Here is a 114,285-nt window from a genome sequence, read left to right as displayed (position 1 = left end):
GGCGGGAATCGCCAGGTACTGCGCATCCGGATAGGCACGCGGCGGCGGCGTGTCCGCGACCGGGAACGGCGCGGCGATCGCGCTGAACTCGTAGCCGGCCCACCGTTTCCGCAGCAAGCGGATGTCTCGCACGAGAGTCAGCAGGCCGAGCAGGAGCGCGACGATCGAGATCGCGACGCCGAACGCGCTCGGCAGGATCGTGACGGCTCCGAGCACGACCCCCAGCGCGGACACGGCGACCGGCCATTCCCCGGCGCCGACGAAGAAGAGATAGTCGGCCGTGGCCCGGGCCCGGCGGGTCAGTTTTCCCATCGCCGCACTGTTCTAGCACGGGATCGGCCGCCGGGTCACCGGATCGGGCGAAAAAGCCGCTACAGCCAGATCGTGCAGTAGAGCCGGTGGCCGTCTGTGGCGGCCCCCTTGGCCAGGGCGGCGAGTTCCTTCAGGAAGGGGACGAGAAGCTCAGCGCTGATGTCTTCCCAGTGCTGCTCCGCGAAGGCAGCAGACGCGTCTTGGAGAGCAGTGTCGTCGGCGGCAGCCAGTGCGTCGCGGAAGGAGTTGGCCAGCGACAGCACCGCGGCAGCTTCCCCATCTTCGAGGAGCGCGATGTCCCGGCCGCGGTCAGGGTCGGCCTCGACCTCAGCGGTGGTCCTGCGAGTCAGAGATGTCTCGACGGGCAGCAGATCCGTGAGCGGATCGGCTCCCTTCACGGCGAGTTCGGCGTAGCCCGCGCAACGCGCGTTGTCCGGATCATCGAACGCGAGCGCGGCCATAGCGTCGTCCACCGCGACGAAGTAGTCATAGAACACCAGCAGAGAATAACCAAGCAAACCCGTTGTGCCGCAACGAAAACTTCTCACCGAGTGCGCTCATTCGCGCAACGCGCCACGAAACTCCCGTAACCCCTCGACCAGCGCAAGAATCGACGGCCGGGCGTAATGGTCCGGCCGCCAGCCCGCGTACAGCGGCACGGTCAGCGGCCCGTCGGCGGTTTCGATCGGGATGGAGCGCAGGCCGAACCGGACCAGGTCGGTCACCAGGCACACCTCGCCACGACCGGCGGCGCGCGCCTGGGCGACGCTGGGGGAGCCGGTCTCGTTCAGCTCCGACGGGATGAGCCCGGCGCGGTGGAACGCCTCGTCCACGACCAGCCGCGCCGCGTTGCTGCGGTTCATCACCAGCAGCGGTTCGGTGGCCAGTTCGGCCAGCGGGATCGACTTCGCTTCGTACCAGCGGTGGCCCGGCCGGACCTGCGCGGACACCAGAACCCGGCCCAGCGCGGCGGTTTCCAGCTGCGCGGGCGGCGGGGACGTCGAGATGCCGAGGTCGGCGCTGCTGTGCAGGAGCCGGTCGAAAACCTGGTCCGGAGCGACCGGGAACGCGTCCCGCAGCACCGGCCCGGCCTTGCCGGTGGCCATGAACGGTGCCAGCAGACTGTCTACTGTGCTCGGCGGCGCGACGAGCGTCAGCGGAGTGTCTTCGGTGCGGCCGATCGCCGCCATCACCGCGCCTGCCTCCTCGGCGCGGCGCACCAGGTCCTGGGCGATCGGCACGAACCGGGTGCCCGCCGCGCTGAGCGTCAGCGAACCCGGCGAGCGCGAGAACAAGGCCACTCCGAGTTCGGTTTCCAGCGCCCGGAGCTGCCGCGACAGCGACGGCTGCGCGACCCGCACCGTGCGCGCCGCGGCGGTGACCGAGCCTTCTCGCACGACGGCCAGGAAATAACGCACCACACGCAGTTCCACGCCTATGCCTCCGAGGTATCGGAATGGGTCCGGACAGGTATTGGACAGCATAGGTCGCGGGACGAAGACTCTGGGGAACACCGCCGCCAGGGAGTTGCCCGTGAACCACGAAACCGCCGCCGGCCGCCGGGCCGCGCTCGCCTCCTTCGCCGGGACGGCGATCGAGTGGTACGACTTTTACCTGTACGGGACCGCGTCCGCGCTGGTCTTCGGCAAGCTGTTCTTCCCGGGGCTGAACCCGGCGACCGGCGTGCTCGCCGCGTTCGGGACGTTCTGGGTCGGCTTCCTCGCCCGGCCGCTGGGCGGGATCGTGTTCGGGCATCTCGGCGACCGGGTCGGGCGCAAGAACACGCTGGTCGTCACGCTGCTGCTGATGGGTTTCGCGACCTTCGCGGTCGGTTTGCTGCCCACCTACGCCAAGATCGGCATCGCTGCTCCGTTGCTGCTCGTCGCACTTCGCGCGGTGCAAGGCGTCGCGGTCGGCGGGGAGTGGGGCGGCGCGGTCGTGCTCGCCGCGGAGAACGCGCCTGCCGGACGCGGGTCGTACTTCGCGATGTTCGCGCAGCAGGGCTCGCCTGCCGGGTCGATTCTGTCCACAGTGGTCTTTCTCGCCGTCGGCGCGTTGCCGGACGAGCAGTTCCTGACCTGGGGCTGGCGGGTGCCGTTCCTGCTGTCCGGTGTGCTGGTCGCGCTGGGCTTGGTGATCCGATTGAAGGTCGAGGAACCGGCGGAGTTCCTGCGCGCCAAGGCGACCGCTGCCGTCGCGAAGGTGCCGCTGCTCGAAGTCTTGCGGACTGCCTGGCGGACCGTGCTGCTCGGCATCGGCGCGAGCATCATGGGCATCGCCGCCGCGTACTTCAGCAACACGTTCGTCCTCGCCTGGTCCACGAACGAACTCGGCATCGGCCGCCAGACCATGCTGTACGTGCTGCTCGGCGCGTCCGTGGTCCAGTTCTGCTGGCAGCCGGTCGCGGCGCGGCTGGCCGAACGCGTCGGCGAAACCCGGTTCATGGCCGTTTCGCTGGCCTGCAACATCGTGGTGACCGTGCCGATGTACCTGCTGATCGCGTCCGGCAACCCGGGATTGGCGTTCGTCGGCATCGCGGTCGCGACCGTCTGCGGCTCCGGCTACTACGCGGTGCTCGCCGGATTCCTCACCCGAGGGTTCCCGATCCACTTGCGCTACACCGGAATCTCGCTGTCCTACCAGCTGTGCAGCACGCTTTTCGGGGGCACCACGCCATTCATCGCGCAGGCCCTGCTCAACTCGACGCACGGGGCGATCTGGCCGGTCGTCATCTATCACGTCGTGTTGCTCGCGCTGACCCTCACCTGCGTCCTGGCGCTCGCTCGCCGCACCGCGGCCGTCGCCGAATCCGAGAAAACCCTGACCCGACAAGGATGAACCAAGTGCGTCTCGATGCATTATTCCACAATGGACGCTTCACCACGCTGGACGGAGACCGTCCACAAGCGACCGCGGTGGGGGTGATCAGCGGCCGGATCGTCGGATTCGACGACGAGGTCAGCGGCCTCTCCGCTGATGTGGTGGTCGACCTTGGCGGCGCGCCGGTCGTCCCCGGTCTCAACGACGCGCACCACCACTTGAGCATGCGCGGCAAGCGAATCCGCGAACTGGATGTCTCCGCCGAGGCCGCACCGACCCTCGACGCGCTTTACCGTGCGGTGGCAGACCGGGCCGCCGGCCTGCCCGCTGACGCCTGGGTCACCGGCGCTGGCTACGACCAGAACAAGATCGGCGCACACCCCACCGCCGAAGCCCTGCATCGCGCCGCCGGAGGACGTCCGGTGTGGCTCACGCACACGTCGCGGCACATGGCGGTGGCGAGCACGGAGGCCTTCGCCCTGGCCGGATATCCGGACCGCCTGGGCGTGCCGGACGTTCCCGGCGGCACGGTGGTGCGCGACGAAGAGGGCCGCGCCACCGGATTGCTGCAGGAACGCGCGACCGTGCTCGTGGACCGCCTGCTGCGCCCGGAAGCGACCGAAGAGGTCATCGCCAACATCGCCGCCGGTGCGCACGCCGCCCTCGCCGACGGCCTGACCAGCATCACCGAACCCGGCATCGGCACCGTCGACGGCATCGGCCACGGACGCGCCGATCTCGACTCCTTCCAGCGCACCCGCGAACGCGGCCAGCTGAGCGTGCGGATGACGGTGATGCCCTACATCACCGCCCTGCGCGATTGCGGCCCGTTCGAACCCGGCGGCGAGTGGTTCGGGCTCGACCTCGGCGTGCGCACCGGCGTCGGCGACGACCGGCTGCGCATCGGCCCGGTCAAGATTCTTTCCGACGGTTCGCTGATCGGCCGGTCCGCCGCGATGTGCTGCGAATACGAGGACACCCCCGGAAACCAGGGGCTGATGCTGTTCGAGCCGGACGAACTGCGCCGCTACATCCTCGAAGCGCACCGGTGCCACTGGCAGATCGCCACTCACGCGATCGGCGACGCAGCCCTCGGGGCGGTGCTTGATGCGTACGAGGAGGCTCAGCAGAAGTACCCGCGCGAGGACGTCCGGCACCGCATCGAACACTGCGCGGTCGCCGACGATGCCGCGGTGGCTCGGATCGCGCAGCTGGGCGTGATTCCCGTGCCACAGGGGCGATTCCTGTCCGAGATCGGCGACGGGCTTCTCGCCGCGCTCGGTCCGGAACGCAGTCGGCTGGCGTATCGGATGCGGAGCTTCCTCGACGCCGGGGTGGTCTTGCCGGGGAGCACGGACGCGCCGGTGGTCGCGGCGTCGCCGTTGCTGAGCATCCACGACATGGTCAACCGCCGGACTGCGTCGGGGCAGCCGATCGCGTTGGAGGAGGCGGTGTCTCCGTTGGAGGCGTTGCGTGCGTACACGGTGGGTTCGGCGTATGCGGTGCACGAGGAAACGATCAAGGGCACGTTGAGCCGGGGGAAGCTGGCCGACTTCACGGTGTTGAGCGACGATCTGCTGACGGTCGACCCAGCGAAAATCGGCGAGATCAGCATCGGCGCAACCGTGGTCGGCGGCGAGGTCGCCTACAACGCCGGAGCCGCGAGTTAGGTCCGTGAAGGGCTCCTTGAGGGAATCTGATTCCCTCAAGGAGCCCTTCACGGACCTCTGCAATAAGAAGGGCGGGTGCGACGTCGTTGTCGCACCCGCCCGGCAGCCGGGGTCAGCGCGGCAGCAGTGACGCGCTGGCCCCGAAACTGAACGGAGCAGGCGCGGCGACGTTGACGCGCCTGCTCCGAGTCATCAGGAGATCGGCCGGTCCGTCGGCGCGATCGGGGCCGGGAGCACGCCCCGGCCGGTGAGGAAGGCGTCCACGCCGGCCGCGCACGAGCGGCCTTCCGCGATCGCCCACACGATCAGCGACTGCCCGCGGCCCATGTCGCCCGCCACGAACACGTTGTCCACAGTGGTCTGGAAGTTCTTGTCCCGCACGACGTTGCCGCGCTGGTCAAGGTCCACGCCCAGGTCGGTCAGCAGGCCTTCGCGCTGCGGGCCGAGGAAGCCCATCGCCAGCAGCACCAGCTGCGCGGGCAGCTCGGTCTCAGTGCCCTCGACCGGCACGAACTTGCCGCCCTCGTTGCGCACCTCCACCAGCTTCAGCGCGCGCACGCGACCGTCGGAATCGGACAGGAACTCCTGCGTGTTGACCGAGTACAGCCGCTCGCCGCCCTCCTCGTGGGCGGAGGTGACGCGGTAGATCATCGGGTACGTCGGCCACGGGTGCGCGTCCGAACGCGACTCCGGCGGCTTCGGCATGATCTCCAGCTGGGTCACCGACTTCGCGCCCTGCCGGTGCGACGTGCCGACGCAGTCCGCGCCGGTGTCGCCGCCGCCGATGACCACGACGTCGAGGCCCTTGGCCGAGTACGGCGACTCCGCCAGCTCGCCCGCCGCGACCCGGTTGGCCGGCGGCAGGAACTCCATCGCCTGGTAGATGCCCTCGGCCGACCGGCCCTCGATCGGCAGGTCGCGCCACGCCGTCGCGCCGCCGGCCAGAACCACGGCGTCGTGGTCCGACTTGAGCTGCTCGACCGTGACGTCCACGCCGACGTTCACCGACGTCCGGAATTCCGTGCCCTCGGCGCGCATCTGGTCGAGGCGGCGGTCAAGACGGAACTTCTCCATCTTGAACTCGGGAATGCCGTACCGCAGCAGCCCGCCGATCTTGTCCGCGCGCTCATAAACCACGACGGTGTGGCCCGCACGCGTCAGCTGCTGCGCCGCGGCCAGCCCGGACGGACCGGAACCGACCACCGCGACCTTCTTGCCCGTCTTCGTGACCGGAACCTGCGGCGTGACCCAGCCTTCCTCGAAGGCCCGGTCGATGATCGAGATCTCGACCCGCTTGATGGACACCGGGTCGTCGTTGATCCCGAGCACGCACGCGGTTTCGCACGGCGCCGGGCACAGCGTGCCGGTGAACTCCGGGAAGTTGTTCGTGGCGTGCAGCCGGTCCGCGGCCTGCTGCCAGTCCTCGCGCCACACCAGCGTGTTCCACTCCGGGATCAGGTTCCCGAGCGGACAGCCCTGGTGACAGAACGGGATGCCGCAGTCCATGCAGCGCCCGGCCTGCTTTTCCAGCTTGGTCGACGCGAAGTCCTCGTAGACCTCGCGCCAGTCCATCAGCCGCAGGTCCACCGGACGCCGCTTCGGTTCCTCGCGCGTGGTGGTCAGAAAGCCCTTGGGGTCAGCCATGTGCGGCCTCCATGATCGCCTCGTTCACGTCCCGGCCGTCCCGTTCCGCAGCAACCTGGGCGGCGAGAACGCGCTTGTAGTCCTTGGGCATGACCTTGCCGAACCGGTCGACCGCACTGTCCCAGTCCGCCAGCAATGCCCGCGCGACGGCGGATTCGGTTTCGTTGTAATGCTTTTCGACGGTTTCGCGCAGGAAGTCGACGTCCGCGGTGTCGAGCGGGTCGATGTCGACCATCTCCGGGTTGACCCGGTGCGCCGGCAGGTCCAGCACGTACGCGACGCCGCCGGACATGCCCGCCGCGAAGTTGCGGCCGACGCTGCCCAGCACGACCATCCGGCCGCCGGTCATGTACTCGCCGCCGTGGTCGCCCACGCCCTCGACGACCGCCAGCGCGCCGGAGTTGCGCACGCAGAACCGTTCGCCCACCTGGCCGCGGATGAAGATCTCGCCGCTCGTGGCCCCGTACGCGATCACGTTGCCCGCGATGATGTGGTTCTCCGCGACGATCGGCGATTCCTTCGGCGGCCGCACGACGATCCGCCCGCCGGACAGGCCCTTGCCGACGTAGTCGTTGCCGTCGCCGTAAAGCCGCAGCGTGATGCCCTTCGGCACGAACGCGCCGAACGACTGGCCCGCGGTGCCGGTGAAGGTGACGTCGATGGTGTCGTCGGGCAGCCCTTCGCCGCCCCACTTCTTCGTCAGCTCCGAGCCGAGCATGGTGCCGACGGTGCGGTTCACGTTGCGCACCGGCAGCTCCAGCCGCACCTTGTCGCCCGCCGCCAGCGCGCCCTCGGCGAGCTGGATCAGCGTGTTGTCGAGCGCCTTGTCCAGGCCGTGGTCCTGCTTGACGGTCTGGTGCCGCACCGCGCGCGGCGGCAGCTCGGGCACGTGGAAGATCGGCGACAGGTCGAGCCCGGCGGCCTTCCAGTGGTCCACCGCCTTGCGCTTGTCGAGCAGCTCGGCGTGGCCGACGGCCTCCTCGACCGACCGGAATCCCAGCTCCGCCAGGTATTCCCGGACCTCCTGGGCGATGAACTCGAAGAAGTTCACCACGTACTCCGCCTTGCCGCTGAACTTCTCGCGCAGCTTCGGGTTCTGCGTCGCGACGCCGACCGGACAGGTGTCGAGGTGACAGACGCGCATCATGATGCAGCCCGACACCACCAGCGGCGCGGTCGCGAAACCGAACTCCTCGGCTCCGAGCAGCATCGCGATCATGACGTCGCGGCCGGTCTTGAGCTGGCCGTCGGTCTGCACCACGATCCGGTCCCGCAGCCGGTTGGCCAGCAGCGTCTGCTGCGTTTCGGCCAGGCCCAGCTCCCACGGTCCGCCCGCGTGCTTGATCGAGGACAGCGGCGACGCGCCGGTTCCGCCGTCGTGGCCGGAGATCAGCACGACGTCCGCGTGCGCCTTGGACACGCCGGCGGCGACCGTGCCGACGCCCACCTCGGACACGAGCTTCACGTGGATGCGCGCGTCCGGGTTGGCGTTCTTGAGGTCGTGGATCAGCTGCGCCAAGTCCTCAATGGAGTAGATGTCGTGGTGCGGCGGCGGGGAAATCAGCCCGACGCCCGGCGTGGAGTGCCGCGTCTTCGCGATCCACGGGTACACCTTGCCGCCGGGCAGCTGCCCGCCCTCGCCGGGCTTCGCGCCCTGCGCCATCTTGATCTGGATGTCGTCGGAGTTCACCAGGTACTCGCTGGTGACGCCGAACCGGCCGCTCGCGACCTGCTTGACCGCGCTGCGCCGCTCCGGGTCGTAGAGCCGCTCCGGGTCCTCGCCGCCCTCGCCGGTGTTCGACTTCCCGCCGAGGCGGTTCATCGCGATCGCCAGCGTCTGGTGCATTTCCATCGAGATCGAGCCGTACGAGATGGCTCCGGTGGCGAACCGCTTCACGATCTCCGAAACCGGCTCGACCTCTTCGATCGGCACCGGTTTCCGGTCGCTGTACTTGAAGTCGAACAGCCCGCGCAGCGTCAGCAGCTTCTCGGCCTGGTCGTTGACCGCCTTCGTGTACTCCTTGAAGACGTCGTACTTCCCGGCGCGAGTGGAGTGCTGCAGCTTGAACACCGTCTGCGGGTTGAACAGGTGCGGCTCGCCTTCGCGCCGCCACTGGTAGTCCGCGCCGGTTTCCAGCTCGCGGTGGCTCGCCCGGACGCCGTCGACCGGGAAAGCACGCACGTGCCGCTGCGAAACCTCGTCGGCGAGGGTGTCGAAACCGACGCCGCCGAGGCGCGAAGTGGTTCCGGTGAAACAGGTGTCGATCACTTCGGCGCCGAGGCCGACCGCCTCGAAGATCTGCGCGCCGGTGTAGGAGGCCACCGTCGAAACGCCCATCTTCGACATGGTCTTGCGGACACCCTTGCCGAGCGCCTTGATCAGGTTCGTGGTGGCCTGCTTGGGAGTCACGCCCGGGATGAGGCCCCGGTGCGCCATCTCCTCGACGGTCGCCATCGCCAGATACGGGTTCACCGCGGCCACGCCGTAACCGACCAGCAGCGCGATGTGGTGCACCTCGCGCGCGTCGCCCGCCTCGACGATGAGGCCGACCTGCGTGCGCGTCTTCTCCCGCACCAGGTGGTGGTGCACCGCGCCGGTGAGCAGCAGCGACGGAATCGGCGCGTGGTCGGCGTCGACCCCGCGGTCGGACAGCACGATCAGCCGCGCGCCGTCCTCGATCGCCTCGGACACCTCGGCGCGGATCTCGTCGAGCCGCTGCAGCAGCGCGTCCCCGCCGCCGTTCACCTTGTACCGGCCCATCACGGTGACCGCCTGGAACTCCGGCAGGTCGCCGTCGTCGTTGACGTGCACCAGTTTCGCGAGCTGGTCGTTGTCCAGCACCGGGAACGGCAGCACGATCCGGCGGCACGAGGTCGAGTCCGCGGCCAGCAGGTTCGGCTCCGCGCCGATCTGCGTGCCCAGCGCGGTCACCAGCTCCTCGCGGATCGCGTCCAGCGGCGGGTTGGTCACCTGGGCGAACAGCTGGATGAAGTAGTCGAACAACGGGCGCGAACCGGATGAAAGGGACGCGAGCGGCGAATCGTTGCCCATCGACCCGATCGGCTCCGCGCCGGTGCGGGCCATCGGCTCGAGGATCGTTTCGAGCTCTTCCTCGGTGTAGCCGAACGCCTGCTGCCGGCGCACGAGCGCGGCGTGCAGCGGGACCTCGCGGTCGCGCTCGGGCAGCTCCTCCAGGCGGAGCAGCCCGGCGTCGACCCATTCGTCGTACGGGTGCTCGGAAGCGAGCTGGCCCTTGATCTCCTCGTCCTCGACGATCCGCCCGGCGACGGTGTCGACCAGGAACATCCGGCCCGGCTCCAACCGTCCTTTCCGGACGATCTTCGCCTGGTCCAGCTCCAGCACGCCGACCTCGCTGGCGAGCACCACGAGACCGTCGTCGGTGACCCAGTAGCGGCCGGGACGCAGGCCGTTGCGGTCCAGCACCGCGCCGATCTGCGCGCCGTCGGTGAACGCCACCAGCGCCGGTCCGTCCCACGGCTCCATGAGCGTGGAATGGAACTCGTAGAAGGCGCGGCGCGCGGGGTCCATTTCCTGATGGTTCTCCCACGCCTCCGGGATCATCATCAGCACCGAATGCGGGAGCGACCGGCCGCCGAGGTGCAGCAGCTCCAGGACCTCGTCGAAGGACGCCGAGTCGCTCGCGCCGCGCGTGATGACCGGGTAGATCCGCTTGAGGTCGCCCGGGATCAGGTCGGTCTCCAGCAGCGCCTCGCGGGCGTCCATCCAGTTGCGGTTGCCCTTGAGCGTGTTGATCTCGCCGTTGTGCGCCACGTAGCGGTACGGGTGCGCGAGCGGCCACGAGGGGAAAGTGTTGGTGGAGAAGCGGGAGTGCACCAGCCCGATGGCGCTCGTCACGCGCTCGTCGGCGAGGTCGAGGAAGAACTTCTCGACCTGCGGCTCGGTCAGCATTCCCTTGTAGACGATCGTGCGCGAGGAGAGCGACGGGAAGTACACGTCATCCTCGACCAGCTCGTGCTCGGCGCGCTTTCGCACGCAGAAGGCGGCGCGCTCGAGCGCGAGGCCGTCGAGATTGTTCTTGCGCCCGGCCAGGAACAGCTGGGTGAAGTGCGGCATGGTCTGCGCGGCGGTCGGACCGCAGTGCGCGGTGTCGACCGGCAGCTCGCGCCAGCCCACCACGCGCATGTCCTCCTCGGCGGCGATCCGCTCGATGGTGGTCATGGCGCGGCCGCGGCGCTTTTCGTCCTGCGGAAGGAACGCGGTGCCGACGGCGTAGCTGCCTTCCGGCGGCAGCTCGAACCCGGCGACCTCGCGGTAGAACGCGTCCGGAACCTGGATGAGCAGGCCCGCGCCGTCCCCGGTGTCCGGTTCTGCCCCGCGTGCCCCGCGATGTTCCAGATTCTTCAACGCGACAAGGGCTTTCGCCACGATCTGATGGTCTCGGCGACCGGTCAGGTCCGCGACGAACGCCACCCCGCAGGCATCGTGCTCGTAAGCGGGGTCATAGAGGCCGTCAGTGGCCGGGGTGCTCGAACGGTGGGTCACGGCTGGCCGCCTCCCAAGGCGTTGGCGCGGTTTCTTTACTCCGAAGAGGGGTTCAGCACTGAACCGGTTAACGAAGTGGTCCGAAACCGCGATGGTCAGTCGAGAAGGGAAACCATCCGGTGCCTTCGCACCCGCGAGGCGCGGCACTGCGTCGCGATGCGTGGCTGACCGCGGCCGGTCGAGGACCGGTCCGGGTGCCGGATGGTTTGTCACCGCACGGCGATGGGCGGCGGAAAAAAGTTCTGCACGTCGCTGTACAGGCGCACGCGCCGGGGTCGGTCAGCCTGTGTGGTGGGGGCCAGCCGGGGCGCGTGGTGGTGACTCCCGGGTTCGCCGGGTCTTATGACGATAGTGTGAATTCGCTGTGATCGACATACGTCATCGCGCTCTCGTGGGATAAGCCACGCATACGTTGACGCCCTCCGGGGTACTCCCATATGTCGGGCCGTCTCTCCCGGCACGCGGTCAGCCAGTGCGCTGACCTGCGGAAACATGTCTGCCTGCCCGGTGTCAACTCCGCGTCTGCGGCTGGTTGACTGGTGGTCATGAGGGGGAGCGCCGATGACTGATCGTTATCTGTCCGTGGCGGCGGCGGGGCTGCACGAGATTGAAATACGGCGTTCACGCTTCCTCTGCGCCCTCGCTCCGGTCGGCGAAGAAGCGGCCGCGCGGGAGATCATTTCGGCCCGCCGGCGCGCCGAACCCGCGGCCCGGCACCACTGTCACGCGTTCGTTCTCGGCCCGGACGGCCGCACCCAGCGCTCCAGCGACGACGGCGAGCCCGCCGGGACCGCTGGAGTGCCGATGCTGGAGGTGTTGCGCCGCCGCGAAGTCACCGACACCGTCGCGGTGGTGTCGCGGCACTTCGGCGGGGTGCTGCTCGGCGCGGGCGGGTTGATCCGGGCCTACGGACAAGCGGTGTCGGACGCGCTCGACGCGGTAGGCCTGGTGGAGTACCGGCGCTTGCGGCTGTTCGACGTAACGATGGACTACACCAGGGCGGGCCGCTTCGAGAACGATCTCCGCGCCTCGCCGTACGTGCTGCACGAGACGCGGTTCGAGGCGGCGGCGCACTTCGAGGTCGGGTTGTCGCCCGGCGAGGAGGAACGATTCAGCAGCTGGCTGGCCGACCTCACCGGCGGCGAGGCGGTCGCCGTCGAACTGGGGGAGGAGTGGGTGCGCGGGTAGCCGCGCACCGGCTCGAGCTCCGGAAGATCAAGCCGCGACGGGCTTTCCGTCCAACGCACGCACCCCGGCTTCGGTGAGCACCGCGCGTACCCGCGCGCCGCACGCTCCGTCCTCGGCGGGCGCGATCAGCCCTTTGCGGACGAGGTCGCGGACCGTGCCCTGGTCGCAGCAGCTCAGCCCGTCCACGAACAAGTCCGGTTCGCAGCTGCAGCTGATCTCCGCGTGCCCTCCGGCCACTGCACGCAGGGTTGCCCGCTCCCGATGGTTCAACTCGGCAGTCACGGCGGTTCCTCCTTCTGGTCCCGGCCCCTGGTGTACCCCGGGAACAGTTCCAGTGTCCGTCGCGATTGCCGGGTTGTCGCGTATTTCACTCCTTTTTACGGGGGTATGTCGCGGGGTAGTTCGGGGGTACCCCTCACGCGCCCCACCATGCGTCCGCGAGGGATACGAAAGTAGGTTTTTCCGGAGCCGGGAGCACGTCGAGGTACCAGCGGAAGTCGCTGTAGACGTGCAGAAGCGTGTACGCGAGGCAACGGCGGGAGAAGTCCGGGCCGAGGTCGGCCGGACGGTAACCGTAAGCGAGCAGAAGACTGCGCAGAAATGCCGAGTCGCCGCTGGAAACGAACAAGCCGACGGCGGCGAACTCGTATTCCGCCGCGCCGCGCATGGCCGGTTCGAAATCGAACAGGCCGGACAGCCGCCAGTTGTCCCCTTCTCGGGTGACCATCAGATGGTCGCGCATGACCTCGGTGTGCAGCGGCACGGTTTCCGGCGTCCCCAGGTCGACCGCGTCGACGAACTCCGGCAGCTGGGCCAGCCAGTGTTCGTCCAGCTTGGTCTGGCGATGGTGGTCGACCAGCTTTTCGCGTTGCCCGGCAAGGAACGCGGTCCAGTCCCGCGGAGCGAGCACGGACAACGCCGGGTCGCGCACGGAGTGCAAAGTGGACAGCGCCTCGCCGATCTTCGGGGCGAGCGCGAGTTTGTCCGCTGTGGACAGTTCCGGCCAGACCTGCTTGAGCGTGCGCCCGGGAAGCCGTTCCATCACGACGTAACCCCAGCCGTCGCGCGTTCCGGCGTGCACGACGCCCGGCGTGGGGATGGGGAGCTTGCCGTGCAGGACTTCCAGCATGGCGCGCTCGGTGGCCAGCTCGTCGAGGTACACCGGCGGATAGAGCTTCAGGACGAGCTGGTCGCCGACCGCGTACACCGGCAGCGAACCGTCGTCGAACGGCACAGGCTCGCCGGGTTCGCCGAGCGAACGGAGGAGGTCTCGTACCGCGGGCAGCAGGCCTTCGCGGGTCAGCTGGTCGGACTCGGCCGCGGTGGCGGCGGGCGGGAACATGCGCTGACGGTATCGGCGCGCCTTCCTCCGCCGTAGCGAATTACTTGCTGCGTTCGAGCAGGGTGCGCACGGCGGGGCCGATGAGCCGTTCGATCTCGTCGGCGGACGCGGTGGCGAGCGGTTCCTTGCGGGTGATCGAGCGGACCAGGCCGATGCCGAGCAGCCAGGCCATCGCGAGGTCGGCGCGGAGTTCGGCGTCCGGCTCGTCGGTGAGCCCGGACAGCGCGCGGGTGTACTCGGCGTCGAGCTGGGCGCGGAGAGCCTCGTCGGCGCGATCGGTGCCGGACGACCGCAGGTAGGTCTCGATCGAGCGGGACGCGGAGTCGTCGCGTTCGAGGAGGCTCCGCAGCGCCGCGGAGAACAGCCGCTCCGGCGGGGTCGTCTCGACCTGGGCCAGGCCGCCGCGCGCCATCACGTGCTCGAACAGCGCGTCCTTGCTGCCGAAGTACCGGAACAGCAACGCCTGGTTGACGCCCGCGCGGTTCGCGATGTCGCGCACCGTCGTGCGGTCGAAGCCGCGGTCGGCGAACAGCTCGGCCGCGGCGTCGAGCAGCGCGGCTTTCGTCGCCGTCGCGTCGCGTTTGCGCGAAGGCTGGTCCGCGGCCATTCGGTTTCCCCCTGGTGTGCGCCGGTGATGCGCGACGAGGTTAACCCGGACGGCCGGGGATCGGCCGGACGAACTACGCGGGCCAGGCGACCGGCAGCTCCTCAGGGCCGTAGACGAGCGTGTTGTGCTTGTACGCCAAAGATTCCTTCGGCACCGCCAGCCGCAGGTCCGGCACGCGGCGGAACAACGCGGTCAGCGCCTCCTGCATTTCGACGCGCGCGAGCTGCTGGCCGATGCACTGGTGCGCACCGAACCCGAAGGCGACGTGCGTGCGCGGCGATTCGCGAGTGAAGTCCAGCTGGTCGGCGTGCGGATACCGGTCCTCGTCGCGGTTGGCCGAGTTCAGCGCGGCGATCAGCCAGTCACCCTCGGCCACCGTTTGGTCGCCGACCTTGACCTCTTCGGTGGCGTACCGCAGCACGCCGAACTGCACGACCGACAGATACCGCAGCAGTTCCTCGACCGCGCGCGGCGGATCGGCGAGGGCCTGCGCGCGCTGCTCCGGCTGTTCCAGCAGCAGAAGGGCACTGAGCGCGATCATGTTGGCGGTGGTTTCGTGCCCGGCGACCAGGAGGCTGAGCCCGAGCATGATCAGCTCGTCCAGATCGAGCGTCTCGCCGGAAGCCTCGGCCCGGACGATGAGCTTGCTGAACAGGTCGTCGTGGGGGTCCTGCTGCTTGCCGGCGAACAGTTTGCCCAGGTAACCGGCCAGTTCGTGGTACGCCTGCTCGGTGGTTTCGGCGTCCTGGTCGGTGCTGACCAGCAGGCTGCTCTGGCGCTGGAACAGCTCGCGGTCGGCATATGGGACGCCGAGGAGCTCGCAGATCGCCAGCGACGGGATCGGCAGCGCGAAGTCCTGGACCAGCTCGGCGCGGCCCGGCTTGGCGAGCATGGCGTCGAGATGCCGCTCGACCTGCTGGCGGACGTACTCGCGCAGCTTCTCCACCCGCCGGACGGTGAACTCGGCGACGACCATCTTGCGCAGCCGGGAATGCTCCGCGCCGTCGAGCTGGATGATCGAACCCGGGTCGATCTCGGCGTACGGGTCCAGATCGGCTTTGACGTGCACCGACGAGGCTCCGCGCGAGCTGAGCGCCGGGTCGGCGAGCACCGCGCGGACGTCGTCGTAACGGGTGACGAGCCAGGTGTCGAACCCGGCCGGGCAGCGGATCCGCGACACCGGCGCCGCCTCCCGGAGTTCGGCGTACTCGGCGGGCGGGTCGAACGGGCAGGCGGGGGTTCGGGTGGTCGGAAGTGCCGGGGTCTCGGGCGGGGTGGGCATGCGGATGGCGCCTTTCCTCCGACGGTGCGGGCATCTTCCACTCTGGAGACGCCCGCACCGTCGCGGGGCGATCGATCCGGATAGGCGACGGAAGGACCACACCTCTGCCCGATTCACCCGCCGCGATTAGACCGGTTCGCTGATCGGCTCGTCGGCGAAACGGCGGGCCACCCGTTCCGCCCCCGCGCGCGCCCAAGCCGTGGTGGCGACGACGGCGAGCAGGATGATGAGCGCGGTCCCGCCCGCGACGGCCCACCAGGCGGTGGCGTAGCCGGCCAGCGGAGTGGCCGCGGCAGCCAGGATGGTGCCCGCGACGGCGACCCCGAGGGTCTGCCCGACCTGCCGCGAAGTGGACGCGACCGCGGCGGCGACCCCGGCTTGAGACCGCGGCATGCCGCTCACCGCCGCGTTGGTGATGGGCGGGTTCAGCAGGCCGAAGCCCATCCCGAACACTCCGTACGCGATCGCGAGCACCCAAAGCGGCGTGGTGGCCGACGCGGTGGTGAGCACGACGGCAACCACGGTCATCGAGATCCCAGCGGTCAGCAGCGGAATCCGCGCGCCGCGAGTGGCGACGAGACGTCCGGCCAGCGGCGCGGCGATCGTCACGGCCACGGCGGTCGGCAACAGCAGCAAGCCGGATTGCAGTGCCGACAGTCCGCGCACGTCCTGCAGGTACAGCGGCGACAGGAACAGGAACGTCCCGAACGCCGCGAGCCCGCATACCGCGCTGATCGTGGCCGACGAGAACGGCGCGCTCCGGAAGAACCGCAGTTCGACCAGTGGTTCCCGGCGGCGGATTTCCCAGCGGATCAGTGCGATCAGGGCGAGCACGCCGAGCCCGGCCAGACTGAGGATCAGCGGCGAACCCCAGCCGAGCCGTTGGCCTTCGATCGCCGCGGTCACCACCGAGCCAAGCAGCACCACGACCAGTACTTGTCCCACCGGATCCGGCCGGCGCGGTCGCGGAGCCCGCGATTCCGGCACGTAGCGCACAGTCAGCGCGAGCGCCGCGACGACCACGGGGACGTTGACCCAGAAGATCGCCCGCCAGCCGATGCTCTCGGTGAGCACGCCGCCGAGCACCGGGCCGACGCCCAGCGAGATCCCGACGATCGACCCCCACACCCCGATCGCCCGCGCGCGCTCGCCGGGGTCGGCGAAGACGTTCGTGATGATCGACATCGCGACCGGGTTCAGCATCGCGCCGCCGAGCGCCTGCACGATCCGGGCGGCGACCAGCCAGCCGATCGACGGGGCGAGGCTGCACAGCAGCGAGCCGAGTCCGAAAAGGACCAACCCGGCGAGGAAGATTCGCTTGCGCCCCAACCGGTCTCCGGTGGCTCCGCCGAGCATCAGGAAGCAGGCGATCACCAGCGTGTAGGAGTCGATCGTCCATTGCAGACCGTTGATCGACGCGTCGAGATCGGCGCGGATGACCGGGAGCGCGACGTTGACGATGGTGTTGTCCATCGCGACGACGAGGATGCTGGAGCACAGGATCGCGAGAATGCCGAAGCGTCCGCGTGCGGTGTCCACGCCCATTCAGCGCTCCATCCAGTCGGTGGTGATCTTTTCTTCCGCTGTCCACACTTCGGCGGCGTAACCGTCCGGGCGCACGAGCACGGCGGCCAGATCGTGCCAGTCCCGGGTTGAGCGCACGACGTTCTCGGCTTCCGCGACGGTGCTGCCGAAAGCCACGAGAGTGAGCCGATCTGGTCGCAGTGCGCGATGGAGGGTGCGGCCGTCGGCGAGCGGAAGGTTGGGCACGCGGCGGCCGACCAGGCTGTCGTCCTCGGCGTAGGAAACCTCCAGCCCGGACAGCCAGCCGCGCAGTTCGTCCGCGGTGTCGCCGTCGCGGCCGATGAGGCTGGACATCAAGTCGCGCAACGCTTTTCCGCCGGGAGTGAAATTGACCATGAGCGCGGCCTGGGCGAGGGTGTTCGCCGCGAGCCGGGCCGCGATGGGACGGCGTTCGGCGTCGTAGGATTGCGGGCCGTCGATGATTCGCCGCGGTGCGCGGCCCTTCACCTCCGCGGCGAGCTTCCACGCGAGGTTCGCCGCGTCCTGCACACCGACGTTGAGACCCTGCCCGCCCGCCGGAAGGTGGACGTGCGCGGCGTCGCCAGCGAGGAACACCCGTCCGACGCGGTACTGCTCGACGTGTCGGGTGGTGTCGCCGGTCCGCGAGGCCCAGATCACCTCGGTGATGCCGAAATCGTCGTCGGCGAGCCGTTTCAGCGTCGCACGCAGTTCGGTCTCGTCGGGAATCAGCGCCTGGCGGCGCGCGGCTTCCTCAGGCGTGAGGCCGGTGTCGCCGGGTTCGTGGCCGAAGATGCGGTGAATGCCGCCGGGCAGCGGAAGCACGCTGTACGAGCCGCGTTCGTAGTCCCAGTTGTGCGGGTGGGCTGGCGGGCGTTCCAGGCGCACGTCGGCGAGGAAACCCATAGTGGACGCGGGATTTCCGGGAAAGCCGAGGCCGAGCGCGTGACGGGTCGCGCTGTGCGCGCCGTCCGCGCCGACGACGTAACCGACGCGCTGGGAGTCGCCGGTTTCCGAGACGATGGTGACGCCTTCCTCGTCCTGCGCTAGGTCGGCGAGTTTCCACCCGGGCTCGATCACGACGCCCCGCTCGGCCAGATGCTCGGCGAGCAGCCGCTCGGTTTCCGGCTGCGGGAGCATCAGCACGAACGGGAACGAAGTGTCGAGTCCGGTGTAGCTCAGCAGGTTCGGCAGGGTCGCGAAATGCGCGGCAGGCACCGGATTTCCCTCGGCGACCAGGCGTGCGGCCAGCGAACCCGCCTCGTCCGGCAGCGCGTCGAGGACTTCGAGCGTGCGCGGATGGACGGTCGTCGCCCTCGATTGCCACACCCGGTCCGGATTCGCTTCGAAGACCCGGACCGAGACTCCGGCGTGGCGCAGGAACGCGGCCGCCGCCATCCCGACGGGTCCGGCTCCGATCACTGCGACTTCGATGTCCATGGTTCCCCCTTGACGATGCTCGACTGGCGAACTGTCTTGACGTCAAGGTATTCTCTCACTGTCTTGATGTCGAGAGAAAGGTCCGTGCCGGTGAACACAGCCCCGCGGGACGCGGTCGACGACCTGGTGGACGCCGTCCGGCGCGGCGGCGGCGACGAGAGCGTGCTGGGCGCGAAGTCGCTGTCCTACCGGCTGCGGCGGGTCGCGCACCAGCTGGAAGTGGCGATGCGCCGCGAGCTGTCCGCGCACGGGATCGAGTTGTGGGAGCTGGAAATGCTCGCCGCGCTCAAGCGCGCGCCCGGGCATCGGCTGACGCCGGGGCAGGTGATGGCCGCGGTCGAGCTGACCTCGGGTTCGGTCACGCACCGGATCACCCGGCTCGAGGCCCGCGGCTGGGTCCGCCGGGACAAGGACCCCGGCGACCGGCGTTCGGTGCTCGTGTCCCTCACCGAGGAGGGCAAACGGCAGGCGCTCGCGTCGTTCGAGCTCAAGACCGAGATCGAACGCGAAATCGCGAACGCTCTCGACCCGGAAACCATCGACGTGGTGAACGACGCGCTGCGGCGGGTTTCGCACCACCTCAAGGGAAAGGACGAGCAATGAAGCGGGAAACCCTGGGCGCGGCAGCGGTTGTCGCGGGCCTGGCCGCCGCCGCGCCGTCGGTGTGGCAGACGGTCACGCACATCACCGATCCGAGCTACCGCGCGCCGGAGGTCCGGAACGGAGAGGGCCACGTGCAGTACCACATGGCGCGCGAAGCGCTGATCACTGCGGGCGCTTTCGGTGCGGTGGGCGCCGGGTTGGCGGCTGGGCGGGATCGCTCGCCGGCGTTGTGGCGGGCAATGGCTTGTGCCGCGGGCGGTTTCGTCGCGGCGATGTGGTCCGGCGGTCCGACGACTGGAGTGTGGGCGCCGAACCGGAAGGCGCTGGCGATCCACGTGGCGTCGACGAGCGCGTTGACCTTGGGCGTCGCGCTGCTGCGGCCCGGGCGTCGTTAGAGGAAGACCCGGGCGTTCTCGAGCCAGGCTTTCGCGTCGTCGCCGATCGCGGCCAGTCCGGTTTCGTCCAACGCGCGCCGCTGAGTGATGCGAAGGCAGAAATCTCGTGCGCTGCCCCGGATCCGTTGTGCGGCGTCGTCCGGACCCCAACCCCAGACGGCGCCGTCGGGACCGGTCAGTTCGAGCCGGATCGGCTCGGTCGGCAGCGGCAGCTTGGCGGCGTAGAACGACAGCCCGCGCCCGGCGAAGCCCAAGGCAGCGATGTGCTTGAGCCGGTCCGTCGGATGGTGTTCGACGCCAACGGTGTCGAAGATGTCCTGTCCGTGCGCCCAGGTTTCCATCAGCCGAAGCGCTACCGCGAGCGTCGCGGTGGACTCCGAGCCGTACCAGGGAAATGGCTGGTCCAACGGGATCTCGCCGAGGGCCGCCGCCACTTCGGCCCGCCCGGCGCGCCAGGAGTCCAGCAGCTCCGAACGCGGTCGCGCGGCTCCCTCGGCCGCGACGGCGTCGGCGTCTTCCTCCAGCACCGCGGCGAACTTCTCCGGCGTACGGATGGCCAGGAGGACGTTCGCGTCGGCTGCCGTGAGGTGCGCGATCTGGTGGCCGATCGTCCACCGCTGCGCCGGGGTGGGTCTCGACCAGTCCGGCTCCGCGGACACTACCGCGTCGAGGTCGTCGCCTTCCGCGAGCAAATCCGGCAACGCGGCTTCGCGGGTTATTTCGGACAAATCCAGGCCGTAGTCCACCATGCGACCACGCTATCCAAAACCGGGCCGCGGCCGGGGCGTTCGGGAACCGGTTATTGCCCTATCGGGCAGCCGGTTTCCGCCGCGACGATCAGGAAGTTCGGCATGCGCGCGTAAGCCTCGATCCCGTGCACCGGGTCGAGCCCCGGCTCGACGACTTCGCGCACCCGGCAGCCGAGCGCGGCCACTTCGTTGAGATAAGCGGAAAGCGGCCGATGGAAGTCCGACGCGTCGCGCCCGGCGATCTCGTACTCCGCCAGGTACTCCTTCCGGCGGTATTCGCCGTGCTCCCGCCAGGTGCCGAACAACTCCTCGAACGCCGGATGGACGATGGCGAACACGAACAGCCCGCCCGGCCGCAGCGCCTCGACACAGGCGCGCATCGCGGGCTTCCAGTCGGGAATCGCCATCAGCACCATGCTGCAGACGACGGCGTCGAACGGCTCCAGCTTCGGCAGCCGAGCGAGATCTGTTTGGAGGTAGGAAAATCCCCTCGGCGGGCTTCTCCTTGGCGAACGAGATCAGGCTCGCGGCCGGTTCGACCCCGGTCACCTCGGCCCCGCGCGCGGCGAGCATCCGGCTGAAATAACCGTTGCCACAGCCCGCGTCCAGCACTCTCCGGCCGCGCACGTCGCCGAGAAGCCGGAGAAGGACGGGATTGACCAGATGCTGCTTGGCGAAGTCGCCGCTCTCGGCAGTCGCTTCCATCGATTCCCGGGTGCTGCCGGTGTTCCACTGCTGGATCGCGGTTTCGTTCGTCCATGCGGAAGTCATTGGATCGAGCCTAGTGCTGCAGCTGCGTTTTCAGGTCTGGAGCCGAAGGGTGTACCTACTGCCACCATCAAGTCGGATAGGAGCGTTACTGCCTCGGGCACACCGCGAAAGACATGCTGATGCCGTGCCCGAGGGGCGGGCACCGGAGGGAGTGTCATGGCGAGCGGTGTCCCGCGGATCCTTACGAAGACCGCCGCCGCTTCGACGCTCCCCCTGCTGCTTCGCCGGGCGGCCACGGTTCTCACCGTGCTCGGGCTGGCGATGATTCCCTGGCTGGTCTTCCTGCACACCGAACTGCCGTCCACCGCTCAGGCCGCGCACTGGGCCTGGATGTGGACGGGCCTGGACAGCCTTGAGGCGCTCGGCCTGCTCTCCACCGGACTGCTCCTCAGACGCGGCGACCGCCGGGCCTGCCTGACCGCCGCCGCGACCTCGGCCCTGCTCCTGGCCGACGCCTGGTTCGACATCATGACGGCCGCCCCGGGTCCGGACTTCACGCTGGCGGTGCTGATGGCGGTCTTCGCCGAGGTGCCGCTGGCGGTGGTCTGCGCGGTTCTCGCGACCCGGGCCTTACCCCGGCCGGGCCGCCGACCGGAAGGGCTCGCGACGTGATCGGCACTCACGGTCCGGTGCCAGCGCGCGATGCCTCACGGACAGGAAGGTCAGGCACGGGAAGCTCCGAGAAACCGCAGCACGGCCAGGACGCGGCGGTGGTCCGCGTCGACCACGGGCAGGTCGAGCTTGGCGAAGATGTTGTTGATGTGCTTCGCCACCGCGCTCTCGCTGACCACCAGCGCCTGCGCGATGCCGGCATTGGAGCGTCCCTCGGCCATCAGGCCGAGCACGTCCCGTTCGCGAGGAGTCAGCCGCGCGAGCGGGTCGCTGTCGCGCCGCAGGATCAGCTGGGCGACGACTTGCGGGTCAAGAGCAGTGCCCCCGTCCGCCACGCGCCGGACCGCCGCCACGAAGTCGGCGACATCGGCGACCCGCTGCTTGAGCAGGTATCCCACCCCGCTGGTGTTCGCGGCCAGCAGGTCGGCCGCGTATCGCTCCTCCACGTACTGCGAAAGCAGCACCACCGGCGTCCCCGGCCAGCGCCGGCGGATCTCCATCGCCGCCCGCACCCCCTCGTCGGTGAAGCCGGGCGGCATCCGGACGTCGATCAAGGCGAGTTCGGGCCGGTGCTCCGCCACCGCCGCCAGCAGCCCCTCCGCGTCGCCGGCTTCCGCGACGACCTGGAACCCGCCCGCCTCCAGCACCTTGATCAGGCCGACCCGCAACAACACCGAATCCTCGGCGATCACCGCGCGCACGGCAGCTCCGCGGTGACGGTGGTGGGCCCGCCGACGGGGCTGCTTACGTGGAAGGCCCCGTCGAGGGAGCCGACCCGCTTGGCCAGCCCGGTCAGCCCCGTGCCGGCGGCGGCGTCGGCACCGCCCAGCCCGTCGTCGGTAACGCGCACTCGCAGCACCTCGCCGACCTGACGGACGATCACCTCCGCGCGCATCGCGTTGGCGTGCTTCGTCGCATTGGTCAGCGCCTCGGAGATCACGAAGTACGCGACTGACTCCGCGTTGGGTGCCACCCGCTCCTCCAGATGGACCCGCAGCCGCACCGGCAGCGGCGTGCGGGCAGCCAGCCCGGACAACGCCGCGTCCAGGCCCCGGTCCTCGAGCACGGCCGGGTGCAGGCCCCGCACCAGGTCGTTGATTTCGGCGATCGCCTCCTTCGCCTCCCGGTGCGCTCTCTCGATCACTTCGCGGGCGTCGCTCGGCAGGTCCGGGCGGGTGGCGATGGCCAGTCCCAGGTTGACCGCGAGGGACACCAACCGCTGCTGGGTGCCGTCGTGCAGGTCGCGCTCGATCCGGCGGCGCTCCGCGTCGACGGCCTCGATCAAGTCGGTCCGGCTCACCGCAAGCTGATCGACCCGTTCCTGGAGCCGCTGCGCCTGGCTGGGCCCGAGCAGGCCCAATGCCAGCCGCGCCTCGGCCTGGGCTACTGCCCGAGCGGTCCAGGGCAGGGCGCACAGCAGGAGGAGCCCGGCCGCGGTGCAGGCCGGAAGTTGAGTCAGGTAGCCGAACCCGTCCGGGCGGATTCCGGTTGGCAGCGCCCACGCCCAGCCGTAGACAAGGACGCCCGCCAGGCTCGCCGCGGCCACCGCGAGCACCAGCAACTCCAGCAGCGCCAGCAACGGGCCCAGCAGGAGGTGGTAGCCGATCTTGCGCCAAGGCCGCGTCGCCGCGAACCACCGGGCGGCCGAGGTCCACGTCCATTGTTCCGGCGCCGTGCGGGTGAGCCGGGGGACATCCACGCCGAGGAGCATCCGGTAGCGAGCCCGCTGAACGGCTGTCAGCACCGGGGTGCCGAGCAGGACCAGGGCGGCCGACACAGAAACCGTGAGGAGCCAGTTTTCCGTCCTGGCGGCAGTCGCCGCCGCCCAGGCCCAAACGGGCATCAGCGCCAGGTGCGGCAGCACGCCGGCGGCAAGAAAACCGGTGTCCCGCCGCGCGCGGAGGACCGCGCGTCTCAGCCCGGCTGGAATCGTCATGGCATGACGCTAGGGCACTGCGGGAGGACGGTGCCATGAAGCCGGTACCCGGTCTCATGGTGAACCTAGTGCCACCTGTCGCACCGGCGGTGAGCTTGACCGGTCAGGCGTCCCGGGACTTTCTGGAATCTCCTGGCGGATTGACGTGCGGCCGATCTCGGGTGTAGGCATGTAAGCACCTGCTTACAAAGGGATCCGGGGAGTCGTTGGCATGACCACCACGCACACCGAACCGCTCGCCTACCCGTTCAACGAGGAGGCGGGCCTCGCGCTCAACGAGGCCTACACCGCCGCTCGCGAGAACGCCGGGATGATTCGCGTCCAGATGCCGCACGGCGAGGCCGCCTGGCTCGCCACCCGCTACGCCGACGCCCGCCTCGTGCTCGGCGACCGGCGGTTTTCCCGCGCGCTGGCGCAAGAAAGCGACGAGCCGCGGATGTCGGGGTACCGGCGTCCGGGCGGCATCCTGTCGATGGACCCGCCGGATCACACCCGGCTGCGCACGCTCGTCGCGAAGGCGTTCACCGCGCGGCGCGTCGAGGAATTGCGCCCGAGGGTGGCGCGGCTGGCTGACGAGCTGATCGCGCAGTTGCGGGAGCACGGGCAACCGGCTGATCTTGTCGATCTGTACGCGCTGCCGATCCCGGTCGCGGTGATCTGCGAACTGCTCGGGGTGCCGGTGGGCGACCGGCCGCAGTTCCGCGAGTGGAGCGATGCGGCGTTGTCGACCACGCGGCTTACGCCGGAGGAGTCGGAGCGCAGCCGCGAGGAGCTGCGGGCGTACATGGCCGGTCTGATCGCCGAGCATCGCGCGCGGCCGCAGGACGACCTGATGACCGCGCTCATCGAGGCGCGGGATGTCCGGGATCGGCTTACTGAGCTGGAATTGGTCGATCTGTGCGTCGGGATTCTGGTGGCTGGGCACGAAACGACGGCCAGCCAGATTCCTAACTTCGTTTATGCGTTGCTGGATCAGCACGAGCACTGGGAACGGTTGTGTGCCGACCCGTCGCTCATCCCGACCGCGGTGGAGGAGCTGCTTCGCTTCGTGCCGCTCGGGGCTGGGGCCGGGTTCGCGCGGTATGCGGTGGAGGACGTCCAGGTCGGCGATGTCCTGGTGCGCCAAGGGGAACCGGTGCTGGTGGCGATCGGGGCGGCCAATCGGGACCGGCTGCAGTTCGGGACCGCGGACCAGCTCGTGCTAGACCGTGGCGACAACCATCATCTCGGGTTCGGGCACGGGGTGCACCACTGTCTGGGGGCTCCGCTCGCCCGGCTGGAACTGCAGGAGGCGTTGCGGGCGTTGACCCGGGAGTTGCCTGGGCTGCGGCTGGCCGGGGATATCGAGTGGAAGACGCAGATGCTGGTTCGCGGGCCGCGGTCGATGCCGGTGGGATGGTGAACGATGAGCTGGACGATTGAAGTCGACGGGGGCGCGTGCATCGGGAGCGGGATGTGCGCGTCGTTGATGCCGGAGGTGTTCGAGCTGGACGGGGCCACCGCGCGGGCCGTCGCCGGGAATGTCGGACCGGACGAGACTGTGCTGGACGCGGCGGACTCCTGCCCGGCCATGGCGATCACCGTGCGGGACGGTGCCGAGGTCGTCGGCCCACGCCCCTAGCTCTGGAGCGCCACCGCACCAGGGTCACGAGCCGAACACACCGTCCTCGGTGACTACCGCGGTGATGAGCGCGTGGGGTGTGACGTCGAAGGCCGGGTTGAATACTGCTGAGCCCTTCGGCGCGATCTGGGTTCCGCCGAACTCCGTCAGCTCGGTGGCCGCGCGTTCTTCGATGGTGATGTCCGCGCCGGTGGCGATGGCTTTGTCCACAGTGGACGTCGGGGCGACGACCACGAACGGGACCTGGTGGTGGGCGGCGGCGATGGCCAGGCTGTAGGTGCCGATTTTGTTGGCCACGTCGCCGTTCGCCGCGATCCGGTCCGCGCCGACGAGCACGCAGTCGACCAGGCCGCGCGCCATCGCGGTGGCTGCCGCGCCGTCCGGTTGCACGCGGTAGGGCACCCCGGCTTGCTCGAGTTCCCAAGCGGTGAGGCGGGATCCCTGCAGCAACGGCCGCGTCTCGTCGACCAGCACTGACTCGACCAGGCCCCGCTCGTGCAGGTGCCAGACGACGCCGAGCGCCGTGCCCCACGAGACCGTCGCGAGGTGTCCGGTATTGCAGTGGCTGAGCAGCCGCAACGGCCTGCGCGGGCACGCATCCAGCACGACTTCCGCCGCGTGCGCCGACGCGGTGTGGTTGCGTTGCTCGTCCTCGTCGAGCATCGACTGTGCTTCGGCCAGCACCGCGTCGGCTCCGTGCGGTAGTTGGGTCAGCGCCCGGGAAACGCCCCAAGCCAGGTTGACCGCTGTCGGACGGGCATGTGCGATTCGCTCAGCTTCCGCCCGCACGTCGTCGCCCTGGCGAGCCGCCAACGCGACCCCCAGCGCGCCCGCCGCTCCCAGCGCCGGTGCTCCGCGGACCGCCAGCCGCTGGATCGCGTCGACCAGTTCGGTCACGGTGCGCAGCGTGAGGATGCGGTACTCGCCCGGAAGCGCTACCTGGTCCACGATCACGATCGCCCCGTCGGCCCAGTCGATGGTCCTGCGCATACGCCCTCCCGGTCCGGAAATCCCGTGGCGGGCCGCCGCGTGCGTGAGCGACGATCCGCCTCGTGACCATTGAACGGCAGAACCCGCCCTCCTTGCATCCGACTCCCGGCTATCACCACGTGACCACCGTCGACGCGCGCCGCACCGTGCACCTCGCCGGCCAGTGCCCGCTGTCGCTCGACGGCCAGGTCGTCCCGGGCGATGTCCTCGCTCAGGTGGACCAGGTCGTCGCCAACACCGAGGCCGCGCTGGCCCACGCCGGCGCGACCTCGGAGGACGTGGTGCGCACGGTGATCTACGTGGCGACCTCCGACCAGCCGACCCTTGCCGCGGTGTGGGAACGGTTCGTGAACTCGCCGATCGCGGCGGCGTTCACCACGGCGAGCACGCTGGTCGGGGTGGCGTGTCTGGGCTACCGAGGGCAGCTCGTCGAGCTGGACGTGACTGCGGCGCTTACGTAGGTCACCGTCCAACCGCGGTGAGGCTGCAGCGCGACACGGTGTCGGTCAGCTCCGCGCGGTCCAGGTTTCGGCCGATGAGCACGAGCTTGCTGACCGGCGGCTCCTCGCCCCACTCTCCCGCATCGGTCAATTCGTAAATCCGGTGCACGCCCTGCAGCACCGTGCGACGGTCGAAAGCCAGGATTCCCTTGAACCGGTACAGATCGTCGCCGCGTTCGGCCAGCAACGCAGTGAGCCACTGTTCGAACGCGGCGCGGTCCAGGGGGCAGTCGAGTTCGATCGAGACGGATTCCAGCGTCGGGTCGTGGTGGTGGGACTCGTCTTCGAGCCAGCCTGGATCGGCGGCGACGGTGCGGTTCAGGTCGAAGGCGTTGATGCCGAGGATGTCGTCCAGGTCGACGCTCCCGTAACTGGACGTGAGGATGTCCGCGGTCGCGTTCACCGAGCGGAGCCGCGTGCGCAGTTCCTCGATTTCCGGGTCGGTGACCAGGTCGATCTTGTTGAGCACGATCCGGTCGGCGAACGCGATCTGGTTGCTCACCTGGCCGCCGACGCCGTCGTGCTCGCCCTCCTCGAGATGGCTGCCGACGTGCCGCGCGTCGACCAGCGTGACGATCGCGTCCAGTGCGAAGGCCGCCGACACCTCGTCGTCCACGAAGAACGTCTGCGCGACCGGGTTCGGGTCGGCCATTCCGCTGGTCTCGATGAGGATCCGGTCGAACCGTTCGCGCCGGCGCAGCAGCGACTGCAGGATTTCGATCAGGTCGGTGCGCGCGGTGCAGCACAGGCAGCAGCCGTTGCTCATTTCGATGATCTTCTCGTCGCCGCCGAGCACGAGCGCGTTGTCGATCGGGATTTCGCCGAACTCGTTCTCGATCACCGCGATCCGGTGCCCGTGGTTCGCGGTGAGGATGTGGTTGACGAGCGTGGTTTTGCCGGAGCCGAGAAAGCCGGTCAGTACCGTCACCGGGATTTTGGCCATGATGATTCCCTCCTTAACCGTTCCCGCCGAGAATCCGGCGAGCGTGCTGGCGTGCTTCTTCGGAGACGACAATGCGGTTGCCGTCGAACTGCGGGCCGCGGGTGGCGTCCAGGCCCATCCGGGACGTCGTGCCGTCGGAGCCCGAGGACGGGTCGAGCGGCGATCCGGGCAGACCGTCCACAGTGAACAAGTCTTGGTGTGGCTGGAAATGCGTGGCGAGTGCCCAGAGCACGTCGCTGTCATTGGTGACGTCGACGTCCTCGTCCACCGCGATCACCGTCTTCACGTACGGGTCCCAGCCGAGCAGGCCGAGCATCACCTGGCGGGCTTGCCCGGGTCGTCGCTGGCGTAGTGCGACATAGCAATGGAAGTGCGTGCCGGACGTCGGGTAATGGACTGCGGTGACGTCCGGGAAGCGCGCCTTGAGTTTCTCCGCCATTTCCGATTCTCGCGGAACGCGGGCGAGATTCAGGTGCTCGTCGGTGTTTCCGCCGACGACGTCGATGAGCATGGCGTCGGAGCGGCGCATGATCGTTTGCACGCGGAGCACGTTGTTGGTCGAGCGGTTCGAGGAATAGCCGGAGAATTCGCCGAACGGGCCTTCATCCGCGTGCTCGGAGGCGTCGATCGTGCCCTCCAGCACGAAGTCCGACCAGGCCGGAACGCCGATGCCGTGCTGCGGGGTGCGCACGACTTCCAGCGGTTCGCCGAGCAATCCGCCCGCCACCGCGCGTTCGTCCACGTCGTAGCCGACCCGTGCGGACGCGGCGAGCATGAACAGCGGATGCCCGCCGAGCACCATCGCGACCGGCATCGGCTCGCCGCGTTCGGCGTATTTCTGAAGCATCCGCCACAGGTCGCCCCGAGAATGAAGACTGGTCGCCAATTCGGTGCGGGAATGCGGCATCGCCCGGTGGTAGCTGAGGTTGCCGACGCCGGTGTCCGGATCCTCCGCGACGATGATGCCGCTGGTGACGTAAGGGGATCGGTCGCTGGCGAAGTGCCGCAGCATCGGGATGGTCGCCAAGTCGACATCAGTCGTCACGTCGTCCAGCACGGGCCCGCTGTCGACCACTCTCGGCGGCATCGCGCGAAGCGCACGCTGCTGGTAGGCACTGTGCAAACCGGACGGTCCGGTTTCGAGCATGCGGGCGATGCGCTGCCGCGAAGCGAACAGGTTGCTGACCACCGGCACGTCCAGCCCGGTCACCTTCCGGAACAGCACCATCTCGTGCCGCCCGGCGGCGGCGAGTTCGTAAATCACCCCGGTGACGCCCTCGTCGGCCGGAACGGGATCGTCGAGGACGAGCACGTCGTCGGGAAAATCCTGGCGATACTGGTCGACGAAAGCATGGGGATCTTGCCGGTGGTTCACCGCGAAACTCCTTGCGAGGCGGGCGGCCCCTGCCAGCGCGCGAACAGTTCGTTCTCGATGCCGAACTGGTCGAGCACCTTGCCGGTCAGGTGGGCGAGGATGTCCTCAATGGACTCGGGCTGGTGGTAGAAGGCGGGCACCGGCGGCAGCACGGTCGCGCCCGCCTCGGTCACCGCCACGAGATTGCGCAGATGCACGAGGCTCAACGGGGTTTCCCTGGCGACGAGCACGAGCGGACGGCGTTCTTTTAGTGTCACGTCGGCGGCGCGGACGAGCAGGTCGTCGCTGTAGCCGTGCGCGATCCCGGCGACGGTTTTCATCGAGCACGGCACGACGACCATGCCCATGGTGCGAAAGGAACCGGACGCGATGGACGCGGCGATGTCCCCGCGCGCATGGCGGACATCAGCAAGTTCGGCCACCTCGGCGGGCGGCATTCCGGTTTCCAGTTCGATGGTGCGGTGCGCGGCCCGGGACATGACCAGATGCGTTTCCACCGTGCCGAGCTTGCGCAGCGCGGTCAGCAGGTGGACAGCAAGGTGCGGGCCGCTGGCCCCGGTGATGCCGACGATCAGCCGGGGCCGCTGCGGTTCGGTGCCCATGACGTCCTTTCAGGACTGGGAAAGCTTCGCGGCGGGTTCTCGGTGCACGAGCGGCTCTTCCGGCCGCCGTTTCCGAGCAGCGAAGAAAAGCAGGTTCAGCAGCACCGCCAGTACGGTGCCGGTGGCCACGCCGCTCTTCAGGAAAACCTGTGCGGCGAACGGAAACTGTTTGTAAAAGTCCGGCGCGCCTGCGGGGATCAAGCCGACGCCGAGCGACAGCATGACGATCACGAGATTGCCGGTCTGGTTGAAGTCCACCCGGGACAGCAGCTGAATGCCGGACACCGTCAGCGCCGCGAAGGTGGCGACGGCGGCCGCGCCGATCACCGGTTGCGGGATCGCCGCGATCACCCGGCCGATCGGCTGCACCACCCCGAAAACCACCAGGATCATGCCGCCGACCGCGACCGGGTAACGGCTGCGCACCTTCGTCAGCGCGACGAGTCCGATGTTCTGGCCGAACGTGGTGTAGGCGAAACCGTTGAACACGCCGCTGAGCGCGGTGAGCAGTCCGTCCACCCGGAGCAGATTGGCGATGTCGCGCGGTCCGACCTTCTTGCCGACCACCTGGCCGACCGCGAGGCCCTGTCCGGACGCCTCGACCATCAGCACGAAAACGATCACCAGGAACAGCAGAATCGACGGAATGTCGAAATGCAACGCTCCGTAATGCATCGGTCGCAGAAGTCCGAAGACCGGGCCATGGGCGACTCCGGCGAGGCTGCCCAATCCGGTCACCCAGCCGACGATCGCGCCGACAGTGAGCGCGATCAGCATCGCGAGCTGGCCGAGCAGACCGCGGAACACCCGGTAGAACACCGCGATCAAGGCGAGTGTGAACCCGGCCAGCGCGAGATTCGCCGGCGCACCGTAGTTGTGCGCGGACGGATTGGAACCGGCGATGAGTTTCAGCCCGACCGGGATCAGCGTCAATCCGATCAACGTGATGACCGTGCCGGTGACGACCTCCGGGAACAGCTTGAGCAGCTTGCTGAACAACGGCGCGATCAGCACCCAGAGCACGCCGACCACGAGCAGCGAGCCGTACACTGTGGACAGGCCCTGCGTGCTGCCGATCAGCACCATCGGGACGATTCCGTTGGACGCCGCGCCGACCACGAGCGGCATCCGGATGCCGAATTTCCAGACGCCGAACGCCTGCAGCATGGTGCCGATCCCGGCGAGCACTAGGTCGACGCTGACCAGGTCGGCGATCTGCGACTGGGGCAGGCCCAGCCCGGCGCCGACCACGATCGGCACCACGACGACACCGGCGTACATCACGAGCACGTGCTGCAAACCCAGCAGCACCAGCGGGCCGAATCGGGGACGTTCGTCCACCGGGGACAGGGGACTGGCCATGATTCCCTCACCTCGTCGGGCCGGCGGGACCGGGAAGCGGCCGGGCCGGGCGGATCGTGGGTCGTCGCCGGAGCCGGACGGGCAGCCGGCGTCGATGACCCCCGGCCGCGCGCGAATCCTGCCGCCGCACCTACGGGGTTATGGAATGAGCGAAGATTTTTCCTTCCCTGCAAGGAGTTTCGACTATGGTGCATCGGAAGCCGCCGAGGGTCAATACCCGGGAGCGGCTTCCGGCCCGGTGCGCGGAGCCCGCTCGCGGCGGTTGAGCACGAGGTTCAGCAGGAACGCCGCGATGCCGCCGGCCGCGATGCCGCTCGTGAGCACGGTCTGCACCACCACGGGCAGATGTTGGTAAAACTCTGGCGCGCCGACCGGCAAAAGACCGAAGCCGAACGAGATGGCGACGATCAAGATATTGCGCCCGTTGCTGAGATCCGCCTGGCTCATGATGCGCAGACCGACCGCTCCGACGGTGCCGAACATGACCACTCCGACGCCGCCGAGCACCGGCCCGGGCAGCGACGCGACGGCCGCGCCGAGTTTCGGCACCAGGCTCATGAGCACCAGCACCGCGCCCGCGGTGGCGACCACGAACCGGCTCATCACGCGGGTGATGCTGACCAGCCCGACGTTCTCGCCGAAGGTGACGACGGTGAACGAGCCGAACACGCCCGCGAACGCGGAGCCGATCCCGTCCGCGCGCAATGCCCGGGAAATCTCGGGCGGGCCGACGTCGCGGCCGACGATCTGCCCGATGGCGAGCGTGTCGCCGGTCGATTCCACCATGTTCACCAGCTGCACGATGATCATCGGCAGCAAGGCGGACAAGGCAAACGTCGGCATGCCGAATTCGAACGGCTTCACGACGCCGACCCAATCCGCGTGCCCGACCGAGCTGAAGTCGGCCATGCCGAGCGGGATCGCCACGAGCGTCCCGACGGCCAGCGCGATCAGGATCGCGAAACGGCGCACCGCGGGCGGGGCGAACCGTTCCAAACAGACAGTCAGCACAATGGTGCCCAGCCCGAGAATCAGCCGTCCGGCCGAACCGTGGTCGGCGGCGCCCGGATTGGACCCGGCGATCAGCGTCGCGGTGGAGGGCAGCAGCGAGAACCCGATGATCGCGATGATCGTCCCGGTCACGATCGGCGGGAAGAACCGGATCAGCTTGCTGAACCACGGCGCGACCAGCCAGGTCAGCAGCCCGGCGACGATCGTCGCGCCGAAGACCGCGGGCAGCCCGGCCTCCTTGCCGACGATGATCGCCGGGGTGATGCCGGTGAAGGTCGAGCCCATCACGATCGGCAGCCGGACGCCGACGTTGCCGATCCCGAGCGTCTGCAACAGCGTCGCGATGCCGCTGACCAGCACGTTCGCCGTGACGAGCGTGGCGATCTGCGCGGTGGACAGGCCGACGCCGAGCCCGATCAGCAGCGGGACGGTGACCATTCCGGAATAGGCGACCAGTAGGTGCTGGACACCGAGCGGGAGCATTTGCCGCAGCCGGGGGACGGTGTCGACCGCGTCGCGGGTCGTGGTTTCGGCTCGGGTGGTGCGCGGACGGAATCGCATGGTTTCCTCCACAGCGGGGAAAGGGGAGCGCGGATCACCGCGCCCAGGGAGTGAGCAGTCCGCCCATGCCGCTGCGCTTCAGCAGCCGGGCCGCGTGCCGTTCCGCCTCGTCGGCGGCGGCCTCTTCGTCGACGCGGACGCACTGTCCGTCGCGGTAGACGATCTCGCCGCCCACGATCGTCAGCTCCACATCGGACCCGCGGGCGGAGTAGACGAGGGCGGCGACCGCCCGGTGCACCGGGCGCACGTGCGGACGGTCGAGCGCAGTCACGATGACGTCGGCGATCTTGCCCTCGCTGAGCACTCCCGCGTCGATTCCGGCGTAACGGGCCCCCTCGCGGGTGGCCATTTCCAGCGCGTCCTCGGCCCGCAGCGCCGTCGGGTCCAAAGTGGCCGTTCGCTGTCCGAAGACGCTGAGTTTCATCGCCTCGAAAAGATCTTGCCGATGACCGCAGCTGGGACCGTCGGTGCCCAGCGCGACCGGAACATTCTGCTTGCGCAGGTTCGCGATCTGCGCGGTGCCGGAGGCGAGGTAACCGTTGGACGCCGGGTTGTGCGAGACCCCCGCGCCCGCGGCGGCGACCTGCTCGATTTCGGCTTCGTCGAGCCAAATCGCGTGCGCGAGGGTGGCCCGTTCGTCGAGGAGTTCTTCCCTGGCGAGCCATTCCACCGGCCGGACCCCGTGGGTTTCGAGGTAGCTGACCGGATCGGTTTTGCTCTCGCAGCAATGGGTGTGCCAGCGAGTGCCGAATTCCCGGGCGAGTTCGACCGTCTGGCGGACGAGTTTCTGTTCCACGTAACAGAGGTTGAGCGCGGCGGGCCACACCGCGACCTTGGCCGTCGGCGGCCGGTGTTGCATTGCCTCGCGGGTGATCGCGAACTCGTCCTCGCTCGAGTAACGGAACAGTTCGATCGGCTGACCGCGGCGGTCGGCGATTTCGGTGCGTTCGCCCAGCATGCCGCGGGCCACCGCGCCGCGAAGGCCGGCCTCCTCGATGACATCGGCGACAGCGAGGGTCGTTTCAAGATCGCTTGGTGCGTAATGGTTGTCGATCACCGTCGTGATGCCGGCGCGCAACGCCTCGACCGCGCCGAGTCGTGCCCCGGCCACCGCTTCGGGTCCGGTGATCGCGATCGAATACGGCCACATGAATTCGCACAGCCACGGCACGATCGACATGCCTTCGCCGAGCCCGCGAGCGAGTGCTTGGTAGAGGTGGTTGTGCCCGTCGACCAGGCCCGGCAGTACGGCTTTGCCTCGACAGTCGACGACTTCTTCGGCGCGCCAGCGCTCAGTGCCGGATCCCGGTCCGACGCCGGCGATCCGGTCGCCGGTGATCGCGACGTAGCCGTTCTGGTGGACAGTGCGCCGGTCGTCGACGGTCACCACGGTGCCGCCGGTCAGGAGGAGGTCGCAGGGTTCCGCAGCCGACATCGGGCCGCCCTTCCCCGGGCGGGGTCGGACCCGGCCCGGCGGTCGTCTCCAGCGCGCGGCTGGAGGCAGCTGGCCGAACGGTTGGCCCGAAACGGGAGGTCACCGGCGCCCGGCAGCACCGCCGGGTCGTTCAATGCAAAGCCCTCGCGGTGCCGGTGTCAAGAGCCTTCTCCGGAAAAGTATTGCCGCGCAAGGCATTCGGCGATCATGTGTTGACAGCGGGCGGCGAAGGTGTTGCACTCGGTTGCGCCGGAGCGCGGATCGCGCTTCCGGGTCCCGTAGGTGCGGTGAAGCGCGGCCGGGGAGTCCTTTACTCAAGTCTTGCGTAAGGAGACATCCGGTGATTATCGATACCCATGTCCATCCGACGAATCTCGTCGACGAAGCCTGGCGGCACACCGGAACCCCGTTCACCGGCGAGCGCACGCTGGAAATGATGGACGGTCCATTCTGGATCAACGGCAAGCCGCGGCGCGTGGACGTCAGCTGCATCATGCCGCCGCCGGGCAACACGACCTGGCGCGAGGGCAACAAAACCGGCCGCGAAGGCATCCGCGAGTACCAGGCGTACGTGACCTCGCTGGTGCAGCAGTACCCGGACCGGTTCGTCGGGAACTTCATGTACAACCCGCGGTTCGGCCCGGAAAACGGCGCGGCGGAGCTGGCCTTCCACGTGAAGGAATACGGCTACAAGATGCTGAAACTGCACGCCAACATGCATTCCTACCGCCCGGACCGGGCGCTGGACTGGCTGCGGCCGGTGATGCGGGTGTGCGACGAACTCGGCGTGATCGTGCTGATCCACACCGGGGACGGGCCGTACTCGATCCCGACCCAGTTCTACCCGATCATCCGCGAGTTCCCGAACGTCACGTTCATTCTCGGCCATTTCGGCATCCAGACCGGCGGCGTCTACTGTTTCGAGGCGTTCTGGATGATCCAGGACTCGCCGAACGTGATCGGCGAATCGGGCTGGCTGCTGCAGTCGCGGATCGTCGAATTCGCCAAGGAGATGAAGAAGAGCGACCTGGTCTTCGGCACCGACTCGCCGCCGAACGAGCCCGGCATGTGGGCGCGGGAGCTGGAAGTGCTGTGCCACCAGCCGCCGCAGGGCCTGAACCTGTCCGAGGACGACCTGGAGGGCTACCTCGGCAACAACATGGCCAAGCTGCTCGGCCTCGCGCCGACGCCGCCGCCGAAGGACAAGGCGGAAGCCGAGGCGTATTTGCGCGGCGATATTCCGCAGGCCTCGGCGGCGAATACGCACGCTTCGCATTATCTCGGCTACACGCCGTCGGCGTGGGCTGAGGCCGCTAACTCCTGATTCGCTCGCGCCGGCTGCGAGGTCAGTCGCACCCGCAGCTGGCGCGCGCGGTCAGGTGCACGTCGAGGATGCGGTCTTCCGGCTGGGTTTCTTCTTTGATTTTGTCCAGAGTGGACACTGCGGCGTCGGCGAAATCGTCGAAGGAATGCCCGGCGGTGGACAGCGCGGGCCAGCTGTGCGCGGCAGCGTCGGTACCGCCGAAGCCAATCACCGCAAGGTCTTTCGGCACGCTCAAGCCAAGCTCCGCCGCGACAGTGAGCGTGTCGAGCGCCAGCCCGTCCGCGGTCGCCATGATCGCGCGCGGCCGCTCCGGCGACTGCAGCCATCGCCGGATGTCCGCCCGCGCGGCATGCCGATCCAGACCAGTCCGGACGACGTTGCCCGCACTCCTTTTCGCCGCCCGCATCGCCTCCGTCCAGCCGCGAGCCCGATCGGCCACCGGCCCGGACCGCGCGGTTCCGGTGAGACACCCGATCTCCCGGTAGCCGTGTCCGAGCAGATGTTCGGTGGTCAACCGCCCGCCCGCTCTGTTGTCCAGCACCACGGACGGCGCGGCGGCACCGGACGGGGCGTGGTGGTGGAGGTAGACGACCGGAACGTCCAAAGTGGAGTGCGTTGCCGCCGCTCCGGCGATCTCCGCGCGGACGAGCAGCAGACCGTCCACGCGCATGTTCGCCAGCGATTCGGCGTACCGCAGCTCCTGCTCCCGGGAGAACGCCGAATTTCCCAGCAGCACCAAGGATCCACGCGCGAACGCGGCCCGCTCGACCGCGTGGGTGAGCTGGGTGAAGTAGCCCTCGCTGCTGTCCGGCACGACCAGGCCGAGCACATTGCTGCGCGTGGACCGCAACGCCCGCGCGACGAGATTCGGCCGGTACCCGAGCTCGGCGATCGCTTGTTCCACTCGCGCCCGCGTGGCGGGGGCGACCGGACGCGGACCGTTGTTGAGCACGTAACTGACCACGGCCGGCGAGGTGCCCGCCAGCCGTGCGACATCGTCCCGGGTGACCCGCTGCATGCGCCAGACGATACCCGAAGAGCCGTTGACAGTCCCGATCTACACGTGTTGAATCCCGTGGAGTCGGCAACGCAGGAAAGCTGGTGGTCACTGTGGACTCGCTGGTACGCGCCGCGGAAACCGGGAAAGCCGCCGGGGTGGGCGAAAGCGCCCTCCGTCCGGACGGCGCCGCCAAGGTGACCGGCAGGTTCGCCTATTCGTCGGATTTGTGGATCGAGGGCATGGTCTGGGCGACCACGCTGCGCAGCCCGCACGCGGCCGCGCGGATCCGGTCCATCGACACGAGCAAAGCTCTCGCTCAACCGGGCGTGCACGCCGTGCTCACTCACGAGGACGTTCCCGGCGCGAAGACGTACGGCATGAAATCCGCCGACCAGCCGGTACTGGCTTTCGACGAAGTCCGCTACCACGGCGAACCAGTCGCGCTGGTCGCCGCCGACGACCCCGAAACCGCCCGCCAGGCGGCAAAACTGATCATCGTCGACTACGAACCGCTGACCCCGGTCACCGATCCGATGACGGTCCTGGACGAGGGTGTCCGCCCCGTCCATCCCGACGGAAACCTGGTACGACACGTAAAAATCCGCCACGGCGACCTTGCCCGCGCCCGCGCCGAGGCGGATGTCGTAGTCACCGGCGAGTACGAAGTCGGCATGCAGGACCAAGCTTTCCTCGGCCCGGAATCCGGCCTGGCAATTCCCTCCGAAGACGGCGGCGTCGAGCTTTACGTTTCCTCGCAATGGCTTCACAAAGACTTGGAACAACTTGCCCCGTGCCTAGGCCTGCCGCCCGAAAAAGTGCGCCTGACCATGGCAGGAGTCGGCGGTGCCTTCGGCGGCCGGGAAGACCTCTCCGTCCACGTGCACGCCTGCATGCTGGCCCTGCGACTGGGCCGTCCGGTGAAAATGTCCTACAACCGCTACGAATCCTTCTTCGGCCACGTACACCGCCATCCGGCAAAGATGCGTTACGAACACGGTGCCACCAAAGACGGACGTCTGGTCTACGTCAAAGCCCGCCTGGTTCTGGACGGCGGTGCCTACACCTCGACTTCGCCGGTAGTAATCGCCAATGCTTGCTACTTCGTCACCGGCGCCTACGACGTCCCGAACGCCGAAATCGACGGCCTGGCAGTCTTCACGAACAACCCGCCGTGCGGGGCGATGCGCGGTTTCGGTGCCGTCCAATCGGCCTATGGCTGTGAGTCCAATATGGACAAACTGGCTCAGGGGCTGGGCATGGACCCGATGGAATTGCGCCTCCGCAACGCCATGACCACAGGCACGGTTTTGCCCACCGGCCAAGCCGTCGACGGCCCAGCCCCCGTCGCGGAACTCCTGCAAGCCCTCCGAGACCGTCCGCTGCCTCCCGCCGCCGGTGTGGACCTGCTTTCTCTTCCAGGCGGAGCCGCCAACACGACGCACGGCGAGGGGGTGCGTCGCGGAGTCGGCTACGCGGTCGGGGTGAAAGCGATCGGCTACTCAGGAGGCGTCGACGACATCTCGACCGCGCGAGTCGCACTGACGGTGGTCAATGGCGCCCCGGTGGTCTCAGTGCACACCGCCGCCGCGGAATGCGGACAAGGCGTCACGACCGTCCAGTCGCAAGTGGCGAGCACGGAACTAGGCGTCTCCCGGATAGTCGTGTTACCCGCCGACACCCAAATCGGCGACGCCGGCTCCGCGTCCGCCTCCCGCATGACCTGGATGTCCACCGGGGCTGTGCAAGGTGCCTGCCGCCACATCGCACGTGAACTACTACGCCGCGCTACTGCCGCTTCTGGCCTCCCCGCGCTCTCCCTGGGTGACGACCAAGTCCTGGACCCCGCCGGACGCCCAGTGTGCTCGATCGCCGATCTCGTGGGTTCGGACACTCTTTCCCACACCTTCGAGTACCACCACCGCCCCACCCAAGGCATCGACCCGGAAACCGGCCAGGGCGACGCACACATCGCTTTCGCCTTCGCCGCCCACCGAGCGGTGGTGGACGTGGACGTGGAGCTGGGTTTGGTGAAGGTAGTCGAGCTGGCGACCGCCCAGGATGTCGGCAAGGCAATGAACCCGCTGGCAGTAGAAGGCCAAATCGAAGGCGGCAGCGTTCAGGGCCTGGGTTTGGCCCTGATGGAGGAAATCCTGGTCGACCGCGAGGGCCGGGTGCGCAACCCGTCCTTCACGGACTACCTGATCCCGACCGTGCTCGACGTACCGCCGATGCCGATCAGCGTGTTCGAATTCCCGCACCCGGACTCGCCCTACGGCCTGAACGGCGTGGGGGAGCCGCCGACCCTGTCGTCGACTCCCGCGATCCTGAACGCCCTCCGCTCGGCGACTGGCCTGCCGTTGCCGAACGCCCCTATTCGCCCGGACGACATCGCATTGGCTGGGGAGACGGGTGCGGGGTTGGGGGTTGCGTCGTGACTGGCTTGTCTTGCCGGACTTTCCGGTCCGCCCTGATGGCGTCGCCTTGGCCGGGGAGGCGGGTGCGGGGTCGCGGGCTGCATCGTGACTGGCCCGCCTTTGCCGAACTCTCCGGTTCGCACAGGACGGCATCGCGTTCGCCGGGGACGGGTGTGGGGGTTGGGGCCCGCTTCGTGATCGGCCCCTCTGTGTCGTGCTCCCCCGATCCGCTAGGCAGACATCACCTGGGGAGGGCGGATGGGTGCGGGCTTACGGGCCGCATCGTGACCGGCCCGCATTTGCCGAACTCTCCGATTCGCCCCGGACGCCATCGCCTTGGCCGAGCAGGCCGGAGCGGGAGTGCGGGTCGCTTCGTGACCGCCCTGCCTAACGCGGCCGTTCTGCCCTTCCACCCCTTCTCTTTCCTGCCCGAGGCCGGAGGTGCCCCGTGGATTTCCTGACCCCTGCGACCTGGGCGGAAGCCCTCGCTGTGAAAGCCGATCACCCCGACGCCGTCCCCCTGGCCGGCGGCACCGACGTCCTGGTCGAACTCAACTTCGACCACCGCCGCCCCGCTGCGCTGCTCGATCTCACCAGGATCAGCGACCTGTCCGAATGGACTGAGCAGGACGGCCGGATCCGGCTGGGCGCGGGCGTGTCGTACACCCGGATCATCACCGAACTCGGCACCCGCCTCCCCGGATTGGCGATGGCCAGCCGCACTGTCGGGTCGCCGCAAATCCGCAACCGCGGCACTGTCGGAGGAAACCTGGGCGCAGCCTCCCCGGCCGGCGACACCCATCCCACGCTCCTGGCCTGCGACGCGACAATCGAGGTCGCGTCCGTACGCGGCACCCGGATGATCCCGGCGACGGAGTTCTACCGGGGCGTCAAACGCAACGCACTGGCCCCGGACGAGCTGATCGCCGCCATCCACCTCCCGGTCGCGACCGGCCCGCAGCAGTTCGCGAAAGTCGGTACCCGCAACGCGATGGTCATCGCGGTGTGCTCGTTCGCACTGGACCTGGCCCCGGAAACCGGCTGGGTGGGCGCGGCGATCGGATCGGCCGCCCCGACGCCACGCCGAGCCACCGCCGCCGAAGACTTCCTTCGCGACGCCCTCTCCGATTCGTGGGAATCCCGCTCCCCGCTGCCGGACCCGGTCGTACGCCGATTCGGCGAGCTGGCCGCGAGCGCTGCGTCCCCGATCGACGACGTCCGAGGCAGCGCGGACTACCGCATCCACGCGATCGCAGTACTGGCCCGCCGGACGTTGACCTGGGCCTGGGACGACTATCGGAAAGGCGGGCAGCCGAAATGCGCCTGAACCTCACTGTCAATGACGAACCGCGCACCGTCGACGAGGTCTGGGAAGGACAAAGCCTGCTGTTCGTACTGCGCGACCAACTGGGCTTGCCAGGCTCGAAGAACGCCTGCGAACAGGGCGAATGCGGTTCGTGCACAGTGTATTTGGACGGTACCCCAGTGTGTTCGTGCCTGGTCGCCGCGGGCCAAGCCGAAGGCAGGAACGTCCGCACCGTCGAGGGCCTGGCGGACGGCGACCACCTGGACGCAGTGCAGCAAGCTTTCGTCGAAGCCGGCGCCGTGCAATGCGGCTTCTGCACGCCGGGGTTGATCGTCGCCGCGCACGAACTCGTGCACCGCGTGACCGCCCCGACGGACCCGGAGATTCGCGAAGCCCTGGCGGGCAATCTCTGCCGCTGCACCGGGTACGAGAAGATCCTGGACGCAGTCCGCCTGGCCTCGGCTCGAGTCGGAGAAGCAGAACCCGCATGACGGCTGGCCGCTTGCGGGAGCCCGACAGGTCGACTGGTCTGCCTTGCCAGGCGCATACGCCCGGCTTGCCAAGCCGCGCGCACTCAACTGCCCGTCCTGCCTGGGGCTGCGGACCGATGCCATTTCGCTCGGCCTGGACATCGCCCGCACCGGCTGGGGCTGTGTGCTCGGTGCCGAGCGAGCAATCCCGCCTGTTTCGGGCATGGTCAGTTTGCCCTCGATAGTCGGCCGATCGTGGATCTTGCCGCTTCTCGCGGGTTGGTTCGCGTGCGACTGCTAGCCGATCGCGGACCTTGCAGCTTCTCGCCCTTCGACCCCCACGCAGCCGCCCGCGCCGATCTGCCGACCAGGCTCGGTTGGTGTGCCTGGGTGGATGCCGCGCCTGCGGGCGACGCTGTCGGTGCCGATTTGCCGACCGCGCTCGGCCCGCGACGTGTCCGTGGAAGCCCGTGCCCGCGGGCGACTCCGCCAGTGCCAACCCGCTGTCAGTGCCAACCTGCCGACGGTGCTCGGTCCGCGAATTGCGCCGGGGAATTCTGCTGGCGGACAACTCTATGGCACCGATCTGCCGATCGGGCTCGATCCGCTATCTGTGCCGCGGGACCGTGCTCGCGGACAGTTCTGCCGATGCCGATCCGTCGCCCTGACTCGTTCCGGGCGTTGCGCCGGACACCGCGCTCGGGAACAGCTCTGTCGATGCCGCTCCCTCGCCCAGACTCGGTCCGCGAGTTGCGCCGGACAACCGTGCTCGCGGACAACTCCGTCGATGCCCACCCGCCACCCAGGCTCGGCCACCATCTGCACCGGAGATCCGAACCCGCGGGCGATTCCGGCAGCGTCAAACTGCCGAATCGGCCCGATCCTCCGGACCCGCGCCGGAAATCCGCGTCCTTACGGCTCGCCCCAGACCCAGTCAGAGCCCCTTCATCAGATCCGTCTCCGTCACCCCCGGACCCTTTCCTTCCCGGATGAACCATTCCGTCCCGAACATCTGGGCGAACTTCTCGTCCGGCAGCGCCAGGAAGAACGACTCCTCGCTGATCTGGCTCAGATGAGCCCGCATCGCCGCCCGCTTCACCTTCGCGTATGCCGTGACGTCGACTTCGGCAGTCAGCTCGGCCGCCGGTTTGCCGATGATCATGTCCTCGTCCGGGCCGCCTTCCTCGCCCGCCGCGCGTGCGGCTTCGGCGGCGCGGCGGACCTCGTCGCGGTTCACCGAGCCCTGGTAGATCCGCGGCGTGCCCGCGAGTTCTCCCGCGCGCATGCCGACGCGGTGGACCTGGATGTGGTCCGGGTGGCCGTAGACGCCGAAGTCGTCGTAGACCGTGAGCACGTCCGCCGACTCCTCGCGCAGGATCGCCGCCAGCCGCTCCGCTGCTTCTTCGACCGGGGCGGTCCAGAACGTGCCCGGGCCGTCGTTCGACGGGTCGCCCATCATTCCGGAGTCCTGGTATCCCAAGAACTCCACTCGCGAGACGCCCAGCACCTCGGCCGCCGCCTGCGTCTCCTTCACTCGCCGGTCCGCGAGCTGCTCGCCGTCTTCGAGCAGGCCCTCGGGGATCTCGCCCTTTTCTCCGCGCGTGGCCACCACGAGCACCACCCGGTGCCCCTCGTCGGCCGCCTTGCGCATCACGCCGCCGGTCATGATCGCCTCGTCGTCCGGGTGGGCGTGGAACGTCACCAATGTCGCCATGCCAACGAACCTACCGGCACCCACCGACAAAAACCGGCGCCCGCCGGAAACTGCTTCCGGCGAATCCTCCACACCCTCCATTGTGGACAGGTCGCCCACATGGGTGGACCTGCCGCTTTATGCGCGCGAGGGGTCCCCTCGCGCGCTCCGGCGCTTGGCTTCTCCCGCCGCCCGGCTTACGTTGGGTTCCGCCGACCGAGGAGGCGTCATGGCAGAACGGACGAAATACATTCTGGACGAGGCCGATCTCCCGGCGCAGTGGTACAACGTGGTGCCGGACCTGCCCGAGCCGCCGCCTCCGCCGCTGCACCCGGGAACACGCGAGCCCGTCGGGCCCGAGGACCTGGCTCCGCTGTTCCCGCGGGCGATCATCGAGCAGGAAGTCACCACCGAGCGCTACATCGACATTCCCGAGGAAGTCCGCGACGTCTACCGGCTCTGGCGACCGTCTCCGCTCTACCGCGCCCGCCGGCTGGAGAAGGCGCTCGGGACCCCGGCCCGGATCTACTACAAGTACGAGGGTGTCAGCCCGGTCGGCTCGCACAAACCGAACACCGCTGTGCCACAGGCGTTCTACAACGCGGCCGAGGGCGTCACGCGGCTCACCACCGAGACCGGCGCCGGGCAGTGGGGGAGCGCGTTGGCGTTCGCGTGCGCGACTTTTGGACTGTCGTGCGAGGTCTGGCAGGTGCGGGCGTCGTACGACCAGAAGCCGTACCGCAAGCTGATGATGGAGACCTTCGGCGCGCAGGTGTACCCGAGTCCATCGGATCGCACTGCCGCCGGCCGCGCGATCCTGGCGGAGAACCCGCAGTCGACCGGCAGTCTTGGGATCGCGATCAGTGAAGCGGTCGAGCAGGCCGCGGCGGATCCGGGTGCGCGGTACGCACTGGGCAGCGTGCTCAACCACGTGCTGCTGCACCAGACGGTGATCGGCGAGGAAGCCCTCCGGCAGTTCGAAATGGCAGGCGACACCCCGGACGTGCTCGTCGGCTGCACCGGCGGCGGCTCCAACTTCGGCGGGCTCGCTTTCCCGTTCCTGCGGGAAAAACTGGCCGGCCGGATGAACCCGGTGATCCGCGCGGTCGAACCGGCGGCCTGCCCGACCCTCACTCGAGGCCGCTACGCCTACGACTTCGGCGACACGGCCGGTCTCACGCCCCTGCTGAAAATGCACACGCTCGGCCACGACTTCATCCCGGACCCGATCCACGCCGGAGGCCTGCGCTACCACGGGATGTCGCCGCTGATCTCGCACATCTACGAACTGGGTCTCATCGAGGCGCTCGCGATCGGTCAGCAGGAATGTTTCGCCGCGGGAGTGCAGTTCGCCCGCACGGAAGGCATCATTCCCGCGCCTGAACCGACACATGCGTTGGCCGCGTGCATTCAGGAAGCTTTGCGCTGCAAGGAAACTGGTGAGGAGAAGGTGATCCTGACGGCACTCTGCGGACACGCGCACCTCGACTTGCCCGCGTACGGCGCGTATCTGGCAGGGGACATGGTGGACAACGAACTTCCGGACGCGGCGTTGGAGGAATCGTTGGCTGCGCTTCCCTGACGGATGCGGCTGGCGGACTGGAGAGGAGGTGGTTGAGGGAATTAGTGGGCAAGTGATGCTGCGCTTAAGTGACTCGCCGGGAGTGGGCGGCTGGGATCGGTGAGCGGGTGGGCAGCAGTCCGGCTGGATCAGCTGACGGCCCGGGAGGGCCGCGGTCGGTTGGTGAGATGCCGTTGGCTGGGATTGCCTCGCGGTGAGGTGAGGTGGCGGGCCGAGCCGGCTCGGCCCGGGCCGAGCCGAATCGGGCTGAGCCGAGCCGAATCGGGCTGAGCCGAGCTGGGTGGGGCCGAGCCGCGCTGAGCCGGGCTAGGCCGGGCCGGGCTGAGCTGGGCCGGGCTGACCTAGTTGGGCCAGGCTGGGCCGGGCCGCGCTGAGCTGGGCTGACCTAGTTGGGCCAGGCTGAGCCGGGGCGGGCTGAGCTGGGCCGGGCCGCGCTGAGCTGGGCCGCGCTGAGCCGGATGAGGCTGAGCCGGGGCGGGGCTGTGTGGGGCCGGGCCGTCCTAAGCCGGATGGGGCTGGGCCAAGTCGGGCAAGGCTGAGCCTGGCGGGCTGAGTCGGGCAGGGCTGAGCCTTGCGCGGCTGAGTCGGGCAGGGCAGGGCGGGGCCGGGCCGGCGACTTTCGTCGTGCGGGCCATCTGGGCGGCCAGTTCGGCACCGGTCTCCAGCGTGGTTTCGTCTCCCTGGACGGCCAGCAGGTACTGCTACATGGCGAACTCCTCAAAACCGGGTCTCTTGCCGTGGCTACGAACGCGCTCCACGCCATTCGACAACCTCGGCAAGAAATCCGTCACCGTTCTTTGGAGACGGTCGCCAGCAGCTCCGGTCCTCGCTCCACCAGCCGTTTCTGGGCGAGCGAACCCCACCACCACGCCAAGGCGACGCCGGTCGCGATCCCGGCCGGAATGCCCAGCCACTGCAGTACCGGCAGGTCCGCCAGCTTCCCGGCCACGCACAGCGCCACCACCGGCAACGCGCCGAGCACGATGAGCAGCGTCGTCGCCAGCATCAGGGCGGCTCGGGCACAGCCGGGGCGTCCGCCGGACGACCACGGGCTCCCGCTGCGCCGTTGATCCGGCAAGGGGAAGGCCAGGAAGACGGATTGCAGCATCAGGATTCCGGCTCCGGCGCCCAGCGTTGCCGGGACTAGGCCGAGGACCCATGGATACGCGCCCGGTACGCCGGTGACGCCGGGCAGGACCAGCGCCAGCACCACGGCGATGGGGGCGACGATCAGGGCCCACGCCAGCTGCCGGCCGCGCACGTCGGCGCGTTCGGCACCGGGGACGACCAGCGTGTGCCACAGGGCGCTGCCGTCCATTCCGTACAGGTTGCCGGACTGCATGGACGCGAAAATCACCACGGCGACCCCGAAATACGGCAGCATCACCGACTGCCCGCCACCTCCGCCGCCGGACAGGGCTGGCACGACCGTGATGACGAAGCCGATGAGCAGCGTCGACAGCAGCGCGACACGTCGGCGGGCGTCCCGCCACCAGGTGTAAAGCTCCTTGCGTGCTACGGCACCGATCGGCGTGGCCGGGAGCAGGCTGCGCCGCGTGCGGGCGCTCTTCGCGCGGGTGCGGGAGGCACCGCGGAAGGAAGGCGTGGTGACCTGGCGGGCCAGCAGCGCGCCCCAGACCAGGACCAGAACCGCCACCGCGCCGAGCAGCGCGGCGAACAGGCCGCCGACGGTGCCCCATTCGCCGACTCCGGCCGCGTGCACCGCGAGGGTGCCCCATCCGGACGGCAGGGCGTGCATGACGCTGACGAAGCCGGGCATCTGGCCGGTGACGATCGCCGGGCCGACGCTGCGCATCACGTAGTTCACCGCGACGCCGGACAACCCGGTGAGCGCCACCAGGATGATGCCGAGTTCCTTGCCCTTGCGCGACGTCAGCAGCGTGCCGAGCGCGGCCATCACGACGCGGTACAGCAGCACCACGAACGCCAGCTGCAGCACGGTGAACACGAGCCCGACGAGCGCCGCCCCGGCACCGAACCGCAGGCCGTAGAACGCCAAGCCGAGGAACGCCAGCAGGCTCACCAGCGCGGTGACGCCCACGAAACTCGCCGCGAGCAGACCGACTGCCAGCTTGCGCCGGCCGATCGGCAGCAGCGCGAAGTGTTCCGGCCGCAGGGTGTCGTCCCCGCCGCCGGTCGCGATCGGCGCGAGCACCCAGCCCGCCATCCACACCGCGTAGACGGAGGTGAGCAGGTCGACCGTGATCCGCGCTTCCGGAGCCGGGAACACCGCGATGCCGACGGTGAACAAAGCCGCCAGCAGACCGAAGATGCCGCCGACGATCATCCCGGCGATCTGCCGCCCGCGCAGCGAATTGCGCAGGACCCGCAGCTTCAGTCGGACGAGGACGCCAACCACGCCAGCCCCTCCGCTCCACCGGTCCGCCCGCCGACAATGTGCACGAACGCGTCTTCCAGCGTGCCTTCGCCTCGTACGTCCGCCACCGCGCCCGCGGCGACGACGCGCCCGCGCGTGATGACCGCGACGTGACTGCACAGCTGCTCCACCAACGCCATCACGTGGCTCGACAGCACGACCGCGCCGCCGGAAGCGACGAACCGCTGCAGGATCGTGCGAATCGTCGACGCGGAAACCGGGTCCACTGCTTCGAACGGCTCGTCCAGGACCAGCAGCCGAGGGCCGTGCAGCAACGCCGTCGCGAGGCCGATCTTCTTGCGCATGCCCGCGGAATAGTCGATGACGAGGGTGCGCTCGGCGTCCGTCAGCTCCAGCACGCCGAGCAGTTCCTGGGCACGCTCGGCGACTGTGTCCGGCGCGAGCCCGCGCAGCAAGCCCATGTACGTCAGCAGTTCCCGCCCGGTGAGCCGCTCCGGAATGGACAATCCGTCCGGAAGAACGCCGATCAGGCTTTTCGCCCGTTCCGGCTCCCGCCAAACGTCCACGCCGAACACGCGCGCTTCGCCGGCGTCTGGCCGAAGCAGCCCGACCGCCATCGACAGCGACGTCGTTTTCCCGGCTCCGTTAGGCCCGACGAGGCCGAAGAACGACCCCCGCGGCACTTCCAGCCGCACATCGTCTACTGCCAGCGTGGTCCCGAACCGTTTGGTGAGTCCGTAAAGCCCCATGGCCGCGTCGTCGGACACCGGTTCCCCCTTCCCGTGGTGTGCGCACGACTGTACGCGGGGTCACCGACAAAAAGCGGGCGGAGTGGTATCGGAGAGCCGAGGATCCGGGGTTCCGGACATCGCGAGCAGCCCGCGCACGGCTCGGACGAGCTTGGGCCACGAGGTGGGTTTCCGGACGTCGTACGCGCTCAACAGCTGGCGGAGCATGGTGAGCGTGTCGAAGTAGATGCGTTCGCACACCAGCTGTTCGTCGGCGTCGAAGAGGAAGTACGCGGTCATCCGGACGCGGAACCGCTGCCCGGTCGGCGGAATCTTCCCGAGCGGCCCGCGATGGGTGCCAAGAAGCCAGAATTCGACGATTACCGCATCCGCACTGTGTCGCAGGGCAATGATTTCGTGGTCCTGATCGGGAAAAGCGCGGCGGGTTTCGTCGTAGTAGCCGCGCACCGCGGAATCGCCGTCGTGCACGGTCATCGTCGGGACGATCTCGTAGCGCGGGTGCGGGAACGTCGCCAGCACGTCGTCCCAGTCCTGGCGCACCTCGTCGCGGAAGTGGTCGAGGACGAGCTTTTGCCGGGCGCGCAGCACTTCGGGCGCGGGGATGGCCGACGGGTCCACGGGTTCCTCCAAGCCGGGAGAGCGGAACCGCAATTTAATCCACAGTGTGGGTTAACTGCAAGTGCGCCATGATGGAACCGTGAACACCACGACGCGCCGGGGACGCCCGCGCAAGGGAGACGCCCGGCTGTCGCGGGAGGCGATCCTGACGGCCGCGCTGGAAGTAGTCGACGCCGACGGCGCGGCGGCGGTGAGCATGCGGACCGTCGGGCAGCGCCTCGGCGTGGACGCGAAGAGCCTCTACCACCACATCGACGGCAAAGAAGCCTTGCTCGACGCCGTCGCCGGGCACGTGCTCGGCGGAATCGACCTCCCGGACTTGACTGGCCAGCCCGAAGAAGACCTCCGCGCGATCGCCCAGTCCTTCCGGAAAGCGACGCGCGCGCACCCGCAGGCCGCCGCGCTCGTCCTAACCAGACAGTTGCCGTCGATCGCCGCGCTCGCTCCGGTCGAGGCGGTGCTTTCGGTGCTGCGCAAGGCAGGCGCGTCCCCCGAAGAGGCCGTGCACCTGCTGCGCTCGCTCCTGGCCGTCGTGGTCGGCTCGCTCCTGCGCGAGGCGGGCGCGGGCCCGGCGTTCGGCGTTACCGATGAAGCCGGAATTGCCCATCGCCGCGCCGAACTGGAGCAGACCGAACTTCCCGCCGTTGTCGAATCCGCGCCGCATCTGGCGCGGTGCGATCACGAAGCGGAGTTTTCCTTCGCCGTCGATCTGGCAGTGGCCGCCACGATGCAGCGACTCACTGCTCCCCGCAGGTGATCTTCGGCTGCGGGTTGTAGCGGACCGACCGCGTGTGCCGCGAAACTTCCCGGCCCGACGAGGCGTCGCGCAGGATCCGGGTGTCGCTCGCGGTGAAACCGGGCGCGCCGTTGGACGCGTGGCAGTTCTCCGCCGGACCCGGTTTCGTCGGCGGCGGCGTCGGGTTCGACCGCTCGCCGGGCACCGATTCGACGGTGTACCGCTTGGTGCCCCACAGTTTGACGGTGATCGACGACGGCGTCCAGACAGTCTGGATCGCGACGCCGGTGTCCGAGTCGTTCGTGAACTTCAGGTCGATCACGCTGGCGCCGTTGGGATTCTGGAACACCGTCGCCTCGCGCGCGGCCGGGTAACGGCTGATGTAGTAGCTGTGTTCCTTGTGCCCGGCGTCCTTCATCCCGGAGAAGTACGCCGCGTTGTACAGCGTGGTGGCGAACTGCGAAATGCCGCCGCCGACCTCGCGGGCAGGCGCGCCGTTCTCGATCACGCCCGCCTCGACGTAGCCCTGCGGACGCCCGCGCGCGCCGGTGAACCCGTTGAGGCTGAACGTTTCTCCCGGCTTCACGATCGCGCCGTTCACCTTCTCGGCGACCACGCGGATGTTCGTGCCGGAGTCGGGCGCGAACCCGCCGGTGCTGAATTCGCCGATGACTTCCTTGACACCGAGCTTGTCCGCCTGCTCGGTGGTGACCTTCGCCGGCGTCTTCTTGTAGATCGCCTTCAGCTCGCGGCTGTCGGTCTGCTTCAGCGTGTTCGGCAGCGGCTTGAGGCTCTGCTCCCAGTCGACGGTGTTGCCGTCCGCGGACGGTTCGACGACCGGTTTGCCGCCGGAGAACGCGATGGCCGCGTCCTTGCCCTCCTGCTCGGTCGACTTCAGCTGCGGCGCGAGCGCGTCGGTGACCTTCTTCGGGTCGACCTGCGGCGCGAGGCCGCCGCCGTCGCCGGGCACGAACGTGAGCGCGCCGGCGATCTGCTCCGGGGTCAGCGTCGCGTCCGCGCCTTCGCCCTTGACGACGATCGGCGCGGACACCGCGGGCTTGGCGAATTCGGCGAGCGCCCGCTGGACGCCCTCAGCGGTGGTGCGCACCGGCGTCGGCGCGACCGGGAGAGTCAGCTCGTTGCTGGAAGCCCAGCCACTCAGCACCTTCGCCCGCGCCGCCGCGACATCCAGCTTTTGCCCGGCCTGCGGCGGGACCGCGACCGGCGTGGTGCCGTCGAACCGGATCGTGCCTTCCACCGGCTCGCGGTCGACGCGTCCGCGCAGGTCCTCGAGCGCCGGGTCGAGCTTGTCGGCCTCGGTGTGCGAGACCACGCCCAGCTCGCGGGTGCTGAAGAACGACGCGAGCCGCGTGAAGGGGTTGATCGGCTGGTCGCCCGCCTGGTCGAGGGTGCCGCTCCAGTCGAGGCCCAGCCCGGCCTCGGTCGGCGAAAGCTTGGTGTGCGCGTTGCCCGCGGTGACGGTGAGCGGCTGGGTGAGCCGCGGCTCGATCTTCCCGCGCAGCTCGCGTTCGGCGACCGGCCGCTCCAGCCCGCCGACGTCCACGCCGGCCACGACGACGCCGCGCGGCACCCGGCCCTGGCTGGTCAGCAGGTCGATGAGGTAGGCGACGACCAGGACGCCGAGCACGCCGCCGCTGATCCAGCCCGCTTTGCGCAGGCCGCGCCTTCGGGGCGGGGACGGGGGTTCCTCGGGCGGCACGACCGGCAGGATCTCGGTCTGGTCGCTGTCGGTTTCCGGCCAGCGCGGTTCGTACTGCACCTCAGACCCCTTCGATTCGCTGCGGTCAGGGGCACAGCGTACGGGCCGAGCCGGACATGCCGGACTACTGCCCCCAGCGGAACAAACCGGTCACCCCGCGTCCGGTTCCGGATTGGCGCCGGCACGGGCGAGGAAGTCGAAGTCGCAGCCCTCGTCGGCCTGCGTGATGTGCTCCGCGTACAGCGCACCGTAGCCTCGTTCGAACCGCGGCGCAGGGGCGGTCCACGAAGCGAGACGACGCTCTAGCTCGGCGTCGTCTACCTGTAGCCGCAGCGTCCGGGAAGGCACGTCCAGGGTGATCAGGTCGCCGTCGCGGACGAGCGCGAGCGGCCCGCCGACGTGCGATTCCGGTGCCACGTGCAGCACGCACGCGCCGTAACTGGTGCCGCTCATCCTGGTGTCGGAGATCCGCACCATGTCCCGGACGCCTTGTTCCAGCAGGTGCGCCGGGATCGGCAGCATGCCGTACTCGGGCATCCCGGGACCGCCGAGCGGACCGGATCCGCGCAGCACCAGTACGGAATCGGCGGTGATGCCCAGCGCCGGGTCGTCGATGCGCTTCTTCAGGTCCTTGTAGTTGTCGAAAACTACCGCCGGACCGGTGTGGGTAAGCAGCGCGGGGTCAGCGGCGATGTGTTTGATCACCGCGCCGCCGGGCGCGAGGTTTCCGTGCAGCACAGCCACGCCGCCTTCGCTGGCGACCGGGTTTTCGCGCGGACGGATCACGTCGTCGTTGTGCACGCGGGCGTCGGCGAGGGAATCGGCGAGCGGACGCCCGGTGACGGTGACCCGGTCGAGGTGCAGCAGGTCGGTCAAGCGGGACAACAACCCGGGCAGGCCGCCCGCGTAATAGAAGTCCTCCATGAGCCAATCGCCGCCCGGCCGGATGTTCGCCAGCACCGGCACCCGGCGCGCGATCTCGTCGAAATCCTTCAGGGACAGGGAAATCCCGCTGCGTCCGGCCATCGCGATCAGGTGGATCACCGCGTTGGTCGACCCGCCGAGCGCGAGCACGGTGGTGATCGCGTCGGCGTACGCGCGTTCGTCGAGGATCTTCGCGATCGTGAGGTCTTCCCACACCATGCCCACGATTCGCGCGCCGCTCGCCGCCGCCATCCGGTGGTGCGCGGAGTCGACCGCCGGGATCGACGCCGCGCCGGGCAGCGTCAGCCCGAGCACTTCGGCGGCGGACGTCATGGTCGACGCGGTGCCCATCGTCATGCAGTGCCCGGGGGAGCGGGCGAGACCGCGCTCGAGTTCGGCCAGTTCGCGGTCGCCGATCGTGCCCGCGCGCCGTTCGTCCCAGTACTTCCACATGTCGGTGCCGCTGCCGAGCACCTCGCCGCGCCAGTTTCCGCGCAGCATCGGACCGGCGGGCACGAAAATCGACGGCAGCCCCGCGCTCGCCGCACCCATCAGCAACGCCGGGGTGGTTTTGTCGCAGCCGCCCATCAGGACCGCGCCGTCGACCGGATACGACCGCAGCAGTTCCTCGGTCTCCATCGCCAGCAGATTCCGGTACAGCATCGGCGTCGGCTTCTGGTAGGTCTCCGACAGCGTCGCCACCGGGAACTCCAGCGGGAATCCGCCCGCCTGCCACACGCCGCGCTTGACCTGCTCCGCGCGTTCGCGCAGGTGCTGGTGGCACGGGTTGATGTCGCTCCAGGTGTTGAGGATGCCGATCACCGGCTTGCCGAGGTGTTCTTCCGGCTCGTAGCCGAGCTGCCGGGCGCGGGTGCGGTGGCTGAAATTCCGCAGGTCGTCGCCGCCGAACCAGCGGTGGCTGCGCAAGTCCTCGGGTGCCTTCATCGGGCTGCGTCTCCTCGGTCGGCGGATGGCATCTGATATATGATCGTACGTGTCGACGCTCGGAGACGCCCGCCTGGTTGAATGTGCGGGGACGAGCGCGAAAGCCAGGAGGGTCGGCATGCCGTCCACGTTCAGCCTCCCCGCCTCCCGCACCGAGGTGGTGCTGGAGGAGATCCGGCGCGGCATTCTCGCCCGCGAGCTGGTGCCCGGTCAGCAGCTGGTGGAGGCGGAGCTGGCCGCGCGGCTCGGGGTGTCCAAGACGCCCGTGCGCGAGGCGCTCAAGGTGCTGTCCAACACCGGGCTGGTCACGTTCAGCCCGTACAAGGGCGCGTCCGTGTGCGTGGTCGACGCGGAATTGGCGCGGTCGGTCTACGACGTGCGGATGGTGCTGGAGCCGGAAGCGCTGCGCCGTGCCGTGCGGTCTTCGGACAAGGCGGCGTTCGACGAGGCCGGGCAGATCCTGAAGGAAGCCTCGGCCGCGGATGCCGACCAGACCACGTTGAGCCTGTTGAACCGGCGGTTCCACCGCGCGCTGTACGCGGGCTGCGGCAACCCGCTGATGGTGTCGATGCTGGACGACCTGCGCGACCGCGCGGCGCTGATCACCGTGGTCGGCTGGGAAGCGAATCCCAGCTGGCGCAAGGAATGGAGCGAGCACAAGGCGGTGCTAGCCGCCGCGAAGAAGGGCGACGAGGACGGCGCGGCCGAGCTGCTGCGCGCGCACATCGCGGCGTTCCTCGACCACGTGCTCGAGGCGATCGGGGAGGAGTGACGGCGTGCGGTTGCTGCTCCTCGCGGACACCCACCTGCCGAAGCGGGCGAAGGAACTGCCGGCCCAGGTCTGGGACGAAGTCGCGAAGGCGGACGTCGTGGTGCACGCAGGCGACTGGGTCGACGTGGACACTCTCGACGCTCTTGAGGCCCGCAGCGCCCGGCTGATCGGCGTCTACGGCAACAACGACGGTCCTGAACTGCGGAAACGCCTGCCTGAGGTGGCTCGCGAGACGCTGGAAGGCGTCCGGCTGGCAGTGGTGCACGAAACCGGTGACGCGAAGGGCCGTCCCGCTCGGTGCGACGCGTTGTATCCGGACGTCGACGTGCTGATCTTCGGCCACAGCCACATCCCGTGGGATTCGGTGACGCCCGGCGGGCTGCGGCTGCTCAACCCCGGTTCGCCCACCGACCGGCGGCGACAGCCGTTCTGCACGTACCAAACCGCCGAGATCCGCGACGGCCGTCTCAGCGACGTCGAGCTGCATGAGCTGCCTCGGCGCGGCTGAGCGGGTAAAACAGGAGTCATGGACCCGGCCCGCGCCCTGCGCGACATCGCCTTCCAGCTCGAACGCGCCGGTGAACCGACTTACCGGGTGCGCGCGTTCCGTCAGGCCGCCGCGGTGGTCGACAAGCTCTCCGAAGACGAACTAGCGTCGCGCGTCGGTGCGAAGACGCTTCAGGCGTTGAAGGGCATTGGCAAAGCCACTGCCGGCGTCATCGAAGATGCGTGGCACGACCGCACGCCTGCGTACGCGGCGAAGCTGCCTGAGAAGAAGCTGCCGGACGGCGGTGCGCTGCGTACGGCGCTTCGCGGCGACTGCCACACGCACTCCGACTGGTCCGACGGCGGTAGCCCGATTCTCGAGATGGCCGAGACGGCGCGAGAGCTGGGGCACGAGTGGATCGTGCTCACCGACCATTCCCCGCGGCTGACCGTCGCGCGCGGCCTGTCCCCGGAGCGGCTGCGCGCGCAGATGGACGAGGTCGCGCGGGTGAACGAGCAGCTGGCGCCGTTTCGCCTGCTGCACGGCATCGAGGTCGACATCCTCGACGACGGTGCGCTCGACCAGACCGAGAAGCTGCTGGATCGGCTGGACTTCGTGGTGGCGAGCGTGCACTCGAAGCTCCGCATGCCGGCGCGGGAGATGACGCCGCGGATGCTGGCCGCCGTCGAGAATCCGCATGTCCGCGTGCTGGGGCACTGCACCGGACGGCTGGTCGGCGGACGCAGCAGGCCGGAGTCGCAGTTCAACTCCGAGAAGGTGTTCACCGCCTGCCGCGAGAACGGGGTGGCGGTGGAGATCAACTCGCGGCCGGACCGGCTCGATCCGCCGACGCGGCTGCTGCGCCAGGCCGCCGAGCTGGGCTGCGAGTTCGCGATCGACAGCGACGCGCACGCGCCCGGCCAGCTCGACTGGCAGGTTTACGGCTGCGAGCGGGCGGAAAACGCGGGCATCGGACCGGAACGGATCATCAACACGCGGACGGCTGATCAGCTATTGCGATGACGGGATTCCGCGCGGGGTCGAGCCAGCGCAGCACCGCGATGAGATCGTTTTGCGCGAGAGCGACACAGCCAGCGGTCGGCCCGTCGGTGGCCACGTGCAGGAAGAACGCCGAACCGGCGCCGGGCACGACTGGCGAGCGGTTGTAGTCGATCACCACCGCGTGCGCGTACGCGGGACCCGCCGCACCGAGATTCTCGCCCGCCGCTTCGTCGAACGGGCCTGGTGTGCCTCGGTAATGCGTGTTGTAAAGCGGAGAGTGCACATCGGACACCCACCAGTCCGAAGTGGTCACCTGCCGATAGGGGAGCCGGGTGCCAGGGTTCGGCTCGATGCCGAAAGCCTCGGTGAGTGGCCAGATTCCGGCGGGAGTAAGGGAAAGCCCTTCGCGCGCGACACCGATTCCTTGCGCGCCGACTTCCGCTGGGTACGGACCGAGTGCCCGTACCCAGCGGTCGCCGTCGTGGTCCCACGCGGCCGCGCTATGCGCGGTGACCGCGAGAACCTGCTGGGAGTTCAGTTGATCTCGTACGGGTCGCCGTAGACCTTCCACTTCAGCGGCGTGTGCAGATCGAGGTTGCCGTCATTGAGGAACACCAGCTGTTCGGTGTCGACGCGGGACGTGTCCGCGTGTGCCTCTTCCTTCTTCATGACCACCTTGCGCGCGTCGAGGAATGCCTTGAGGTAGGCCGTTTCGTCGCCGCCCTGGGCCGGTGGCTTCGCCTTCGACAGCGCGGCGTCGCGGATCCCGCCGAAGCTGTCGGTGCTCGTGCCGGGGCCGTGCATCACGATCGCGTCGTAGTAGATGAACTGGCCGAGCGCGCCGAGACCGTCCGACTTGCCCTGGTTGACCGCCGGGTCGAAGTACACGCGGTCGCGCTCGCTGTTCTGCGCGGCCTGGAATTCCTGGGTGCCCGCGGCTTCCTTCCAGGCGTTCTCGAACGGCGCGCCGAGACCTTCGTGCGAATCGGAGCCGTTGACTTTTTCCAGCGCGGGCAAGAACTTCGCCAGCGGGTTGTCCGGCACGGATTTGGTGTAGGCCTGCACCAGTTCGAGCATGTCGCCGGTGCCGGAGCAGAACCCGATGATGCCCGCGGTGTAGCCGCGGCCGTCCTTGATGTCCTCGATGTAGGAGTACTGCTTCTTCCAGTCGAGCGAGGAGTTTTCCGCGCTCGACACCAGCTGCATCGCGATCTCCTTCTTCTCCGGAGAAGCGAGATCGCCGCCGGATCCCAGCACCGACGAAGACACTGCTGAGGCGGCGAGCGGGGCCGGTACGGCGGCGGCCGAGAGAGCGGGGGTGCTGAACACGAGGGCGAGGGCCGAGGCAGCCGTGAGACCGGCGACCAGCGTGGGCCGCATCGTCTTGCGCATGAGGGGAATCCCTTTCCGCGGTACGTGGGCAAGGCGGCCGGACCGGCGAATGACCGGTTCCGGGTACTGCTGCGGCGTAGCGCCACGATAACCGAGCGTGAAGCCGCGGGGCAAGGGATGCGAAAACTTTTCACAGATGTGAACGTGAGCTGTCTACTGTGGACGATGAAGATTGCCTGAATGCGGCCGAAAATCCACTGGAACCGCAGGAGTCGTCATCTGACTGTCCACTATGGACGCAAACGAGAGCTCTCGGCGCACCTTAAAGACATGGTAAACTCATCCTGAGATGACGACTGCTGCCGCCGCTTCCGCGCCGCGGCACCGGTCCATCCTCGTTCTGCTGCTCGCCGCGCTGCTCCTGCTCGGCGTGGCCGTACCCGGGCCAGGACCGGCTGGTCCGCGTCCGCACGACCCCGAACCGGCCCTGGTCCAGGAACAAGGCCCGCATCTTGTCGCCGCGCACCCGCTGCCGCTCGCCGACGCCCCGGGCGAGATCCGCCTCGCCCGGCCGGATTGGTGCACCGTCCCGTTTTCCGCCGCGCCGCCGGTCGAACTGGACCGCGCGCCCGCACCCGCCGCGGCGCGCGCCCCTCCTGATTGCTGAGTACTCGTTTCCCCGCCTGTACCCGGCTCTCAAGAGGATTTCATGAGCAACGGTCATGCTTTGCTGGCCGTCGGCGGTGCGTTTCTCGCCGCCGGCGCCCTCGCCCGCGTCGGCGCCCGGATCGGGCTGCCCACGATCCCCCTGTTCATGCTGGCCGGTTTCGTCTTCGGCCCGCACACCCCCGGACTGTCCCTTGTGGACGATCCGGCCGAGTTCGGCGTACTGGCCGGGCTCGGTCTCGTGTTTCTGCTCTTCTATCTCGGCCTGGAGTTCTCGCTCGACGACCTCGCCCGCGGCGGCGCCAGACTCGCCTGGGCGGGGCTGGCATACCTGGTGCTGAACATCGGCGGCGGGCTCGCGTTCGGCTTCGTGCTCGGCTGGGGCACGCGCGAGGCGCTGGTGATCGCCGGCGCGATCGGCATCTCGTCCTCGGCCATCGTCACCAAACTGCTCCTGGAAACCCGTCGGATGAACAACCGGGAATCCCGCCTCATCATGGGCATCGTCGTGCTGGAGGACCTGTTCCTCGCGCTGTACCTGGCGCTGCTGCAGCCGGTGCTGAGCGGCGCCGACGGATTCGGCGCGGCGCTCGCCGACTTCGGCAAGGCGTTCGGCTTCCTGCTCGTGCTCGCCGCGCTGGCCCGCTGGGGCGGACGGCTGGTGTCGCGCCTCTTCGGCTCGGCGGATGACGAACTGCTCACCGTCTGCTTCGTCGGCGTGGCTGTGCTCGGCGCCGCGGTGGCCGAGGAGGTGGGCGTTTCCGACGCGATCGGCGCGTTCATGGTCGGCATGATGCTCGGCAATTCCAAGGTCGCGCCGCGGGTGCACAAGCTGGTGCTGCCGCTGCGGGACGCGTTCGGCGCGCTGTTCTTCTTCATCTTCGGGCTGTCGATCGACCCGGGCGCGGTCGGCACGGTCGTCGTCCCGGTGCTCGCCGCGGTCGTGCTGACGCTGGTGCTGAACCTGGCCGCCGGCGCGTTCGCCGCCCGCCTGCACGGCTTCGACCGGCAGGAAGGCGTGAACATCGGCCTGACCGTGCTCACCCGAGGCGAGTTCTCGCTGGTGCTGGCGACGATGGCGACCGCGGCCGGGCTCGACTCGCGGGTGGCCCCGTTCGTCGCCGGATACGTGCTGCTCCTGGCCGTGATCGGACCGCTCGCCGTGCTCCGCTCGGACCGGCTGACCTGGCTGCTTCCGGCCAAGCTCGTGCGGCCGCGCCCGGCCCCGGTGCCGTGAATCGGGGAGGCGGGGCTGTCACTCGCGGCATATTCGGAAGCCACGGCGGTCACGCACGGCTATCCTTGGCCCAAGTATGTCCACTCCATCCCCCTTCGCAGAGCTGCGCGCCCAGCTGCCCGAACTGATGCTGCGCGACGAGTACCGGCTCCGTCGTCGTCTCGACGGCGCGCGCCGGTCTCGTGCCAAGCAGGAGACGGCTGAGCGCATCGCCGCCGACGTCGAGACGGCGCTGCTGCGCGTGCAGCAGCGCCGCGAAAGCGTGCCGAAGATCGAGTACCCCGCCGAGCTGCCGGTCAGCAGGCTCAAGGACGAGATCGGCGACGCGATCCGCGACCACCAGGTGGTGATCGTCGCGGGGGAGACCGGGTCGGGCAAGACCACGCAGCTGCCGAAGATCTGCCTGGAGCTGGGCCGCGGCGTGCGCGGGCAGATCGGGCACACCCAGCCGCGCCGGCTCGCCGCGCGCACGGTCGCGGACCGGATCGCCAGCGAGCTGAAGACCGAACTGGGCGACACCGTCGGCTACAAGGTCCGGTTCACCGACCAGTCCGGCCAGGACACCCTGGTCAAGCTGATGACCGACGGCATCCTGCTGGCCGAGATCCAGACCGACCGGATGCTGCGCCAGTACGACACGCTGATCATCGACGAGGCGCACGAGCGCAGCCTCAACATCGACTTCATCCTCGGCTACCTCAAGCAGCTGCTGCCGCGCCGTCCCGACCTGAAGGTCGTCATCACCTCGGCGACCATCGACCCGGAGCGGTTCTCGCGGCATTTCGACAACGCGCCGATCGTCGAGGTCTCCGGCCGGACTTATCCGGTCGAGGTGCGCTACCGCCCGCTCGCGGACCCGGACGAGCCCGAAGGCGACCCGGACCGCGACCAGACGCAGGCGATCGCGGAGGCGGTGCAGGAGCTGTCCGGCGAGGCGCCGGGCGACATCCTCGTGTTCCTCTCCGGCGAGCGCGAGATCCGCGACACCGCGGACGTGCTGAACCGGCTGGACCTGCGGAACACCGAGGTGCTGCCGCTGTACGCGCGGTTGTCCGCGGCCGATCAGCACCGCGTGTTCCAGCGGCACACCGGACGGCGGATCGTGCTGGCCACGAACGTCGCCGAGACGTCGCTGACCGTGCCCGGGATCAAGTACGTGATCGATCCGGGCACCGCGCGCATCTCGCGCTACAGCCATCGCACGAAGGTGCAGCGGCTGCCGATCGAGGCGGTCTCGCAGGCGTCGGCGAACCAGCGCAAGGGCCGCTGCGGGCGTACCTCGGACGGCATCTGCATCCGGCTGTACTCCGAGGAGGACTTCGAATCGCGGCCGGAGTTCACCGATCCGGAGATTCTGCGGACGAACCTGGCTTCGGTCATCCTGCAGATGACGTCGCTCGGGCTCGGCGACATGAACGCGTTCCCGTTCGTGGAGCCGCCGGACCGCCGCCAGGTCACCGACGGCGTGCAGCTGCTGCAGGAGCTCGGCGCGTTCGAGACCGGCGATTCCTCGAAACTCACCGAGGTCGGCCGCAAGCTCGCGCTGCTGCCGGTCGACCCGCGGATGGGCCGGATGGTGCTGGAGGCCGCGCAGAACGGCTGCGTGCGCGAGGTGATGATCATCGCCGCCGCACTGTCCATTCAGGACCCGCGCGAGCGGCCGGCGGAGAAGCAGCAGGCCGCCGACGCGCAGCACTCCCGGTTCGCGGACCCGACGTCGGACTTCCTCTCCTACCTGAAGCTGTGGGAGTACGTCAGCGAACAGCAGAAGACGTTGACCGGCAACCAGTTCCGCCGGATGTGCCGTACCGAATACCTGAACTACCTGCGGATCCGCGAGTGGCAGGACATCTTCGGCCAGTTGCGCCAGCTCGCCAAACCGCTCGGCATCACGCTCAGCACCACGCCCGCCGAACCGCAGCACGTGCACACGGCGCTGATTTCCGGGCTGCTGTCGCACATCGGGCTCAAGGACCCGGCGAAGGGCGACTACCTCGGCGCGCGCGGCGCCCGGTTCTCGGTGTTCCCCGGTTCGGCGCTGTTCAAGAAGCAGCCGCGCTGGGTGATGTCGGCCGAGCTGGTCGAGACGTCGCGGCTGTGGGGCCGGGTCAACGCGCGGATCGAGCCGGATTGGGTCGAACCGCTCGCGCAGCACGTGGTGAAGCGTTCGTATTCGGAGCCGCACTGGGAGCGCAAGCAGGGCGCGGTGATGGCGACCGAAAAGGTGACGCTGTACGGCGTGCCGCTCATCGCGGACCGGCGGGTGAACTACGGCCGGATCGACCCGGAGATCTCGCGCGCGATGTTCATCCGGCACGCGCTGGTCGAGGGCGATTGGCACACGAACCACCGGTTCTTCGCCGAGAACCGCGCGCTGCTGGACGAGGTCGAAGACCTGGAGAACCGCGCCCGGCGGCGCGACATCCTGGTGGACGACCAGACGCTGTACGAGTTCTACGACGCGCGCGTGCCTGAGGACATCGTGTCCGTGCGGCACTTCGACAGCTGGTGGAAGAAGGCGCGGCGGAACGAGCCGGACCTGCTGTCGTTCGAGAAGTCCATGCTCATCAACGAGGTCGCGGGCGCGGTCCGCGAATCGGACTACCCGGACTCGTGGACACAGGGCACGCACGTCTTCAAGCTGACCTACCAGTTCGAGCCTGGTGCGGACGCCGACGGCGTGACCGTGCACATCCCGCTGCCGGTGCTGAACCAGGTCACGCCGGACGGTTTCGACTGGCAGGTGCCCGGCCTGCGCGGCGAACTGGCGACGCAGCTGATCAAGTCGCTGCCGAAAACGTTGCGGCGCAACTTCGTCCCGGCGCCCGATACGGCCGCGGACGCGTTGACGCGAATGTCCCCTTCGGACGGTCCGCTGCTCGACATCCTCGGCGACGAGCTGCACGCGATACGCGGCATCGACGTTCCGCATTCGGCGTGGGACCTCTCGACGGTGCCGGACCACCTCCGGATCACCTTCCGCGTGGTGGACGAGCGCGGCAAGCGGGTGGCCGAGGGCAAGGACCTGGAGGAGCTGAAGCGTCGTCTCGCGCCGCGGGTGCGGGAGACGATTTCCAAGGCTGCCAACAGCATTGAGAAGGCCGGTCTGGTGCAGCCGTCGTTCGGCGAGCTGCCGAAGGTGTTCGCCTCCACCCGGCGCGGCCACGATGTGAAGGCGTATCCGGCGCTGGTGGACGAGGGCGCGTCGGTGGCCGTGCGGCTGCTGGACACGCCAGCCGAACAGCAACACGCGATGTGGTCCGGCACTCGGCGGATGCTGCGGTTGAACCTGAACTCGCCGATGAAGTTCATTACGCGGTCGCTTTCGAACTCCTCGAAGCTGGTGCTGAACCGCAACCCGCATGGCAGCGTCGCTGGCCTGCTGGAGGATTGTGTCGACTGTGCTGTCGACGCATTGATGGCGTCCGCCGGCGGGCCGGTCTGGGACGAGGCAGGGTTCGCCGCGCTGCTGGAGAAGGTGCGGGCGGGGCTGAACCCGAAGGTGCTGGAGGTTTTGACGGAGGTCGAGCGGATCCTGCGCGCGGCCATCGACGTCGAAACGCGCCTGTCCGACACCCGCGGCCCGGCCGAGTCGCTGGCGGACATCCGTCGTCAGCTGGATGGCTTGGTGCACAAGGGCTTCGTGACGGAAACGGGTGCCGGACGGCTGTCGAACGTGGTCCGATACCTGCGCGGCATCGAGCGGAGGCTGGAGAAGCTGCCGCTGGAGCAGACACGGGACTTGCAGCGCATGGCGGACGTCGCGTGGATCACGAAGGAATACCAGGACGTGTTGGCTGCTTTGCCGCCTGGGACATCCTCGCCCGCGCTGGCGGAGGTGCGGTGGATGATCGAGGAGCTTCGGGTGAGCTTCTTCGCGCAGACACTGGGGACTGCGCATCCGGTTTCGTTGAAGCGGATCACTAAGGCGTTGGACGAGGCGCTGGCCTGAGGATCACTTCACCACGAGCGCGACAGTGGCGACTCCCGCTGAAACTGTGCCAGCTACCGCCGAAAGCGAGGCCGCCACTCCGCCCATGTTGCTGAGCATTCTTCCGAGAGCTTTCGCCGGAGCTTGCTCCTTGAACGCCATCTTGAGCTTCTGCCATTTGTGCTGCCGGAGGCGGCAGCCCAGGAGGACTCCGTTGGCGTTGTTGCGGCAGAACTCTCCTTTCCGGGTCGTTGCGCAACACCAGGTCGGGGCCTGGAAGAGGCAGTACAGCACCACGAAAGCCGACAGGATCGCGATAACTCCCGGCCCCACCGAGGGAACTGTCCACAGGACCGCGACCGCGATCAGCGCCAGATAGCCCCAGAGTTTGCCGATTTTGCGTTTTGTCTTTCTCCCCGCCATGGGGCACGACGGTACTCATCGTTCTCGATCGGCGGATAGCGCCTTTGCGGTTGAACGTCGCGCGCTGAGCGCCACCTACGGCAACGCCGCGTTCGCCCGAACGGATATTTCGAGTACCGCCATGTGGTTGATGGGAAATCTGAGTCAGCTGATCACTTGGCCTCCGCATAATTGTCCACCGATTTCGCGTCCATGGGAAATCGCACGGGACACGCTTCTCCGAAGACCAGCCTCGCGGCCTCCTGGATCGCCGTCTCCACAATGTCCGCGACCTCGTCCGCCAGCTCGGCAGGCGCGTGCACGATCACCTCGTCATGCAGGAAGAACACCAAATGCGCTGGGTCAGGCAGCCGTCCGCGCAAGGTGGCCAGCAAAACGGCAGTCAGATCAGCCGCGCTGGCCTGCACCACGAAATTCCGCGTGAACCGCCCCCAGCTTCGCGACGCCCGGCGCGCGCGGGTCTCCGTCGCCTCGTCCTCGGTGAGCCCACCGGTCAAAGCCCGCCAAGCAGCGGACGGAGCCGGAGACGTACGGCCCAGCCGAGACCTGACCCGTTCGCCTCGCTCACCCGCCGCGGCTGCATGCTCCACATAGGACACTGCGTCCGGGAAACGCTGGCGCAGCAACGCAAGCAGTGGCCCAGCCTCGCCGGAGGTGCCGCCGTACATCGCGGACAGCATGGCGATCTTCGCGCGGGAACGGTCGTCTCTCGTGTCGCCGGGGCGGAGCGGGACGTAGCGCGTGCCGGAGAACAGCGCTTCCGCCAAGCGGGCGTACAAATCGGTCGCCGCGGCGACTTCGGCCAGGCGGCGGTCGCCGGACAACGCCGTGAGGACGCGCGGCTCCAGTTGTGCGCCGTCGGCGACGATGAGTTTCCAGCCGGGGTCCGCGGACGCGCAGGAGCGCAGCGCGCGCGGGATCTGCAGCGCCCCACCGCCTCGGGTGGCCCAGCGGCCGGACACCACGCCGCCGACGACGTAGTGCGGTCGGAATCGTCCGTCGGTGACCCATTCGTCCAGCCACGCCCAGCCGTTGGCCGAGTGCAGCCGCGACAGCTCCTTGTACTCCAGCAGGGGTGCGACGGCGGGGTGGTCGATGTCCTGCAGGAGGTACTTCCGCGCGGCCGGGATTTCGATGCCCTCCCTGGCCAGCGCGCGGACGACGCTCGCCGACGAGTCGGGGTTGACTGGCCGTCCGCCAAGAGCCGCCGAGATTTTCGCGGCGAGGTCGACGAGGGCTTTCGGGCGTTGACCAGCGGGTACGCGCGGGCCGAGGCGCGCTTCCAGCAGCTGCAGATGGCGGTCGGCGCGCCAGGGGAGCCCGGCGGCGGAGATTTCGGCGGCGGCCAGCGCGCTCGCTGATTCGGCCGCGAGCAGCAGCCGCATCCGTGCGGGATTCTCCGTGGCGGCGACGCGTTTCTCCTGCTCTTCCAGGACCCGCCGGGCCGCGGCGACGACCGTGATACCCGGCGGCAGGCCGGGGCCGCGCGGGGAGAACAGCGTGGGCTGAGCGTCCTCGCCGAAGGCCGGTCCGTCGTCGGGCGGTTCCTCGCCGTTCGCCCGGGCCCACGCGGCCCGCAGGCTGCGTGATTCGCCCTCCCGGCCCTCGTACGCGAGCAGCAGTCCTTCGGCGAGCGACAGGTCGTAGCACCGGCCCAGCCGCACGCCGGCCTTGACCAGCGCGGGGTAGATCTCCTCGGCCGAGGGCAGCACCCAGCGCGGGCTCTCGGCCGCCTCCAGCCGACGTACCTCGTCGGCCCAGTCGGCGCGCGACAGCCCGCGGAGGGTCCCCGAGGGGCCCTCGATCGTGTAGCCGGACTCTTCCTCCCGGCCGGTGATCACCTGCACCGTCACATTGTGCGGACCAGCACCGACAATTTCCGCACACCCAGGTGTCCAGCGGTCCGTGAAGGGCTCCTTGAGGGACTCAGATTCCCTCAAGGAGCCCTTCACGGACGGTCTGTCACCGGTACCGGGGATTTCCTCCCCGGCCGGGCACTGGTGCGCGGCCGGGCCTTGCTTTACTGTCGAGTAACTCCCATACCGGCGGTACGGAGACCGTCGGCGTGGGCGCTCCCGCAGCAGCAATGGAGGTGCCCGGATGAGTGTGGCCGAGCTGGCCGGCCAGGTGGCAGGCAAGCTGACCGAGACCGTGCGCAGCGTCGACGTGATGCGCCGCGCCGGGCTGGTGCCGTTCCCCCGCCTCGACGAGGGCCTGCGGTCCCTCGTCGCGATCCGCAAGTACGGCCCGTTCGCCGGCGCGAACCACATCGCGGCCCGGCGCGATTCGACGGCCGTCGGAATCGTCGACGACCTGGGCCCGCTCACCTTCAAGCAGCTCGACGACCAGTCCAACGCGCTCGCCCGCGCCTGGTCGCAGCGCGGTCTCGGCCCTGGTTCGGTGATCGCCGCGCTGTGCCGCGACCACCGCGGGCTCGTGCTCACGATGGCCGCTTCGGGGAAGCTCGGCGCGCGGCTGTTGCTGATGAACACCGGATTCGCGAAGCCGCAGTTCGCCGACGTCGCCAAGCGCGAGGGCGTCACCGCGCTCGTCTACGACCAGGAGTTCACCGGATTGCTCGACGCGATCGACGGAGACGTCGACCGCTACCTGGCCTGGGTGGACCAGCCGGGCGGCCACGAGATCCCGGTGCTTGCCGAGATCATCGCCAGCACCGACGACCGTCCGCTGCCCGCGCCCGTCAAACCCGGCGGCTTCGTGCTGTTGACCAGCGGCACCACTGGCACCCCGAAGGGCGCGCCGCGACCGCACACGTCCGCGCTGGCGTCGGCGCAGTTCCTTGACCGCATTCCGCTGCGCTCCGGCGAAGCGACCTTCATGGGCGCGCCGCTGTTCCACGGCACTGGGCTGTCGCAGTTCATCCTCAGCTTCGCGCTCGGCTGCACGGTGGTGATGCGCCGGAAGTTCGACCCGGAGGCCACGCTGAAGGGCGTCGCCACGCATCGGTGCACCGCGCTCGTACTGGTGCCGACGATGCTGCAACGGATCGTCGACCTGCCGAAGGAGGTCCGCGACCGCTACGACACCTCGTGCCTGCGGATCATCTTCGTCGCCGGGTCCGCGCTGTCGCCGGATCTCGGCAACCGGGCGAACGAGGAATTCGGCGACGTCGTGCACAACCTGTACGGCTCCACGGAAGTCGCCGTGGCGACGGTCGCGACGCCGGAGGACTGGAAGCGCGCGCCGGGCACGGTCGGCCGAGCGCCGGTCGGCTGCCGCGTCGCTCTGTACGACGAACGCGGCGCCAAGATCACCGCGCCGCACGTGACCGGACGGGTGTTCGTCGGCAGCGGGCTCAGCTTCGGCGGCTACACCGACGGCCGCAACAAGGAGATCATCGACGGCCTGCTCTCCAGCGGCGACGTCGGCCACTTCGACGAGGACGGCCTGCTGTTCATCGACGGCCGCGACGACGAAATGATCGTCTCCGGCGGCGAGAACGTGTTCCCGATCGAGGTGGAAAACCTTTTGGTGGAGCGGGAAGACGTCCTCGAGGCGGCGGTGATCGGGGTCGAGGACCCGGACTTCGGCGAGCGGCTCAAGGCCTTTGTGGTGCGCACGGAAGGCTCGACGCTCGATGAGGACGGCGTGCGCGAGTACGTGAAAGCGAATCTGGCGCGCTACAAGGTGCCGAGGGATGTGGAGTTCCTGGAGGAGCTGCCGCGCAATGCGACCGGGAAGGTGTTGCGGACCAAGCTGAGCTGAGCGCGGTTATCGGAAAAAGATGGGCAGGCAAGGATCTTCAGCTCCGCAGCCAGGCTCACGGCCCCCATCCGATGCCGAAGATCCCCGGCCCGAAGTCCAGCGCGATCGCGTGCACCCCGTTGCCGCTGTCCAGCCGCAGCCGACGTCGGGCGGGTGCCTCGTCGGTGGCGTTCGCGTACTGCCAGCAGCGGGCGGGCACCGCGGTCGGGTCGAAGCGGATCTCCAGCAGGTACTCGCGGACCGGGCGGCGGAATTCCCGGTAATGCGTCGCCCGGCACTGCGGATACGGCGGCCCGGAGTTGCGCAGGGTGTACTCGATGAGGTGCGTCTCGCCGCGCTCCAGCGCGCGGTCGAAGAGCAGTTCGGCCACCAGGATGCCGTGGTCGTCGTCCACTTCGGCGCGTCCGACGCGGCAGTTGCGCACCGGCTGCAAGTCGGGCACCGCCGTCGCGTCACCCTGTGCGTACACCAGCAGCCAGCGGTCCTGACCGTCCGCACCGGACTGGAACACCGCGCGCGAGGTGACCGCGAGCTGGCCGCCGTCGGCCGCGATGTCGCAGCGGTCGTGCAGGCCGATGAGCTTCAGCTGGTGCTGCTGGTCCAGCGCGTCCGGCGCGCCGACGCGGTCCAGCAGCGGCTGGAGGATCTCGCGGGTGAAGGTGACCGGTTCCTCGCCCGCCCGGTCGCGCTTGCTCGCGCCGCGCGGACGGGGCGGCGGCAGCAAGCCGAGCAGCGCGCCGTCGGGGACGTCGAGGATTTCCTCCAGCACCCGCACCGCCGACAGCGACCCGGCCCGTTCCGGCTGGCGTTTGCCCGACTGCCAATAGCTGAGCGCCGTGACGCTCACCGTCGCGCCGCGGGCGCGCAACCGTGCCTGGATCCGGTCCAGGGAAAGCCCGCTGGCTCCGATCGCGGCGCGCAGCGCGCTCGCGAACGCGGTCCGGGCACCTCCGGCGGTGTCCGGACCGGCGTGGTCCGCATGTCGCTGCGTCATTCCCGTCGACCGCCCCCATTGGTCACCGACCGTGCCGAGCCCGACACAGGCACGGTAGCAGCCGCCGGACCAGGTTGTACCGCCGTACCACTCCGGCGAACGGGCTAGTACTGGCAACTGTGAACCATTGCCGTGACCTGCACGGTCGCGCTTCCATGGCCAGGACGGAACGCGCCGCCCCCGGCGCGTCCGGAGCCTCGGCCCCGGCAGCGCGGACCGCGCCCCGCGCCCGGCCGGCGGCCGCGCCCGGAAACCGGTGGCCCGGCATGCCCCCAGAAGCCGGGCCACCGGTCATCCGCGCCGGATCCGCCTGACTTGCGCGGGCGGCCGAAGCGGCAGACCATGAGCGCGATCCCCGTCAGCGGGGCGGTTTCCCTCGATCGCAGGTGATCGGCATGGCGAAATTCCTTCTGCTTTACCGCGCCGACCAGTCGGCCGCGGAGCGCATGGCCCAGGCGACGCCGGAACAGCAGGCCGCCGGGATGCAGGCTTGGATGGCGTGGTTCGCCAAAGCGGGCGACGCGGTGGTGGACGGCGGCGCGCCCACCGCGGGCGGCGACGGCACGATCGGCGGGTACTCGATCCTGCAGGCCGATTCGGCGGACGCGGTGCGCGGCCTTCTCGCCGGGCACCCGCACACCGAGATCGGCACGATCGACGTGCTGGAAATCCTCCCGCCGCCGGGGGCGTGAGATGGCCGAGCCGGAGTTCGACGGCAAGTGCGCGTTCGCACTCAGCCTGGGGCCGGCGGACAAAGCGCCCGCGGGCAAAGCGCAGCACGCGCTGGAGGTCGACGGCAAGACGTACTACTTCTTCGGGGCGGTGCCGAAGCTCCTGTTCCGGCTGATTCCCGGCAGCAGGGAACGGGCCGAGCGGAGGTGGGCGAAGAGGTGAGCCGCCGGAGCACCCGGTTGGTTACCAGCGGGTAGGCTCCGGGCATGGTCCTGCGGCAGAACATCCTGATCACCGGAGCCAGCTCCGGTCTCGGCGAGGGAATGGCCCGGCAGTTCGCCGCTCGCGGCCGCAATCTCGCGCTGTGCGCCCGGCGCACCGAACGGCTCGACGACCTGGCCGCCGAGCTGCGCGACGCGTACCCGGGCATCACCGTCGTGACGCGTGCGCTCGATGTCACCGACCACGCGCGCGTCTTCGACGTGTTCGAGGAGTTCCGGACCGAACTCGGCAGGCTCGACCGGGTGATCGTCAACGCCGGGCTCGGCAAGGGACAGCCGGTCGGCGCGGGCCGGTTCGACGCCAACCTGCAGACCCTCGAAACCAATCTCGTCGGAGCGGTGGCCCAGATCGAGGCGGCCGCGGGAATCTTCCGCGAGCAGCGCGACGGGCACCTCGCGGTGATCTCGTCGTTCATGGCGCTGCGCGGTTTTCCGCGGAACCTCACCGCGTACTCCGCGTCGAAGGCCGGAATCTCCGCGTTCGCCGAGGGCGCGCGGCTGGAGCTGAGCGGCCACGGCATCACGGTCACCGACGTGCGGCCCGGCTACATCAGCTCCGAGATGACCGCGCGCTCGACCAAACCCAATCCGCTGATGGTGTCGGCCGAAGCCGGTGCGCACGCGCTGGTCAAGGCGATCGAAGCGGAGCCGAAGCGCGCGTACGTGCCTTCGTGGCCCTGGGTACCGCTGAGTCTCGCGGTACGCTTGGCCCCTGGCCGGTTGCTGCGGATGTTTTCCTGACGGGACGGGCATAAATGGGTGCGATCTACCTGATCCGGCATGGGCAGGCGTCGTTCGGCGCGGCGGATTACGACGCGTTGTCGCCGCTGGGTTTCGAACAGTCCACATTGGTCGGCGCGGAGCTGAAACGGCGCGGGGTCGAGTTCGCGCAGGTGCGCTCGGGAACGCTGGCCCGCCAGCGGGACACCGCGGCGACGGCGCTGAAGGTGCTCGGCTGCGACGTGCCGGTGATCGAGGACGAACGCTGGAACGAATACGACCACGTCGACATCGCGGCGCACCACGCGGGCGGTGCGCCGCAACAGGATTCGCGCGAGTACCATCGGTTGCTGGACGCCGCGCTGACCGCGTGGGTCGACTCCGGCGACACCGGTCCGTGCGCGGAAAGCTGGCCCGCCTTCCTCGGCCGCTGCACGGCGGCGCTGGCGGAACTGGCCGGTTCGCTGGGCAAGGGCGAAAACGGGCTCGTGTTCACCTCCGGCGGGGTGCTGGGCGCGGTCGCCGGATCCTTGCTGGGCACGCCGGGGCCCGGGCTGCTGAAGCTCAACCGCGTCACGGTGAACACCGGCATCACGAAGCTGACGTCCGGCCGCGGCGGCGTGAACCTGTTGTCCTTCAACGAGCATCCGCATCTCGAAGGCGAGAACGCGCGGCTGCTCAGCTACCGGTAGGAGGCCGGCGTGCGGTTCGGTGAGGTCACGATCGTCCCGGTGAACGGGCACGGTCCCGAAGACGTGGTCGTGGACGCCGAGGGCCGGGTCTACACCGGCGTCGATGACGGCCGGATCCTGCGGCTTTCGCCGGACGGAGCACGGATCGACCTGATCGGCGACACCGGCGGCCGCCCGCTCGGGCTGGAGCTCTACGGCGACGACGAACTGCTGATCTGCGACGCCCGCGCCGGGTTGCTGACCATGCCGCTGGCCGGCGGCGAGACGACGACCCTCGCGACGTCCGGCGCCGGGCTGGATTTCGTGTTCTGCAACAACGCCGCGGTCGCCGCCGACGGCACGATCTACTTCACGGATTCCTCGCGCCGCTTCGGCATCGACAACTGGCGTGACGACCTCATCGAACAGACCGCGGGCGGACGGTTGCTGCGCCGCGCGCCGGACGGTCACATCGACCTGCTCGCCGATGGCCTCCAGTTCGCGAACGGCGTCGCGCTTCCGCCGGACGAATCCTTTGTGGCGGTCGCCGAAACCGGTGCGTGCCGGGTGAGCCGGGTCTGGCTGACCGGTCCGCGCGCGGGCGATCGCGACGTCCTGATCGACGACCTGCCGGGTTTCCCGGACAACATCGCGACCGGTTCGGACGGGCTGATCTGGATCACCGAGGCCAGCCCGCGCCTCCGTGCCCTCGACGTCGTCCGGCGTCTTCCCCGCGCGGTCCGGACAGCGGTGCGCGCCCTGCCGGACGCGCTGCAGCCCGCGCCGAAACGCCGGGTGGGCGCGGTCGCCGTCACCCCGGACGGTTCGGTCGTGCGGGAACTGCGCGGCGAAATCCCGGGATTCCACCTGCTGGTGGGCATCCGCGAGTACCACGGCCGCCTGTGGTTCGGCTCCCTAGAAGAAAACGCGCTCGCCTACACCGACCTCTAGCTCTAGCTCTAGCTGTCCGTGAGGGGAACCCTGAGGGAATCAGAGTCCCTCAGGGTTCCCCTCACGGACGGTCAGCGGGCGGTCAGCGACCGGTCCACTGTGGACTGCGACCGGCGGACCAGGCGGCGTAGAACTCCTTGTGGTCCTTGGCCGTCATCAACAGCGCCTGCGTGATGGCTTCCAGCTCGATCGAGCTGCCGAGGTCGCTGTCGAGTTCGCGGGTCAGCAGCACCTTCGTGGTGGAGTACGCCAGGGCGGGGCCGTCCGCCAGCCGTCGGGCCAGTGCGGTGGCCTCGTCGGCCAGTTCGGCGTCCGGCACCACGCGGTTCGCCAGCCCGATCGCTTCGGCGCGCGCGGCGGGGAGTTTGTCGCCCAGCATCAGCAATTCCGTCGCCCGCCCGAGGCCGACCAGGCGCGGCAGCAGGTACGCCGAACCCATGTCCGCGCCCGCCAGGCCGACCTTCGTGAACAGGAACGCGAACTTCGCCGATTCGGCCAGCAGCCGGAAATCGCTCGCCAGCGCGAGCACCGAACCGGCGCCGGCCGCTACGCCGTTGATCGCCGCGATGATCGGGATCGGCGTTTCGCGCATGGCTTTCACCACCGCACCCGTCATCCGGGTGAATTCGAGCAGTTCCGCGGTGTCCATTTTCTGCAGCTCGCCGATGATTTCCTCGACGTCGCCGCCGGAGCAGAACCCGCGGCCCGTTCCGGTGAGCACGAGCACCCGGACGTCGCCGCGATGCGGCAATTCGGCGACGAGGTCGCGCAGGTCGGCGTAGACGTCGAAGGTGAGCGCGTTGAGCTTTTCCGGACGGTCGAAGGTCACCGTCGCGACCCCGTCGTCCACCGTGAACTCGAAGTGCTCCCACGATTTCGTGAGCGGGACACTGGCGCGGAACGGGCTCATTTCTGGATTCCTCCACCGTCGAGTACGAGGGTCTGTCCGTTGATCGCGGCCGCCTCCGGGGCGGCGAAAAACTCCACGGCGTACGCGATTTCGCCGGGTTCGAGCAGCCGTCCGAGCGGGGCGGCAGCGGCGAGCGCGGCTTCCGCGTCGGCTTCGTCGCGGCCAGTGCGTTCGCGGATCCGGGCCACTGACGTCGCGGTCATGTCCGTGCGGACGAACGACGGGCACACCGCGTTCGACGTGACGCCCGTGCCAGCCACTTCCGCGGCCACAGCCCGCATCAAACCGACCGCCGCGTGCTTCGACGCGGTGTAGCCCGAGGTGTAGCGCGCGCCGGCCAAACCGGCGGTGGACGCGACCGTGACGATCCGCCCGAAGTCGCGCTCGCGCATCCCCGGCAACACCGCGCGGGTGCACAGGAACGCGCCGGTCGCGTTGACCTCGAACTGGCCGCGCCAGTCGTCGAGGCCCGTCTTCGCCAGCGGCGCGCTCGACGACACCCCGGCGTTGTTGACCAGCACGTCGACCGGTCCGAGCTGGGCGAAGTACTCGCGGACGGCGGCCTCGTCGGTCACGTCGCACTCGGCGCGGCCGGGGGAGTGCACCGTCGCGCCGGCGCCGCGGAACCGCTCGGCGACGGCCGCGCCGATGCCGCGCGTGCCTCCGGTGACCACGACGATTCGGTCCGAAAAACTGCTCACTCCCGAAAGCTACACTGCAGCGGGCTGAGGTGTATAGAGTTGCCTCGTGCCCGACACCGAACCCGCCCGCACGCCCCAGGAGCTCGTGATGACGCTGCTGGGCAGCTACGTGCGCCCGCGCGAAAGCAGGCGCGTGTGGTCCGGCGGCCTTGTCGCGCTGCTGCACGAGCTGGGGTTCTCCGACGGTGCGGCCCGGATCGCGCTGACCCGGCTGGTGCGCCGCGGCCTGCTGTCCCGGCATCGCGAGGGCAGGCTGGTGCACTACTCGCTGACCGCGCGCACGGTCGCCCTGCTCGACGACGGCGACCGGCGGATCTTCGGCCTCGGCCGCCGCGACGAACCGGCCGGGACCTGGACCGTGCTGTGGCAGAACATCCCGGAAACCCGGCGCAAATCCCGCGAACGGCTGGTGCGGCGGCTGCGCTTCCTCGGTTTCGGCCCGGTCCAGGACGGCACCTGGCTCGCCCCGCACGACCGCGAGGCCGAGGTGCTCGCGCTGCTCACCGAACTCGAAGTCGCCGAGCACGCCGGGCTGATGCTCGGCACCCCGTCCGCCGCGCTGGATGTGCGTCGGCTCGCCGGACGAGCATGGGACCTGGACGGACTGTCCGCCCGCTACGCCGCATTCGTTGCCGAATTCGGCGATTGCCCGGGCGGTCTCAGCGACGCGCAAGCGTTCGCCGTGCGCACCCGCCTGGTGCACACCTATCGCGAATTTCCTTCGCTGGACCCGGAATTGCCGTCCGAGCTGATCCCGGCGCCGGAGACCCGGGACGCCGCGGTCAGGCTGTTCCACGACCTGTATTCGGCGCTCGCGCCACCCGCCCAGCGCCACTTCGACCGAACCCTGTCCACGAGATGAGGAACCCGATGACCGGAACCGACGACACCCAAGCCGCGCTCAGTTACACGTCCTATCTGGCGCTCGACGAGGTGCTGACCGCGCAGCGCCCGCGCTCGGACGAACACGACGAACTGCTGTTCATCGTGATCCACCAGGTCTACGAGCTGTGGTTCAAGCAGATCCTGCACGAGGCCGCGTTCCTGCAGGAGAACCTGGAAGCGGGCAACACCGCGCATTCGATCCGCACGCTGCGCCGCATCCTGACCGTGCTGAAGGTGGTGGTCGCGCAGATCGACGTGCTGGAGACGATGACGCCCAGCCAGTTCACCAGCTTCCGCGCCCGCCTCGACGCGTCGAGCGGCTTCCAGTCCGGCCAGTTCCGCGAGCTGGAGGCGGTGCTCGGCCGCCGCGACGAGCGCGTGTTCGCGCACTACCCGGACGGCGGCGAGCAGCGCACCCGGATCGCGGACGCGATGCGCCGTCCGTCGGTCTTCGACTCGTTCCTGACGTATCTGTCCGGAAAGGGCTACCCGGTCGCCACCGACCGCGACGTGACCCGTCCGCTCGAGGCGTCGCCGGAGCTGCAGGAAGTGCTGCTGAAGGTGTACCAGGACGACGGCGGCCCCTCGGTGCTCGCCGAGGCGCTGGTCGACCTCGACGAGGGCCTGCAGGAATGGCGCTACCGGCACGTGAAGATGGTCGAACGCACGATCGGCGACAAGACCGGCACCGGCGGTTCGTCCGGCGCGACCTACCTGCGCACCACGCTGTTCACCCCGATGTTCCCGGACCTGTGGGCCGTCCGGAGCCGGTTGTGACTACGGTGGAATCCTTGCGCGCCAAGGAAAACGCGCTCGCCCCGCACTACTCGCGGTTCCGCGTCGCCGACCGGCTGCTGCTGTCCGCGCATTCGCACCAGGCCTGGCCGGACGTCGCCGAAGAGGGCCTGCGCGAAGCGTTCGCCGACGCCGCGGAGGAGGTGGACGAGAAGTGGGGCCGGGCGTTCGCGAAGGCCGACGAGCTGCGGAACGGGTTCCGGCAGTGGCTGTCCGATCCGCACGGCGACTACGCGCTCGGCCAGAACACGCACGAGCTCGTGCTGCGCTTTCTGTCCGCGATCGAACTCCGGAAGCGGCCGCGTTTGGTGACTACGGACGGAGAATTCCACACTCTGCGCCGCCAGCTCACCCGGTTGGCCGAGGAAGGCGTCGAGGTCGTCCGCGTGCCCGCCGCGCCCGTGGCCACTTTGGCCGAACGGCTGGCCGACCAGGTCGACGACCGTACTGCCGCGGTGCTCACGTCGGCGGTGCTGTTCGAGACGTCCTGGATCGTGCCGGGCCTCGCTCATCTGGCGGAAACCTGCCGGAGCCGCTCGGTCGAGCTGGTCGTCGACGCCTACCACGCGGTCGGCGCGGTCCCGTTCCCGCTGCACGACCTCGGCCTCACCAACGCGTGGGTGCTCGGCGGCGGCTATAAGTATCTGCAGCTCGGCGAGGGCAACTGCTTCCTGCGCCTGCCCGCGCACGCGCAAGAGCTGCGCCCGGTGATTACCGGCTGGTACGCGGAATTCGGTGCCCTCGCCGACGAACGCCGACCAGACGAAGTCGCGTACGCCCCTGGCGGCGATCGGTTCGCCGGAGCCACCTACGACCCGTCGAGCCACTACCGAGGCGCGCGGGTGCAGCGGTTCTTCGCTGACGAAGGACTCACCGCCGAGTTCCTGCGCGAGGTCTCGCAGCACCAAGTCGGCCTGCTCGCGCGCTGCTTCGACGATCTCGGCCTCCCCGACGACGTCGTCACTCGAGACCGGGAAACCCCGCTCGACGCCATCGGCGGCTTCCTCTCGCTGCGCAGTCCCGTCGCCGGGCAGCTGTGCGAACGCCTGGCCGCGCGCGGCGTGCGGACCGACAGCCGCGGCCATTACCTCAGGTTCGGTCCCGCGCCGTACCTGTCGGATGAACAGCTCGAGACCGCGATTTCCACACTTCGGGAAGCTGTCGCGGATCTGGGGTGAAGCTCCCGGGATGCGGGTGGTGGCCCGAAGAACGGCGAAGTAGGTTGACGGTGTGCACCGGTGAATGGGCAACCCCCGCTCCCCGGTGCGCACCGTTCACACATTTGCGCGGCCACGAGCCGCGTGGGAGACAAAGGAGTCACCACCGTGACCGAAGGCGTGTTCGGCCGGCACAGCGGCCATGAACAAGTCGTGTTCTGCCACGACGAGGCCAGCGGGCTGAAAGCCATCATCGGCATCTACTCCACCGCTTTGGGCCCGTCCCTCGGCGGTACCCGGTTTTACCCCTACGCCACCGAAGACGCCGCGCTGGACGACGTTCTCGCGCTCTCCAAGGGAATGGCGTACAAGAACGCACTCGCCGGCCTCGACCTCGGCGGCGGCAAGGCCGTCATCATCGGCGACCCGAACACGCTGAAGTCCGAAGCACTGCTGCGCGCGTTCGGCCGGTTCGTGGATTCGCTCGGCGGCCGTTACATCACCGCCTGCGACATGGGCACTTACGTCCGCGACATGGACGTGGTCGCCCGCGAAACCCGGCACGTCACCGGACGCTCCCCAGAGGACGGCGGTGCCGGCGACTCCTCGGTGCTCACTGCTTTCGGCGTGTACCAGGGGATGCGCGCCTCCGCGGACCAGGCCTGGGGCGTCCCCGAACTGACCGGCCGCCGCGTCGGTGTCGCGGGGGTCGGCAAGGTCGGCCACATCCTCGTCGGCCACCTGGTCGAAGCCGGCGCGCGCGTGGTGATCACCGACGTCGCACCCAGCGCGGTCGAACGCACTCGTGCGGCGTACCCCGGCGTCGAGGTGGTGTCCGATGTGGACACCATGATCGGCACCGAGCTGGACGTCTTCGCCCCGTGCGCGATGGGCGGCGTGCTCACCGACGAGACCGTGGCAGCGTTGCAGGCCCGGATCGTCTGCGGTGCGGCGAACAACCAGCTCGCCCACCCCGGCGTCGACAAGCTGCTCGACGACCGCGGCATCCTGTTCGCCCCGGACTACCTGGTCAACGCAGGCGGCGTAATCCAGGTGGACGACGAACGGCACGGCTTCGACTTCGCCCGCGCCCAGCGCAAAACCGCGGCCATCTTCGACACCACGAAGGCGGTGTACGAACTGGCCAAGGCCGACGGCGTGCCTCCCGCCGCCGCAGCCGACCGCCTGGCCGAACGCCGGATGACCGACGTCGGCCGCCTGCGCTCGATCCTCACGGTGTAGCAAGGCAAACGTCCGTGAGGGGAACCCTGAGGGACTCTGATTCCCCCAGGGTTCCCCTCACGGACACAGGCTGGTCGTGAGGCGCATCTTCACGGGGCCGCGCACTTGCCGCCGCGATGCGCCCCAATGTGGCATTGGGTGCGTCAGAGGCACCCAATGTGGCGTTCGGTGCGTCGCATGCACCCAATGCCACATTGGGGCGCTAGCCCCCACTCGCTCGCGAACCGCAGCCACTGCACTCAACCATCGAGGCACCCACACCACCCCCGCACCCCGATACGAAGCCAAAACGCGGTCTGGGGGTGCTTGTCAAGGCATCTTTCCCGCCTTGACAAGCACCCCCAGACCGTAGTCACAATCAAGCTTCGGGGTGCCCCCACGCACCCACTGACTCACTAAGAGGAGCCGCGATCAGCCGCTCTTACGCCGAAAAGTCCGCTTGTTAGCAGCAGGCCCATGCGCATGCTGCCCCTGCTGCCCGGCGTTCTCGTGCGCAGCCCCTTCCCGGGACTTCGCCTGCTTCCGCTCCAGCGCCTCGCGGAACTTCCGCTTGACGTCGCCCTCCCCGTCGCTGGGTGCCGGTTGCGCTTCACTCATGGCTGACCTCCGAAGGTGACGACGTGATACCCCGTCAGCCTGGCGCCCTTCGCGCACCTTGGCGAGCCATTTCAGAGTGATGCCACCCGGCGGTGGCCGGCTTCGGCGGCCTTCCGCGGCTCCGGCACGACAGCCTCGGCGAAAACCGGACGAACCCGCTGGACCGCGCGCCATCCGGTGCCAAGGACCAGCCCGAACCCGGCCGCACCAGCCAAAATCACCGCGACCCAGCCAGTCGCCGCGGTGAAAAGCAGGTCCCCGGCCCGGCCGTAGGCGAACCCGGAAAGCACCGCCCAGCCCACCCCCAGCAGCCCGGCCACCGCGAGCGGGGTCGTGATCACTGCCACTGCGCCGACCGCGAGCGCCACGGCCGCCACGGCATAACCGGGATGCGCGGTCGCCCCGGCAAGATCCGCCGCGATCGCGGCCGTCACCACCGCCACACAACCGAGCGGGAAACCGAACCCGCCGGCCAGCCGTCCTTCAGTACGCATGCCCCATGGCACCCCGCGCGGGCGCGTAACCCCGGGCGCGCGGACAGGTTCCGTACGCTCCGGCACCGGTTTTTGACGGCTTCTTGACCCCGTCAGGCGCGAGCGGTCGCGCGGACGATCGCGGCCACGATCTCCGGCCACAGCGGTTCCGGCAGATCGTGGCCCATGCCCGGAACGATGACCAGCTCCGAGTCCGGAATCGCCGCCGCGGTGGCCTTCCCGCCGCTGACGTCGATCATCACGTCGGAGTCTCCGTGCAGCACCACCGTCGGCAACCGGACGCTGTGCAGTCGTTCTGTACGGTCGCCCGACGCCACGACAGCGGCCGCCTGCCGCTGCATCCCGGCGGGGTGCCGTCCCCGGTCGTAGTTGCGGGTTGCCTTGCGCCGCAGGTACTCGTCGGTGGCCGGGTAGCCCGGCGACCCCGTCACGCGGTAGTTCGCGACGCTCAGTTCAATCTGCTCCTCGCGCGTTTCCGGCACCGAACCGGTGAGCGTCGCCAGCGCGGCGGGCGAGACCTGGCCGACCGAGCGGTCGCCGGTCGTCGACATGATCGACGTCAAGCTCAGCAGCCGGTCCGGGTGGTCGATCGCGAGCTGCTGCGCGACCATCCCGCCCATCGAAGCGCCGACGACGTGCGCCTTCGCGAAACCGAGCGCGTCGAACAGCCCGACAGTGTCGTCCGCGAGGTCCGACAGCAGGTACGGAGCCGGCGCCGTGCCCGCGACGATCCCGGCGAGGTCCGGCGCGCCCAGCTCGTCGAACCAGGTGGACAGGCCCGCGTCGCGATTGTCGAAGCGCACGACGTGGAAGCCGCGGCTCGCGAGCAGCTCGCAGAAACCCTCCTCCCAGGTGATCATCTGGGCGCCGAGTCCCATCACCAGGACGATCGGCGGGGCAGCCGGGTCGCCGAACGTGTCGTACTCGAGTTCGAGGCCGTTGGCCTGTGCGCGTGGCATGCCCCGATCATGCCGCAGCGCGGAACCGCGTGTGGCCGAGCCGGCGGGTTCCCGGTTACGGTGCACGGCATGCCGACTCCGCGTGCCGGACAGCGCGCCCGGTCCCGTTCGGCCGCCGGGCTGCCCGCGGTCACCGCGAAAAAAGTGATCGACGCGGCGGTGCGGCTCACTGTCGAACGCGGCTTGGAAAACTGGACGCTGCGGCAGCTGGCCGCCGCGATCGGCGCGTACCCGGCGGTCGTCTACCACCACGTCGGGGACCGGGACGCGGTGGTGTGCGCGGTGCTCGACCGGGTCGTCGGCCAGCTGCGGCTGCCCGACGACGAGCTGGACTGGCAGGAGTGGTTCGTCGAACTGCTGACCGGCCTGCGCGAGCTGCTGCGCAAACACCCGGGCACGGCGCGCCGGATGGCCTCGTTCGGCCCGTCAGTGGGCGCGACCACGCCCACGCTGGACCGCGGTGTGCGGATCCTGCTGGACGCGGGCTTCGGAGAAGAGAGCTCGCTCGCCTACACCATCCTCACCACTACTGCGTGCCAGTACGTCGCGCTGGAGGACGACCGCGACTGCAGCCTCGCGCTGCGCTTGGACAACACCGAGGAGTACGCCTCCTACCGCGACCGCGAGGACCTGCCCGGCATGGCCGCGTTCGGGCGCTCGATGCAAGAGCTGCTCAGCGACCCGGAAGCGGCGGCCGATTACCATCCGCGACTGTTCGACTTCGCGATCCGCCGGTGCCTCGACGGGCTCACCTGCAGATTGGCCCAGCTGAACGGGTGAAATTCGCGAAATTGCTCCGGCCGGGCGTTCACACTGGGCCGTCCGCGTGGTCATGGTGAAAAGTCGGGCGGCCGCTGCGCCGACCGACACCGATTCGACGCTTTCCCGGCGTAGCGTGGACAGCTACCGGGGGCCCGGCCTCCGGAAGGGACCCCCGGCACTTTCCTCCCCCCTCGTGGTGCCGGGGGTTCTCCTTCCGGGTACCTCAGTGCTGGGGCGGATGCTGGATCGCGGGGAACACTTGGCCCACCACGGTCACGAGCGACATCGTGAGCAGCGTGTGGACCTGGTGCCGGTCCAGCGAGCGGTGCACGAGCCACTCGCGGCCCGCCGCCTTCACCATGCCGGCGAACGCGCGCACTGCGGCGTTCAGCTCCTCGCCGTGCGCGCTTTCGCGGGACAGCCCGACCGCCTCCAGCACGCGGTCGGCCGACGCGCGGTCGGCCTCGGCGACGATCCGGTCCACCTCCGGATCGCGGCCGATGCCCTCCGGTGCGATCGCGGCGAGCCACAGTTTCTCCTGCCCGCGCACCATGTCGAGCAGCCAGTCGATGGCGGCGTCCGCGCGCACTTCCAACGGTCCGTCCGGCAGAATCTGCACCGCAATCCGCGGTACGGTAAGCGCGCGTCGAACTATTTCGAGGTACAACTCCCTTTTTGTTCCGAAATAATGATTGATCAGCCCGCGGGCCACGCCTGCCTCGGCCGCGATGTCCGAAGTGGAAACTTGCGAATACGGACGTTCGCCGAACAGTCTCGCCGCACAGGCGTAGATCTGCTCTTTGCGTTCGTCCGGTTCGAGTCGCCGCCACTTCGGCGCCGGATCGGTGCTCATGGCATCAGTTTGGCATGATCGGTTCAGAAAGGCGGATTAACCGGGCGGAATGTCGCAGCGGAAACACGTTCGGCTGCTACCGCGCGGTATCGCTTGACTGCCCCGCTCAGTCCGGAAGTTCGATCGGCGCGAGGTCCTCGAACCGGTCGCCAGGACCGGGATTCGCCGGATCGCTCGCGCCGCCGAAGTGCCGCTGCACGCCCCACACCGCGTTGAGCGCGGTCTGCACCGCGCCCTCGGCCCAGCCCGCCGTCCACGAGATGTCGTCGCCCGCGAGGAACAAACCTCGGTAGCGCTCGGGCAGTGAATCCTGCACGAAGTGCGTGAAAAGCCGGTGCTGGTACCGGTAATGCCCGGGCAGGTTCGCCTTGAACGCGCCCATGAAATGCGGTTCGGCCTCCCACGACACGGTCACCGGGTCGCCCACGATGTGCCGCCGCACGTCGACGCCGGGGTAGATCTCGCGCAGCGACTGCAACATCACCTCGACGCGGTCGGACACCGAAAGCGGCAGCCACTTCAGCGAATCGTCGGCCCACGTGTAGGACAGGCAGATCACCGCGGGCCGGTCCGGGTCGTCGCCGAGAAGGTAGGTGCCGCGCGGCATCCGGTCGGTGAGCGTCATGCTCATCGTGTCGCGGCCGGTGACCGGGTCCGGGTCGAGCCAGAACGGGCGGTCGACGGGCACGAACACCTTGGAGGAAGCCATATAGTGCGTGCGTTCGATGGCGGTCCAGTGGTCGATCGGGAACAGCGCTTCGTCGCATTCGATCTTCGACAGCAGCATCCAGCTCTGCGCGGTGAACACCGCGGCCGGGAACGTGCGGATGTGGCCGGACTCGTCGGTGACGGTGATGTTGTTCGGCGCGGTGCGGTGCAGCCGCGTGACACCCGGTCGCGGCTGGCCGTTTTCGTGCAGTGAAGCCAGATTCGTGCCGGACGGCCAGTGCGCGAGCTTGTCCGGCACGTGTTCCCACAGCCGTCGCGGGAGCTGCTCGCTGCCGCCGACGATGCTGCGGTGCTCGTCGTCCGCGCCGGTATAGACCACCCGGAGGATTTCGAGAATCGAGTTCGGGAAGTCGGTGTCCCAGCCGCCGGTGCCGAATCCGACCTGCCCGAAGATCTCTCGATGCTGGAACGAGGAAAAAGTCGGGGAATCGCACAGGAATCCGTAGAAGGTCTGGTTGTCGAGCCGGGGCACCAGCTCGTTCCAGATCTTTTTGACCGTCGCGGCGTCCCGATTGCGGATCGCGGTCTGCATCTCGGCGAACGACGCGTGCTCGTCGAGCGTGCGCTGCCACGCCTTCGCCACTTCGCCGTACACGTCGGGCAGATCGTCGGGCGTGCGCGCGTAATGGCTGCGGCCCTTGAGATCGACGACCGTGCTCGGCGTAGCGGGCGAGAGCGGGTTCGGGAACGGCGTGGTTTCGAGCCCGGCCGTGTCGAGGTAGTGGAACAGCGACGTGGACGCCGGCGGGAACCGCATCGCGCCCATCTCGGCGACGACGTCGTCGGGCAGGCCGGGGAAGCGGTGCGTGCGCAGCCGTCCGCCGATCCCGTCGATCTCGTACACGACCGGCCGCAGCCCGAGCTTCATCAGCTCGTAGGCGGCCACGATGCCGGAGAGGCCGCCGCCGATCACCGCGACCTCGGTGCCGTGCGCCCGCTCCGGCACGGTGCCGAGCCCGGCCGGATGCGCGAGATAATCGTCGTAGGCGAACGGGAAATCGGGGCCGAACATCGTGATCGGCCTGCCGGCCGGTTCCTCGGCGTGGATCGCGGCGGGAACTGCGGAGGTCATGCCCGGGGTCCTTCGGTGAGAGAGCGGTACAGCGACGGCCGTCGGTCGGCCAGGTACGGGGTTTCGGCTCGCGCTTGAGCGAGCACGGCGGGGTCGAGGTCGGCGAAGAGCAGCTCTTCGTCCGGCCCGGCTTTCGCGACGACTTCGTCCGGCGACGCGACTGTCGAGCGTCCGCAGTAGCTCAGCTCGCCTTCGGTGTCGCAGCGGTTCGCGTACACGACGTACAACTGGCTTTCATGCGCACGAACCGGAATGAGCAAGTCGGCGATGCGCTCGTACGGCCGCATCAGCGCGGTCGGAACGAGCAGCACCTGCGTGCCGGCGAGCGCGTGCGCGCGGACCAGTTCGGGAAACTCGACGTCGTAACAGATCAGCAGACCGGCGCGGAGGCCGTTGAAATTGGCCTGCACCACCGGCTCGTCGCCGGGGGAGAACTGGTCGCGGTCGAGGTCGCCGAACAGGTGGGTCTTGCGGTAGTTCGCGAGCTGTTCCCCTTGCGGGGACAGCAATTGCGCCGAGTTGTACACCGCGTCGCCGTCGCGTTCGGGGTAGCCGTAGACCAGCCCGATCCTGTGCTTGGCAGCCAACGCGCCCAGCTCGGCCGCGCGCGGTCCGTCCGCCGGTTCGGCCAGCTCGGCGACGGCTTTCGCGCCGATGTTGTACCCCGTCGTGCCCATTTCAGCGGTCACGACCAGCTCGGCGCCGCGCGCCGCCGCCGCGGCCATTGCCTCGGGCAGCCGGTCGTGCGGTCCTTGGTGGACGGCGATGATCATCGGACCTCCGCGAGCCGCGAGCGGCGGATGCTGTAGCCGAAGTAGATGACGAGGCCGAGCAGCATCCACGCGCCGAACACGATCCAGGTCGCCCCGTCGAGGCTGAACATCATGTAGGCACAGCATGCCACGCCCAGGATCGGCGTGACCGGCGAGAACGGCACCCGAAAGGTGCGTTCGGCTTCGGGACGGCGCTTGCGCAGAATCAGCACGGCGATGTTGACCAGCCCGAACGCGAACAGCGTCCCGATGCTGGTGGCGTCGGCGAGCTTGCCGAGCGGGATGAAGGCGGCGAGCACCGCGACGAACCCGGACACCACGAGCGTGTTGGTGCGCGGCACGCCGGTCTTCGGATGCACCGTGGACAGCGACTTGGGCACGAGCCCGTCGCGGGACATGGCGAACAGGATCCGCGTCTGTCCGTAGAGGACGGTCAGCACGACGCTGGAGATCGCCACGATCGCGCCGATCGCGAGCAGAATCGCCCAGAGCGGGTTGCTGGAGATCGTGGTGAGCACGTGCGACAGCGCGGCCTGCTTGTCGCCGAACTCCTGCCAGGGCAGCGCGCCGATCGCGGCGAACGCGACGAGGCAGTAGAGCACGGTCACGATGGCCAGCGACAACAGAATCGCGCGCGGCAGGTCCCGCTGCGGGTTGCGCGCCTCCTCGCCTGCGGTGGAGGCGGCGTCGAACCCGATGTAGGAGAAGAACAATTTCGCCCCGCCCGCGCTCATCCCGGCCAGCCCGAGCGGCAGGAACGGAGTGAAGTTCTGCGCCCGGACGGCGGTGAACGCGATGGCGCAGAACAGAATCAGCGTGCCGATCTTCACCACGACCATGATCGCGTTGGCCCGCGCGCTTTCCTTCGCGCCGGACAGCAACAGCACCATCGCCAGCAGCACCACGACAATCGCCGGAATGTTGACGAGCCCGCCGTCGCCCGGCGGCCCGCTGAGCGCCTCCGGCAACGTGACCCCGAACGCCAAGTGCAGCAGTTCGTTGACGTACTGCCCCCACCCGACCGCGACGGACGCGACTGAGACGCCGTACTCCAGCACCAGACACCAGCCGCACACCCACGCGATCAACTCGCCGAGCGTCGCGTACGCGTAGGAGTAAGAGGAGCCCGACAGCGGGATCATGCCCGCCAGCTCGGCGTAGGAAAGCGCGGAGAACAACGCGGTGATCCCGGCCAGCACGAACGAGACCACGACCGCGGGCCCGGCCACCGGGACCGCCTCGCCGAGCACCACGAAAATCCCGCTGCCCAGGGTGGCCCCGATGCTGAGCATGGTCAGCTGACTGAGCCCGAGCGACCGCTTCAGCGGCCCGTGGTCCGCCTCGGCCACCAGATCGGTGACCGGTTTGCGGCGCAGCATCGCCGCGGCGATCCTCCCGCGTGCGGGACTGGAGGAGGTGGTGCTCACCGGGCGGCTCCTAGCGATTCATTGTGACGCCACTGTCGACTTCGAGCCACGGTATCGATCGAAAACTGCCCCGAAAACCGAGATCTGTTGTGGATTGAGGGTGGCGGTGGGTGATTCATTGCGCTCTCGGGGTCGGTTCCTTCGGGGTGGTGCGGCCCGGGAAGGTTCGGGCTTCCGGGCCGGGAATGACTGTAAGTGATCGACGGCGCGCGTCCGCGACGGCGGGTTGACCAGCGGGGATCGGGCGGCGGTGGGCGGTGTGGAGCTGTGGGCGGGGACCGGGCGTGGGTGGGTTGTTCGGGTGGTGCCGGTCATCCGGCACGGGCCAGGTGGGCGGCGGGCGCTGATCCGTGGCACCCGGTCGTCGGGCACGGGCTGGTTCGGCGGGCGGGATTGGGGCACTGGGTGAGGGCGCTCCGGATTCCGGGTGCGGGGCCGGGGGCAGCGGGGCGTTGATCGGGCGGCGCCAGGCAGCGGGCATGCGGCCCGGTTAGCGGAGGGGCTTGGGCGAGGGCGATGGGGGGTTTTGGTTGCGTGGTCGCGATACCGCGCCAGGGGGGCGGCGCTCGGGCAGCGCCAGCCATCGCGCGCGGGGCGGTTGGGCGGCGGGACCTGGGGGCGCTGGGCGAGGGCGCTCCGGATTCCGGGTGCGGGGACAGCGGGGCAGTGGGGGCGTTGTTCGGGTGGGCCCAATCGGCGCGCAGGCCGGGCGGGCTGAGCGACTTGGGGCGATCGGCGCGGACGATGCGGGGTTCCGGGCGCGTCGGTTCCGTCAGCGGGAGCGGGTCGCGGCAGGCCGGTGCGCGAACGGGCTGCGCCGTCAGTCCCGGCGGCTTCGGGTGCGGCCGGGATTCCGCTGGTGGGCGCGAGCAGCGGGGCGCTGGCACAGCCAGGTCAGGAAGCGGGCGCTTCCGGAAGCAGCAACGTGAACGTCGGCGGATCGGGCCGCGACAGGCGTAAGCGGCCGCCTTCGGCTTCGGCCAGGCTTCTGGCCAGGCGGAGGCCTATGCCGTGCCCGCCGGGGGTGTGGTCGGCGAACGGGTCGCGTTCGCCGAGGTCCGGGCCTTCGTCGACGACGTCCACGGCCAGCGCGCCGCCAGCGTCGCGGGCTCGGACGGTGATGGTGCCTTCGCCGTGGTTCAGCGCGTTGTCCAGCAGCACTGCGAGCACTTGCCGGACCGCGGGGGCCGACGCGCGGACTGGCGGTGGGTCGGTGATTTCCAGGCGTAGCTCGCGGTGCTCGGGCAGCGGGCCTTCGGTCAGCTCGGCCAGGAGGGCGGTGAGGTCCAGTTCGTCGCGAGGGGTGCGGCGTTCCCGGGACAGCGCGAGCAGGTCTTCGACGGTGCGTTCCAACCGGTCGGCGGCGGTGATTCCGGCGCGCACCGCGGCGTAGGGGTCGCGGCCGGGGGTTTCCAGGGCGGATTCCAGTTGCAGGCGGAGCCCGGCCAGTGGAGTGCGCAGCTGGTGTGACGCTTCGGCGGAGAAGGCGCGTTCTCGTTCCAGGGTTTCGCCGATGCGGGTCGCGGTGACGTCCAGGGCGGCACCGACGCGGTCTATTTCCGGGATGGCCGAGCGTCGGGATCGAGCGGAGAAATCGCCTTCGCCCAGGCGTGCGGCAGCGCAGGCAAGGTCTTCCAGGGGACGGGTCAGCCGCGCGGCTATTCGGCGGGCGACGAGCCAGCTCGCGAGCACCGCGCCGATCGCGCAGCCGGCCATCACCAGCCAGGTGATGCCGACGTCTCGGGTCAGCGCGGACCGGGGGAGCGCCGCGCGCACGATGCCGGTGAGGCGAGCCCCGGTCAGCACCGGGACGGCCAGCACGTCCTCGTCGCCGACCTTTTGGTTCAGCATGTCGCTGCGGGTCGCGCCGACTCCGCGCACGACGTCGTCCGCGGTGGGCGGGCCGTCTCCGGCGAGGAGGTGGCCCTTCGGGTCGTAGACGCCGACCTCGGCGCCGTCCTCGTTGTCCGGGACCTGGAAAGGTTCGCCGGCGGCGAGCGCGTCGGACACCACGACGGCCGTGCCGTCGGCGGCCCGCTCCAGCGCGGACGTGGTGTGCGTGCGGAAGTACCACAGCGCCCCGACGGCGAGCGGCAGCCCGAACAGGCTCGTGGCCAGCACCGACGCGAGGACGGTGAGCGTCACGATCCGGCGGCGCACCCCGTTCAGTCCCCTTCCAACCGGTATCCGTGCCCGCGCAAGGTCGCGATCCTCGGCACCTCGTACGGCGACTCGGCGGCCGAGGCGAGCTTGCGGCGCAGCGCGGCGATGTGCACGTCGAGCGTCTTGGTGGAGCCGTGCCAGTGCGAGTCCCACACGTCGGACATCAGCGTGTCCCGGCTGACCGCCTGCCCCGGCTGGACGGCCAGCCGCGCGAGCAGGTCGAACTCCCGCGCCCGCAGCGCGACCTCCCGGCCGTTCAGGCTGACCCGCCTGCTCGCGATGTCGACCTCCAGCGCGCCGATCCGCACGACCGGCGTCGACGGCGCGGCGGGCGCGCCGCGGCGGAGGTGCGCGCGCACCCTGGCGAGCAGTTCGGCCAGCCGGATGGGCTTGGTGAGGTAGTCGTCGGCACCCGCCTCGAGCCCGACCACGACGTCCATCTCGTCGGCCCGCGCGGTCAGGATCACCAGCACCGCGCCCGGCATGGCCGTGCGCAGCCGCCGGCACACCTCGACGCCGTCGACGTCCGGGAGGCCCAGGTCCAGCAGCACGAGATCGGCCGAGGTCTCGCGCAGCGCGCTCCGGCCGTCCCGGCACCATTGCACTGTGTGGCCGTGCCCGCGCAGCGCGGAGTCGAGGACGCTGCCGATCGCCGCGTCGTCCTCCACCACCAGTACCTTCGCCATGAGGGAAGCCTAACCGGCCCCTCCCGGCCGTGTCCGCGCGTCCACAGTGGACCCTCAGCGGGACGCGGCCGAGGTCGGGCATAGTGGCTGCATGCTCGGTCTGTACCCGGAACTCGATCCGTACGACCACGGGATGCTGCCGGTCGGAGACGGCAATACGCTGTATTGGGAGGAATGCGGCAATCCCGAGGGCAAACCGGTCGCGTTCCTGCACGGCGGCCCCGGAGGCGGCGCGTCCGCGCGGCACCGGCGGCTGTTCGACCCGGAGCGCTACCGGATCGTGCTGTTCGACCAGCGCGGCTGCGGCCGGAGCACGCCGCATTGCAGCGAGCCGGACGTCGACCTGTCGGTGAACACGACCTGGCACCTGGTGTCCGATATGGAGCAATTGCGGCAGGACCGCGGCATCGACCGCTGGCAGCTGTTCGGCGGCTCGTGGGGGAGCGTGCTCGCGCTCGCGTATGCGGAGACGCATCCGGAGCGGGTGACCGAGCTGGTTCTCCGCGGCGTCGCGACGCTGCGGCTGAAAGAAGTGCAGTGGCTCTTCGGCGGGGGCGCGGCGTGTGTGTTCCCGGAGGCGTGGTCGCGCTTCCTCGCGCCGGTGCCGTACGCGCGCCGCGGCGGCGACCTGCTGGAGGTCTACCACGAACTGCTGAATCACCCGGATCCGAACGTGCACGGGCCCGCCGCGCTCGCCTGGAGCCGGTGGGAGGGCGAGACCGTCAAGTTCACGCCGCAGGAAGAAGTGGTGGCCGCGTTCGCCGAGCCGGAGTTCGCGCTCGCGATCGCGCGGATCGAGAACCACTACTTCCGCCACGGCGGCTGGCTCGCCCCTGACCAGCTGATCCGCGGCGCCGGGAAGCTCTCGGGCATCCCGTGTGTTCTGGTGCAGGGCAGGTACGACGTGGTCACTCCCGCCACCACCGCCTGGGAACTCGCACAGGTGCTGCCGGGCGCCGAGCTGAAGATGATCGGCGACGCCGGGCACGCCTTCGACGAACCGGGCACGCTGCACGAGCTGATCAGCGCGACCGACCGGTTCGCGGCAGGGTGGGAGGGCAGGTCCGGGCTGTCGAGCGCGGAAGTCGAACGAAAGGAAATCCGCATGCTGTTCGGTGACGAGCACGTTCGCCGTTACGAGGAGACCGACGGGCAGGTCGGGCACGACTGGCAAGAGGGCGTGCCGACGCTGGTGCTCACCACGAAGGGCCGCAAGACGGGTCAGGACCGCAAGTTCGCCCTCATCTACCAGGAGGACAACGGCAACCCGGTGATCGTCGCCTCGAAGGGCGGCGCGGAGAACCACCCCGGCTGGTATCTGAACCTGCAGGAGAACCCCGAGGTCGGCGTGCAGGTGTGGGCGGACAAGTTCACCGCGCGCGCCCGGACCGCGACCGGCGAGGAACGCGCCCGGCTCTGGGAGAAGCTCGCCGCGGTGTGGCCCGCCTACAACGACTACCAGAAGAAGACCGACCGCGAGATCCCCGTGGTGGTGCTCGAGCGGGTGTGATTCCCGCCGCGTCCCGGGTCCGCGCGGTGCCGAACCGGAGCGTCTTCCGCTACGAATGACGCTCATGGCGCTGCGCACCCGGACCCGGGACAACTGGACCCCGCTCGAAGGGGAGCTGCTCGGCTTCCGCGGCATGCAGAAGTACGGCAGGCGGTTCGCGAAGTCCGGCAGGGGAGCCTGGTACCACTTCGCGATCGAGGTCGTCTGGCAGCTGCTCGCGCTGACGAGCCGGTTCCGCGTGCGCGGCGCGCGGAACATCCCGGAATCGGGCGGGGTCGTAGTGGCCTCCAACCATCTCTCGAACGCCGACCCGACGACGCTCACCGCGTTCTGCCTCGGGTCTGGGCGGGTGCCGCGGTACCTGGCCAAGGCGAGCCTGTGGAACGCCCCGGTGATCAAGTCGGTGATGCGTTCGGGCAAGCACATCCCGGTCCACCGCGGCGCGCCGACCGCGGCGGGCGCGTACCGCGACGCCGTCGCCGCGGTGCGGGCGGGCGAATGCGTGGCGATCTTCCCGGAGGCCGGGCTTTCCGCGGACCCGGACGGCTGGCCGGCGAAGGGCAAGACCGGCGCGGCGCGGATCGCGCTGGAGACCGGCGTGCCGGTGATTCCGGTCGCGAACTGGGGCACGCACGAACTGCTGCCGGCCGGCTCGCCGTTTCCGCGCGTCCTGCCGCGGCGGAAGATCGAGTTCCTCGCCGGGCCGCCGGTCGAGCTCGCCGACCTGCGCGGGCGGGAGCTGACCAGGGACGTGCTGGAGGAGGCGACCGCGCGGATCATGGCCGCGGTGACCGAGTTGCTGGCCGAGATCCGGGGCGTGCGCCCGCCGGTCTGACAACCGGATCCGGCGGTCCGGCTCGGCGCGACGGCGACCACTGTGGACGATTCAGCCGCGCCCGAAGCCGCGTCACCGAGCCGGTGCCGTCCGATTCCGGCGAGCATCGCCAGGATCCGCCGTCCGAGCTCGCGCCGGGACGAGCGGCGGTTCTGAAAGCGGGCGCCGTCACGCCGCCCCGAGCGGGCGCGGCGGGTAGTTTCAACGGTATGAGCGCAGACTATGACGTGGTGGTCCTCGGGGCCGGAGTCGGTGGGTACGTCGCGGCGATCCGGGCTTCGCAGCTGGGCCTGAGCGTGGCGGTCGTGGAAGAGAAGTACTGGGGCGGGGTGTGCCTCAACGTCGGCTGCATCCCTTCGAAGGCGCTGCTGCGCAACGCCGAGCTCGCGCACACGGTGAAGGAGGAGGCCAAGACCTACGGCATCTCCTCCGACGGGGAGATCCGGTTCGACTACACCGCGGCGTACGAGCGCAGCCGCAAGGTCGCGGACGGGCGCGTCAAGGGCGTGCACTTCCTGATGAAGAAGAACAAGATCACCGAGTACGACGGGCGCGGCACCTTCGTGGACGCCAACACCCTCGAGGTGAACGGCGAGCGGATCACCTTCACCTACGGCATCATCGCGACCGGCGCGACGGCTCGGCTGCTGCCGGGCACGCAGCGCAGCGAGCGCGTGGTCACCTACGAGAAGCAGATCCTCGAAAGCGAGCTGCCGGGCAGCATCGTGATCGCCGGGGCCGGCGCGATCGGCGTGGAGTTCGCCTACGTGCTGCGCAACTACGGCGTGGACGTGACGATCGTCGAGTTCCTCGACCGGATGGTGCCGCTCGAGGACGCCGAGGTGTCGGCCGAACTGGCGAAGCGCTACCGCAAGCTGGGGATCAAGGTGCTGCTGGGCACCAAGGTCGAAGCGATCGACGACTCGGGCTCCAAGGTGCTGGTGACCGTGTCGAAGAACGGCGAGCAGCAGGTGCTCGAGGCGGACAAGGTGTTGCAGGCCATCGGGTTCCGGCCGAACGTCGAGGGCTACGGACTGGAGAACACCGGCGTCGAGCTCACCGAGCGCGGCGCGATCGCGATCGACGGCCGCGGCCGGACGAACGTGCCGCACCTGTTCGCGATCGGCGACGTGACGGCGAAGCTGATGCTGGCGCACGCGTCGGAGTCGATGGGCATCGTGGCGGCGGAGACGATCGCCGGCGCGGAGACCATGGAACTGGACTTCGTGATGATCCCGCGCGCGACCTACTGCCAGCCGCAGATCGCGAGCTTCGGCTGGACCGAGGAACAGGCGCGCGAGAAGGGCTTTGACGTCCAGGTGTCGAAGTTCCCGTTCACGGCCAACGGCAAGGCGCACGGCCTCGGCGACGCGGCGGGCTTCGTGAAGGTGCTGAGCGACGCGAAATACGGCGAACTGCTCGGCGCGCACCTCATCGGCCCGGACGTGACGGAGCTGCTGCCGGAGCTGACGCTGGCGCAGCAGTGGGACCTTACGGTGCACGAGGTTTCGCGCAACGTGCACGCGCACCCGACACTGGGCGAGGCGGTCAAGGAAGCGGTGCACGGACTGGCCGGTCATATGATCAACTTCTGATTCTTCGACGGTCGCCCTGGCCCGCGGTGATTTCGCGGGCCGGGGCGCTGTTGTTTCCGGACTGTGGCAAGGAAAACACCAGCTCCGGACGGGACCACGAAATCCTCGGCGGTTTCGGTGGGACAGTTCCGATCTGCCTGGCGCCCATGCGTTCGTAGAACCTGACCGCGGGCGGATGCGACACCACCCGTACCTCAGCCAGCCCGTTTTCCCTTGCCGCGTCGAGGATGTGCCGGACAAGCCACGCACCCAACCCCGTTCCCTGCGCGTCGTCGGCGACGAACAACAGGTCTAGCTCGGCATCCGTAAGCGCGGCGAACCCGACTGGTCCCGAAGGTCCGCGCGCGACCAGAACCTGGTGCTGACGAAGGTAATCCGCAGTGACGGCGTATCCCTCCAGGATCGAGGCGTATCGGCCTTGATAGGCCGAGGACGAGTGCATGAGGTCGGTGAGCGCGGCGGCGTCGGCAGCGGTCGCGCGGTCGATCTTGAACATGGCAACCACGGTAACCGCCACCACCGACAAAAACTGATCACCCGGCTCGGCGGGCGGGCAAAGCCGCGGCGCTGAGCAGGCAGAGGACAGCGCCGATCCCCAAGGAGAAGCGCAAGCCGAGCACCCCGGCGGCGATCCCGCCGAGGGTGATGAAAATCGGTTTGGCGGTACGGGTTCCGGTCGACCAGGCGGTGAGCGTCCGGGTCAGCACGGCATCGTCGATCAGCGACAGGCGGTACGCCGAATAGGTCGGGTTGAAGATGCCCGCCACCAGCAGCAGCCCGAAGTTCGCGGCGATCAGCAGGGCGACTCCGGCAGCTCCGGAAATGGCGAACGGCAGCACGAGCAACCACGGCGTACGCGCGAAACTGGTCCACAGCAACACTTTCGGTGCACCGTATCGAGAACTGAGCGTCGGTGCGAGACGGGCACCGAGCAGTCCGCCAAGGCAAGGAACCCCGAGCACGAGGCCGTATTCCCACGGCGCGAAGCTGAGATCCCGCAGCATCAGCACGGTTTGCAGCGGCGTGACCCAAAGGACGGCACCGCTGAACAACACCGAGTTGAAGAACAACGGCCGTAGTTCGGGACTGCGCAGGAGGTAACGCCATCCGTCGGTGAACCCGCGACGCGCAGGATCCGCCGCGACAACAGGCGGCGGCTCCGGTGCACGCAGGCGACGGATTCCGAGCGCGGACAACAGGAACGAGAAAGCGTCGATGAGCATCGTCGCGGTAGCGCCGAGCGCGCTGATCAAGACGCCGCCCAGCGGAGGTCCGGCTGACCAGCAGATCCAATCGGTGCTCTCGAAACGGCTCAACGCGACTGCCCGCTCGTCCGGCGCGACAAGGGTTTTGAGGTGCGCGCCGCTGGCCGCGGAGAAGATCACGGCCGCGGTGGCCACGACGATGTCGACGGCATAAAGCTGCGGCATGGTCAGCACGTGCAGTGCGGCGGCCAACGGAACACTCGCCAAGGCCGCGCAGCGGACCAGGTCTCCGGTGATCATCGCGGGGCGTTTGCGGGCGAACTCGACTCGCGGACCGAGCGGGAAAGCGAGAACCGCGCTGGACGCGGCCGAGATGGCGGTGATCAGGGAGACCTGCCACGCGGGCGCGTCGAGCACGAGCACCGCGACCAGCCCGAGCGCGCCCGCGCCGACCGTGCTGCCCGCGGTGCTGATCGCGTACGCGGCCCACAGCCGCGCGAAGTCCCTCCCCAGGTTCGCCACTTGAGCAGAGTGCCAGCTCCGCTTCGCACCCCGGAACGGCCCGTCTGAATCTCACCAGATGGGCCATCCGGGCAGATACCACTTTGGTCGGTGGTCTTACTCGCGGTCGCTCTTTAGATTCACGTGACCACAGTCGGTGGCCGGGGGCGAGGACAGGAGTTGTCATGAGAAGAACCAGCCGGGTGGTCGCGTATTCCGCGCCTCTAGCGGTCGGGGTCGTGCTCGCCGGGAGCGGGGTCGCCGTCGCGCAGCCGTCCGCGGCGGACGCGGCGAACGCCCGCTCCGGAGCCGGGATCAGCGCGCTGCAGGGGATCAAGAAGACCCTCAGCCCGGCCGAGCGGAAGCAGTCCAGCCAGCTTGTCGTGGAGAAGCGCCTGCGCGCCGACCGCGGTCTGGCCGCGCTGCTTCCGGATTACCGCACCGGCCTGCCGGTCAGCCAGACCGGCACGGTTTCGGTGGACATCGCGGGAACCGCGGGCGCCGAGATCGCGAAGGCCGTGCGTGTTGCGGGCGGCACGGTTCAGTCCACTTCGTCCAATGGCTCGGTTCGCGCCCAGCTGCCGCTGAACGCGGTGGACCGGATCGCGGCGCGCGGCGATGTCCGCCAGGTCCAGCCCGCGACGCAGGCGATGACCTGGAACGAGCCCGCCGCACAGCGTCAGCAGCTGGCCAAGAAGGCCGTCGCCGCCGTGCAGGTGTCCGAAGGGGACAAAGCCCACGGCGCGGACACCGCCCGCACGGATTACGGGGTGAACGGCACCGGCGTGAAGGTCTGCGTGCTGTCCGACGGGGTCAACTCGCTGAAGAAGTCGCAGGACGCCGGCGAACTGCCAGCAGTCGACGTGCTGCCTGGCCAGGCAGGCAGCGGCGACGAGGGCACCGCGATGCTGGAGATCGTCCACGACCTCGCCCCGGGCGCGACGCTCGGCTTCGCGACCGCCTTCACCAGCGAATCGAGCTTCGCGGACAACATCCGCGCGCTGCGCAACACCGGCAAGTGCACCGTGATCGTCGACGACGTCGCGTACTTCGACGAGTCGCCGTTCCAGGACACGCAGGTCGCGCAGGCGGTCAACGACGTGACCGCGGCCGGCGCGCTCTATTTCTCCTCCGCGGGCAACTCCGGCAACCTCACCGACGGCAGCAGCGGCTACTACGAGGGCGACTTCCGCTCGTCCGGCACCACGCTGCCGGGCGTCACCGGCACCCCGCACGACTTCGACCCCGGCTCCGGCGTGCAGACCACCGACCCGCTGTCGCCGGGCTCGCTCGGCAGGCCGGTGACGCTGTTCTGGTCGGACCCGTGGGGACATTCGGCCAACGACTACGACCTGTTCCTGCTCAACGCTTCCGGCAGCGTCGTCGCCTCCAGCGCCAACGCGCAGGACGGTTCGCAGAACCCGTACGAGAGCCTGACCGTGCCGACGTCCGGCTCCGGTTACCGCCTCGCGGTGGTCAAGTACAGCGGTGCGGACCGGTTCTTCGCGGTCAACGTGGTCCGCGGCCGGTTCGTCGACTCCGGTTCGCTCAAGGGCTTCAGCACCGCGGGCGTCACCTCGGGCCACTCGGCGGCGGCCGCGGCGTTCTCGGTGGCCGCGGCCCCGGCGGCGGCCGCGTTCGGGCGTCCGCTGGAGACCGGCGACCCGGCGAATCCGGCCGGCCCGTACCCGGGCCTGTTCACCTCGGCCAGCAAGTGGGAGCGCTTCACCTCCGACGGCCAGCGGCACCTCTTCTACAACGCCGACGGCACGGAGCTGACCCCGGGCAACGTGTCCTCGACCGGCGGCGCGACCCGCGCGAAGCCGGACATCACCGCGGCCGACGGCGTGGCCACCTCGGTGACTGGCTTCCAGCCGTTCTTCGGGACCTCGGCGGCGGCCCCGCACGCGGCGGCGATCGCGGCGCTGCTGCTGTCCGGCAAGCCGTCCGCGACCCCGGCGGACGTCCGCACGGCGCTGGTGTCGAGCGCGATCGACCTCGGCGCGCCCGGGTTCGACGCGGTGACCGGCAACGGCGTGATCATGGCCGGTCCGGCGCTGGCCGCGCTGGGAGTGCCGAAGAAGTAGCGATACCGGAAAGCGCGGGCTCCCCGACTGGGGTAGCGCGCTCAAAGGACAATGGTCCGTGAAGGGCTCCTTGAGGGAATCTGATTCCCTCAAGGAGCCCTTCACGGACTTCTGCGGAAGCGGGAACCCGCCCTTTTCAGCGTCCGGCGACCAGCAGATGGAACGCGCGCGGCCCATCGCCGAGGCGATCGTGGCGGCGGAGTTCCAGCCCCGCGTCGGCGAGCGCCTTCTCGATGTCTTCCGGCGGGCGCAGCCGGAACCCGTGGCTGGTGAACGGCATCTCGCGCATCATCTCGGGATCTCCGATGCCGACCACGAACCGGCCGCCGCCGGAGAGCACTCGCGCGACCTCCGCGAAGGCGGGCGCCAGATCGGGAATGAAGTAGACGGTGTTGACGGTCAGCGCCGCGTCGATCGTCCCGTCTTCCAACGGAAGCTCGGCCATTCCGGCTTGGTGCAGCACCAGCCGTCCGGCGGCGAGGTTCTTCGGGAACGCCCGCCGCGCGCGGGCCAGCGCCGTTTCGGAGATCTCCGCGCCGTGCACGGTGCCGCCTTCGGTGGCCCGCAGCAGCAGGTCGAGACCCAGCCCGCCGCCGAAACCGAGGTCCAGCGCGGTTTCGCCGCGGCGGATCTCCAGCGCGTCGACCGCTCCGGTGACCGGGCCGCGGTTGACGTTGTTGAGCAGCCGGACAACAGCCTGCCCGGCCCGGCCCCGCGGATGGCCCAGCTGCTTGGCGAAACCGGCGAGCAGAGTGTCACGTGGTCCCATGCACCCAGTGTGCCGCGATATGGCAACGTGCGGGCGAACGGACTTTTGAGGAGGCCGCGTGCAGGAGAAGACTGGGTCGGAGAAGATCGCTGTGGTCACCGGGGCAGGTTCCGGGCTGGGTCGCCGGATCGCCGAAGCCCTGCTCGGCGCCGGGTATCGGGTCGCGCTCGCCGGGCGGCGCGAGGACGCCCTGCGCGAGACGGCCGGTTCGGACGCGAACGCGCTGGTCGTGCCCGCCGACGTCGCCGATCCCGCTTCGGTGGAGGCGCTTTTCTCGACGGTGCGCAGCGCGTGGGGCCGATTGGACCTGCTGGTGAACAACGCCGGAGTGTCGCTCGGCGGAACCATCGCCGATCTGTCCGTCGAGGACTGGCGGCGCACTGTCGACACGAACCTCACCGGCATGTTCCTGTGCGCGCAGCAGGCCGTGCGGTTGATGCGCGACCAAGATCCCCGTGGCGGCCGGATCATCAACAACGGCTCGATCTCCGCGCACGCGCCTCGCCCGGCGAGCGTCGCCTACACCGCCACCAAGCACGCGGTCACCGGCCTCACCCGGTCGATTTCGCTCGACGGCCGCGCCTGGAATGTCGCGTGCGGACAGATCGACATCGGCAACGCGGCCACCGAGATGACCGAGCGGATGGCCGCGGGCATCCCGCAGGCCGACGGACGGCTCCTGGCCGAGCCGACCTTCGACGCGGGCCACGTCGCCGACGCGGTGCTCTACATGGCGGGGCTGCCGCTGGACGCCAACGTCCAGTTCCTCACCATCACCGCCACCACGATGCCGTTCATCGGCCGGGGATGACGTGATCGCGGCGGAGCTCGTCGAACAGCCGGTAGAACATCTGCTCAGTGTCCACATAGGAATGGAAACCGGCGCGGCGTGACTTCGACGTGTCCGCGAACATGTCGTAGTCCCACGAGAACACGAAGTCGCCGAAGGCCCACGAAGAGACGTCGGCGTACGAAGCGGTGAGACCGTGCTTCGCCGCCATCTCGGTCCACAGTGGTTCCTTGTCGGCCATCACCGTGGTCAGCGGCAGCTGTAGCGGCGGAGCGACTTCAAGGCCGAAGTACGCGGCTAGCTTCGGCCACAGCTCTCGCCAGCGAAAGAGGTCACCGTTGGCGATGTTGAACGCTTCGTTGCGGCTCGACGTCGCTGCCCACACTGTGCCTTCGGCGAGCAACTGTGCGTCAGTCATCTCCAGAAGGCTGTCGTACGCGCCGGGCTTGCCGGGGAACCGCAGCGGCAGGCCGAGTTCCTTCGAGATCGACGCGTAGACCGCGATCACGAGCGCGAGGTTCATCGGGTTGCCCAGCGTCGTCCCGCCGACCACGGACGGCCGGATCGCCGACCACGACCAGCCTCCGGCGCCGGCCCGGCGTTCCAGGAACTTTTGCTGGTCCACGTTGAACTCCGGCGGCATGTGCTGTCCGGCGTCGGCCTCGCGGGCGGGAGTCTTGAACGGGCCGAGGTGCGCGCCGTAGACCTTGTAGCCCTGCATCAGGCTGACGTGCTCCAGCGGGCCTTCGTCGAGGCCGTTCACCAGGTTCTCCAGCATCGCCACGTTCGGCGGCACGAGTTCCGCCCACGTGGGCCGGTCTTGGTAAGCCGCGTAGAACAGGTGCGTCGCGCCGACGCCGGCCAGCGCCGCCCGGGTGCCCGCCGGGTCGAGCAGGTCGACGGCGAGGCCGCCCGGCCCGCCGCGCCGGGAGAGCCCGAGCACCTCCCAGCCGTCGAGAGTCCGCAGGTGAGAGATGAGTTTCCGGCCGATGATCCCGTTGGCCCCGGCCACGAGGGCCACGCGTGTGCTGCTCATGTCTTCGATCCTGACCCCGCCGAGAAGATAAATCCAAGGCTTACTTCTCACCGCTTCGATAAGCTGTTTTTATGACAAGTCTGCGGCAGCTCGAGTACCTGGTCACGGTGGTGGACACCGGTTCGTTCACCCGGGCCGCCGAGCAGTTGCACGTGACGCAGCCCGCGCTGTCGCACCAGATGCGGGCGCTGGAGCACAGCGTCGGCGGGCCGCTGCTGGAACGGCTGCCGCGCGCGGTCCGGCTCACGCCGATGGGCCGCGCGATGCTGCCGCACGCCCGCGCCGCGCTCGCCGACGCCGAACGCGCCCGGTGCGCCGCGCGACAGGCTTCTGGCCAAGTTGCCGGAGAGCTTCTGATCGCGACGGTCTACTCGGTGAGTCTCGGCGTGCTCCCGCCCGCGCTCCGGGTGTGGCGCCGCGAGCGGCCGGACGTCGACGTGCGGCTTTTCGAATACCGCCACGCCGACGAACTGCGCGACGCGATGCTGGCCGGAGAAGCGGACCTCGCGATCGGTCCGCGTCCAGCTGACTGGACAGGGCCAGTGCGGTCGCTGGGTACCGAGGAGTTCGTGGTGGTGCTCCCCGCCGACGGCGCGATGGAGTCCACTTCGGACGGTACGGTCGAGTTGGCCGATCTTGCCGACTGCGCGTGGGTGCATTACGCGCCTGGGCACGGCTTAGCGGAGCTCCTCGACGCTGCCTGCGCCGAAGCGGGCTTCCGGCCGCGGCCTGCCGTGCGTACGGAACAGACGGCCGCCGCGCCGTTGCTCGCGGCGGCCGGATTGGGGCCCGCGCTGGTTCCGGCGAACGTGCTCCCTGCGGAGTTCAGCGGCCGGGTTTTGCGCCCCGGCAAGCCGATTCGACGCGAGTTGGTCGCTTATGGACGCAGCGAACCGGATCCGTTGACGGCGGCGTTCGGCGAGGTGCTGGCGCGGCACGCCAGGGTTTAGTCGCGCAGGCGAGTCAGGTCGATTCCGGCGAACGGTGTCGTCACCGCGTCGTGGACCCGGGCGGACCAGACGGCGTGCCCGTGTCCAGTCCACAGTGGAATCGCCGGGAGGTCGCGAAGGGCTTCGTTCTCCGCGACCCGGAACAGCTGCGCGGATTCTTCCGGTGACGCGGTGGTTTCGGCGGAGTCGAGGTCGGCGGCGAATCCGGCATCGGTGTAACCGGCGGCGTCCGCGAGAGCGTGGAGGATGTCGGACGGGCTCGGCGACACCGCCTTGACCTCCAGGGCGGACGGCCCGGTCGGCTTGCCTCCGGTGGCTTTTCGCTGCGCGGTGACCGAGATTCCCAAGCTCTTCGACAAACCGTCGGCCAATGCCTGCGGCCACGTGCCGTCGAAGCTGTCGTAGTACACCGCGGCGTCGCCGGTGAATCCGGCTTGGTTCAACAGGGATTTGGCGGCTGGACCGTCGAAAGTGCACGGACGGCAGCTCCCGGACCGTTCGCCGGGCGCGACCGCGGGCGGCAGCAATCCCTTGGCCGCGTCCGCTTGGTGCGCGAGCGGTCCGGATTCCAGTGCGCCGCGGTCGGTGCCGAGCGCGAAGGCGTGCCGCACCGTCGGGTCGGCGAATCGTGTTGCTTCAGTGGAAAACACCAGGTAACCGGCGCGGGGGAGCGCCCACATCGCGTGCCGGTCGGCGAAATCGGCGTGCATCGCTTCGTGCCGGTCGCCGGGGACGGACGTGGCGACGTCGAGCTTGCCCTCCTTGACCTCGTCGTACTGCTCCGCCGGATTGCCGACGCGCAGATTGATTTCCTTGGCCCGCCCCGGATCCGCGGCGACCCGGACGAGCTTGCCGCCGGAGCCGGACTGCCAGTCTCCGTCCAGCCGCAGCGGTCCGTTGCCGATCGGATGCCGGGCGAACCCGTTCCAGTCGCGCGATTTCAGCACTGACGTGGGCAGCGGCACCAGCCCGGGCGCGGACAGCCACGCTGGCACCTGATTCGACGGCCGGTCGAGCACGATCCGCAGCTGTGCCGGGTCGACCGCAGTGATTTCCTTGGCCCGCAGCGACTTCGTGAGCACCGGGGTGCTGGCCCAGTGATGACCCGCGATCGCCTTCCAGGTGTCCACATAGGACTGCGCGGTGACCGGCGTGCCGTCGTGGAACTTCCCCGGCCGCAACCGCACCGTCCACGTCACGCGGTCCGCGCTGCTGATCGATTCGGCCGCGCGCGGGGTGGCTTTTCCGCTGGCCGGATCGTAATCGGCGAGCGGAGTCCACAGCGCGCCGGTGACGAGCCGGCCGGACGGATCGGTGACGTCGGCGGGCAACAGGGTGCCGGGTTCGCCGAGGCCGACCGACACGACGCCGGGCTGGGCGGGTTCGGCCGACGACGAACAGCCGGAGAGACCGGCCGCGACGAGGGCGGCGAGCGTGAGCGGGACCAGCAGACGCGATCGCATGCTGACTTACTACCAGGTGGAAAGCCACTAAAGGCGGTTGTGTCCGGTTAGGGACCGTCTTAAAGTACTTCAGTCACACTGGGGTCTCCGGGAGGTTTCGCGTGCGCCGTTGGTGGATTCGTTCCGGACTGGCGATGGCGATGGCGACGGCGGCGGCGACACTGGTCGCCACGGGATTGCCCGCCGCGGCCTGCGAGGACGACAAGCCGGTCACCGAGGCGAAACGCTCGCTGGGCGACCCGGGTGCGATCAAGGGCGTGCAGCCGGTCGGCAACGTGCCCGACGCGCAAGGAGCCATTTCGGCGAACTTCCTCAGCTACGGCAAACGCGACGTGATGGTCGTGTCCGGCCAGTTCGGCCTGAAGGTCTACGACCTCACGGACAATCCGGCGAAGCCGCGCGCGATCGGCGAGCTGAGCCTGCCCGGGCTGTGGGAGACCGAGGACACCGAGGTGGACGCGAAGCGCAAGCTCGTGTTCCTCTCCCGCGACCCGCGCGCGTTCAAGGGCAACACGCACACCGGCGAGTCCGGGATCTACGTGGTCGACGTCGCGCATCCGGAGAAGCCGGAAATCCTCAGCTACGTCAAGGTTCCGGCGGGCCACACCACCAGCTGCGTCGACGACTGCCGCTACCTCTGGACCGGCGGCCCGGCGAAAGCCGACAACCAGCCGGCGGACTGGGGCGGCCGGCCGATCTGGGTCACCGACGTGCGCAACCAGCGCAATCCGAAGGTGTACCCGGACCCGATCGAACTCGCCCGCAACGACGGCAAAACCGACTACGTGCACGACGTGCAGGTCGACAAGATGGGCGTCGCGTGGGTGTCCGGCGCGGGCGGCGTGCGCGGCTACTGGACGTCCGGTCTCCACCACGACCCGGTGCAGAACCGCTATCGCTGGGCGACCGCGCTCAAGCCGGTGCCGTACGCGGGCGGCGGGGTGTCGGAAACCGCCGCGCCGTCGAAGTTCATGCACAACAGCTTCCACCCGGTCGGCGCACGCGACGACGGCGCCTGGCGCGGTCATGACTTGGTGTACGCCACCGAGGAAAGCTTCCTCCCCGGCTGCGCGGGCGACGGCGTGCTGACGATTTCCTCGCTGGACGGCTCGTACCAGGGCGAAGGCTGGCGCTCCACGCCGGAGAAGCCGTTCCGGATGCGCAGCATCGGCACCTGGGGCGTCGCCGGGCAGGAAGGCAGCGACCCGGTGTCGGACGACTGCTCGGCGCACTATTTCGACATTCGCGGGCATGTGCTGGTGCAGTCGTTTTACGCGCAGGGGACCCGATTCCTGGACGTGAGCGACCCGTCGAACCCGACGCAGATCGCGTACTTCCGGCCAGCGGACGCGGCTTCGTGGGCTCCGTACTGGCATGACGGGTACGCGTATGTGGCGGATAACAAGCGTGGGATCGACATTTTGAAGCTCACCGCCTAGCCCGGCAACGAGTTCGCCGAGAGCATCGCTGTGCGTCTGCCCTGAATGCGAAGACATCCAGTGCGGTGCCGCCCAGTACCTCGCCGAGCTCGGGGGATCAGGCGGATGCGGTTCACGCCAGGCTCCCGAAAACCTCACCGCCAACCGGATAACGCACAGCCAGCCCGTCCAGCAGCGCCTGCAGCCCGATCTCGAACAGATGGTCCAGATCCAGGTCGTACCCCTCAGCAAGATCCTGCACCATCCGCGCCAGCACTGGATACCGCCCCGACCCGGTCAACGCCGCATACCCCCGCGCCTGCGTCTGCATCCACTCATCCTCGGTGATCCCCGTCGCGCCCATCGCGTGCCGCTCCCGCTCCAGGTGGATCGCCGTCCCTTGAATGTGGTTGTAGAACAACACATTCAGGTCGCACAGATCAGCCGAGTTCAGCCCGAACACCGACAACGCGGCCAGTGCGCGTTCGTTGTGCGCGGCCAGATTCGGCAGCGGCCACGGCCGGGTAAGCGGCACGAGATGCGCCAGCCAAGGATGTCGCCGGTGCACTGACCACAGCGTCCGCGCCGACAGCTCCAGTTGCGCCCGCCACCCCTTCGGCTCCCGGGCCGGATAACCGACCTCGCCGTAAACGTGGTCCGCCATCAGGAAAACCAGTTCGTCCTTTCCGGACAGATAGCGGTACGGAGCCATCGCCGGAACGCCCAGCCGCGCGGCCAGCCCGCGCATCGACAACGCCGCCACGCCCTCCGCGTCGGCGATCGCGATTGCCGCGCGCACCAACCGATCCCGGGTCAACACTGGCCGCTTCGGGTCGGCTGCGGTGTGCTGACCAGCGACAACGTGACCTGATCGGGGTTCGGCGCGGATCACGCCTTCGCGACGCAGTACGTCGAGCGCTTTGGCCGCGGTGGCGTTCGCGACGCCATGCGCCGAAGCCAGCTGACGCGTCGAAGGCACCTTCGCGCCCGGCGGCAACTGCGAGATCTTCTCGCGGAGGGCAGCAGCGATGCGGAGGTACGGCGGTTCGGTCGGCATCCGGCGTCCTGTCTGTACTAGGTCAGCAGGGCAACTGTACTAGGTCAGTTTTGGCAGCAGAGTCCAGGTCACGGCAGGTTCATCAGGGTAATGATGCACGGTACTGAGGGGTGAGGACATGCCTGAAGCACTGGTTTGCGGCGCGGGAGTCGCGGGGTGCGCGTCGGCCTACTGGCTGCGTCGCAACGGCTACGACGTGACGGTCGTCGAGCGCGCGAACGGGCTGCGCAGCGGAGGTCAGGCGATCGACATCCGCGGCGTCGCGCTGGAGGTCATCGAGCGGATGGGCCTGGGGGAGCAGGTCCGCGCGGCACGGACGCGGATGCGCGGGATGTCGATGCTCGACGCGTCCGGCAACGAGGTGTTCCATTCCGAGGAGCGCACCTACAGCAGCGGCCGGCTCGACAGCGCGGACATCGAGATCCTCCGCGACGACCTGGTCGAGCTGCTGCACAACGCGGCCGACGTCGAGTACCGCTTCGGCGACGAGATCACCGCGCTCGACGCCGAGTCCGGCCGGGTCGAGTTCGCGAAGGCTGAGCCGCACAGGTTCGACCTGATCGTCGGCGCGGACGGCGCGCACTCGGCGGTCCGGCGGCTCGCGTTCGGCCCGGAGGACCGGTACCGCCGCTACCTCGGGCAGTACCTGGCGATCTTCCCGGCAGCCAACACCGTCGGCCTCGAAGACTGGCAGATCTGGTTCCAGGGCGAGGGCGTCGGCGGCGCGGTCTACCCGGTGCCGGGCAACGAGGAGATCCGGGTGACGCTCGGCTTCGGCGAGCCGGAGTACCGCGAGATCCGGGACGTCGCGGAGCAGAAGAAGCTCGTCGCCGAACGCTTGCGCGAGGTCGGCGGCCCGGTGCCGGACCTGGTCAAAGCCATGGCGGACGCCGAGACCTTCTTCTTCGACGCCATGCTCCAGATCCACCTCGACCGCTGGACTACCGGCAGGGTCGCGCTGGTCGGCGACGCCGGGTACTGCGCGTCCGTGCTCTCCGGACAGGGCACGAGCCTCGCGCTGGTCGGCGCGTACCTCCTGGCGGAATCCGGAGAAGACTACGAGACCCGCATGCGCCCGTTCGTCGAGCTGAACCAGGCGCTGGCCACGGAAAACCCGGCGGGGCCCGCGTCCGAGGAATCCGTCGAGCGGGCGAAGAACGCGATCAGCCTGACCCGCTGACCCCGCCATCCGGCGGGAGATTCCCGCCGCCCGGCTGTCCGCTTCCGGCTCCCGGGCGGCGAGGATGAGGTTCAGCAACCGAGTCCCTGGAGGCCCCCGCGATGACCGCCTACCCGCCGCTCCCGTTCGACCCCGAGCTCGCCGCCGCGCTCGAGGTGCTCGCGGCCGAGCGGCCGCCGATCAAGACGCTCGAGTCGATCCCGGCGGTGCGCGCGGCGGCGGCGACGCGGCAGCTCTCGCTGGACGAGATCACCGCCGACGGCGCCCTGGAAGTGTCCGAAGTGGACGCCGAAGGGCCGCGCGGCCCGATCCCGCTGATCGTCGCGCGGCCGGCCGGGGCGGTTGACGTCCCGGTGCTCTATTGGCTGCACGGCGGCGGCATGATCATCGGCGGTCACAAGGGCGGCGACCTGCACTTCCTCAAGGAGTACGCGACCGAACTGGGCCTCGGCTTCGTCTGCGTCGACTATCGCGTCGCGCCCGAACACCCGCATCCGGCACCGGTCGAGGACTGCTACGCCGGCCTCGAATGGACGGTCAAGCACGCCGCCGAGTACGGCTTCGACGCCTCCCGTGTCGTGATCGGCGGAGCGAGTGCGGGCGGCGGTCTCGCGGCGGGAACGGCGCTGCTCGCCAGGGACCGAGGCGGCCCGGAACTGCTCGGCCAGCTGCTGGTGTACCCGATGCTCGACGACCGCAACGACTCTCCGTCGGCGATCCAGATGGCTGAGATGGGCAGCTGGGACCGCGCCGCGAACAACGTCGGCTGGACGGCGCTGCTTGGCGACGCGCGAGGCGGTCCGGACGTCTCGCCGTACGCCGCGCCCGCACGCGCCGAGGATCTGTCCGGCCTCCCGCCCGCATTCCTCGACGTCGGGAGCACCGAGACCTTCCGCGACGAGGTCATCGCTTACGCGAACCAGCTGTGGCTGGCCGGGGTGCAGGCGGAGCTGCACGTCTGGCCCGGCGCCTTCCACGGCTTCGACGGCTCGGCCCCGCAGGCGGCGCTGTCGCAGCAGGCCCGCGCCGAGCGGACGCCGTGGCTCCGGCGGCTGCTCGGCTGAACCGGACAAGCGATGATGGACCGATGAGGGAGCTGGTCACGCATCTGAGTGCGCTCGATCCCGGCGCGGCCGAGACTGTCAAGGTCATCGCGTACTTCGACCGGCTGGTCGAGGGCCGTGCCGGGCTGGAGCCGATCGTGCGCGGGGCGGCGGTGCTGGCCGGCTGTCCCGCGCGGCTGGCCGACGACGAACGCCGGGTGCGCGTCCGCGTCGAACCGGACGGGCGCGTCGTGTCGTCGGCCGAACCGCCCGATCCGGAATGGCCGTCGGCTTCGGTGCGTCCGGACGGGCCGGTCGCGCTGTGGCTGGAACGGCCTGGTCCGGCGAGTCCGGTGGACGCGATGGTGCTGGAGCGCGCGTCCGCGGCGGCGCGGGCAGTGCTCGACCGCACGCGCGGCCGGGTCGTCGATCCGGCGTCGGTCGAAGTGGTGCTCGATGCGTCGGCGGACGAGCGGACCCGGCTCCGCGCGGCACATCGCCTTGGGCTTGGTACGACCGCGAGGGCTGTCGTGGCCGACGCGGTACCGCTGGTCGTCCCACCACAGTGGACTCCGCCGGAAGACGCGAGGGTCGGGCTGGGAACGGTGGTGAATCTGGTCGACCTGCCGGTCTCCGGCGAGCAAGCCCGGACGGCTTTTCGTTTCACGGCAACCGAAGAAGACCCCGGACCGTCCGTTGTGGACTACGCAGGCCTTGGCGGCCTGGCCGTGCTCGCCGACGCGGTCGGACCGGGCACCAAGCCGGTCGCGGACGTCACCAGCCTGGAGCACGCCCGCACGACGGCCCCGTGGGTCTTGCCCACGCTGGTCGCCGTAGCGGGCGCTCCGAGCCTCCGTGCCGCGGCCAACACGCTGGTAGTGCACCATTCGACCCTGCAGGAGCGCCTGGCCCACGCCGAACACCTACTCGGCTGGCCAGTGCGCGATCCCGCGGGCCGGTTGCGGTTGCAGCTGGCTATCGCCTTGTGGCGGCTGCACCGCACCGGTTGATCACGGTGTGAGCAGCGGCAGCAACGGCTTCCGCACCGCCGTCGCGACCCCGTCGGACTCGTTCGCCGCGGCGATCCGCTCGTCTGTCGGCGTTCCGTACGACGTGGTCCGCTGCCGCAGCGGACGCCCGAGCGGCTCGACCATCGCGCGCATGTCGCTGATCGTCTTGTACGACCCGTTCGCCGCGCCCGCCATCCGGCTGATCGTCTCCTCCATCAGCGTGCCGCCGATGTCGTTGACGCCGCCCTGCAGCACCGCCCGGCTGCCCTCCTCGCCGAGCTTCACCCAGGAACTCTGGATGTTGTCGAAGGTGCCGTGCAACAGCAGCCGCGACAGTGCGTGTACCGCCCGGTTCTCGCGCAGCGTCGTGCCCGCGCGGGCGAGCCCGGCCAGGTAGATCGGCGAACTCTGGTGGATGAACGGCAACAGCACGAACTCGCTGAACCCGCGCCGCCCGTTGCGTTCCACGCCCTCGCGCTGCAGCTTGGCCAGCAGCTTCAGGTGGCCGACCCAGTGGCTCGGGTTGTCCACGTGGCCGTACATCATCGTCGCCGTGGTCGGCAGCCCGATGTCGTGCGCGGTGGTGACGACTTCGATCCACGCGTCCGTCGGCAGCTTGCCCTTGGTGAGCACCCACCGGACGTCGTCGTCGAGGATTTCCGCCGCGGTGCCCGGCAGCGAGTCCACTCCGGACTCCTTCGCGCGCACCAGCCAGTCGCGAATGGACAGATTCGTCCGCGACGCGCCGTTCACGACCTCCATCGGGCTGAACGAGTGCAGGTGCATGTCCGGCTGCCGCCGCTTCACCTCGGCCGCCAGGTCGAAATACGCGGTGCCCGGCAGGTCCGGATGGATCCCGCCCTGCATGCAGATCTCGGTCGCGCCCGCGGCCCACGCCTCGTCGACGCGGTCGCCGACCTGCTCCAGCGAGAGCGTGTACGCGTCGGCGTCGGTCTTTCGCTGCGCGAAGGCGCAGAAGCGGCAACCGGTGTAGCAGACGTTGGTGAAGTTGATGTTCCGCGTGACGACGAAGGTGATGTCGTCCCCGACGACCTCGAGTCGCAGGTCGTCGGCCAGCTTCGTGAGTGCGTCCAGCTCCGGCCCGTCGGCGTGCAGCAGGGCCAGCGCGGCGTCGTCGGAGAGCCCGGCGGGGTCTTTCTCCGCGCTGCGCAACGCATCCCGGATGTCGGTGTCGAACCGCTGCGGCCCGGTCTTGATCTTCCGGCCGATTTCTTTCCAGTCGCCGTAGACCGAATCGAAGTCGCCTCGCCGGTCCTCGGTGCGGCCGGTCGTGTCGATCTCGGTGTGCAGGTCGGTGCGGCCGGATTCCTGCCAGCCGCCGTCCGGCTCCTGCCACGGGATCCCGACCGGCATCGCGCCTTCGCGGGCGAGCCCGGTTTCCCCGTCGACCAGCGCCGCGACGTGCCGCGTGACGCGCGGGTCGAGCCACGGCTGGCCGCGCTTCACGTACTCCGGGTAGATGGTCAGCCGCTCGCGCAGGGCGTACCCGGCCTTCTCGGTCTGCCGGGCGAGCAGGTCGATCTGCGGCCACGCGCGTTCGGGGTTCACGTGGTCCGGCGTGAGCGGCGAGACGCCGCCCCAGTCGTCGATGCCCGCGCGGATCATCAGGTCGTACTGGTCGCCGATGAGGTTCGGCGGCGCCTGGATGCGCATCCGCGGGCCCAGCACCAGCCGGGCGACGGCGATGTTCGCGGCCAGTTCTTCGAGGTCGGCGTCCGGGGTCGCGCGCATCTTCGTGTCCGGCTTGGCCCGGAAGTTCTGCACGATGACTTCCTGGATGCCGCCGTACTCGCGCGCGGTCTTGCGGATCGCGAACAGCGCGTCCGCGCGTTCCTCGTGCGTCTCGCCGATCCCGATCAGCACGCCGGTGGTGAACGGCACCGAGCTGCGGCCGGCGTCCTCCAGCACGCGCAGCCGGACCTCGGGATCCTTGTCCGGCGAACCGTAATGCGGCCCGCCCTTCTCGCTCCACAGCCGGCGCGCGGTGGTCTCCAGCATCATGCCCATCGACGGCGCGACCGGCTTGAGTCGCTGGAAGTCCTGCCAGGACATGACACCGGGGTTGAGGTGCGGCAGCAGACCGGTCTCCTCGAGCACCCGGATCGCCATCGCGCGGACGTAGGACAGCGTGTCGTCGTAGCCGTGCGCGTCCAGCCAGTCGCGCGCGGCCTTCCAGCGGTCCTCCGGCCGGTCGCCGAGGGTGAACAGGGCTTCCTTGCAGCCCATCTCGGCGCCCTTGCGAGCGATGTCGAGCACCTCGTCCGGGGACAGGAACGGCGATTCGAGCCTGCCGGGGACGGTGACGAACGTGCAGTAGCCGCACCGGTCCCGGCACAACCGGGTGAGCGGGATGAACACCTTGCGGCTGTAGGTGATGATCCCCGCGCGACCGGCTTCTTCGAGGCCCGCGTCGCGGATGCGGGAAGCGTGGTCGGACAACGTTGTCAGGTCGTCGCCGCGGGCGTGCAGCAGCACGGCCGCCTCGGCGACGTCGAGCGTCTTCCCGTCTCGCGCCCGGGCGAGCGCACGGCGCATGGCCGACGGGGTGGGCGTGGTCACGCCAGCTTCGGGCTCCATTCCCGCCACGCTAGGACCCGGCCGCCGCGACCAGCCAGCTCTTAGCCCGCCACGGCGCGCGCGACCGGTCCAGGGTGATCATTAGCGCAGGTTGCGGGCTTGTGGACGGTCGCCCGCGCCGGTATTACCTAAAGGGTGGCGTCAGTGATCGGGAAGCGCATCGGCGGGCGGACGTACTACTACCTCGCCGAGTCGGCGCGCGTCGACGGCAAGCCGCGCGTGGTCGGCCAGCGGTATCTCGGGACGGCCGAGGACATCGCCGCGGCGGTGGCAGGCGGGGGTCCGGAGGCGGCTGGCGCGCGGCATCGGTCGTTCGGGGATGTTTCCGCCGTGTGGGGGACGTTGCAGCGGCTCGATCTTGTTCGGCGGGTGGACTCCGTGGCGGGGCCGCAGCGTGCTCGGCCGACGCTCGGTCTCCACGTCGCGCTTGCCGTGTTGCATCGGGCTACCGCACCGGAGACGGAGTTCGAGGAGTGGTGGACCGGGTGTCTGGCGCAGGATCTTGTCCGGCCTCGGCCGGCTAAGGGGTCGATTACGACGGCCAGTCATTGGCGGGCGTTGCAGCGGCTGACCCCGGAGCGGATCGCGGCTGTGGAAACCGTTGTCGCCGAAGCGGTTCTGGAACTGCTGGGCGACGACGGCACGGAGGCGCTGGCGGTCGACGTCGCGCAGTTCGCGGCGTTTACCGCTGCGGATTGCACGCTGCCGTCGGCTTGTCAGGATGTGCTTGCCGGGCTGGGGCTGGTTGTTACGCGAGATGGGGCGATTCCGTTGGCTTCTCGGGTTTATCGGCGGGAGAAGGCTCCTACGTTTGGCGCGCTGGCCGTCGAGCTGGGGGAGCGGCACACGTTGGTCTTCCACTCAGGCCAGGCTGCGCAGCTCGACCTCGGCGCGCGGACCGGGTTTGTCGGGTCGCTTCCGCTGGCGGATCATCCGGAGTTGCTCGCGCGGCCTGCGTCGGTGCGACGGCGGGTGGATCCGGAGCGGTTTGCCGGGCTGACTGCCTTCGACACTGTGGCGACTGTGGACGGTGCCCGCCGACGCGTCATCCTCCTCCACTCCGCGACGCTGCACGCGGCGCAGTATCGGGCGTTCACCAGTGAATTGAGCACTACCGTGCGGGAGCTTGACGGGCTAGCGGCTGCGCTTGCGGCCGGTACTCATCGGGGGGATCGGACTCAGGTGCACGCGGAGATGTCCCGGATCATTCGGGGGCGGCGAGTGGAGCGGGTGTTGAATACTGCTCTTACTGGCAATCGTGCCGGGGAGTTGCGGTTGGAGCGGCGGGTTGACGATGCCGCGGTCGCTCGGTTGGCGGAGGAGTTTTTCGGGAAGCAGATTTTGGTTACTGATCGGGATTGGCCCGTTGCCGAGGTGGTTACGGCTTATCGGGCTCGGACTTATCTTGAGTCGACGTTTCGGTGGTTGACCGGGTCTGCGGTGGCTGGGCCTTCGCCTCGGTGGGAGTGGACTTCGCATCGGATTTCGGTGCATGCGTTGGTGTCTGTGCTCGCTGCGACGGTTACGCACCTGATGCGGCGGGAGGCGGATCGGGCTGGGATGAATCTTTCGGTGGCTGAGTTGCTGGATCAGTTGCGGGGGATTGGGGAGACCTTGTTGCGGCATCGGTCCACTGGGGGGCGGCCTCGGACTCGGCGGATTTTGTCTGATCGGACTGGGCGGCAGCAGGCGTTGTTTGAGTTGTTTGGGTTGGAGAGGTTTGCGCCTGGGTGATTCTGCTCGTCGCCTGGCGGCGACATTGCGCCCGTAGTGGGGGCCACCACCCCGAAGTTTTATTGTGCTGACGGTTCGGGGGTGCTTGTCAAGGCGGGAAAGATGCCTTGACAAGCACCCCCGAACCGCAGAGAAGGCTTCGTATCGGGGTTGGGGGCGGTGTGGGTGCCTCGATCGTTGGGTGCGTCGGCTGCGGTTGGTCAGTTTTCGCGGTCGATGTTCAGGGCGGAGAAGGTCTGTACTACTGGCATTAGTTCGATGACGTTGATGTTCACGTGTTTTGGCTGGGAGCTTGCCCAGAAGACTGATTCGGCGACGTCGTCTGCGGTCAGGGGGGTGGTGCCTGCGTAGACGTTGGCGGCCTTGTCCTGGTCGCCGCCGAAGCGGACGGTGGAGAATTCTGTGCCGCCTACCAGGCCTGGTTCGACGTTCGTTACGCGGACTCCGGTGCCGCGTAGGTCGGAGCGCAGGTTGAGGCTGAATTGGTGGACGAAGGCCTTGGTCGCGCCGTAGACGTTCGCGCCGGGGTAGGCGTAGCTGCCTGCGACCGAGCCGATGTTGATTACGTGGCCGGTGCCGCGTTCGACCATGCCGGGCAGCACTGCGCGGGTCAGGTGGACGAGTCCGGTCACGTTGGTTTCGATCATCTGGTCCCAGTCGTCCAGCTTTGCCTCGTGCGCTGGCTCGAGGCCCTTCGCCAGGCCGGCGTTGTTGACCAGGATGTCGATCTTCGCCCACTCCTCGGGCAGCCCCGCGACGACGCCTGCGACTGCGGCTGCGTCGCGGACGTCCAGCACCAGCGGGTAAACCGCGTCGCCCAGTTCGTCCGCGAGGGTCTTCAGCCGGTCGCCGGTGCGGGCTGCGGCGACGACCCGCGCGCCTTCCGCTGCGAACCGGCGCGTGATCGCGGCACCGAATCCGGCGCTCGCGCCGGTCACCAATACGGTCTTCATGGAGTGCGTCACCGTTCTTCTGCGTGGTCCGGCCGGACCTGGTCCAGGAAGCGGCCGAACACGTCGTTGAACTCGGCCGCGAGTTCCAGGTTAGGCAGGTGTCCCGCGCCGTCGAGCACCGCCAGCTCCGAGCCGGCTACGAGGCGGTGCAGCAGCTGCGCGTCGGCGACCGGGGTGAACTCGTCCTCGCTGCCGACGGCGACCAGCGTCGGCACGCTGACCTGCTTGAGGGAATCGCGGTAGTCCGGTCGCTTCGCCCGGGCTCGGAGCGCCGCCGCCGCGCCGGTCGCTGGTGCGTCGCGCATCATCTTCTGGACGTGTGCGGCCACTTCGGTCTTTGAACGGAGCGTGCCGGGCGAGACCATCTTCGGCAGCAGCTCGTCGGCGTACGCGGTCATGCCTTCCGCGAGCACCCGGTCCGCGGCCTGGTTGCGGACCACCTTTCCTTCGGCGGTTTCGGGCTCGGCGAAGGTGTCGGCGAGCAGCAGGGCGGCGATCCGCTCCGGGTAGTCCCGGACGGTCTGCATCACGATCTGCCCGCCCATCGACAGCCCGCCCAGCGCGAAGCGGCCCAGGCCGAGGTGGTCCGCCAGTCCGATCAGATCCTCGGCGAAGTCCTCAAGCCCGCTGACCGCCGGACCGGTGCTGTCGCCGTATCCCCGCAGGTCAGGCACCACGACGCGGTGGCCGTTCCGCGCGAGGTGCTCAGCCTGCGGACCCCACATGGACCGGTCGAACGGGTGCCCGTGCACGAGAAGCACCGGGATCTTCGGCTGCGGACCCAGGTCGTCGTAGGCGATCCGGGCGCCGGACGGGAGAAGGACTGTCTGCATGTCCCCGACGCTAATCGGGGCGATTTCTCAGTGCAATAAGGTGCAATGTAGTCGGAGCAATGTTTTTCTAGCGCAGCTTCGCGAAGAACTGCCGGACGTCGCCCGCCCACAGGTCCGGTACCTCCTGCGCCGCGTAGTGACCGCCGCGGTCGTACTCGTTCCAGGACACCAGGTTCCGGTGATGTTCGGTGAACACCCGGATCGACGGCAGGTCGCCGGGGAACTGCGCGACCCCGACCGGTACGGGATTGCGGCCTTCGGCGGGCGTCTCGCGGGCTTCGTCGGCATAGATCCGGATCGCCGAACCGGCGGTGCCGGTCAGCCAGTGGATCGTGACGTGGGTGAGGATGCCGTCGGCGTCGAGGCCGTGGTCGTGCATCGCCTGCGCGTTCCAGCCGAGCAGGCCGACGGGCGAGTCGGACAGCGCGTGCGCGAGAGTCTGCGGCTGCTGTGCCTGGACGACGCCGTAGGAAGCTTCGTGGGTGATGTAGTGGTGGAACGCGTCCCACGCGGCTTTGTCCTTTTCGGACAGATTGGCAATCCACTGTGGATCGTCGTCCGGCGGCGGATCCCAGGTCTGCGTCACGTGCGCGCCGAGCACCTGCTCCGGCGCGATCCGGCCGACTTCCGGCGCGATCCCCGAACCCCAGTCGTTGCCCGCCGTCCCGTAGCGCTCGTAGTCGAGCCGGCGCATCAACTCCGCCCACGCTCGTGCGATCCGCTGCGGACCCCAGCCGGTGTCGGCCGTCGGGCCGGAGAATCCGAACCCCGGCAGCGACGGAAGCACGACGTCGAACGCGATCGAGGGATCAAACCCGTGCGTGCGGGGGTTGCTCAACGGCCCGATCGCGGCCAGATACTCCGCGGCCGATCCGGGCCAGCCGTGGCTGAGGATCAACGGGATCGCGTCCGGCTCCGGGGAACGGGCGTGCAGGAAGTGGACGGTGCTACCGTCGATCGTCGTAGTGAACTGCGGATACTCGTCGAACCGCCGTTCCCAAACCCGCCAGTCGTAGCGATTCCGCCAGTGCTCGGCCAGCTCGCGCACCCGGCCGACGCTGACGCCGTACCCGCGGTCACCGCCGACCGGTTCGGGCGCCCATTTCGTCCGATCGAGCCGATCCCGCAGATCGACCAGGTCCGCTTCCGGGATCTCGAGCCGGTACGGCCGGATCTCGTCAGTCATGTCCAGCTCCTTCGGAGAGCCGCCGGGCGCAGGCGTTGAGATACCGCACCTGGCGGATGTTGGTGGCGAGTTCGGCCGCGCGCAGGTACTCGCTCCGAGCCGCTTCGCGGTCGCCCGCCATTTCCAGAAGATGTGCCCGCGCCGCGTGAAACCGCCGGTCGCGGCTGTCCAGCGCAGCAAGTAGTTCGAGCCCCGCCGCCGGCCCGTCCGCCATCCCGGCCGCGACGGCGTAGCTCACCTTCGCGACCGGACTCGCCGAAACCTCGAGCAGCAGCCGGTAAAGCCCGACGATCTGCCGCCAGTCGGTCTCTTCCGCGGTGGCCGCCTCGTCATGGACCGCCGCGATCGCCGCCTGCAGCTGATACGGCCCGACCGGCCCGCGCGGCAACGCCGCTGTCACCAGCTCCACCCCGCGCCGGATCGAGCCGGCCTTCCACCGCGACCGGTCCTGTTCGTGCAGGGGAACCAGCTCACCGTGCTCGGTGACTCGTGCTGGGGACCGGGCGTCCGTCAGCAGCATCAAGGCGAGCAGGCCCGCGGCCTCACTGTCGTCGGGCAGCAGCGCGGCGGTCATTTCCGCCAGCCGGATCGCCTCCGCGACCAGGTCGCCGCGGTGCAAATCCGGCCCGGACGTCGCCGAGTAGCCCTCGGTGAAAATCAGGTAGAGGACGTGCAGGACTGCCGCGAGCCGCTCGCGCCGCGCCTCCTCCGGCGGCAACCGGAACGGGACGCCGCTGTCCTGGATGGTCCGCTTGGCCCGGGAGATCCGGCGGGTCATCGAGTCCTCAGAGGTGAGGAACGCCCGCGCGATCTCCGCCGTCGTGAGCCCGCCGACAGCCCGCAGCGTGAGCGCGATCTGCGACGCCGTCGACAGCGACGGATGGCAGCAGAGCAGAAGCAGGATCAACGTGTCGTCGGCGTCGCCTTGATGTTCGCCGACCTCCTCGCGGGCTGCTCGGACCTCCCGCTCCCGTCTCGCCTGCTCCGCGCGGAGCAGATCGATCAGCTTCCGGCTCGCGACCTGCAGCAGCCAGCCGAAGGGGCGCTCGGGGATGCCCGTCTCCGCCCATTGCCGGGAGGCTTTGAGCAGGGCTTCCTGTACGGCGTCCTCGGCCGGGTCGAACCGCCCGTAGCGGCGGACCAACGCGCCCAGCACCTGCGGGGCGAGGGTGCGCAGGGTGTCGTTGACCGTGGCCCCGGATTCGTCGGTCATCTCTGCCGCCTTGGTCTGTCGGTTCCGCCTGGGTCTGGCTGAGTTGCCAGGTCAGAGCTCGTTCTCGGCTCCCATCACCGGCCGGACCACCACTCCGGCCTCGGACAACCGGCCCGGCGCCGTGAGCAGCCCCGCCGCGATGTCGGTCGCCCGGTCAAAACTGGCGCAGTCGACCATCCAGTACCCGGCGATCACCTCCTCGGTCTCGCCGAACGGCCCGTCGGTGACGACCGGAACCCCGTCCCGCAGGTCGAGGCGACGGGCCAGCAGCGGAGCGGTGAGCCCCTGCGTCTCGACCAGCTCTCCCGATTCGGCCAGCGCCCCGGTGAACCCGACGAGGAACTCCTCGACCGCCGCCAGTTCCGCCGGGACAGCGGTGCCGTCTTTCCCGCCGAGGCGGTCGTAGTCCTGCTGGTTGCCGTACGCCAGGATCAGGTACTTCATCGGGTGCTCCCTCTCGCTCGTCTGTGCTCTGGCGACCGGCGCTTGGCCGCCAGTCGGGGAAAGAACGAAGCTGACTGCCCCGGACCGGACATCACCTCCACGTCTGTTCAGGTGACCCGGGTCACGCATCGGTCTATCCGGGACCGACTTGGCGACCAGGATGCCTCCGGCGGAACGGTCTCGCTGGCGCTTCGGTCGCCTTCCTGCTGCTTCCGGCCTTGCGCGCCGCTTCTCCGCTGCTTCTGCGCCGCGACAGCCTCGTGCCGCTGCTTTGCCCTGTCTTGACGCCGTACTCGGCCGCGGCCTGTCCGCCGGGGGGGCGGCAGGTCGATCTCCGTCCACCGCCGCGCTCGATGCTTCGTTTGCCAGTCGCCCGGTCTGGATCGGGGAGCGCTATTAGCCGATAGCGCGCCACCCGTTCCTTCGGATTGCGGCATCCGCGAGCCGATAAGCCACCGGATTCGGCCGGGACCGGGTCCGCCGACTCGCGGCCGCTCGGGCCTCCGGCGGGGTCGCAGGGCCTATTCGGCCGGTTGACCTGCGAAGATCGTATTAAGGGACCCCCCTGTTTCGGGCCCCTGGAGGGCGTGTAAAGTTCTCCAAGTCGCCAGGGAAACCGGGTGGCCGCCGGGACACGAACCAAGCTCTCGCCTCTAGGGTGATTGAGTGGGTGTCCCACAAAAAACTGCTAGGAATGATCGCTTCGGTCAGGCTCGCCCTCACGGGGGTTGGGGTTTGGTTCGGGGTGTGTTGCTTGAGAACTCAACAGTGTGCTAGTGAACTAAGCCAGTAGAGCTTATATGAAACCCCCTCGTCGGGGTTTCCTTTGAGAATATGATTGAGAAGTAGTCTCGATCGAACTGTTCATTGTTGGAGAGTTTGATCCTGGCTCAGGACGAACGCTGGCGGCGTGCTTAACACATGCAAGTCGAACGCTGAACCGGTTTCGGCCGGGGATGAGTGGCGAACGGGTGAGTAACACGTGGGTAATCTGCCCTGTACTCTGGGATAAGCCTGGGAAACTGGGTCTAATACCGGATATGACCTTCGGAGGCATCTTCGAGGGTGGAAAGTTCCGGCGGTACAGGATGAACCCGCGGCCTATCAGCTTGTTGGTGGGGTAATGG

General features: G+C 69.1%; 99 protein-coding genes, 1 rRNA gene and 2 pseudogenes (1 of these 102 only partly in view). 45 read left to right on the top strand and 57 right to left on the bottom strand.

Features of this window, described 5'->3' with window-relative positions; genetic code table 11:
- The 3 genes in view from ABD156_RS43290 to ABD156_RS43280 are tightly spaced (at most 60 nt apart) and all read right to left on the bottom strand, a layout consistent with a single transcriptional unit that may run on beyond the window.
- A protein-coding gene (locus tag ABD156_RS43290) for a hypothetical protein (RefSeq protein WP_344287221.1) crosses the window boundary here: on the bottom strand, positions 1-312 show its beginning. It extends 927 nt beyond the left edge of the window; the window shows 312 of its 1,239 coding nt (coding positions 1-312); the start codon lies at positions 310-312; its stop codon lies off the left edge, out of view.
- A gap of 59 nt (positions 313-371) precedes the next feature.
- Positions 372-809, bottom strand: coding sequence for a hypothetical protein (locus tag ABD156_RS43285; RefSeq protein WP_344287219.1), 438 nt, complete (start codon positions 807-809; stop codon positions 372-374).
- Positions 810-869: 60 nt separating this feature from the next.
- On the bottom strand, positions 870-1,745 hold the full coding sequence (locus ABD156_RS43280; RefSeq protein WP_344287217.1) for a LysR family transcriptional regulator: 876 nt from the start codon (positions 1,743-1,745) through the stop codon (positions 870-872).
- 100 nt (positions 1,746-1,845) lie between these two features.
- Between ABD156_RS43280 and ABD156_RS43275 the strand changes: the two genes are divergently transcribed.
- Positions 1,846-3,150: an MFS transporter gene (locus ABD156_RS43275; RefSeq protein WP_344287215.1), complete on the top strand. Its 1,305-nt coding sequence runs from the start codon at positions 1,846-1,848 to the stop codon at positions 3,148-3,150.
- Positions 3,151-3,155: 5 nt separating this feature from the next.
- Positions 3,156-4,802 carry an amidohydrolase gene (locus ABD156_RS43270; RefSeq protein WP_344287213.1) on the top strand — a complete coding sequence of 549 codons (1,647 nt, stop codon included), beginning with the start codon at positions 3,156-3,158 and terminating at the stop codon, positions 4,800-4,802.
- Positions 4,803-4,994: 192 nt separating this feature from the next.
- Here ABD156_RS43270 and ABD156_RS43265 read toward each other — a convergent pair whose 3' ends face one another.
- Together ABD156_RS43265 and gltB are read right to left on the bottom strand one after the other, a co-directional pair.
- Positions 4,995-6,446 carry a glutamate synthase subunit beta gene (locus ABD156_RS43265; RefSeq protein ID WP_344287211.1) on the bottom strand — a complete coding sequence of 484 codons (1,452 nt, stop codon included), beginning with the start codon at positions 6,444-6,446 and terminating at the stop codon, positions 4,995-4,997.
- Positions 6,439-10,971: a glutamate synthase large subunit gene (gene gltB / locus ABD156_RS43260; RefSeq protein ID WP_344287209.1), complete on the bottom strand. Its 4,533-nt coding sequence runs from the start codon at positions 10,969-10,971 to the stop codon at positions 6,439-6,441. Before gltB ends, ABD156_RS43265 begins: the two co-directional genes overlap by 8 nt.
- 561 nt (positions 10,972-11,532) lie before the next feature.
- Here gltB and ABD156_RS43255 point away from each other — a divergent pair.
- Positions 11,533-12,159, top strand: coding sequence for a YigZ family protein (locus tag ABD156_RS43255; RefSeq protein ID WP_344287207.1), 627 nt, complete (start codon positions 11,533-11,535; stop codon positions 12,157-12,159).
- A 27-nt stretch (positions 12,160-12,186) separates the two neighbouring features.
- Here the strand turns inward: ABD156_RS43255 and ABD156_RS43250 are convergent, their stop codons facing one another.
- From ABD156_RS43250 to ABD156_RS43225, 6 genes are all read right to left on the bottom strand, one after another.
- Positions 12,187-12,441 carry a hypothetical protein gene (locus ABD156_RS43250; RefSeq protein ID WP_344287205.1) on the bottom strand — a complete coding sequence of 85 codons (255 nt, stop codon included), beginning with the start codon at positions 12,439-12,441 and terminating at the stop codon, positions 12,187-12,189.
- A 133-nt stretch (positions 12,442-12,574) separates the two neighbouring features.
- Positions 12,575-13,501 (bottom strand): aminoglycoside phosphotransferase family protein, encoded by a 927-nt coding sequence (locus ABD156_RS43245; protein WP_344287203.1) that lies wholly within the window; start codon positions 13,499-13,501, stop codon positions 12,575-12,577.
- Between the two features lie 40 nt (positions 13,502-13,541).
- Positions 13,542-14,108, bottom strand: a complete 567-nt coding sequence (locus ABD156_RS43240; protein ID WP_344287201.1) for a TetR family transcriptional regulator — start codon at positions 14,106-14,108, stop codon at positions 13,542-13,544.
- Between the two features lie 73 nt (positions 14,109-14,181).
- The gene (locus ABD156_RS43235) at positions 14,182-15,390 is read right to left on the bottom strand and encodes a cytochrome P450 (RefSeq protein WP_344287199.1); all 1,209 of its coding nucleotides are present in this window, start codon (positions 15,388-15,390) and stop codon (positions 14,182-14,184) included.
- Positions 15,391-15,516: 126 nt separating this feature from the next.
- Positions 15,517-16,935 (bottom strand): MFS transporter, encoded by a 1,419-nt coding sequence (locus tag ABD156_RS43230; RefSeq protein WP_344287197.1) that lies wholly within the window; start codon positions 16,933-16,935, stop codon positions 15,517-15,519.
- On the bottom strand, positions 16,936-18,372 hold the full coding sequence (locus ABD156_RS43225) for an FAD-dependent monooxygenase (protein WP_344287195.1): 1,437 nt from the start codon (positions 18,370-18,372) through the stop codon (positions 16,936-16,938). It lies immediately after the preceding gene.
- A 90-nt stretch (positions 18,373-18,462) separates the two neighbouring features.
- Between ABD156_RS43225 and ABD156_RS43220 the strand changes: the two genes are divergently transcribed.
- Both ABD156_RS43220 and ABD156_RS43215 read left to right on the top strand, forming a co-directional pair.
- Entirely contained in the window at positions 18,463-18,975 is a 513-nt protein-coding gene (locus ABD156_RS43220; protein ID WP_344287193.1) for a MarR family winged helix-turn-helix transcriptional regulator, read from the top strand.
- Positions 18,972-19,370, top strand: coding sequence for a hypothetical protein (locus tag ABD156_RS43215; protein WP_344287191.1), 399 nt, complete (start codon positions 18,972-18,974; stop codon positions 19,368-19,370). The genes ABD156_RS43220 and ABD156_RS43215 overlap by 4 nt, the downstream gene beginning before the upstream one ends.
- On the opposite strand, the gene ABD156_RS43210 is transcribed toward ABD156_RS43215, so the two are convergent.
- Both ABD156_RS43210 and ABD156_RS43205 read right to left on the bottom strand, forming a co-directional pair.
- Positions 19,367-20,119, bottom strand: a complete 753-nt coding sequence (locus ABD156_RS43210) for a maleylpyruvate isomerase family mycothiol-dependent enzyme (protein ID WP_344287189.1) — start codon at positions 20,117-20,119, stop codon at positions 19,367-19,369. The genes ABD156_RS43215 and ABD156_RS43210 overlap by 4 nt on opposite strands.
- A gap of 50 nt (positions 20,120-20,169) precedes the next feature.
- Positions 20,170-20,775: pseudogene (locus tag ABD156_RS43205) on the bottom strand (class I SAM-dependent methyltransferase); the annotation flags it as partial.
- Positions 20,776-21,046: 271 nt separating this feature from the next.
- Between ABD156_RS43205 and ABD156_RS43200 the strand changes: the two are divergent.
- Positions 21,047-21,502: a hypothetical protein gene (locus ABD156_RS43200; protein ID WP_344287187.1), complete on the top strand. Its 456-nt coding sequence runs from the start codon at positions 21,047-21,049 to the stop codon at positions 21,500-21,502.
- 50 nt (positions 21,503-21,552) lie between these two features.
- On the opposite strand, the gene ABD156_RS43195 is transcribed toward ABD156_RS43200, so the two are convergent.
- On the bottom strand, positions 21,553-22,203 hold the full coding sequence (locus ABD156_RS43195; protein WP_344287185.1) for a response regulator: 651 nt from the start codon (positions 22,201-22,203) through the stop codon (positions 21,553-21,555).
- The gene (locus ABD156_RS43190; protein ID WP_344287183.1) at positions 22,191-23,438 is read right to left on the bottom strand and encodes a sensor histidine kinase; all 1,248 of its coding nucleotides are present in this window, start codon (positions 23,436-23,438) and stop codon (positions 22,191-22,193) included. Before ABD156_RS43190 ends, ABD156_RS43195 begins: the two co-directional genes overlap by 13 nt.
- Positions 23,439-23,649: 211 nt before the next feature.
- Between ABD156_RS43190 and ABD156_RS43185 the strand changes: the two genes are divergently transcribed.
- Together ABD156_RS43185 and ABD156_RS43180 are read left to right on the top strand one after the other, a co-directional pair.
- Entirely contained in the window at positions 23,650-24,840 is a 1,191-nt protein-coding gene (locus ABD156_RS43185; RefSeq protein ID WP_344287181.1) for a cytochrome P450, read from the top strand.
- 3 nt (positions 24,841-24,843) lie between these two features.
- A complete protein-coding gene (locus ABD156_RS43180; protein WP_344287179.1) occupies positions 24,844-25,059 on the top strand; it encodes a ferredoxin in 216 nt (71 codons plus the stop codon).
- Positions 25,060-25,083: 24 nt separating this feature from the next.
- Here the strand turns inward: ABD156_RS43180 and mtnA are convergent, their stop codons facing one another.
- Entirely contained in the window at positions 25,084-26,049 is a 966-nt protein-coding gene (gene mtnA, locus ABD156_RS43175) for an S-methyl-5-thioribose-1-phosphate isomerase (protein WP_344287177.1), read from the bottom strand.
- 62 nt (positions 26,050-26,111) lie between these two features.
- On the opposite strand from mtnA, the gene ABD156_RS43170 reads away from it, so the two are divergent.
- Positions 26,112-26,510 carry a RidA family protein gene (locus ABD156_RS43170; RefSeq protein WP_344287175.1) on the top strand — a complete coding sequence of 133 codons (399 nt, stop codon included), beginning with the start codon at positions 26,112-26,114 and terminating at the stop codon, positions 26,508-26,510.
- Position 26,511: 1 nt separating this feature from the next.
- Here the strand turns inward: ABD156_RS43170 and ABD156_RS43165 are convergent, their stop codons facing one another.
- The 6 genes from ABD156_RS43165 to ABD156_RS43140 all read right to left on the bottom strand — a co-directional run bounded on the left by ABD156_RS43165 (position 26,512) and on the right by ABD156_RS43140 (position 33,838).
- Positions 26,512-27,492: a CobW family GTP-binding protein gene (locus tag ABD156_RS43165; protein ID WP_344287173.1), complete on the bottom strand. Its 981-nt coding sequence runs from the start codon at positions 27,490-27,492 to the stop codon at positions 26,512-26,514.
- A gap of 13 nt (positions 27,493-27,505) precedes the next feature.
- A complete protein-coding gene (locus tag ABD156_RS43160; protein ID WP_344287171.1) occupies positions 27,506-28,867 on the bottom strand; it encodes a UbiD family decarboxylase in 1,362 nt (453 codons plus the stop codon).
- The gene (locus ABD156_RS43155) at positions 28,864-29,469 is read right to left on the bottom strand and encodes a UbiX family flavin prenyltransferase (protein WP_344287169.1); all 606 of its coding nucleotides are present in this window, start codon (positions 29,467-29,469) and stop codon (positions 28,864-28,866) included. The genes ABD156_RS43160 and ABD156_RS43155 overlap by 4 nt, the downstream gene beginning before the upstream one ends.
- A 9-nt stretch (positions 29,470-29,478) precedes the next feature.
- Positions 29,479-30,831: a nucleobase:cation symporter-2 family protein gene (locus tag ABD156_RS43150; protein ID WP_344287167.1), complete on the bottom strand. Its 1,353-nt coding sequence runs from the start codon at positions 30,829-30,831 to the stop codon at positions 29,479-29,481.
- A 210-nt stretch (positions 30,832-31,041) separates the two neighbouring features.
- Positions 31,042-32,403, bottom strand: a complete 1,362-nt coding sequence (locus tag ABD156_RS43145) for a nucleobase:cation symporter-2 family protein (RefSeq protein ID WP_344287165.1) — start codon at positions 32,401-32,403, stop codon at positions 31,042-31,044.
- Between the two features lie 34 nt (positions 32,404-32,437).
- Positions 32,438-33,838, bottom strand: a complete 1,401-nt coding sequence (locus ABD156_RS43140; protein ID WP_344287163.1) for an amidohydrolase — start codon at positions 33,836-33,838, stop codon at positions 32,438-32,440.
- A gap of 340 nt (positions 33,839-34,178) precedes the next feature.
- Here ABD156_RS43140 and ABD156_RS43135 point away from each other — a divergent pair, with 340 nt between their 5' ends.
- A complete protein-coding gene (locus ABD156_RS43135) occupies positions 34,179-35,162 on the top strand; it encodes an amidohydrolase family protein (RefSeq protein ID WP_009081542.1) in 984 nt (327 codons plus the stop codon).
- A gap of 22 nt (positions 35,163-35,184) precedes the next feature.
- On the opposite strand, the gene ABD156_RS43130 is transcribed toward ABD156_RS43135, so the two are convergent.
- A complete protein-coding gene (locus ABD156_RS43130) occupies positions 35,185-36,180 on the bottom strand; it encodes a LacI family DNA-binding transcriptional regulator (RefSeq protein WP_344287160.1) in 996 nt (331 codons plus the stop codon).
- 83 nt (positions 36,181-36,263) lie between these two features.
- Between ABD156_RS43130 and pucD the strand changes: the two genes are divergently transcribed.
- From pucD to ABD156_RS43115, 3 genes are all read left to right on the top strand, one after another.
- The gene (gene pucD / locus ABD156_RS43125; RefSeq protein WP_344287158.1) at positions 36,264-38,597 is read left to right on the top strand and encodes a xanthine dehydrogenase subunit D; all 2,334 of its coding nucleotides are present in this window, start codon (positions 36,264-36,266) and stop codon (positions 38,595-38,597) included.
- 427 nt (positions 38,598-39,024) lie between these two features.
- The gene (locus ABD156_RS43120; RefSeq protein ID WP_344287156.1) at positions 39,025-39,903 is read left to right on the top strand and encodes an FAD binding domain-containing protein; all 879 of its coding nucleotides are present in this window, start codon (positions 39,025-39,027) and stop codon (positions 39,901-39,903) included.
- On the top strand, positions 39,894-40,373 hold the full coding sequence (locus ABD156_RS43115; RefSeq protein WP_344287154.1) for a (2Fe-2S)-binding protein: 480 nt from the start codon (positions 39,894-39,896) through the stop codon (positions 40,371-40,373). The genes ABD156_RS43120 and ABD156_RS43115 overlap by 10 nt, the downstream gene beginning before the upstream one ends.
- Before the next feature lie 913 nt (positions 40,374-41,286).
- Here ABD156_RS43115 and ABD156_RS43110 read toward each other — a convergent pair.
- On the bottom strand, positions 41,287-42,066 hold the full coding sequence (locus ABD156_RS43110) for a PIG-L family deacetylase (protein WP_344287152.1): 780 nt from the start codon (positions 42,064-42,066) through the stop codon (positions 41,287-41,289).
- 208 nt (positions 42,067-42,274) lie between these two features.
- Between ABD156_RS43110 and ABD156_RS43105 the strand changes: the two genes are divergently transcribed.
- Positions 42,275-43,627 (top strand): TrpB-like pyridoxal phosphate-dependent enzyme, encoded by a 1,353-nt coding sequence (locus tag ABD156_RS43105; protein ID WP_344287150.1) that lies wholly within the window; start codon positions 42,275-42,277, stop codon positions 43,625-43,627.
- A 787-nt stretch (positions 43,628-44,414) separates the two neighbouring features.
- Here the strand turns inward: ABD156_RS43105 and ABD156_RS43100 are convergent.
- Genes ABD156_RS43100 through ABD156_RS43090 form a run of 3 tightly spaced genes read right to left on the bottom strand, consistent with a single transcriptional unit; the run spans position 44,415 to position 47,353 of the window.
- Complete coding sequence (locus ABD156_RS43100; protein WP_344287148.1) at positions 44,415-46,007, bottom strand: hypothetical protein; 1,593 nt, start codon at positions 46,005-46,007, stop codon at positions 44,415-44,417.
- On the bottom strand, positions 45,983-46,753 hold the full coding sequence (locus ABD156_RS43095) for an ABC transporter ATP-binding protein (protein WP_067582806.1): 771 nt from the start codon (positions 46,751-46,753) through the stop codon (positions 45,983-45,985). The genes ABD156_RS43100 and ABD156_RS43095 overlap by 25 nt, the downstream gene beginning before the upstream one ends.
- Before the next feature lie 42 nt (positions 46,754-46,795).
- A complete protein-coding gene (locus ABD156_RS43090) occupies positions 46,796-47,353 on the bottom strand; it encodes an ester cyclase (protein ID WP_344287144.1) in 558 nt (185 codons plus the stop codon).
- 79 nt (positions 47,354-47,432) lie between these two features.
- Between ABD156_RS43090 and ABD156_RS43085 the strand changes: the two genes are divergently transcribed.
- Entirely contained in the window at positions 47,433-48,110 is a 678-nt protein-coding gene (locus tag ABD156_RS43085) for a TetR/AcrR family transcriptional regulator C-terminal domain-containing protein (RefSeq protein ID WP_344287142.1), read from the top strand.
- On the opposite strand, the gene ABD156_RS43080 is transcribed toward ABD156_RS43085, so the two are convergent.
- Both ABD156_RS43080 and araD read right to left on the bottom strand, forming a co-directional pair.
- Entirely contained in the window at positions 48,091-49,869 is a 1,779-nt protein-coding gene (locus ABD156_RS43080; RefSeq protein ID WP_344287140.1) for a VanW family protein, read from the bottom strand. The two genes, ABD156_RS43085 and ABD156_RS43080, sit on opposite strands and share 20 nt — an antisense overlap.
- A gap of 90 nt (positions 49,870-49,959) precedes the next feature.
- Positions 49,960-51,678 (bottom strand): L-arabinonate dehydratase, encoded by a 1,719-nt coding sequence (gene araD, locus ABD156_RS43075; protein WP_344287138.1) that lies wholly within the window; start codon positions 51,676-51,678, stop codon positions 49,960-49,962.
- 118 nt (positions 51,679-51,796) lie between these two features.
- Between araD and ABD156_RS43070 the strand changes: the two genes are divergently transcribed.
- From ABD156_RS43070 to ABD156_RS43060, 3 genes are read left to right on the top strand one after another with little or no spacing between them, the layout of a single operon-like run.
- A complete protein-coding gene (locus tag ABD156_RS43070; RefSeq protein ID WP_344287136.1) occupies positions 51,797-52,450 on the top strand; it encodes a GntR family transcriptional regulator in 654 nt (217 codons plus the stop codon).
- Between the two features lie 4 nt (positions 52,451-52,454).
- A complete protein-coding gene (locus ABD156_RS43065; protein WP_344287134.1) occupies positions 52,455-52,958 on the top strand; it encodes a metallophosphoesterase family protein in 504 nt (167 codons plus the stop codon).
- 18 nt (positions 52,959-52,976) lie between these two features.
- The gene (locus ABD156_RS43060; protein WP_344287132.1) at positions 52,977-53,960 is read left to right on the top strand and encodes a PHP domain-containing protein; all 984 of its coding nucleotides are present in this window, start codon (positions 52,977-52,979) and stop codon (positions 53,958-53,960) included.
- Here ABD156_RS43060 and ABD156_RS43055 read toward each other — a convergent pair.
- Both ABD156_RS43055 and ABD156_RS43050 read right to left on the bottom strand, forming a co-directional pair.
- Entirely contained in the window at positions 53,926-54,510 is a 585-nt protein-coding gene (locus ABD156_RS43055; protein ID WP_344287130.1) for a L,D-transpeptidase family protein, read from the bottom strand. The two genes, ABD156_RS43060 and ABD156_RS43055, sit on opposite strands and share 35 nt — an antisense overlap.
- The gene (locus ABD156_RS43050; RefSeq protein WP_344287128.1) at positions 54,474-55,331 is read right to left on the bottom strand and encodes a chitosanase; all 858 of its coding nucleotides are present in this window, start codon (positions 55,329-55,331) and stop codon (positions 54,474-54,476) included. Before ABD156_RS43050 ends, ABD156_RS43055 begins: the two co-directional genes overlap by 37 nt.
- Positions 55,332-55,620: 289 nt before the next feature.
- Between ABD156_RS43050 and ABD156_RS43045 the strand changes: the two genes are divergently transcribed.
- From ABD156_RS43045 to hrpA, 3 genes are all read left to right on the top strand, one after another.
- Complete coding sequence (locus ABD156_RS43045) at positions 55,621-55,938, top strand: hypothetical protein (protein WP_344287126.1); 318 nt, start codon at positions 55,621-55,623, stop codon at positions 55,936-55,938.
- Positions 55,939-55,980: 42 nt separating this feature from the next.
- A complete protein-coding gene (locus ABD156_RS43040) occupies positions 55,981-57,174 on the top strand; it encodes a cation:proton antiporter (RefSeq protein WP_344287124.1) in 1,194 nt (397 codons plus the stop codon).
- A gap of 76 nt (positions 57,175-57,250) precedes the next feature.
- Positions 57,251-61,126: an ATP-dependent RNA helicase HrpA gene (gene hrpA / locus ABD156_RS43035; protein ID WP_344287122.1), complete on the top strand. Its 3,876-nt coding sequence runs from the start codon at positions 57,251-57,253 to the stop codon at positions 61,124-61,126.
- A 3-nt stretch (positions 61,127-61,129) separates the two neighbouring features.
- Here hrpA and ABD156_RS43030 read toward each other — a convergent pair whose 3' ends face one another.
- Complete coding sequence (locus tag ABD156_RS43030) at positions 61,130-61,528, bottom strand: hypothetical protein (RefSeq protein ID WP_344287120.1); 399 nt, start codon at positions 61,526-61,528, stop codon at positions 61,130-61,132.
- A gap of 152 nt (positions 61,529-61,680) precedes the next feature.
- Positions 61,681-63,375, bottom strand: coding sequence for a bifunctional 3'-5' exonuclease/DNA polymerase (locus ABD156_RS43025; protein ID WP_344287118.1), 1,695 nt, complete (start codon positions 63,373-63,375; stop codon positions 61,681-61,683).
- A 253-nt stretch (positions 63,376-63,628) separates the two neighbouring features.
- Between ABD156_RS43025 and ABD156_RS43020 the strand changes: the two genes are divergently transcribed.
- A complete protein-coding gene (locus tag ABD156_RS43020; protein WP_344287116.1) occupies positions 63,629-65,254 on the top strand; it encodes an acyl-CoA synthetase in 1,626 nt (541 codons plus the stop codon).
- Between the two features lie 55 nt (positions 65,255-65,309).
- Here the strand turns inward: ABD156_RS43020 and ABD156_RS43015 are convergent, their stop codons facing one another.
- On the bottom strand, positions 65,310-66,248 hold the full coding sequence (locus ABD156_RS43015) for a hypothetical protein (protein ID WP_344287114.1): 939 nt from the start codon (positions 66,246-66,248) through the stop codon (positions 65,310-65,312).
- Positions 66,249-66,643: 395 nt separating this feature from the next.
- Here ABD156_RS43015 and ABD156_RS43010 point away from each other — a divergent pair, with 395 nt between their 5' ends.
- Genes ABD156_RS43010 through ABD156_RS42990 form a run of 5 tightly spaced genes read left to right on the top strand, consistent with a single transcriptional unit; the run spans position 66,644 to position 69,543 of the window.
- Positions 66,644-66,940: a YciI family protein gene (locus tag ABD156_RS43010; RefSeq protein ID WP_344287112.1), complete on the top strand. Its 297-nt coding sequence runs from the start codon at positions 66,644-66,646 to the stop codon at positions 66,938-66,940.
- A gap of 1 nt (position 66,941) precedes the next feature.
- The gene (locus ABD156_RS43005) at positions 66,942-67,142 is read left to right on the top strand and encodes a hypothetical protein (RefSeq protein WP_344287110.1); all 201 of its coding nucleotides are present in this window, start codon (positions 66,942-66,944) and stop codon (positions 67,140-67,142) included.
- A 44-nt stretch (positions 67,143-67,186) separates the two neighbouring features.
- Complete coding sequence (locus ABD156_RS43000) at positions 67,187-67,942, top strand: SDR family oxidoreductase (protein ID WP_344287108.1); 756 nt, start codon at positions 67,187-67,189, stop codon at positions 67,940-67,942.
- A 14-nt stretch (positions 67,943-67,956) separates the two neighbouring features.
- Complete coding sequence (locus tag ABD156_RS42995; RefSeq protein WP_344287106.1) at positions 67,957-68,613, top strand: histidine phosphatase family protein; 657 nt, start codon at positions 67,957-67,959, stop codon at positions 68,611-68,613.
- Positions 68,614-68,622: 9 nt separating this feature from the next.
- Positions 68,623-69,543, top strand: a complete 921-nt coding sequence (locus ABD156_RS42990) for an SMP-30/gluconolactonase/LRE family protein (RefSeq protein ID WP_344287104.1) — start codon at positions 68,623-68,625, stop codon at positions 69,541-69,543.
- A gap of 82 nt (positions 69,544-69,625) precedes the next feature.
- Here the strand turns inward: ABD156_RS42990 and ABD156_RS42985 are convergent, their stop codons facing one another.
- Both ABD156_RS42985 and ABD156_RS42980 read right to left on the bottom strand, forming a co-directional pair.
- Positions 69,626-70,453: an enoyl-CoA hydratase family protein gene (locus ABD156_RS42985; protein WP_344287102.1), complete on the bottom strand. Its 828-nt coding sequence runs from the start codon at positions 70,451-70,453 to the stop codon at positions 69,626-69,628.
- On the bottom strand, positions 70,450-71,154 hold the full coding sequence (locus ABD156_RS42980) for an SDR family NAD(P)-dependent oxidoreductase (RefSeq protein WP_344287100.1): 705 nt from the start codon (positions 71,152-71,154) through the stop codon (positions 70,450-70,452). The genes ABD156_RS42985 and ABD156_RS42980 overlap by 4 nt, the downstream gene beginning before the upstream one ends.
- An 88-nt stretch (positions 71,155-71,242) precedes the next feature.
- Here ABD156_RS42980 and ABD156_RS42975 point away from each other — a divergent pair, with 88 nt between their 5' ends.
- The 4 genes from ABD156_RS42975 (at position 71,243) to ABD156_RS42960 (ending at position 75,233) form a co-directional block, all read left to right on the top strand.
- On the top strand, positions 71,243-72,016 hold the full coding sequence (locus ABD156_RS42975; RefSeq protein WP_344287480.1) for a PaaX family transcriptional regulator: 774 nt from the start codon (positions 71,243-71,245) through the stop codon (positions 72,014-72,016).
- Positions 72,017-72,024: 8 nt separating this feature from the next.
- Entirely contained in the window at positions 72,025-72,816 is a 792-nt protein-coding gene (locus tag ABD156_RS42970) for a tryptophan 2,3-dioxygenase (RefSeq protein ID WP_344287098.1), read from the top strand.
- Entirely contained in the window at positions 72,813-74,012 is a 1,200-nt protein-coding gene (locus ABD156_RS42965) for a kynureninase (protein ID WP_344287096.1), read from the top strand. The genes ABD156_RS42970 and ABD156_RS42965 overlap by 4 nt, the downstream gene beginning before the upstream one ends.
- Before the next feature lie 147 nt (positions 74,013-74,159).
- On the top strand, positions 74,160-75,233 hold the full coding sequence (locus ABD156_RS42960; RefSeq protein ID WP_344287094.1) for a Glu/Leu/Phe/Val dehydrogenase dimerization domain-containing protein: 1,074 nt from the start codon (positions 74,160-74,162) through the stop codon (positions 75,231-75,233).
- Between the two features lie 411 nt (positions 75,234-75,644).
- On the opposite strand, the gene ABD156_RS42955 is transcribed toward ABD156_RS42960, so the two are convergent.
- The 3 genes from ABD156_RS42955 to ABD156_RS42945 all read right to left on the bottom strand — a co-directional run bounded on the left by ABD156_RS42955 (position 75,645) and on the right by ABD156_RS42945 (position 77,283).
- Positions 75,645-75,830 carry a DUF5302 domain-containing protein gene (locus ABD156_RS42955; RefSeq protein WP_344287092.1) on the bottom strand — a complete coding sequence of 62 codons (186 nt, stop codon included), beginning with the start codon at positions 75,828-75,830 and terminating at the stop codon, positions 75,645-75,647.
- Positions 75,831-75,901: 71 nt separating this feature from the next.
- Positions 75,902-76,324 carry a hypothetical protein gene (locus ABD156_RS42950; protein WP_344287089.1) on the bottom strand — a complete coding sequence of 141 codons (423 nt, stop codon included), beginning with the start codon at positions 76,322-76,324 and terminating at the stop codon, positions 75,902-75,904.
- Between the two features lie 92 nt (positions 76,325-76,416).
- Positions 76,417-77,283 carry an alpha/beta fold hydrolase gene (locus ABD156_RS42945; RefSeq protein ID WP_344287087.1) on the bottom strand — a complete coding sequence of 289 codons (867 nt, stop codon included), beginning with the start codon at positions 77,281-77,283 and terminating at the stop codon, positions 76,417-76,419.
- A 69-nt stretch (positions 77,284-77,352) separates the two neighbouring features.
- On the opposite strand from ABD156_RS42945, the gene ABD156_RS42940 reads away from it, so the two are divergent.
- Positions 77,353-78,063 carry a TetR/AcrR family transcriptional regulator gene (locus tag ABD156_RS42940; RefSeq protein ID WP_344287085.1) on the top strand — a complete coding sequence of 237 codons (711 nt, stop codon included), beginning with the start codon at positions 77,353-77,355 and terminating at the stop codon, positions 78,061-78,063.
- A 205-nt stretch (positions 78,064-78,268) separates the two neighbouring features.
- On the opposite strand, the gene ABD156_RS42935 is transcribed toward ABD156_RS42940, so the two are convergent.
- The 6 genes from ABD156_RS42935 to ABD156_RS42910 form a co-directional block, all read right to left on the bottom strand.
- Positions 78,269-78,898: a TetR/AcrR family transcriptional regulator gene (locus ABD156_RS42935; protein WP_344287083.1), complete on the bottom strand. Its 630-nt coding sequence runs from the start codon at positions 78,896-78,898 to the stop codon at positions 78,269-78,271.
- A gap of 106 nt (positions 78,899-79,004) precedes the next feature.
- On the bottom strand, positions 79,005-80,699 hold the full coding sequence (locus ABD156_RS42930) for a flavin monoamine oxidase family protein (protein ID WP_344287081.1): 1,695 nt from the start codon (positions 80,697-80,699) through the stop codon (positions 79,005-79,007).
- Complete coding sequence (locus ABD156_RS42925) at positions 80,696-81,472, bottom strand: carbon-nitrogen hydrolase family protein (protein WP_344287079.1); 777 nt, start codon at positions 81,470-81,472, stop codon at positions 80,696-80,698. The genes ABD156_RS42930 and ABD156_RS42925 overlap by 4 nt, the downstream gene beginning before the upstream one ends.
- Positions 81,469-82,851, bottom strand: coding sequence for an amino acid permease (locus tag ABD156_RS42920; RefSeq protein ID WP_344287478.1), 1,383 nt, complete (start codon positions 82,849-82,851; stop codon positions 81,469-81,471). The genes ABD156_RS42925 and ABD156_RS42920 overlap by 4 nt, the downstream gene beginning before the upstream one ends.
- Positions 82,852-83,793: 942 nt before the next feature.
- Complete coding sequence (locus tag ABD156_RS42915) at positions 83,794-85,059, bottom strand: sensor histidine kinase (RefSeq protein ID WP_344287077.1); 1,266 nt, start codon at positions 85,057-85,059, stop codon at positions 83,794-83,796.
- Between the two features lie 5 nt (positions 85,060-85,064).
- Positions 85,065-85,748 (bottom strand): response regulator transcription factor, encoded by a 684-nt coding sequence (locus tag ABD156_RS42910; protein ID WP_344287075.1) that lies wholly within the window; start codon positions 85,746-85,748, stop codon positions 85,065-85,067.
- A gap of 91 nt (positions 85,749-85,839) precedes the next feature.
- Between ABD156_RS42910 and pip the strand changes: the two are divergent.
- From pip to lpdA, 4 genes and pseudogenes are all read left to right on the top strand, one after another.
- Positions 85,840-86,778: pseudogene (gene pip / locus ABD156_RS42905) on the top strand (prolyl aminopeptidase); the annotation flags it as partial.
- A gap of 75 nt (positions 86,779-86,853) precedes the next feature.
- Positions 86,854-87,258, top strand: coding sequence for a nitroreductase family deazaflavin-dependent oxidoreductase (locus tag ABD156_RS47935; protein WP_350565047.1), 405 nt, complete (start codon positions 86,854-86,856; stop codon positions 87,256-87,258).
- 55 nt (positions 87,259-87,313) lie between these two features.
- Positions 87,314-88,093, top strand: a complete 780-nt coding sequence (locus ABD156_RS42900) for a lysophospholipid acyltransferase family protein (RefSeq protein WP_377926021.1) — start codon at positions 87,314-87,316, stop codon at positions 88,091-88,093.
- 209 nt (positions 88,094-88,302) lie between these two features.
- Entirely contained in the window at positions 88,303-89,688 is a 1,386-nt protein-coding gene (lpdA, locus tag ABD156_RS42895) for a dihydrolipoyl dehydrogenase (protein ID WP_344287069.1), read from the top strand.
- Here the strand turns inward: lpdA and ABD156_RS42890 are convergent.
- Together ABD156_RS42890 and ABD156_RS42885 are read right to left on the bottom strand one after the other, a co-directional pair.
- Entirely contained in the window at positions 89,678-90,184 is a 507-nt protein-coding gene (locus tag ABD156_RS42890; RefSeq protein ID WP_344287067.1) for a GNAT family N-acetyltransferase, read from the bottom strand. The genes lpdA and ABD156_RS42890 overlap by 11 nt on opposite strands.
- Before the next feature lie 37 nt (positions 90,185-90,221).
- Positions 90,222-91,415 carry an MFS transporter gene (locus tag ABD156_RS42885; protein WP_344287065.1) on the bottom strand — a complete coding sequence of 398 codons (1,194 nt, stop codon included), beginning with the start codon at positions 91,413-91,415 and terminating at the stop codon, positions 90,222-90,224.
- 164 nt (positions 91,416-91,579) lie between these two features.
- Between ABD156_RS42885 and ABD156_RS42880 the strand changes: the two genes are divergently transcribed.
- Positions 91,580-93,481 (top strand): S8 family serine peptidase, encoded by a 1,902-nt coding sequence (locus ABD156_RS42880; protein WP_344287063.1) that lies wholly within the window; start codon positions 91,580-91,582, stop codon positions 93,479-93,481.
- A gap of 136 nt (positions 93,482-93,617) precedes the next feature.
- On the opposite strand, the gene ABD156_RS42875 is transcribed toward ABD156_RS42880, so the two are convergent.
- Positions 93,618-94,250, bottom strand: a complete 633-nt coding sequence (locus ABD156_RS42875; protein WP_344287061.1) for a class I SAM-dependent methyltransferase — start codon at positions 94,248-94,250, stop codon at positions 93,618-93,620.
- A 58-nt stretch (positions 94,251-94,308) separates the two neighbouring features.
- On the opposite strand from ABD156_RS42875, the gene ABD156_RS42870 reads away from it, so the two are divergent.
- Positions 94,309-95,061, top strand: coding sequence for an SDR family oxidoreductase (locus ABD156_RS42870; protein ID WP_344287059.1), 753 nt, complete (start codon positions 94,309-94,311; stop codon positions 95,059-95,061).
- Here ABD156_RS42870 and ABD156_RS42865 read toward each other — a convergent pair.
- Positions 95,045-96,076, bottom strand: a complete 1,032-nt coding sequence (locus ABD156_RS42865; protein WP_344287057.1) for an SDR family oxidoreductase — start codon at positions 96,074-96,076, stop codon at positions 95,045-95,047. The genes ABD156_RS42870 and ABD156_RS42865 overlap by 17 nt on opposite strands.
- A gap of 71 nt (positions 96,077-96,147) precedes the next feature.
- Between ABD156_RS42865 and ABD156_RS42860 the strand changes: the two genes are divergently transcribed.
- Positions 96,148-97,026, top strand: coding sequence for a LysR family transcriptional regulator (locus tag ABD156_RS42860; RefSeq protein WP_344287055.1), 879 nt, complete (start codon positions 96,148-96,150; stop codon positions 97,024-97,026).
- Here ABD156_RS42860 and ABD156_RS42855 read toward each other — a convergent pair.
- Positions 97,023-98,489, bottom strand: coding sequence for a peptide ABC transporter substrate-binding protein (locus ABD156_RS42855; RefSeq protein ID WP_344287053.1), 1,467 nt, complete (start codon positions 98,487-98,489; stop codon positions 97,023-97,025). The two genes, ABD156_RS42860 and ABD156_RS42855, sit on opposite strands and share 4 nt — an antisense overlap.
- 140 nt (positions 98,490-98,629) lie before the next feature.
- On the opposite strand from ABD156_RS42855, the gene ABD156_RS42850 reads away from it, so the two are divergent.
- Positions 98,630-99,928: an LVIVD repeat-containing protein gene (locus ABD156_RS42850; RefSeq protein ID WP_344287476.1), complete on the top strand. Its 1,299-nt coding sequence runs from the start codon at positions 98,630-98,632 to the stop codon at positions 99,926-99,928.
- 112 nt (positions 99,929-100,040) lie between these two features.
- On the opposite strand, the gene ABD156_RS42845 is transcribed toward ABD156_RS42850, so the two are convergent.
- Positions 100,041-100,964, bottom strand: coding sequence for a TetR/AcrR family transcriptional regulator C-terminal domain-containing protein (locus tag ABD156_RS42845; protein WP_344287051.1), 924 nt, complete (start codon positions 100,962-100,964; stop codon positions 100,041-100,043).
- 118 nt (positions 100,965-101,082) lie between these two features.
- Here ABD156_RS42845 and ABD156_RS42840 point away from each other — a divergent pair, with 118 nt between their 5' ends.
- From ABD156_RS42840 to ABD156_RS42830, 3 genes are all read left to right on the top strand, one after another.
- Positions 101,083-102,144, top strand: coding sequence for an FAD-dependent oxidoreductase (locus ABD156_RS42840; RefSeq protein ID WP_344287049.1), 1,062 nt, complete (start codon positions 101,083-101,085; stop codon positions 102,142-102,144).
- A gap of 101 nt (positions 102,145-102,245) precedes the next feature.
- On the top strand, positions 102,246-103,208 hold the full coding sequence (locus tag ABD156_RS42835) for an alpha/beta hydrolase fold domain-containing protein (protein WP_344287047.1): 963 nt from the start codon (positions 102,246-102,248) through the stop codon (positions 103,206-103,208).
- 23 nt (positions 103,209-103,231) lie between these two features.
- A complete protein-coding gene (locus tag ABD156_RS42830) occupies positions 103,232-104,197 on the top strand; it encodes a helix-turn-helix domain-containing protein (protein ID WP_344287045.1) in 966 nt (321 codons plus the stop codon).
- Here the strand turns inward: ABD156_RS42830 and ABD156_RS42825 are convergent, their stop codons facing one another.
- Complete coding sequence (locus tag ABD156_RS42825) at positions 104,198-106,795, bottom strand: bifunctional FO biosynthesis protein CofGH (RefSeq protein ID WP_344287043.1); 2,598 nt, start codon at positions 106,793-106,795, stop codon at positions 104,198-104,200.
- 135 nt (positions 106,796-106,930) lie between these two features.
- Here ABD156_RS42825 and ABD156_RS42820 point away from each other — a divergent pair, with 135 nt between their 5' ends.
- Positions 106,931-108,529, top strand: a complete 1,599-nt coding sequence (locus tag ABD156_RS42820; RefSeq protein ID WP_425546130.1) for an IS1634 family transposase — start codon at positions 106,931-106,933, stop codon at positions 108,527-108,529.
- A gap of 200 nt (positions 108,530-108,729) precedes the next feature.
- On the opposite strand, the gene ABD156_RS42815 is transcribed toward ABD156_RS42820, so the two are convergent.
- The 5 genes from ABD156_RS42815 to ABD156_RS42795 form a co-directional block, all read right to left on the bottom strand.
- Complete coding sequence (locus tag ABD156_RS42815; protein ID WP_344287039.1) at positions 108,730-109,482, bottom strand: SDR family oxidoreductase; 753 nt, start codon at positions 109,480-109,482, stop codon at positions 108,730-108,732.
- A gap of 8 nt (positions 109,483-109,490) precedes the next feature.
- The gene (locus tag ABD156_RS42810; protein ID WP_344287037.1) at positions 109,491-110,315 is read right to left on the bottom strand and encodes an alpha/beta fold hydrolase; all 825 of its coding nucleotides are present in this window, start codon (positions 110,313-110,315) and stop codon (positions 109,491-109,493) included.
- 67 nt (positions 110,316-110,382) lie between these two features.
- The gene (locus ABD156_RS42805; RefSeq protein WP_344287035.1) at positions 110,383-111,501 is read right to left on the bottom strand and encodes an epoxide hydrolase family protein; all 1,119 of its coding nucleotides are present in this window, start codon (positions 111,499-111,501) and stop codon (positions 110,383-110,385) included.
- Complete coding sequence (locus ABD156_RS42800) at positions 111,494-112,714, bottom strand: RNA polymerase sigma factor (RefSeq protein ID WP_344287033.1); 1,221 nt, start codon at positions 112,712-112,714, stop codon at positions 111,494-111,496. The genes ABD156_RS42805 and ABD156_RS42800 overlap by 8 nt, the downstream gene beginning before the upstream one ends.
- 51 nt (positions 112,715-112,765) lie before the next feature.
- A complete protein-coding gene (locus tag ABD156_RS42795) occupies positions 112,766-113,158 on the bottom strand; it encodes a YciI family protein (protein WP_344287031.1) in 393 nt (130 codons plus the stop codon).
- 867 nt (positions 113,159-114,025) lie between these two features.
- Here ABD156_RS42795 and ABD156_RS42790 point away from each other — a divergent pair.
- A 16S ribosomal RNA gene (locus tag ABD156_RS42790) occupies positions 114,026-114,285 on the top strand; the annotation flags it as partial.

Origin of the sequence: Amycolatopsis albidoflavus (genome assembly GCF_039525725.1) — a bacterium.
Lineage (GTDB): Bacteria > Actinomycetota > Actinomycetes > Mycobacteriales > Pseudonocardiaceae > Amycolatopsis > Amycolatopsis albidoflava.
This window is presented reverse-complemented; position numbering and strand designations above follow the sequence as displayed.

What these genes read in the sequence shown, in the direction of transcription:
- ABD156_RS43265 (WP_344287211.1), bottom strand. Translation starts at nt 6,446, where the DNA reads ATGGCTGACCCCAAGGGCTTTCTGACCACCACGCGCGAGGAACCGAAG.
- ABD156_RS43255 (WP_344287207.1), top strand. Translation starts at nt 11,533, where the DNA reads ATGACTGATCGTTATCTGTCCGTGGCGGCGGCGGGGCTGCACGAGATT.
- ABD156_RS43245 (WP_344287203.1), bottom strand. Translation starts at nt 13,501, where the DNA reads ATGTTCCCGCCCGCCGCCACCGCGGCCGAGTCCGACCAGCTGACCCGC.
- ABD156_RS43240 (WP_344287201.1), bottom strand. Translation starts at nt 14,108, where the DNA reads ATGGCCGCGGACCAGCCTTCGCGCAAACGCGACGCGACGGCGACGAAA.
- ABD156_RS43235 (WP_344287199.1), bottom strand. Translation starts at nt 15,390, where the DNA reads ATGCCCACCCCGCCCGAGACCCCGGCACTTCCGACCACCCGAACCCCC.
- ABD156_RS43230 (WP_344287197.1), bottom strand. Translation starts at nt 16,935, where the DNA reads ATGGGCGTGGACACCGCACGCGGACGCTTCGGCATTCTCGCGATCCTG.
- ABD156_RS43225 (WP_344287195.1), bottom strand. Translation starts at nt 18,372, where the DNA reads ATGGACATCGAAGTCGCAGTGATCGGAGCCGGACCCGTCGGGATGGCG.
- ABD156_RS43215 (WP_344287191.1), top strand. Translation starts at nt 18,972, where the DNA reads ATGAAGCGGGAAACCCTGGGCGCGGCAGCGGTTGTCGCGGGCCTGGCC.
- ABD156_RS43210 (WP_344287189.1), bottom strand. Translation starts at nt 20,119, where the DNA reads ATGGTGGACTACGGCCTGGATTTGTCCGAAATAACCCGCGAAGCCGCG.
- ABD156_RS43200 (WP_344287187.1), top strand. Translation starts at nt 21,047, where the DNA reads ATGGCGAGCGGTGTCCCGCGGATCCTTACGAAGACCGCCGCCGCTTCG.
- ABD156_RS43190 (WP_344287183.1), bottom strand. Translation starts at nt 23,438, where the DNA reads ATGACGATTCCAGCCGGGCTGAGACGCGCGGTCCTCCGCGCGCGGCGG.
- ABD156_RS43185 (WP_344287181.1), top strand. Translation starts at nt 23,650, where the DNA reads ATGACCACCACGCACACCGAACCGCTCGCCTACCCGTTCAACGAGGAG.
- ABD156_RS43180 (WP_344287179.1), top strand. Translation starts at nt 24,844, where the DNA reads ATGAGCTGGACGATTGAAGTCGACGGGGGCGCGTGCATCGGGAGCGGG.
- mtnA (WP_344287177.1), bottom strand. Translation starts at nt 26,049, where the DNA reads ATGCGCAGGACCATCGACTGGGCCGACGGGGCGATCGTGATCGTGGAC.
- ABD156_RS43165 (WP_344287173.1), bottom strand. Translation starts at nt 27,492, where the DNA reads ATGGCCAAAATCCCGGTGACGGTACTGACCGGCTTTCTCGGCTCCGGC.
- ABD156_RS43155 (WP_344287169.1), bottom strand. Translation starts at nt 29,469, where the DNA reads ATGGGCACCGAACCGCAGCGGCCCCGGCTGATCGTCGGCATCACCGGG.
- ABD156_RS43150 (WP_344287167.1), bottom strand. Translation starts at nt 30,831, where the DNA reads ATGGCCAGTCCCCTGTCCCCGGTGGACGAACGTCCCCGATTCGGCCCG.
- ABD156_RS43145 (WP_344287165.1), bottom strand. Translation starts at nt 32,403, where the DNA reads ATGCGATTCCGTCCGCGCACCACCCGAGCCGAAACCACGACCCGCGAC.
- ABD156_RS43140 (WP_344287163.1), bottom strand. Translation starts at nt 33,838, where the DNA reads ATGTCGGCTGCGGAACCCTGCGACCTCCTCCTGACCGGCGGCACCGTG.
- ABD156_RS43130 (WP_344287160.1), bottom strand. Translation starts at nt 36,180, where the DNA reads ATGCAGCGGGTCACCCGGGACGATGTCGCACGGCTGGCGGGCACCTCG.
- ABD156_RS43115 (WP_344287154.1), top strand. Translation starts at nt 39,894, where the DNA reads ATGCGCCTGAACCTCACTGTCAATGACGAACCGCGCACCGTCGACGAG.
- ABD156_RS43110 (WP_344287152.1), bottom strand. Translation starts at nt 42,066, where the DNA reads ATGGCGACATTGGTGACGTTCCACGCCCACCCGGACGACGAGGCGATC.
- ABD156_RS43105 (WP_344287150.1), top strand. Translation starts at nt 42,275, where the DNA reads ATGGCAGAACGGACGAAATACATTCTGGACGAGGCCGATCTCCCGGCG.
- araD (WP_344287138.1), bottom strand. Translation starts at nt 51,678, where the DNA reads ATGAAGGCACCCGAGGACTTGCGCAGCCACCGCTGGTTCGGCGGCGAC.
- ABD156_RS43070 (WP_344287136.1), top strand. Translation starts at nt 51,797, where the DNA reads ATGCCGTCCACGTTCAGCCTCCCCGCCTCCCGCACCGAGGTGGTGCTG.
- ABD156_RS43060 (WP_344287132.1), top strand. Translation starts at nt 52,977, where the DNA reads ATGGACCCGGCCCGCGCCCTGCGCGACATCGCCTTCCAGCTCGAACGC.
- ABD156_RS43050 (WP_344287128.1), bottom strand. Translation starts at nt 55,331, where the DNA reads ATGCGCAAGACGATGCGGCCCACGCTGGTCGCCGGTCTCACGGCTGCC.
- ABD156_RS43045 (WP_344287126.1), top strand. Translation starts at nt 55,621, where the DNA reads ATGACGACTGCTGCCGCCGCTTCCGCGCCGCGGCACCGGTCCATCCTC.
- ABD156_RS43040 (WP_344287124.1), top strand. Translation starts at nt 55,981, where the DNA reads ATGAGCAACGGTCATGCTTTGCTGGCCGTCGGCGGTGCGTTTCTCGCC.
- hrpA (WP_344287122.1), top strand. Translation starts at nt 57,251, where the DNA reads ATGTCCACTCCATCCCCCTTCGCAGAGCTGCGCGCCCAGCTGCCCGAA.
- ABD156_RS43030 (WP_344287120.1), bottom strand. Translation starts at nt 61,528, where the DNA reads ATGGCGGGGAGAAAGACAAAACGCAAAATCGGCAAACTCTGGGGCTAT.
- ABD156_RS43020 (WP_344287116.1), top strand. Translation starts at nt 63,629, where the DNA reads ATGAGTGTGGCCGAGCTGGCCGGCCAGGTGGCAGGCAAGCTGACCGAG.
- ABD156_RS43015 (WP_344287114.1), bottom strand. Translation starts at nt 66,248, where the DNA reads ATGACGCAGCGACATGCGGACCACGCCGGTCCGGACACCGCCGGAGGT.
- ABD156_RS43010 (WP_344287112.1), top strand. Translation starts at nt 66,644, where the DNA reads ATGGCGAAATTCCTTCTGCTTTACCGCGCCGACCAGTCGGCCGCGGAG.
- ABD156_RS43005 (WP_344287110.1), top strand. Translation starts at nt 66,942, where the DNA reads ATGGCCGAGCCGGAGTTCGACGGCAAGTGCGCGTTCGCACTCAGCCTG.
- ABD156_RS43000 (WP_344287108.1), top strand. Translation starts at nt 67,187, where the DNA reads ATGGTCCTGCGGCAGAACATCCTGATCACCGGAGCCAGCTCCGGTCTC.
- ABD156_RS42995 (WP_344287106.1), top strand. Translation starts at nt 67,957, where the DNA reads ATGGGTGCGATCTACCTGATCCGGCATGGGCAGGCGTCGTTCGGCGCG.
- ABD156_RS42985 (WP_344287102.1), bottom strand. Translation starts at nt 70,453, where the DNA reads ATGAGCCCGTTCCGCGCCAGTGTCCCGCTCACGAAATCGTGGGAGCAC.
- ABD156_RS42975 (WP_344287480.1), top strand. Translation starts at nt 71,243, where the DNA reads ATGACGCTGCTGGGCAGCTACGTGCGCCCGCGCGAAAGCAGGCGCGTG.
- ABD156_RS42970 (WP_344287098.1), top strand. Translation starts at nt 72,025, where the DNA reads ATGACCGGAACCGACGACACCCAAGCCGCGCTCAGTTACACGTCCTAT.
- ABD156_RS42955 (WP_344287092.1), bottom strand. Translation starts at nt 75,830, where the DNA reads ATGAGTGAAGCGCAACCGGCACCCAGCGACGGGGAGGGCGACGTCAAG.
- ABD156_RS42950 (WP_344287089.1), bottom strand. Translation starts at nt 76,324, where the DNA reads ATGCGTACTGAAGGACGGCTGGCCGGCGGGTTCGGTTTCCCGCTCGGT.
- ABD156_RS42945 (WP_344287087.1), bottom strand. Translation starts at nt 77,283, where the DNA reads ATGCCACGCGCACAGGCCAACGGCCTCGAACTCGAGTACGACACGTTC.
- ABD156_RS42940 (WP_344287085.1), top strand. Translation starts at nt 77,353, where the DNA reads ATGCCGACTCCGCGTGCCGGACAGCGCGCCCGGTCCCGTTCGGCCGCC.
- ABD156_RS42935 (WP_344287083.1), bottom strand. Translation starts at nt 78,898, where the DNA reads ATGAGCACCGATCCGGCGCCGAAGTGGCGGCGACTCGAACCGGACGAA.
- ABD156_RS42930 (WP_344287081.1), bottom strand. Translation starts at nt 80,699, where the DNA reads ATGACCTCCGCAGTTCCCGCCGCGATCCACGCCGAGGAACCGGCCGGC.
- ABD156_RS42925 (WP_344287079.1), bottom strand. Translation starts at nt 81,472, where the DNA reads ATGATCATCGCCGTCCACCAAGGACCGCACGACCGGCTGCCCGAGGCA.
- ABD156_RS42920 (WP_344287478.1), bottom strand. Translation starts at nt 82,851, where the DNA reads ATGCTGCGCCGCAAACCGGTCACCGATCTGGTGGCCGAGGCGGACCAC.
- ABD156_RS42910 (WP_344287075.1), bottom strand. Translation starts at nt 85,748, where the DNA reads ATGGCGAAGGTACTGGTGGTGGAGGACGACGCGGCGATCGGCAGCGTC.
- ABD156_RS47935 (WP_350565047.1), top strand. Translation starts at nt 86,854, where the DNA reads ATGCTGTTCGGTGACGAGCACGTTCGCCGTTACGAGGAGACCGACGGG.
- ABD156_RS42900 (WP_377926021.1), top strand. Translation starts at nt 87,314, where the DNA reads ATGACGCTCATGGCGCTGCGCACCCGGACCCGGGACAACTGGACCCCG.
- lpdA (WP_344287069.1), top strand. Translation starts at nt 88,303, where the DNA reads ATGAGCGCAGACTATGACGTGGTGGTCCTCGGGGCCGGAGTCGGTGGG.
- ABD156_RS42890 (WP_344287067.1), bottom strand. Translation starts at nt 90,184, where the DNA reads ATGTTCAAGATCGACCGCGCGACCGCTGCCGACGCCGCCGCGCTCACC.
- ABD156_RS42880 (WP_344287063.1), top strand. Translation starts at nt 91,580, where the DNA reads ATGAGAAGAACCAGCCGGGTGGTCGCGTATTCCGCGCCTCTAGCGGTC.
- ABD156_RS42875 (WP_344287061.1), bottom strand. Translation starts at nt 94,250, where the DNA reads ATGGGACCACGTGACACTCTGCTCGCCGGTTTCGCCAAGCAGCTGGGC.
- ABD156_RS42865 (WP_344287057.1), bottom strand. Translation starts at nt 96,076, where the DNA reads ATGAGCAGCACACGCGTGGCCCTCGTGGCCGGGGCCAACGGGATCATC.
- ABD156_RS42860 (WP_344287055.1), top strand. Translation starts at nt 96,148, where the DNA reads ATGACAAGTCTGCGGCAGCTCGAGTACCTGGTCACGGTGGTGGACACC.
- ABD156_RS42855 (WP_344287053.1), bottom strand. Translation starts at nt 98,489, where the DNA reads ATGCGATCGCGTCTGCTGGTCCCGCTCACGCTCGCCGCCCTCGTCGCG.
- ABD156_RS42850 (WP_344287476.1), top strand. Translation starts at nt 98,630, where the DNA reads ATGGCGACGGCGGCGGCGACACTGGTCGCCACGGGATTGCCCGCCGCG.
- ABD156_RS42845 (WP_344287051.1), bottom strand. Translation starts at nt 100,964, where the DNA reads ATGCCGACCGAACCGCCGTACCTCCGCATCGCTGCTGCCCTCCGCGAG.
- ABD156_RS42840 (WP_344287049.1), top strand. Translation starts at nt 101,083, where the DNA reads ATGCCTGAAGCACTGGTTTGCGGCGCGGGAGTCGCGGGGTGCGCGTCG.
- ABD156_RS42835 (WP_344287047.1), top strand. Translation starts at nt 102,246, where the DNA reads ATGACCGCCTACCCGCCGCTCCCGTTCGACCCCGAGCTCGCCGCCGCG.
- ABD156_RS42830 (WP_344287045.1), top strand. Translation starts at nt 103,232, where the DNA reads ATGAGGGAGCTGGTCACGCATCTGAGTGCGCTCGATCCCGGCGCGGCC.
- ABD156_RS42825 (WP_344287043.1), bottom strand. Translation starts at nt 106,795, where the DNA reads ATGGAGCCCGAAGCTGGCGTGACCACGCCCACCCCGTCGGCCATGCGC.
- ABD156_RS42815 (WP_344287039.1), bottom strand. Translation starts at nt 109,482, where the DNA reads ATGAAGACCGTATTGGTGACCGGCGCGAGCGCCGGATTCGGTGCCGCG.
- ABD156_RS42810 (WP_344287037.1), bottom strand. Translation starts at nt 110,315, where the DNA reads ATGCAGACAGTCCTTCTCCCGTCCGGCGCCCGGATCGCCTACGACGAC.
- ABD156_RS42805 (WP_344287035.1), bottom strand. Translation starts at nt 111,501, where the DNA reads ATGACTGACGAGATCCGGCCGTACCGGCTCGAGATCCCGGAAGCGGAC.
- ABD156_RS42800 (WP_344287033.1), bottom strand. Translation starts at nt 112,714, where the DNA reads ATGACCGACGAATCCGGGGCCACGGTCAACGACACCCTGCGCACCCTC.
- ABD156_RS42795 (WP_344287031.1), bottom strand. Translation starts at nt 113,158, where the DNA reads ATGAAGTACCTGATCCTGGCGTACGGCAACCAGCAGGACTACGACCGC.